The sequence below is a fragment of the Streptomyces scopuliridis RB72 genome, assembly GCF_000718095.1.
GTDB lineage: Bacteria > Actinomycetota > Actinomycetes > Streptomycetales > Streptomycetaceae > Streptomyces > Streptomyces scopuliridis.
On sequence record NZ_JOEI01000022.1, the window covers coordinates 1 to 94,874 of the forward strand.

56 protein-coding genes and 3 pseudogenes are annotated in these 94,874 nt (G+C 70.4%); 40 read left to right on the forward strand and 19 right to left on the reverse strand.

Going from position 1 to position 94,874, the window contains the following annotated elements; translation table 11 throughout:
- Positions 1 to 131 precede the first annotated feature (131 nt).
- On the reverse strand, positions 132 to 986 hold the full coding sequence (locus tag IF11_RS0126255; RefSeq protein WP_030354203.1) for an SMP-30/gluconolactonase/LRE family protein: 855 nt from the start codon (positions 984 to 986) through the stop codon (positions 132 to 134).
- Positions 987 to 1,012: 26 nt separating this feature from the next.
- Positions 1,013 to 1,798, reverse strand: coding sequence for an SDR family NAD(P)-dependent oxidoreductase (locus tag IF11_RS0126260; protein ID WP_030354204.1), 786 nt, complete (start codon positions 1,796 to 1,798; stop codon positions 1,013 to 1,015).
- A gap of 271 nt (positions 1,799 to 2,069) precedes the next feature.
- Here IF11_RS0126260 and IF11_RS0126265 point away from each other — a divergent pair, with 271 nt between their 5' ends.
- Positions 2,070 to 4,103: a beta-galactosidase gene (locus tag IF11_RS0126265; RefSeq protein ID WP_078490931.1), complete on the forward strand. Its 2,034-nt coding sequence runs from the start codon at positions 2,070 to 2,072 to the stop codon at positions 4,101 to 4,103.
- A gap of 68 nt (positions 4,104 to 4,171) precedes the next feature.
- Positions 4,172 to 5,155, forward strand: coding sequence for a LacI family DNA-binding transcriptional regulator (locus tag IF11_RS0126270; RefSeq protein WP_030354206.1), 984 nt, complete (start codon positions 4,172 to 4,174; stop codon positions 5,153 to 5,155).
- Here the strand turns inward: IF11_RS0126270 and IF11_RS0126275 are convergent.
- From IF11_RS0126275 to IF11_RS0126285, 3 genes are read right to left on the reverse strand one after another with little or no spacing between them, the layout of a single operon-like run.
- Positions 5,152 to 6,195, reverse strand: coding sequence for a mannonate dehydratase (locus IF11_RS0126275; RefSeq protein ID WP_030354207.1), 1,044 nt, complete (start codon positions 6,193 to 6,195; stop codon positions 5,152 to 5,154). The genes IF11_RS0126270 and IF11_RS0126275 overlap by 4 nt on opposite strands.
- The gene (locus tag IF11_RS41035; protein WP_407706315.1) at positions 6,192 to 6,314 is read right to left on the reverse strand and encodes a hypothetical protein; all 123 of its coding nucleotides are present in this window, start codon (positions 6,312 to 6,314) and stop codon (positions 6,192 to 6,194) included. The genes IF11_RS0126275 and IF11_RS41035 overlap by 4 nt, the downstream gene beginning before the upstream one ends.
- Before the next feature lie 27 nt (positions 6,315 to 6,341).
- A complete protein-coding gene (locus tag IF11_RS0126285; RefSeq protein ID WP_030354208.1) occupies positions 6,342 to 7,022 on the reverse strand; it encodes a GntR family transcriptional regulator in 681 nt (226 codons plus the stop codon).
- Between the two features lie 179 nt (positions 7,023 to 7,201).
- On the opposite strand from IF11_RS0126285, the gene IF11_RS0126290 reads away from it, so the two are divergent.
- The 5 genes from IF11_RS0126290 to IF11_RS0126310 all read left to right on the forward strand — a co-directional run bounded on the left by IF11_RS0126290 (position 7,202) and on the right by IF11_RS0126310 (position 14,664).
- Positions 7,202 to 8,488 (forward strand): extracellular solute-binding protein, encoded by a 1,287-nt coding sequence (locus IF11_RS0126290; RefSeq protein WP_240627506.1) that lies wholly within the window; start codon positions 7,202 to 7,204, stop codon positions 8,486 to 8,488.
- 85 nt (positions 8,489 to 8,573) lie between these two features.
- Entirely contained in the window at positions 8,574 to 9,467 is an 894-nt protein-coding gene (locus tag IF11_RS0126295; RefSeq protein ID WP_206300563.1) for a carbohydrate ABC transporter permease, read from the forward strand.
- Positions 9,467 to 10,387, forward strand: a complete 921-nt coding sequence (locus IF11_RS0126300; protein ID WP_051746226.1) for a carbohydrate ABC transporter permease — start codon at positions 9,467 to 9,469, stop codon at positions 10,385 to 10,387. Before IF11_RS0126295 ends, IF11_RS0126300 begins: the two co-directional genes overlap by 1 nt.
- Before the next feature lie 27 nt (positions 10,388 to 10,414).
- Positions 10,415 to 13,237 (forward strand): fibronectin type III domain-containing protein, encoded by a 2,823-nt coding sequence (locus tag IF11_RS41645; protein WP_030354212.1) that lies wholly within the window; start codon positions 10,415 to 10,417, stop codon positions 13,235 to 13,237.
- 296 nt (positions 13,238 to 13,533) lie between these two features.
- Positions 13,534 to 14,664 (forward strand): PP2C family protein-serine/threonine phosphatase, encoded by a 1,131-nt coding sequence (locus tag IF11_RS0126310; RefSeq protein ID WP_051746227.1) that lies wholly within the window; start codon positions 13,534 to 13,536, stop codon positions 14,662 to 14,664.
- 331 nt (positions 14,665 to 14,995) lie between these two features.
- Here IF11_RS0126310 and IF11_RS0126315 read toward each other — a convergent pair whose 3' ends face one another.
- The 4 genes from IF11_RS0126315 to IF11_RS0126335 all read right to left on the reverse strand — a co-directional run bounded on the left by IF11_RS0126315 (position 14,996) and on the right by IF11_RS0126335 (position 18,996).
- Complete coding sequence (locus IF11_RS0126315) at positions 14,996 to 16,057, reverse strand: threonine aldolase family protein (RefSeq protein WP_030354214.1); 1,062 nt, start codon at positions 16,055 to 16,057, stop codon at positions 14,996 to 14,998.
- Between the two features lie 19 nt (positions 16,058 to 16,076).
- Positions 16,077 to 16,622, reverse strand: a complete 546-nt coding sequence (locus IF11_RS0126320) for a helix-turn-helix domain-containing protein (protein ID WP_240627507.1) — start codon at positions 16,620 to 16,622, stop codon at positions 16,077 to 16,079.
- Positions 16,623 to 17,192: 570 nt separating this feature from the next.
- Positions 17,193 to 18,290: a sensor histidine kinase gene (locus IF11_RS0126330; protein ID WP_051746228.1), complete on the reverse strand. Its 1,098-nt coding sequence runs from the start codon at positions 18,288 to 18,290 to the stop codon at positions 17,193 to 17,195.
- A gap of 10 nt (positions 18,291 to 18,300) precedes the next feature.
- Positions 18,301 to 18,996, reverse strand: a complete 696-nt coding sequence (locus IF11_RS0126335) for a response regulator transcription factor (RefSeq protein WP_030354217.1) — start codon at positions 18,994 to 18,996, stop codon at positions 18,301 to 18,303.
- 87 nt (positions 18,997 to 19,083) lie between these two features.
- Between IF11_RS0126335 and IF11_RS36990 the strand changes: the two genes are divergently transcribed.
- A complete protein-coding gene (locus IF11_RS36990; RefSeq protein WP_030354218.1) occupies positions 19,084 to 19,578 on the forward strand; it encodes a M15 family metallopeptidase domain-containing protein in 495 nt (164 codons plus the stop codon).
- Positions 19,579 to 19,601: 23 nt separating this feature from the next.
- Complete coding sequence (locus tag IF11_RS0126345; protein WP_030354219.1) at positions 19,602 to 20,681, forward strand: endonuclease/exonuclease/phosphatase family protein; 1,080 nt, start codon at positions 19,602 to 19,604, stop codon at positions 20,679 to 20,681.
- Positions 20,682 to 20,985: 304 nt separating this feature from the next.
- Here the strand turns inward: IF11_RS0126345 and IF11_RS36995 are convergent.
- From IF11_RS36995 to IF11_RS42340, 3 genes and pseudogenes are all read right to left on the reverse strand, one after another.
- Positions 20,986 to 21,198, reverse strand: a pseudogene (locus IF11_RS36995) (GNAT family N-acetyltransferase); the annotation flags it as partial.
- A 144-nt stretch (positions 21,199 to 21,342) separates the two neighbouring features.
- Entirely contained in the window at positions 21,343 to 21,816 is a 474-nt protein-coding gene (locus IF11_RS41040) for a hypothetical protein (RefSeq protein ID WP_030354221.1), read from the reverse strand.
- Between the two features lie 187 nt (positions 21,817 to 22,003).
- Positions 22,004 to 22,194, reverse strand: a pseudogene (locus tag IF11_RS42340) (5-dehydro-4-deoxyglucarate dehydratase); the annotation flags it as partial.
- A 416-nt stretch (positions 22,195 to 22,610) separates the two neighbouring features.
- On the opposite strand from IF11_RS42340, the gene IF11_RS0126365 reads away from it, so the two are divergent.
- Together IF11_RS0126365 and IF11_RS0126370 are read left to right on the forward strand one after the other, a co-directional pair.
- Positions 22,611 to 23,588 carry a helix-turn-helix transcriptional regulator gene (locus tag IF11_RS0126365; protein WP_051746230.1) on the forward strand — a complete coding sequence of 326 codons (978 nt, stop codon included), beginning with the start codon at positions 22,611 to 22,613 and terminating at the stop codon, positions 23,586 to 23,588.
- Between the two features lie 357 nt (positions 23,589 to 23,945).
- The gene (locus IF11_RS0126370) at positions 23,946 to 24,893 is read left to right on the forward strand and encodes a polyprenyl synthetase family protein (RefSeq protein WP_030354223.1); all 948 of its coding nucleotides are present in this window, start codon (positions 23,946 to 23,948) and stop codon (positions 24,891 to 24,893) included.
- 37 nt (positions 24,894 to 24,930) lie between these two features.
- On the opposite strand, the gene IF11_RS0126375 is transcribed toward IF11_RS0126370, so the two are convergent.
- Entirely contained in the window at positions 24,931 to 25,686 is a 756-nt protein-coding gene (locus IF11_RS0126375; protein WP_030354224.1) for a helix-turn-helix transcriptional regulator, read from the reverse strand.
- 397 nt (positions 25,687 to 26,083) lie between these two features.
- Here IF11_RS0126375 and IF11_RS0126380 point away from each other — a divergent pair, with 397 nt between their 5' ends.
- A complete protein-coding gene (locus IF11_RS0126380; protein ID WP_030354225.1) occupies positions 26,084 to 27,004 on the forward strand; it encodes an ACP S-malonyltransferase in 921 nt (306 codons plus the stop codon).
- 100 nt (positions 27,005 to 27,104) lie between these two features.
- Positions 27,105 to 27,299: a ferredoxin gene (locus tag IF11_RS0126385; RefSeq protein WP_030354226.1), complete on the forward strand. Its 195-nt coding sequence runs from the start codon at positions 27,105 to 27,107 to the stop codon at positions 27,297 to 27,299.
- 432 nt (positions 27,300 to 27,731) lie between these two features.
- On the opposite strand, the gene IF11_RS0126395 is transcribed toward IF11_RS0126385, so the two are convergent.
- Both IF11_RS0126395 and IF11_RS0126400 read right to left on the reverse strand, forming a co-directional pair.
- Positions 27,732 to 27,953: an MbtH family protein gene (locus IF11_RS0126395; protein ID WP_030354228.1), complete on the reverse strand. Its 222-nt coding sequence runs from the start codon at positions 27,951 to 27,953 to the stop codon at positions 27,732 to 27,734.
- 192 nt (positions 27,954 to 28,145) lie between these two features.
- Positions 28,146 to 29,363, reverse strand: a complete 1,218-nt coding sequence (locus IF11_RS0126400) for a cytochrome P450 family protein (RefSeq protein ID WP_037728603.1) — start codon at positions 29,361 to 29,363, stop codon at positions 28,146 to 28,148.
- Positions 29,364 to 29,725: 362 nt separating this feature from the next.
- Here IF11_RS0126400 and IF11_RS0126405 point away from each other — a divergent pair, with 362 nt between their 5' ends.
- The 18 genes from IF11_RS0126405 to IF11_RS0126490 all read left to right on the forward strand — a co-directional run bounded on the left by IF11_RS0126405 (position 29,726) and on the right by IF11_RS0126490 (position 83,322).
- Entirely contained in the window at positions 29,726 to 29,977 is a 252-nt protein-coding gene (locus IF11_RS0126405; protein ID WP_030354230.1) for an acyl carrier protein, read from the forward strand.
- 63 nt (positions 29,978 to 30,040) lie between these two features.
- Positions 30,041 to 31,297: a beta-ketoacyl-[acyl-carrier-protein] synthase family protein gene (locus IF11_RS0126410; RefSeq protein ID WP_030354231.1), complete on the forward strand. Its 1,257-nt coding sequence runs from the start codon at positions 30,041 to 30,043 to the stop codon at positions 31,295 to 31,297.
- Complete coding sequence (locus IF11_RS0126415; RefSeq protein WP_030354232.1) at positions 31,294 to 32,430, forward strand: beta-ketoacyl-[acyl-carrier-protein] synthase family protein; 1,137 nt, start codon at positions 31,294 to 31,296, stop codon at positions 32,428 to 32,430. Before IF11_RS0126410 ends, IF11_RS0126415 begins: the two co-directional genes overlap by 4 nt.
- A complete protein-coding gene (locus IF11_RS0126420; RefSeq protein ID WP_030354233.1) occupies positions 32,427 to 33,389 on the forward strand; it encodes a beta-ketoacyl synthase N-terminal-like domain-containing protein in 963 nt (320 codons plus the stop codon). Before IF11_RS0126415 ends, IF11_RS0126420 begins: the two co-directional genes overlap by 4 nt.
- Positions 33,386 to 34,249: an alpha/beta fold hydrolase gene (locus IF11_RS0126425; RefSeq protein WP_051746231.1), complete on the forward strand. Its 864-nt coding sequence runs from the start codon at positions 33,386 to 33,388 to the stop codon at positions 34,247 to 34,249. The genes IF11_RS0126420 and IF11_RS0126425 overlap by 4 nt, the downstream gene beginning before the upstream one ends.
- Before the next feature lie 5 nt (positions 34,250 to 34,254).
- Entirely contained in the window at positions 34,255 to 35,295 is a 1,041-nt protein-coding gene (locus IF11_RS0126430) for a thioesterase family protein (protein WP_030354235.1), read from the forward strand.
- Between the two features lie 27 nt (positions 35,296 to 35,322).
- On the forward strand, positions 35,323 to 36,426 hold the full coding sequence (locus IF11_RS0126435) for a beta-ketoacyl synthase N-terminal-like domain-containing protein (RefSeq protein ID WP_030354236.1): 1,104 nt from the start codon (positions 35,323 to 35,325) through the stop codon (positions 36,424 to 36,426).
- Positions 36,427 to 36,472: 46 nt separating this feature from the next.
- Positions 36,473 to 36,736 (forward strand): acyl carrier protein, encoded by a 264-nt coding sequence (locus IF11_RS0126440; RefSeq protein WP_030354237.1) that lies wholly within the window; start codon positions 36,473 to 36,475, stop codon positions 36,734 to 36,736.
- Positions 36,733 to 37,191, forward strand: a complete 459-nt coding sequence (locus IF11_RS0126445) for a 3-hydroxyacyl-ACP dehydratase FabZ family protein (RefSeq protein ID WP_030354238.1) — start codon at positions 36,733 to 36,735, stop codon at positions 37,189 to 37,191. Before IF11_RS0126440 ends, IF11_RS0126445 begins: the two co-directional genes overlap by 4 nt.
- Positions 37,188 to 37,676, forward strand: a complete 489-nt coding sequence (locus IF11_RS0126450) for a 3-hydroxyacyl-ACP dehydratase FabZ family protein (RefSeq protein WP_030354239.1) — start codon at positions 37,188 to 37,190, stop codon at positions 37,674 to 37,676. The genes IF11_RS0126445 and IF11_RS0126450 overlap by 4 nt, the downstream gene beginning before the upstream one ends.
- A 21-nt stretch (positions 37,677 to 37,697) precedes the next feature.
- A complete protein-coding gene (gene fabG / locus IF11_RS0126455) occupies positions 37,698 to 38,444 on the forward strand; it encodes a 3-oxoacyl-[acyl-carrier-protein] reductase (protein WP_030354240.1) in 747 nt (248 codons plus the stop codon).
- Between the two features lie 33 nt (positions 38,445 to 38,477).
- A complete protein-coding gene (locus tag IF11_RS0126460) occupies positions 38,478 to 39,188 on the forward strand; it encodes a 2-hydroxychromene-2-carboxylate isomerase (RefSeq protein WP_030354241.1) in 711 nt (236 codons plus the stop codon).
- 33 nt (positions 39,189 to 39,221) lie between these two features.
- Entirely contained in the window at positions 39,222 to 40,898 is a 1,677-nt protein-coding gene (locus tag IF11_RS0126465; RefSeq protein WP_030354242.1) for a phytoene desaturase family protein, read from the forward strand.
- 205 nt (positions 40,899 to 41,103) lie between these two features.
- Positions 41,104 to 55,329, forward strand: coding sequence for a non-ribosomal peptide synthetase (locus IF11_RS0126470; RefSeq protein ID WP_037728606.1), 14,226 nt, complete (start codon positions 41,104 to 41,106; stop codon positions 55,327 to 55,329).
- Positions 55,326 to 69,506 carry a non-ribosomal peptide synthetase gene (locus IF11_RS0126475; RefSeq protein ID WP_051746232.1) on the forward strand — a complete coding sequence of 4,727 codons (14,181 nt, stop codon included), beginning with the start codon at positions 55,326 to 55,328 and terminating at the stop codon, positions 69,504 to 69,506. Before IF11_RS0126470 ends, IF11_RS0126475 begins: the two co-directional genes overlap by 4 nt.
- Positions 69,500 to 81,238, forward strand: coding sequence for a non-ribosomal peptide synthetase (locus IF11_RS41045; RefSeq protein ID WP_030354245.1), 11,739 nt, complete (start codon positions 69,500 to 69,502; stop codon positions 81,236 to 81,238). The genes IF11_RS0126475 and IF11_RS41045 overlap by 7 nt, the downstream gene beginning before the upstream one ends.
- 39 nt (positions 81,239 to 81,277) lie before the next feature.
- Positions 81,278 to 82,549, forward strand: a complete 1,272-nt coding sequence (locus tag IF11_RS0126485) for a cytochrome P450 (RefSeq protein WP_051746233.1) — start codon at positions 81,278 to 81,280, stop codon at positions 82,547 to 82,549.
- Entirely contained in the window at positions 82,546 to 83,322 is a 777-nt protein-coding gene (locus IF11_RS0126490; protein WP_030354247.1) for a thioesterase II family protein, read from the forward strand. The genes IF11_RS0126485 and IF11_RS0126490 overlap by 4 nt, the downstream gene beginning before the upstream one ends.
- 44 nt (positions 83,323 to 83,366) lie before the next feature.
- Here IF11_RS0126490 and IF11_RS0126495 read toward each other — a convergent pair whose 3' ends face one another.
- Positions 83,367 to 84,023 (reverse strand): DUF3995 domain-containing protein, encoded by a 657-nt coding sequence (locus IF11_RS0126495; protein ID WP_078490935.1) that lies wholly within the window; start codon positions 84,021 to 84,023, stop codon positions 83,367 to 83,369.
- 264 nt (positions 84,024 to 84,287) lie between these two features.
- Here IF11_RS0126495 and IF11_RS0126500 point away from each other — a divergent pair, with 264 nt between their 5' ends.
- The 6 genes from IF11_RS0126500 to IF11_RS0126525 all read left to right on the forward strand — a co-directional run bounded on the left by IF11_RS0126500 (position 84,288) and on the right by IF11_RS0126525 (position 89,835).
- On the forward strand, positions 84,288 to 85,262 hold the full coding sequence (locus tag IF11_RS0126500; RefSeq protein ID WP_037728609.1) for a daunorubicin resistance protein DrrA family ABC transporter ATP-binding protein: 975 nt from the start codon (positions 84,288 to 84,290) through the stop codon (positions 85,260 to 85,262).
- On the forward strand, positions 85,259 to 86,047 hold the full coding sequence (locus IF11_RS0126505) for an ABC transporter permease (RefSeq protein ID WP_030354250.1): 789 nt from the start codon (positions 85,259 to 85,261) through the stop codon (positions 86,045 to 86,047). The genes IF11_RS0126500 and IF11_RS0126505 overlap by 4 nt, the downstream gene beginning before the upstream one ends.
- Before the next feature lie 46 nt (positions 86,048 to 86,093).
- Positions 86,094 to 87,245, forward strand: a complete 1,152-nt coding sequence (locus IF11_RS0126510; RefSeq protein WP_030354251.1) for a class I SAM-dependent methyltransferase — start codon at positions 86,094 to 86,096, stop codon at positions 87,243 to 87,245.
- Between the two features lie 15 nt (positions 87,246 to 87,260).
- A complete protein-coding gene (locus IF11_RS0126515; protein WP_030354252.1) occupies positions 87,261 to 88,052 on the forward strand; it encodes an ABC transporter permease in 792 nt (263 codons plus the stop codon).
- A gap of 112 nt (positions 88,053 to 88,164) precedes the next feature.
- A complete protein-coding gene (locus IF11_RS0126520; protein WP_030354253.1) occupies positions 88,165 to 89,235 on the forward strand; it encodes a MupA/Atu3671 family FMN-dependent luciferase-like monooxygenase in 1,071 nt (356 codons plus the stop codon).
- Between the two features lie 36 nt (positions 89,236 to 89,271).
- Complete coding sequence (locus IF11_RS0126525; RefSeq protein ID WP_051746234.1) at positions 89,272 to 89,835, forward strand: flavin reductase family protein; 564 nt, start codon at positions 89,272 to 89,274, stop codon at positions 89,833 to 89,835.
- Between the two features lie 46 nt (positions 89,836 to 89,881).
- Here the strand turns inward: IF11_RS0126525 and IF11_RS0126530 are convergent, their stop codons facing one another.
- From IF11_RS0126530 to IF11_RS39340, 3 genes are all read right to left on the reverse strand, one after another.
- The gene (locus IF11_RS0126530) at positions 89,882 to 91,204 is read right to left on the reverse strand and encodes a methylaspartate mutase (RefSeq protein WP_206300691.1); all 1,323 of its coding nucleotides are present in this window, start codon (positions 91,202 to 91,204) and stop codon (positions 89,882 to 89,884) included.
- Positions 91,201 to 91,701, reverse strand: coding sequence for a cobalamin B12-binding domain-containing protein (locus IF11_RS41650; RefSeq protein ID WP_106979270.1), 501 nt, complete (start codon positions 91,699 to 91,701; stop codon positions 91,201 to 91,203). The genes IF11_RS0126530 and IF11_RS41650 overlap by 4 nt, the downstream gene beginning before the upstream one ends.
- Before the next feature lie 70 nt (positions 91,702 to 91,771).
- Positions 91,772 to 92,059 (reverse strand): LysR family transcriptional regulator, encoded by a 288-nt coding sequence (locus IF11_RS39340; protein WP_078490936.1) that lies wholly within the window; start codon positions 92,057 to 92,059, stop codon positions 91,772 to 91,774.
- A gap of 476 nt (positions 92,060 to 92,535) precedes the next feature.
- Here IF11_RS39340 and IF11_RS40430 point away from each other — a divergent pair.
- The 3 genes and pseudogenes from IF11_RS40430 to IF11_RS42750 form a co-directional block, all read left to right on the forward strand.
- Positions 92,536 to 92,682, forward strand: a pseudogene (locus IF11_RS40430) (IS701 family transposase); the annotation flags it as partial.
- 190 nt (positions 92,683 to 92,872) lie between these two features.
- The gene (locus IF11_RS0126540; RefSeq protein ID WP_030354257.1) at positions 92,873 to 94,255 is read left to right on the forward strand and encodes a tannase/feruloyl esterase family alpha/beta hydrolase; all 1,383 of its coding nucleotides are present in this window, start codon (positions 92,873 to 92,875) and stop codon (positions 94,253 to 94,255) included.
- Between the two features lie 208 nt (positions 94,256 to 94,463).
- Positions 94,464 to 94,589, forward strand: coding sequence for a hypothetical protein (locus IF11_RS42750; protein WP_276311306.1), 126 nt, complete (start codon positions 94,464 to 94,466; stop codon positions 94,587 to 94,589).
- Positions 94,590 to 94,874 lie beyond the last annotated feature (285 nt).

Consider the following 94,874-nt stretch of genomic DNA (forward strand, 5'->3'; position numbering starts at 1 on the left):
GCCTTGCGATCGCCGCTCGGCATCCGAAGGAGGAATCAAGGCGCCGAGACGGAGAGAGCGCAGCGAACGCAGTGCACCGGACGCCGCCAGGCCCGCCCTTCGGGCGGACGGCGCTACTTTGAAGACAGGCCCTAGCCGGCGAACGCCGTGGACGGCAGGCCCACGGCGCCCACCCCTTCGACGGCGAAAACAGATCCCGCGGGGTCGTCGTCGGCGAGTTCGAGCCCTTCGCGGGCCGACGTGACGTACAGAACGTCCAGCCCGGGCCCGCCGAACGCACAGGACGACGGCTGGTGCACGGGCAGCGGGAGTTCACCGAGCAGGTCCCCGTCGGGGGAGATCCGTACCACCCGGTCGCCGCCCCAGATGGCGACCCACAGGCACCCCGCCGCGTCGACGGTGAGTCCGTCCGGCAGACCCGTGTGCGCGGGCATCCGGAACAACGTGCGCCGCCGGCTGATCCCGATGCCCTCGGGTTCGGCATCGAAGGCGTAGATCTCGCCGGCGACGGAGTCGGCGAGATAGAAGACGTGCCCGTCGGGACTCCAACCGAGCCCGTTGGGCAGGGCCAGTCCGTCAAGGACCACACGGCTCGTCCAGTCGGGCATGAGAACGTGCAGCGCGCCCTTGCCGCGTTGGAAGTCCATCGTGGTGCTGCCGGCCCAGAACCGCCCGTGCCGGTCGCACTTCGCGTCGTTCATGCGCTCGCCGTCGGGCAGGATCGCGCGCCGGACGGTCATCGTTCCTTCGGTGCCGACGGACGCGAATCCCTCGGCCGTCGCGGCGACGAAGCCTCCGCCGCGTCGTGGTACCGCGGCGCCGATGTGCGTCGGCAGCGCGAGGCTGCTGGTCCGGCCGGTGACCGGGTCGCCGGTATGGATGTGTCCGGCGGGGATGTCCACCCAGTGCAGGCGGCCGGTCTCCGCGTCCCACACTGGTCCTTCACCGACGCGGGCCCTGCCGGGGAACGCGACCTCGGTCGTCATCGAAAGTCCTCCGGAGCCGGCATCACTCATTCGGGAAGCACCACCGCGGCGTTGGCGAGCAGCCCGCCGTCGACCGGCAGTGAGATGCCGGTGATGAAACTGGCGCGGTCGCTCGCCAGGAAGGCGATCGCCTCGGCGACCTCATCGGGGCGCGCCACCCGTCCCAGCGGGTGCATCCGCCCCCAGGACTCGACGAGTGACTGCGCGGCCCGGTCGCTGCCGTCGGAGAAGGTGCGGGCCGAGGTGCGCAACATCGGGGTGTCCACCGACGCGGGGCAGACCGTGTTGGCTCTGATCCCGTTCTTCGCCTCGTCGATCGCGATCGATCGCGCGAGCGCGTTGAGCGCCCCCTTGCTGGTGGTGTACGCGGCGACGGCGGTCTGGGTGACGAAGGCCTGGACGGACGAGACGATCACGATCGAGCCCGCTCCACGGGAACGCAGGTGGGGCAGCACGTATTTGACGGCGTGGAACGTGCCGGTCACATTGACCGCGAGCACTTCGTTCCATTCATCGGCGCTTGTCTCCGCCGCCGTGCCGTACCGCTGGATTCCGGCGGCGGCGACGAGGAGATCGAGTCCGCCGTGCCGGGCGGCGACATCCGCGACGAGCCGGGCGACGGCGGTCTCGTCGGTAACATCGACATCGACGTGTTCGACTCCGGACAGCGGAGCGGCGTCGGTGCCGGGTGTCGGTGGGACCCCGGCGGCCACGACCGTCGCACCGCGCGTCGACAGCAGTTGGGCTGTCGCGCGTCCGATACCGCTGAGTCCACCGGTGACGAGGGCGACCTTGCCATCGAACTCCGCCACGATCCACTCCCCTTGATGTGTTCACGGACCTCGCGCCCCGCAGGCACGGGGGCGGCCGCGACAGGCGATCCCGTCGGACGGCCGCCGGGTTGACGGGCCGGACGGGTTGCGATTCGGTGGCGCCGACCTCACTCTAAACAACGTTGTCTCACGTCGCTAGGGTGAGGGCGTTAGGGCCTGTGCTGAGTTGTCCCGTGGGAGAACTCAGCGCAGACCCTTGGACGCTCGGGCTGTTCCGGGCGGACTTGTCGGCCAGTGAGGAGCAGAACTCGTGACCGCGGAGTGGATTCGATGGCCCGGCAACGTCCTGGCCCGGTACGGCGGGCGACCCGTGGCTTTCGGGGGCGATTACAACCCGGAACAGTGGGACGAGAGCGTGTGGCCCGAGGACATGCGCCTGATGCGCGAGGCCGGGGTCAATCTCGTCACGGTCGGTGTCTTCTCCTGGTCGATGCTGCAACCGACGCCCGATCGATGGAACTTCGGATGGCTCGACCGGGTACTCGACCTGCTGCACGCGAACGACATCGCGGTCGATCTCGCCACGGCCACCGCGTCACCGCCGCCGTGGCTCACCACCCGGTTTCCGGAGGTCCTGCCCGTCGACCGGGACGGGCGGACGATGTCGCAGGGCGGACGCCAGGCCTGGTCACCCTCGTCGGCGGTCTACCGCGAGCATGCGCTCGCGCTGGTGGAGAAGATGGCGGAACGCTATGGCGAACACCCCGCTCTCGCGCTGTGGCACGTCTCCAACGAACTCGGCGGCCACAACGCGCGGTGCTACGGCGACGCCGGCGCCGTGGCCTTCAGGAGCTGGCTCAAGGAGCGGTACCGGGGCTCGCTCGACGAGCTGAACGCCGCATGGACGACGAGCGCGTGGAGCCAGACGTACTCGGCGTGGGAGCAGATCCAGCCCCCGCGGCTGACGTTCACCGACTCGAACCCCACCCAGGTGCTGGACTTCGACCGGTTCAGCTCCGATCAACTGCGGGAGCAGCTGAGGGCGGAGACCGCCGTGCTGCGACGGGTCACGCCGGCTGTGCCGATCACCACCAATCTGGTGCTCTTCGACGCAGGGAAGAACATGAACTACAGCTCGTGGACCGACGACATGGATCTCATCGCGAGCGACCACTATCCGAGGCCGACCTCCGACGCCCAGGTCGAGCTGTCGTTCTCGGCCGACCGGGCACGCGGACTGTCTCAGGGGAAGCCGTGGCTGCTCTTGGAGACCGCCACCGGCGCCACCAGCTGGCGCCCCGTCAACCCCGCGAAGCGGCCGGGGCAGCTTCGGCGGGACGTGCTCTCCCACCTCGCCCATGGAGCCGACGGTATCTGCTTCTTCCAGTGGCGGGCTGCCCGGGCGGGCGCCGAGCGGTTCCATTCCGCGATGCTTCCGCACGCCGGGCCCGACACCCGGAAGTTCCGGGAGGTGGCGGCGCTCGGCAGGGAGCTGGCCTCGTGCGCCGACGCGCTCGGAAGCAGGGTGGTCGCGGACTGCGCACTGCTGTTCTCCGAGGAGTCGTGGTGGGCGGCCGAACGGGAGTCGCATCCGCACAACGGCCTCTCGTACATGGAAACCGCCCTCCACTGGTACCGGAGTCTGCGGGACGCGGGCCTCACCACCGATGTTGTACCGCCGTCGGCAGACCTGTCGGGCTACCGGCTGATCATCGTGCCCATGCTCTATCTGGTGTCCGACCAGGACGCGGCCGCCCTCGCCGCGGCCGCCGAGGCGGGGGCGAGCGTGATCGTCACGTACTTCTCCGGCATTGTCGATCCGTTCGACCGGGTGCGGCTCGGCGGGTATCCCGGCGCGTTCCGCGAGCTGCTGGGCGTACGAGTGGAGGAATTCGCCCCGATGGTGGAGCCGGACCGCGTGGAGATCGACGGGGTGACGGGTCCCGCCCAAGTCTCCACCTGGCACGAGGAGATCGATCTCACGGACGCGGAGGCCGCCGCCCGGTATGTCGGCGGTGACTTCCCTGGCGCGCCGGCGATCACCCGCGCGACCCGGGGCGAGGGGGAAGCCTGGTACGTGGGCGTGGAGTTGGGCGCCGACGCCCGTACCCGTCTGGTGGGAGTGATCGCGGAACGGGCCGGGGTGACGGCCGCGTCGCCGGACGGCGGGATGGAGATCGTGACGCGCCGCTCGGCCGATCACGACTATGTCTTCCTCATCAACCACGGCGACACCGGGACGACCGTGCCCGGGTCCGGAACCGACCTGCTGGACGGCTCCGTTCACACGGGAGAGGTCAGGGTACCCGCGGGCGGGGTACGGGTCGTCAAAAGGGTCCGCTGAGAGGCGGCGGAGTACGATCGGTCGGTAGCAGTCGTCGGCTGGAGACAACGGTGCCGCGCAACCCCACGATGAACGACGTCGCTCGCGAAGCACGGGTCAGTCTGAAGACCGTCTCGCGTCACGTCAACGGGGAGACCAACATCGATCCCGAACTCGCGGCGCGGATCGGTGCGGCGATCGTGAAGCTGGGCTACCGCCGCAACCTCTCGGCGGCGAGTATCCGGCCCGGTCGGACGAGCAAGACCATCGGTCTGGTCTTCAGCGACCTCGCGAACCCCTACTACTCCACGCTCGCCCGAGCCGTCGAGAGCGTGGCGGACGCGGCGGGTTACCTCCTCACCATCGCCAGTTCCAACGAGGAAGGGCCGCGCCACGACCGTTTGGTGGACCGGCTCCTGGAGCAGCGGGTGGACGGCTTGATCGTCGTACCGCCGCGACATGCCGCCCGCGACTGGTCCGAGGTCCCTCCGCCCATCCCCCCGCTGGTCTTCCTGGACCGCCCCGCGCTGTTCTCCGGCGCCGACGCCGTGCTCGCCGACAACGCGGGCGGGGCCCGCGACGCCACCCTCGCGCTCTCCCGCGCCGGTGCGCGGCGCATCGCCTTCGTCGGTGACTCGCCCGACATTCACACGATGCGTGAACGGCACGCCGGATACGCGGCGGCGCTCGCCGAGGCCGGGATGGCCGTCGACGACTCACTCACGATCACGACGGCGCACACCAAGGAGCAGGCGGAACGCGCGGTCGGCGCTCTGCTGCGGGATGACTCGGCCGACGCCGTCTTCGCGGCCAACAACCGTTCCACGATCGGCGCGTTGCTCGCGTTCCAGCAGGCCGGCCGACGGCTGCCACTCGTCGGCTTCGACGACTTCGAGACTTCGTTGCTCGGCAACCCTCCGGTTTCGGTGGTGAGCCAGGACATCGAGCTGATGGGGCGCACCGCCGCGGAGTCGGTGCTCGGCCGCCTCCGGGGCGACACCTCGCCGGTCAGCACCCGGGTGTTGCCCACATGGCTCATCCTCAGAGGATCGGAGAAGCCTGAGCGGAACTAGGTCCTGTCCGGCTCGTTCAGCGCCAGGCCGTTCAGGACGCCTTGCAGATATCCGATCGCATGTGCTCGGCCTCGGCTGCAGTACGCCTCGGACGATACGTCGCCCCAGGTGTCCAGATCCCCGATCATGGCCGGGACATGGTCGTCGATGAGGAATCCGTCGAATCCGGAGTCGTGGAGCCGGCGGATCACGCGGGCCGGATTGAAGTTGCCCTCCCCGAGGAAACATTCGCTGAAGCGCGGCACTGTGCCGCGGACGTCCCGGAAGTGGACGTAGAAGATGGCCGGTCCCAGCCGGTCGATCACCTCGTTGACGCTCTCCTCCCCAGCCATCTCCGACACCGTTCCCAGGCAGAGGTTCAGCCCCCATGACGGACTGCCGCCCGCCTGCTTGTGGGCCCGGCCAATGGCGTCCGGAGACGTGAAGATCCGCGCTATGCCGCCCAAGGGCTCGGATGTGGGCGGATCGTCGGGGTGCAGCGCGAGCCGCACACCGACCTCCTCGGCGACGGGCAGGACGGCGTCGAGGAAGTACTGATGGTTCGCCCACATCCGCTCGGCCGTGATCGGCGCGTCCACGGGATGGTCCGGGGTCAGCCGGTACCCGGCGAGCGCGTTGCCGCGGTGGATGTCGGCCAGGTCGAAGGCGGTGACCTTGGCGCCGCCGCGTCCCGTCGCGGCCATGTCGGTGCGCCAGACATAGGTGGCAAGGAAGTTGTAGCCGAGCAGGTCGATTCCCACGGCGGCGAGGTTGCGGATGGTCTTCCGGTAGTTCTCGATCTGCTCGTCGCGGCCGGGCAGACCGCGTTGGATCTTCCAGAAGTGGGCGAGCGGAACGTTTTCCAGGCCGTCGATCGCCAGTCCGTCCGCGTCGCAGCGGTCCCGGAGGGCCCGCAACTCGGCCAGGCTCCAGAATCCGTCGACTCCCGGCAGCAGGTCCGGAGTGTGGAGTTGCACGCCGGACAGCCCGAGTTGGTGGGCGAAGGTCGCGATCCGGGAGTCGTACGTGTCGATGTGGCCGAGGGAGAGTCGTACGCTCATGCCTGGCCGACCCGCTGCCGCTGCCGGCCGAGCCCGTCGATCTCGAACTCCATGACGTCGCCTTTCTGCAGATGGGGGAAGTGGCCGGACAACGCGACGCCTTCGGGCGGGCCGGTCACGAACGCGTCCTCCCGCTGTCTTCGTGGTCAATCGGTGAAGTAGCCCGGGTACTCGGAGCGCAGCGCCGGGCCGCGTTCCAGGGCGCGCCGGGCGTGCCGGCTGATCAGGGCGCGGCCGGCCAACAGATCCGTCTGCTCCAGCGCGTCCACGATCAGTCGATGCTCGTCGATCAGTTCACGCATCGCGGCGGAGTCGGGCAGGGAGAGCCGGCGGAGCCGGTCCAACTGCAGCTTCATCCGCTGTACGGCCTGCCACGCTTTCGGATAGCCGCTGAGCGTGAAGATCTCGCAGTGCAACGCCTCATCGGCTTTGAAGAAGGCGTCGTAGTCCTCGGTGCGATAGCTGTGCTCCTGCCGTTCCAGCAGTTCGCGGAGCACGGTGACGTCCGGTTTCGGGCCGGAGCACGCCGTTTCGAAGGCCGCGACCTCCAGGCTCTCGCGGACGAAGCGCGCCTCTTCCACGTCCCGCAAGCGGATCAACCCCACGCGCGTGCCCACCTGCGGCACGACATGGACGAGTTCCGCGTCGACGAGCCGCGCGAGGGCCTCGCGCACCGGCGTGCGACTGACGTGCAGTCGCTTGGCGAGGTCCGTCTCGGACAGGGAGGCTCCAGGTGCGAGCCGCAGTTCGCGGATCGCGGAGACCAACTCGTCGTAGACGCGGTCGGACGTCCGCGCCCGCGCACGGTCGCGGGTGATCGGCGACAAGGCCGGGCCGTCCGGGACCGGCGCCGGCTCGGGGCCGCGTGATGGTTGAGGGGGATTCACGAAATGATCGTTGCATGTCAGGAACTTGTATGCAAGTATCCCGCCGTTCACCTCCCACCGGGAGACCCGGCGGCGACAAGGGCATCCGTACAACCAGGAATTGAGAGGCAGTCATGGTCATGCGAAGGGCAAGACTCGCCGCGGCGGCCCTCCTGGCCGCCGCCGGCATCATGCTGGCGGGGTGCAGTGGCGACAGCGGGACGAGCGCCAACGGCCCGGCGGAGATCACCTTCTGGGGGTGGGCATCGGGCTACGAGAAGTCCGTCGAGCTCTGGAACGCGTCACACCCCGACATCCAGGTGAAGTACGAGGCCATCACCGACGGCGGCGCGGGCGGCTACGACAAGATGTTCACGGCCGCCAAGGCGGGCAAGGCCCCGTGCCTGGCGCAGATCGGCTACGAGACGTTCACGAGCTTCCTGGCCGCCGGCATCCTGCAAGACGTCAGCGGCGACGTGGAATCGCGACGGGGCGAGTTCGCCGACTGGGTGTGGGGCAACGTCGGCGTCAACGGCAAGGCCTACGGTGTGCCGGTCGACACCGCGCCGATGGCCATGTTCTACCGCGCCGATCTCTTCGAGGCCGCGCATATCGCCCCTCCAAAGACCTGGGAGGAGTTCGCCGCGGCCGCCGCCAAGGTGAAGACCGCCGATCCGTCGGCCCGCATCATGAACCTCCCCACCGACCCGTATCTCTACGCCGGGTTCGCCTGGCAGGGCGGTGCCCCCTGGTTCGGTGTCAAGGATGACGCCTGGTCCGTGTCGCTCGACAGCCCCGCCAACACCAAGGTCGCCCGCTACTGGCAGGGCCTCTTCGACCAGCAACTCGTCACCTCCTACCCCTCCTTCGACGCGGCGCTGTACTCCGCGTGGAGCAAGGGCAAGGTCTGGGCCGAGGTCGGTCCGGTCTGGTCGGCGTCCCTCATCCGTGACAACGCCGCGGACTCCGCGGGCAAGTGGGCCGTCGCGCCCATGCCCCGGTGGGGCACCACGGACTCGGTCGGCAACTCGGGCGGATCGGCGACGGCCGTCATGAAGGACTGCGCGAGGCCGAAGGAGGCCGCTGAGTTCGCCCTGTGGATGTCGACCGACACCGATTCGGTGTCCAACCTGATCGCGTCCGCGGCCATCCTCCCTGCCTCCAAGTCCGGGCTCGCCAACACCGCGCTGGACGCTCCGCAGAGCTACTTCGGCGACCGGCCCATCTACCAGACGTTCCGTCAGGAGGCGGCCAAGGTGAACTCCAGTTGGCGGTGGGGTCCGGTCATGTCCACCACGGCCACGGCGCTCGGTGACGGCCTCGGCAAGGTGCACACCAAGAAGGCGACATTCGAGGACGCCCTCGGCGACGCCCAGAAGGGAACGGACTCCGCGCTGCGCTCCCAGGGATTCTCCGTGAGCGAGTAGGTCCTCGCGGGGGCCGCGGCCACGCGACCCCCGCGCATCCGCATCCCCGCCCCGCCCCGCCACAGAAGAGGTGACCGTGTCTGCCGTGACGATTCGGCGGCGCCGAATCCGCGAGCTTCGGCGAGCCGCGCCGTTCGTACTGCCCTTCCTCCTGCTCTTCGTCATCGTCTACCTGGTACCCACCGGGTACTCCGTGGGCCAGAGCTTCTTCGCCGTGCAACGCTCCGGCCTCGGCCTCGGCGGGGCCGAGACCGCCTTCGCGGGCTTCGACAACTACGTTCGGGTGTTCCAGGACGGGGACTTCCTCGCGTCCCTGGGCCGGGTGGCCTTCGTCGGCGTCATCCAGGTGCCGGTGATGCTCGGCATCGCGCTCGTGCTGGCCCTGCTCATCGACTCGACGGCTTCGAAGGGACGCGGCTTCTTCCGGATCGCCTACTTCGTGCCGTACGGGCTGCCCGGGGTGATCGCCGGCCTGGTGTGGTCGTTTCTGTACGCGCCCACGCTGAGCCCCCTCACCAGAGGATTCGCGTCGATCGGCATCGACGTCAGCTTTGTCACCGACAGCGCCCTTCCGTTCTCCATCGCCAACATCCTGACGTGGGCATGGACCGGCTACAACACGATCCTGATCTACGCGGCCCTGCAGGCCGTCCCCGAGGAGACGATGGAGGCCGCCGCCCTCGACGGCTGCTCCGGCTGGAAGGCCGCGCTGCTCATCAAGGTCCCGCAGATCCGCCCGGCCCTGCTGCTCACCCTGGTCTTCTCGATCATCGGCACGTTCCAGCTCTACAACGAGCCGGTCACCATGAAATCCGTGGCACCGAATCTGTCGTCCACCTACACGCCGATCATGGCCGCCCTCCGTTCGCTCTCGGCCAACGACTTCAACTACGCGGCCGCGCAGTCCGTGGTGCTCGGCGCGCTGATCTGCGTGCTGTCCGTCTTTGTCTTCCGCGCATCGGCCAGGAGCGTCGACTGATGACCGCCACCACGCAATCGCCCACACGCATCGAACCCACGGCCGAGGAGCCGAGGCCGCGGCGCCCCCGGGCGCATCCGTTCACGACGGTCAACCCCGCCTCGCGCCTGTTCGTGCTGGCCGTCATGTCCCTCTTCGCGCTCTACTTCCTGCTCCCGGTGTGGTGGCTGGTCGTCTCCGCCACCAAGCGAAGCGGAGAGATCTTCTCGGGCAATGGTTTCTGGTTCGGCGAACACTTCGCCCTCGTGCGGAACATCCAGACCCTGTTCGAAGCCCAGGGCGGCATCTACTCCCGCTGGTTGCTCAACTCGCTGCTGTACGCGGTGGGCGGCGGGATCGTGTCCACGCTCCTGGCGTCCATGTGCGGATACGCGCTCGCCAAGTTCCCCTTCCCGGGGCGCGAGGCGGTCTTCGGAACGGTCCTCGCCGCCGTGCTGCTTCCCGCTCCCGTCCTTGCCATCCCGCTCTACCTGGTGTTCAGCTACACCGGGACCATCAACACCTTCTGGGCCGTGTTCATCCCGAGCATCGTCAGCCCCTTCGGCGTGTACCTCAGCCGGATCTACGCCGCGTCGTCGATACCGGACGCGCTGGTCGAGTCCGGCCGTCTCGACGGGGCGGGCGAACTGCGCATCTTCGCGATGTGCGTACGGCTGATGGCGCCCGCGATGGTCACGATCTTCCTGTTCCAGTTCGTCGCGATCTGGACGAACTTCCTCCTGCCCTCGCTCATGCTCGCGGACACCTCGCTCCAACCGGTGACCGTGGGCCTCGTCGGCTGGCGCGAACTCCAGGGCTATCCCATCAGCTACACCACCGTCGTCACGGGCGCGCTCGTCTCGGTCGTGCCGGTCGTCGCCATGTTCGTCTCGCTGCAGTCGTTCTGGAGCAAGGGCCTCGTCACGGGAGCCGTCAAATAGCACACCGCATCAACGAATGGATGATTCATGAACATCCTGACGCGAGCATGGTCGTGTCTGTGCGTCACGGTGCTCCTCGCGGCACCGTCCACTGTCGCCCAGGCAGCCGACCCCCCGCCCACCAACCTCCTCGCCGCCGACATGGACACCGGGTTCGACAGCGGCACCAGCTCGCTGACCCAGTCGAACCCGGCGTCGGGAGGCACCCAGCAGATCGTGAGCGCCGGCGGCGACAACGCGCTCGAACTGCGCGACGCGTCCCAAGGCACCAACCTCTCCAGCTACTTCTACCAGCGCTGGTCCGCCGGCGCGTTGAAGGACCGCATCAACGCGGTCTACCGCCAACCGGTCGGCAGCCCGGCCCAGCAGTTCGCCCTGCGATACGACCTCAAGCGCAGCGCCGCCAGCGACAAGCCGGTCGCCAAGGACATCTACGCGCAACTCCAGTTCGGCAACTCCGACAACAATCTCGTGCCGAGGTTTCCCGTTCCGGCGGTGAGCATCACGACCGTCTCCGCCTATACCGACAGCTCCGGCGGCCTGACGCGAGTCGACGACACCGACCTCCCGCCGTACCGCTTCATGATCGTGCCCAACGGCGGGCAGCGGCTGATCTCGACGGTCGAACTCGGATTCTCGGTCCGGGCCGACACCGGAGGCACCGACGAGGCGATCACCGTCGACAACATCGGCATCTACGAGGTGGGCGACCCCATCACCGACACGCAGCCGCCGACCTCGCCGACCTCGCTCACCCGCACGGCCGCCTCCGCCGGGAGCGTTTCGCTCGGCTGGACGGCGTCGACCGACAACGTCGGCGTGACCGGATACGACGTCTTCCGCGACGGCTACCAGATCGCGTCCGTCACCGGGACCACCACCTCGGCGGTCGTCGGCGGTCTGATGCCCGACACGAAATACACCTTCACGGTGCGGGCGAGGGACGCGAGTGGCAACGTCAGCGCGTCGAGCGCGCCCCTCAACACCTCGACCGGACCCTACGTGCCCGAGTCGCCCGCCCCGTACCCCGGAACCCAGCAGACCCGGGCGCAGTGGCTGTGGGACAAGACCAAGGCCATGAAGGAGGAGAGCGGCGCCCTCAACGTGGCGCAGTACACCGCTCAGTTGGCGGACGGAGAGAACGCGGCGACGAACCTCGCCAAGCTCGACACGCTCTTCCAGAGCTACGACTACGAGCAGTACAAGACCATGGCGAAGATGTACTCGTACCTCATGGTCGGCGAGAAGTTCGACGCGGACATGCTCGCCCATGTGCGCGGCTACTTCGGCTCGTACGCCTACCAGAAACTCGCGCAGACCGAGAACCTGCGGATGAGCAACTACGCCACGGGATACCTCGTCGGTCAGTACTTCCCCGACCTCGCGGACCTGAACGGCAATTCCGGGGCGGAGCTGATGGCCGCCAACAAGGCCAACATCCTTGAGATGGTGGAAGCGGGTGTGCGGCGCGGATGGGCGGAGTACCAGAGCCCCGAGTACACGATCATGACGTACTTCTGCCTCAACGCCCTCTACCAGTGGGCCGACGACGCCCAACTCCGTAGCCAGGTGAAGATGGCCATGGACGTGATGTGGTTCGAGTGGGCGAACGACTGGATCGATGGCTACATGATCTCGTCGGAGAGCCGGGCCAAGGGCGACGTGGCCTCGGTCAACGATCCGACGTGGCGGCCCGCGGACCACTCGACGCTCGCCTGGACGTACTTCGGCGCCCACCGCGCGCAGCAGGGAGTCGGCGAATCGGACAACCCGGCGTCCGCGGCGTACCGCCCATACCTGGAGTACGCCGGCCTCGCCGCCTGGCGGGGCATGAGGTACGCGCCGCCCGAACTCGCTGTGAAGATCGGCCAGAAGACAGACAAGTCGTACTCCTCGCGCAAGGCGAACCTGCAGAACTCCAGCGGGCGCGCGATGGATATCTACCGCACGACCTATGCGCGTCCCACCTGGGGCCTCGGCACCGAGGTGCAGTACCGTCGGGTCGACAACTGGATCGAGGATCTGCCGGTCGTGCTCCGCTGGCGGTCCGAGGCCGCGAATCCGCTGTTCCGGCTGTCGGTCGACCAGGGAAACGCCTCGATCGGTGCCTACAACCAGCCCGCCAACCACCGTGTGATGCAGAACGGTCCCACGGCCGTGGGTGTGTACAAGTCCTCGGGCGACCAGACGTCGAACTACATCAACGCGCTGTTCCCCACGAACGGTTCGATCCGGGAACGGCGTGACGTCGACGGATGGACGATCGCGAACACGGGGCCGATGTACTTCGCCTACAAGCTGGCGAAGCCCGCGACCTGGTACCACCAGACACCGAACGACCCGGCGAACAAGGTGAAGACAACGGCGCAGAACCACCCGACCGCGAGCCTCAGCTACAGCTACGACATTCTGCGCAGCCAGGCCGACAACAACGGCTGGGTGCTGGAGTCGGCGGATGCCTCCGCGTACGCCGACTTCGACGCGTTCGTGAAAGCCGTCACCGGCACCACCCGAGTGGACATGAGCCACCTGGAGGACACGAATCCGCGGCTCGTCTATCACAGCCTGAGCGGGGACGACCTCGACATCACCTTCGACTCGGCGTCGGAGGCGCCCGCCGCCACCCACCTCGTGAACGGCATGCCCGTCGACTACGGCTCGTACAAACTGTTCGACACCCCGTGGCTGCAACAGGACAAATTGGGCTCCAGGTTCGAGGCCTCGGTCGACGGCGAATCCGTCGTCTACGACTTCGACCGGTGGACCGTGACCGCCACGGACCACAAGCCGAGGGCGGGGCACCGCCCGGACCACCGGGAGGATCACCGGTCCGTCCGGCGTGGGCGGTAGGCGAAGTTCCTCATGGGCCGGTGCGGCCCTCGGCGAGCCGCTCGCCGAGGGCCGCACCGGATTCCGTCACGGGGGCGAAGACACCTGAAACCTGTGTCCGGGGTGTACCGACCCGCGCCATGAGGTCGGACGAGGGCGCCCAGGCAGCTCGCCGCGTCCGGTGGCCCACGGTCGGTGATCATGGCGACACGCTCGCCGTGCGAGGGGGCGGATCGCCGGTGACGGCGCGGACGGGCAACGCGGAGAGGGCAGCGCGGTGGGAGGCGGCGCGGGCTGTCGCGACGTAGTTTGGGGTCATGGGCACGACTGGGTCAGCCACGTCGTCGCGCCTCTTGCGCCGGCCGTCCGTGAAGCTGGCGGTGGCGCTCGTGTGCCTGGCCGGGCTGCTCGGCTTCGACCTGCTGACGAGTCCGAATATCCGGATCGGCGGGCTGATGGTGGCGGTGCCCGCACTCTCGGCGACCTTCCTGGCCCCAGGGGAGGTCCTCTTCGTCGTGCTGCTGACGCTGCTCAGTGTGGCCGTCGCGGCGATAAGCAACGACACTCTGGGCACTGAGGCCTTCCCCGTCTCATTCGCCACCGTGGCGCTGATCAGCGTCGCGTCCGTTGTGACGGCCTCGGTGCGGCAACGACGTGAACGCGAACTCGCCCAGTCGCGCTGGGTCGCCACGGTCATGCAGGACCTGCTGCTGCGACCGCTTCCCCGTCGGCTCGGCCCCTTGTCGATCTCCTCCGTGTACATCGCGGCGGAGGAGGAGGCCAATATCGGCGGCGATGTGTACGCGGCCGCCGTCACGCCAGGCTCTGTCCGCGTCATGGTCGGTGACGTCCAGGGAAAAGGGCTTGGCGCGGTCGAAGTGGTCGCATATCTGCTGAGTGCCTTCCGGCAGGCGGCCAGGAACGGCACCGCGCTTGCGGAGCTGCCCGACTTCCTCGACCGCAGCCTGCGCGACGAGCTCGTCGACGTGCAGGCCACCTCCGACGACGCACCGGATTCCGTCTCCCGCCGCCGGGCGCTGGAGGGGTTCGTCACCGCGGTGATCGTGGAGTTCAGGGAGGGGGAGGACGTGGTCCGGATAGCCAACAGAGGCCACCCGCCGCCGCTGCTCATCCGCCAGGACAAGGTCCTCCCGCTCGATCCCATGGAATCCGCCCTGCCGCTGGGGCTTGGCGATCTCGGCGCGGGCGAGCATCACGTGGACACCTATGAGCTGGCCGTCGGCGACCGGCTGCTGCTCTACACCGACGGTGTCATCGAGGCACGCGACGCGACCGGGCGCTTCTACCCGCTGGCCGACCGGGTGGCCCGGTGGACCGACCGTGACTCGGACGAGGTGCTCCAGGCCATACAGTCCGACATGCTGCGGCACGTCGGCGCTCGGCCCACCGACGACGTGGCGATGGTCGCCGTGCAGCGCATGGTCTGACCACCGGGCTTGCGGGTTGGACGGTCGAGCCAGGCCGTGTCTCTCCGATCAGGAGCCAAGCCAGATCCTCATGCCGAAGCCCCCAGCAGTGTTCTTCGCACGCCAGTGGCGACTCGAAGGTCCCAGCTCCTTGATCATGAGCGAAGCCACATGGTGACAGCTGCGAAGGTGACGTTGCCGAGGAAGACGTGGCCGCGCTTGTCGTAACGTGCGGCTACGGCCCGGAAGCCCTTGAGCTCGCTGATCGCCTCCTCTGAGGGCCAGCCCTGTGGCGCCCGGTTCCCCCGTGCCGATAGCGCCGGTGCAACCGAGAACTTCCTCCGGCCGTCAGTCAGCGGGTGTGGCGGCGGACCGCGTCGAGGAACTGGTCGATGTCGTCGGCGCTGTGGGAGAAGGCGGTGACGAACCGGACGATCCCCGGTTCCCAGCGGTCGTGGTAGAAGGCGTAGCCCTCGGCGAGGAGTCCTTCGGCGACCTGCTGGGGAAGGCGGCAGAAGACGATGTTGGCCTGCGGCGTGGCCAGAAGGCCGGTGCCGGGGATGGCCTTGAGGCCGTCGCCGAGCCGGGTGGCCATCGCGTTGGCCTGGCGGGCGTTGTGCAGCCACAGGCAGTCGGTGAGATACGCGTCGATCTGGGCCGCGTGGAAGCGCATCTTGGAGGCGAGCTGGCCGGCGCGCTTGGCGCGGAAGGCGAGCTCGGTGGCGAGTGCGGGATCGAAGGAGACGATGGCGTCGGCGGTCATCGCGCCGTTCTTGGTGGCGCCGAAGGACAGGACGTCGATGCCTGCCTTCCAGGTCATCTCGGCCGGGCTGGCACCGAGATGATCCAGGGCGTTGGCAAAGCGCGCGCCGTCCATGTGGACGCGCAGGCCTGCGTCCTTGGCGATGGCGGACAGACAGCGGATCTCCTCCAGGGTGTAGACGCTGCCGCTCTCGGTGGCCTGGCTGATGCTTACCGCGGACGGCTGCACGCTGTGCACGTCACCGGCCCGGCGGCGCACCACCGCTTGCAACTCTTCGGGGTCGATCTTGCTGTCGGGGCCCGGGACACCGACCAGCTTGGCGCCGTTGGTGAAGAACTCCGGAGCGCCGCATTCGTCGTGGTTGATGTGGCTGTCGGGGTGAGAGAGCACGCTGCCCCACGGCGGAGTGAGGGCGGCCAGGCTCAGGCCGTTGGCGGCCGACCCGGTGGAGACCGGGAAGACATCGACGTCCCGCTCGAAGATCTCGCTGAGCCTGCGGCGGGCGCTGTCGGTGAAGGGGTCGTTGCCGTACGGCAGGACCTGCCCGGCGGCCGCGTCGGCGACGGCCTGAACTATCTGCGGGGATGCCCCGGCCATGTTGTCGCTGATGAAGGCACGGCTGGAGGGGGTGATGGCGATGCTGGTGCTCACGAGGGGTTCTTCCTTGGTCTCAGGTGCTGATGGGGGAGGCGAAGACGACGGTGATGTCCACTTCCTCGGCGCCGGTGCGGTAGAAGTGCGGGGCGTCCCCGGCGAAGGCGAGCATGTCGCCGGGACGCAGATCCTGCGGGGCGTCGACCGGGCCGGCGGTGACGTGCCCGGTGGCGATGAGCAGGTGCTCGATCGTGCCGGTGGCGTGCGGGACGCCGGGCAGCTCCGTCTCGGGCGGAATGCGCAGCCGCCAGATTTCCAGGCTGTTGCCGCTGCTGATGCGGCGCAGCAGTTCCCGGGAGACCTCGCCCGGCTCGATGTCCGTGCCCTGCCGGAAGACCGGCCCGGTGTCGGCGTCACGCGCCAGCAGGTCGGCGATCGGGATGCGCAGGGCGATCGCGATCGCATCCAGGGTGTCGATCGTCGGATTGCCGTTGCCGGCCTCCAGCTGCGACAGCGTGGCCTTGCTCAGCCCGGCGCGCCGGGCCATCTCCGCGGCGCTCATGCCGCGCTGCTGGCGGCGCAGGCGGATCTTCGCGCCGACCGCGGCTGCGGTACTGCTCACTGGCCGACGGCCGGACGGGGGTGTCATCAGCGTCTCCTGTGCGTTGCGGTGCGGGACACGCGGATGCGGCCCTTCTTGACTGCGGCTGCCGCCGCGGAGCGCAGCTCGGCAGTCGCCAACTCCCGCCCTTCCGGGTCGGCCGGGCCATGTCCGGCCAATCTTCGCCGTCGTGGGCCGGCCCCGCCCTGCGGTTGGAACGGGCAGTGCTCGACGGCCGCCCAGGGGTCCCGCCCCTCTCGCCCACCGCGACCCCCAAGCCGGATTGAATGAACCATACGTTCACTATACCGAACTCTTCAAGTTGGCGAACTTGGCGTTCGTTTTAGTGAACGATCTTGATCTGGCGGATGTGCTGATAGCGGCCCGCTGCCCGGGCCTGTTCGACCACCTCGGCCCGGTTCCACTCCACGTATGTGGCGGAGTCTTCGCGATCACCCCGGGCAGCCGGAACCGCTGATTGCCGCCCAACGCGACGCTGGTGGGGATCTCGTAGAACTGGTTGACCAGCGACACCTCGTGATTCCAGGTGCTGCCCTCGACATGAGGCCCGGCCTCAAATTCCCTGATTCATTACCTCTCGGTGTGCGGGGATATCGCGGGTAGTTCCACAGTGATGCGGATCCCGCCGGCAGAGCGCGGGGTGAGGGTGAGTGTTCCGTCGTGTGCGTGGGTGATGGTCTTGACGATTGCCAGGCCGAGGCCGACGCCTGCGTGGTCGGTGTGTATGCGCTCGCTGCCGCGCTGGAATGGTTCGGTGAGTGTCGAGGCCAGCTCCGGGGCGAGCTTCTCGCCGGTGTTCTCGACAGTGAGCACCACAGTCCTGGGGCGGACGCTGGTAGTGACCCACACGGTGCCCTGTTCAGGCAGGTTGTGGACGATCGCGTTGTGCACGAGGTTCGTGGTCAGCTGCAGCAGGAGCGCTTGTGATCCGGTCGTGGGGGTGATGTCGCCGGAGGTCTCGATGGTGACGCCGTGCTTTTCCGCGAGGGGGAGGAGTGTTTCGGTGGCCTCTTCCACGAGCAGGGACAGGTCGACAGGTTCTCGGGTGAAGGACCTCTCGTTGGCGTGGCTGAGCAGGAGCAGTGCTTCAGTGAGGTTGATCGCTCGGGTGTTGACGGCGTGGAGACGGTCGATGAGTTCGCCGGTGTCGTGGTTCGGGTCGGTGCGGGCCACGTCGAGAAGTGTCTTCGAGATCGCCAGCGGGGTGCGCAACTCGTGAGAGGCGTTGGCTGCGAATCTCCGCTGTTCGGCGACGTGTGCTTCGAGCCGTGCGAGCATCGTGTCGAAGGCGTCGGCGAGTTCGCGGAACTCATCTTTGCGGCCCGGTAGCCGGATTCGGTGGGAGAGTGATCCGTTCGTGGCCATGCGGGTGGCGTCGGTGATTCGGGTCAGCGGGGCGAGTATCCGGCCGGCGAGGATCCACCCTCCCACGAGGCCGAGCACCAGCAGGAATGCCAACACTGCGGCTGCCCGCGGAGCGAAGACGCGCAGGAGGTTGGACCGGATGGGAAAAACACCATGAGTGGGGGTGCCAGTGGAGCCGGGGACGATGAGCGCACGCTCGGGGACGTAACGCAGGAGGAACACCCACACCGCCGCGAGCAGCAGGGCGCCGGCAATCATGAGGAATCCGGTGTAGCTGAGGGTGAGTTTGAGGCGAACGCTCACCCCAGGTGCTCTATCCACGCTCGCCTCCCTCGTGTCCGGCCCCTGGTTGCGTGTCGATGCGGTAGCCGACGCCTGGCACGGTGGCGATGATCCAGGGTTCGCCGAGGCGCTTGCGCAGTGCCGAGACGGTGATGCGCACGGCGTTGGTGAACGGGTCGGCGTTCTCATCCCACGCGCGTTCCAGGAGTTCTTCGGCGCTGACGACACCGCCTTCGGCAGCGACGAGGACTTCGAGCACGGCGAACTGCTTCCTGGTCAGCGCCACGTAGCGGCCGTCCCGGTAGACCTCTCTGCGGAACGGATCCAGCCGCAGACCCGCGATCTGCCGCACGGGCGGCCTGTTGTGGGCACGTCTGCGGTCGAGCGCTCTGAGCCTGAGCGCGAGTTCTCGGAGTTCGAAGGGTTTCGTGAGGTAGTCGTCGGCGCCGAGTTCGAACCCGGAGGCCTTGTCGTCGAGACGGTCGGCTGCGGTGAGCATGAGGATCGGCATGCCGCTGCCGGAGGCGACGATGCGTTTGGCGATCTCGTCACCGGACGGTCCGGGAATGTCTCGGTCGAGGACGGCGATGTCGTAGGTGTTGATGCTCAGCAGTTCCAGAGCGGTGTCGCCGTCACCTGCGATGTCGGCCGCGATCGCTTCCAGGCGTAGGCCGTCGCGGATGGCTTCTGCCAGATAGGGTTCGTCCTCGACGATCAACACGCGCATGCTGTTGATGCTACGAGTCGGCGCATATCGGCGACGTATCGAAAACCGCATACGTGCCGGCAACACCGCGCTGCCTTGACTGGCAGCATGGCTCAAACCCCGCCGGCCTTTGGCTACCAGTCGCAGAATTCCTCGGACTGCTCGGCCGCGCCACCCTCGAAGTCCCCCTCGGCCCCATCACCGAATGTTCAGCGCAGTGAGCAGCGTGATGCGCCTGGCGAGGCTGTCGGTGCCGTTCCCGACGGCGTGACTGTCTTCGACGACGAGATTCCGGCTGCTGTGGCCAATCCCGATCCAGATCTGCTCAGGGCCCTCCGCGAGGCGGTCTCCAAGTACGGGTCTGAAGACCAGGCCGCCCGACGGGTGGCCACCGTGGCGACGTCGCCTCACGTATCGGGGGACGCGGTCGACATCGGGCACTCCGATGCGACGGCGTGGCTGTCCAAGCATGGTGCCGAGTACGGGCTGTGCCCGATCTACAGGAACGAACCCTGGCACTACGAACTGCGCACCAATGCGATCGATCACGGTTGCCCGCGTATGTATGACGACCCCACCCAGGACCCGAGGATGCAGCAGTGACCGGCAGTGAGCGAGGACAGACGATGACGCAGGTGGACACGGCGGAGACCGGGCAGGGCGGCGCCGGCCCCCGGGACAGCGGCCCAGGTACCCGGCGCGCGGGCATCCGCCGGGCGATCCGCATCGGCTGCCGGCTGGGGCCCTGGAAGCGCGGCCCAGTGCTCGCGGCGCTGGCGCTGCTGCTGGGCCTGTTCATGCTGCTGCACGCGAAGATCCCGAACCGGATCGGGAACTTCGGCAGCCTGGCGGAGACTGTCTTGCCGTGGTTCGGCCTGTTGATCCCGGTGCTGCTGGCCGGGGCGCTGTGGCGCCGCTCCGCCTCCGCGGTGGCCGCGCTGCTGCTGCCGGTCTTGGTGTGGCTGAACCTCTTCGGCGGGCTGCTCAGTGACAAGTCGCACCCGGACAGCGACCTCACCGTGGTCAGCCACAACGTCGGCGCCGACAACCCCGACCCGGCCGGCACCGCCCACGACCTGGCCGCCTCCGGCGCGGACATGCTGGCACTGGAGGAGCTGACCCAGCAGGCCAGGGGCACGTACGAGAAGGAGCTGGCGAACGCGTACCCGTACCACACGGTGCAGGGCACGGTCGGACTGTGGAGCAAGCTGCCGCTGTCGGACACTCAGCCGGTCGACATCAAGATGGACTACGGGCCGCTGGCGGCCACCAAGCCGGTCGACATCAAGATGGCCTATACCCGGGCGCTGCGCACCACGGTGGCCACGGACCAGGGTCCGCTGGCGGTGTATGTGGCCCACCTGGGGTCCGCACGGGTGACTCCCAGGGCGGGCTTTTGGACAGACTCGCGGGACAGAGGCGCGCAGGCGCTCGGCAAGGCCATCGCCGCCGAGCAGAACGAGCGGGTGGTGCTGCTCGGCGACCTGAACGGCACCATGGACGACCGCGCGTTCGCCGACATCACCTCGCAGCTGCGCTCGGCCCAGGACGCGGCCGGGAATGGCTTCGGCTTCAGCTGGCCGGCAAAGTTCCCCGTGGTGCGGATCGACCAGATCCTGGTCCGCGGCGTGAAGCCGGAGAGCTCGTGGTCGCTGCCGGCCACGGGCAGTGACCACCTGCCGGTGGCGGCCGGAATCAGCTGGTGAACACCGCATACACGCTGGCGCTCCACCTGCTGCAGATGGCACTTGTCTTCGTCAACACGCTCGTGATCCAGGACATACCTGCCGAGCCCAACTGGGCTGGATTTCCTGGGCGACCTGCAGCAGCGTGGACCACTCGCTCATCTACCGGCGTGGCTCCCAAACGGGGGAGCAGGGACAGCTACGCCGAGCGAGGCGGCTATGACGAGGAGACCACCGCCGCCATGGCGGTGCTCGACCCATCCGCCACCGTGCGCACCGATGTCGAATTGCTGCGCAGCACCGAGGCCGCGACGGCCTTCTGGGTACCGCCGGACTCGCACACGGCGTTGTGGACGTACTGCCGGGTGAAGATCGTGGTGAAGTAACTGACCAGTGATGCCTCGCGCGAGGAGTCGTCGGGGAAGAACCAGCGCAACATCGGGTCGTCGTCGAAGGCACGGGCCAAAGTGCGGGAAATCAACGAAGCGTCGTCGGTCGTTGCCGTTCTCGGGGTGTTCGCCATCGACATACCGGTCATTCTCCACCCCGGTGATCTCCGGCAACGAGGTGGGCTCCAGTCCGCCCGGTGAGCCGACCAGCACCTTCGCAACAGGCCCTGGCTGCCGCGCGGCTGTGGCCTGGATCGCCGCGCGTTCGGCTTCCCGGTCTCCGGGCCTGCGCGTCATACGGCTTCCGCCTCCGTGACACGGACGAGCCGGGTGGCCTCATGCTGGTCGATCACGGCGTAGGCGGCCCGGGCGGCTGCGCAGTCGCGCCGGGGTTGTGGCGCCATGGGGTTGTTCGCCATCTGCTGACAGTCGAGAGGACTGACGGCTGCCGTATCCCGGGCAGTACCCGTCGCAGCACGTTTGGCCCGGAACTTCTGGGACAACTCGGCGCGGTCCTTGAGTGTTTGAGGAGATTCCTTCGGGATGCGGCTCTTGCGCTGGTCCTGCGAGGACAACGTCTCGGGCGGCTCGTCCGGTGCCGACGCGCGCGGGGTGCCAGAGCCGGATTCCGGGATCACCTTTTCGAGCGTGGCCGTGGTGACAGATTGCTCCGGAGATTCTGCCGCCCGGGCGGAGGCGGCAAACGCGGCGCTCATGAGACATGCGAGGAACGGTGCGGCGATGGCTAACCGTATGGATCTCTGCATGGTTATCTTCCGTCGAGGTTGACGTCACGCTGAGCGGTGCCCGCCGAGGCTAGACATGTCATGCGCGTGACCGCAACCTTGTTGATCTTTGGTAGTGAAACGGGGCGAACCGGATTCGGGGTTGCGTACGTACGGTGTCTTGCGGGACATGCGCGCCTGCCCGTACGGCGGGAGTGACGCAGGATCTGGCGAGTTCGTCCGGGTCGGGGTCGGTGAGCGGGCGCGTACCGGACCGACCGGGAGGCCGCGCGGCCCGGCGGCGGGCTTGACCAGCGAGATGGCGTAGCCCGGCGCCCTGTCGCGCGGTTCGACGGCTGAGGGGTGGGCGGGAATACCCGCCGTGCCATAGGCGCGGGCCTGGATCTCCGCGATCGGCGCAGACCCTCTCAGGGGGCCGAGATCATGCGGGGGCTCGGGGCGGACAACCACTTTCCAGTCAGGAGTGCGGGCGCGCCGACCGGCCTGCTCCCGCCCGACGCGCGGATCCCGCGGAGCAGAGTGAGCGCGCCCTATGGAGAGGTTGGAACGGATGCCCCATTGCCTCCCGTGGTGTACCTGGTGCCTGCTTTTCTTCGCCTGGCTGGGGCATTGACCTGCGAACAAGTGATCGCTTAGCGTTCCAGCGTTCATGTTCAAGCCACGCCCACCAGGCCCCGAATACACGAGGCAAGAAACGTCGCTCCCCCACCGGCGTTCGAGCCCACGGCGCCAGGCGGTCCAGCACGCACGTGCATGCACAACAGGCCAGAACCGAGACGGGATGAAACATCTTGATGGAGGAATTGGCCCGGGGGATGCGGCGCAATCACGTGGGAACGGACGGGGAAGCGTCGGTGCGGGGGCGGGAGGACGACATCGAGAGAGCTCTGCTGGAGGTCCAGTCCCTGGTCCGCGCGACCGTGGCGAAGCATCGGCGCAGAACATCCCGCAAGCAGCTCACCACCGTGCTGAAGCCGGTCGCCGACGAGATCCAGGCCGCGAGTGAACAGCTTGCCCACGGGGCCGTACGCGCCGTCGACGCTGTGGTCGCCGAGCCGGCCTACGCCGCGCGCACCTACGCGGTGCTGCGTGAATTAGTGCGGGAACGCCGCGGCTCCGTGCGGGCGCGGATCCTCTGCGTGCAAGCCACTCTCGACCGGGACCTGGTGGAGGAACTGGCCCGGTCCGGGCAGCCGAACGCCGTGCGCATCGCCCGTATCCCGCGGATGGAGGCCATGATCGCCGATGGCCGGTCGGCGCTGGTCTGCGCCGAGATGGCGGGCGAGCGCCAGGCGTGCGTGCTGCGGGTGTCGCCCGAGACACAGGTCATCCACAACCTCTTCGGCACCGTCTGGAAGCAAGCGGTCGACGCCAACGCCTGGATCGGCTTGGGCGAGCACACCCGCGTCGAACTCGTCCAGCAGATCCTCCACTACCTCCGAACCGGTGCCACCGACGAGGTGGCGTCCCGCAAACTCTCCATCTCGGTGCGCACCTACCGGCGGCACATTGCGACCATCATGGAACTCCTCGATGCCAAGTCCCGTTTTCAGGCAGGCGTGCGCGCGGCGGAGCTGGGCTTGCTCACCGGCCTCCCTCCGGTGCCCGACGCGTCTCGCGGATGGGCCCCGGCAGGCCGGGCGAGATGCGGTTGCACACCGCCGCCGGACTACGAGTACTTTCCGGACAGCGTCCGGGCCGTGCAGCGGCTGTGCCCGGCCCAGCGGTGCACCGGAAGGCCGCAACCGGCCATGGGTCCCGGCATCGCCCTACCGGACGGTCGCACAGCATGACAGTGTCCGTCTGACAACTTCCTGTCAGCAAGGGGCACTTGGTCCTCCCGGCCGCATGGAACGAGACGGGGAAGTCGGCGCGTCCCTCATCCCCGAGAGGCGGGGCCGCAGCGTCGTCTTCCCCCGGCAGCGTTCTCATCGGTCCGGCTGCCGGACCCCCGCCCGGTGGGCGCCGGCGCCCCCGACGCCCTGCCTTCACCGGGGGCAGCAAGCTGACAGCGGTGTGGGCCGGGCCTCGCCGCGCTGTCAGCTTGCTGACGGGATGACCGGTCCGCGCACGGACCGTGGACCACCCGTCCGTAGGCTCGGCCGCCGAGGCCCTGGACCGGGGCCCGTGGACTGCGGCGGGAGGGCACGATGACCGAGGCGAAGGCCCCGGTACCCGGATTCTCGATGGTCATCCCGCCGGCGGTGTTCGACCCGGAACTGGAGCGCCGACTGGGGCGCGGCCTGGGCCGGGTGGAAGCGAGGCTGGAGGCATGTACGGCCCGGGTGGCCGACCCGAGGATGGCCGAGATCGTCGGCCATCTGCTGGCCGCCGAGGGGGAGCGCCTCCGCCCGCTCCTGGCCTTGCTGGGCGGCGAGTTCGGCTCCGGCCGGGCCGAGGGCGCCGTCGACGCGGGGGCCGTCGCCGAACTCGTCCACGCGGCCTCCCTCCACCACGACGACGTCATGGACGGCGCTCCGGTCCGGCACGGAGTACCCAGCGTCAACGCGCTGTGGGGCAACCGCCTGGCGGTTCTGGCCGGCGACTGGCTGCTCGGCCAGGCCGCCCGGATCGCCGTCGGGCTGGGGCCCGAGGCGGTGCGGCTGCACGCCAGGACCGCAGAACGGCTCGTGCTGGGGCGGTGCCGGAAGGTGACGGGGTCACGCCCCGGCGCCGACCCGTTCGAGCATCACGTCGAGGCCGCCGGGAAGACCGCGGCGCTGTTCTCCATGGCGCTGAGCGTCGGGGCCCTTCAATCGGGGGCACCGAGGTATGTCGTATGCGATCTCGGCGAGTTCGGAGAGCGGCTCGGAACCGCGTTCCAGATGTCCGACGATTTGTCGGACGTCACGTCCCCGTCGTCGCTGCTGGACAGGGCCCAGCCGCGGGCGCGGTGGGCCGACGGAGACGGGCCGGACTGGGCGGGGGTGGAGAGGGCCCTGGAACCGCTTCCCGCGTCCCTCGCGGTGGCGCGGACACGGCGCGCCGTGGACGGCTGCCTGGCCCGGGCGCGGGACGTACTGGAACGCCTGCCGGACATCCCGGCCCGGGAGGCATTGGGCTCGATCTGCGACTCCGTCACCACCAGGGCGGCCTGACGTGCCAAGGAGGCGTGCGCCGGTCCGCGGGCAGCCGTCATTCGAGCGGTGGCAGCAGCCCCAGTTCGATGGCTCGCGCGCCCGCCTGGAATCGGGAACTCGCACCGAGTCCGCGCATGATCTCGGCGACGTGCCGCCGGTAGGTCCGCAGTGACACGTTGAGCTCGCGCGCCGCGACGTCGTCGGTGCTGCCGGACCGCAGGTGCTCCAGGACGCGGCGGCTGGTCTCGGCATGAGCGCGAGGGCCCAGCCGCAGGTGGGCGTCGAGCGGTACGGCGGCGGTCCATGCCGCGGCGAAAAGCGACTCCGTGGCCCGCACTACCAACGGGGTCCGGATGACGGCGGCTTGGGGAGTCCCGTCACCCGAGTCCGGGTGGGCCAGGACGAGCCGGCCACCGAGGATGACGGCCTCCTGGAGCGGTGCCGCGGTCACCCGGACCTCGCAGTCCGGCCGATGCGGCGTTCCGGCCGGCAGTCGCGCCGGGCAGAGCAGGCGCAGGGTGGTACCGGTCCGGACACGGGGGGCCGCCCGGCCGATCGCGGCGTAAAGAGCGTGGGCCTCCCCGCCGTTGCCGCTGATCATCACGGCCACGTCGCCCTTGGCGGCCGGGATCAGTCGCTCGGCGGCGGTTGCCATCGACTCCCCGGAGCGGCCTGAGAGCGGGACGACGGACGTTCTGCGGCGATGCGCCGACATGGTCATCTCGATGAGCTGCTGGATGCGCGCCAGGTTGTGTTCCATCTCATCGGCGGAGCCGGAGACGCTCCAAGCCGTCGCGTAATCGATCAACATTACCCCCGGAGTCACGTCGAAGTTCCGGGAGTTGAACGTTCCAAAGTACGTTCGCACGGGACTCCCGGAGGCCACCCGAGTAGCGTGCCGGAGCGCATCATGACCTGTCGCTCCGGATGGCAGGAAGTTGCGCTGCCCTCACCCGGTGGAGTGATCATATGACAGCCTGTCATGCGGAATCATGTTCCGTGGCCGCCTGGTGACAGGAACGCATGGGCGCGGGCAGAGGCGTCGGGCACGTCGGATACCGCCGACCGCCTTGGCGGGGGCGGTGCGCACTCCGACTGGCAGCTTCCTGAAAGCGGCTTGCCCCACCCGCGTACAGCCGACTAGGCATAAGGACCGCACGGTCAGTCGTGTCCTCCGCTGTGGGCGGATACCGTGGAAGGTGGCAGCTATGAATCCGTCGCGGATGGGCCTGGTGTTCCCCGGGCAGGGCACGCAGCGCGAAGGCATGGGCGAACCCTGGCGTGACACCGCCTCCTGGCGGCTCGTCGAGGAGATCTCCGAGCACTCCGGCACGGACGTCGAGGAGTTGCTGCTGCGTACGCCCGGCGAGCAACTGCGTCGCACCGACCTGGCGCAGATCGCCGTCTACTCTGTGGCGATGATGGCCCATGCCGAGGCCGAGCGGGCGGGCCTCCTCACGGACGCCGTGGCCTGCGCCGGTCACAGCCTGGGCGAGTACGCCGCACTGACCGCCGCCGGGATCCTCGACCTGGCCGACGGCGTCGCCCTGGTGACCGCACGAGGCCAGGCGATGCGCGAGGCCGCGGCCGCGCGGAAGGGAACCATGGGCGTGCTGGTACGGGCCGGCCTCGCCGAGGCCGAGGAGCTGGTCGCCAAGGCGGAGGCCGAGGGCCACGCCGTCTGGGTGGCCAACGTCAACGGCCCCGGTCAGATAGTCCTGTCGGGCATGGAGGCGGCCATCGAGTACGTCGCCGACCAGGCTCCCGAGGCCGGTGCCAAGCTCATCCGCGTGCCCGTGGGCGGCGCTTTCCACAGCCCGCTGATGGAACCGGCGGCCGACCGACTGCCCGCTGCGCTGCGGAAGGTGACGTTCGCGCCCGGCCGGCTGCCGGTCGTGGCGAACGTCGACGGCGAACCGTACGCCGGGGACGCCGACTGGCCCGCGCTGGCCGTACGTCAGCTCGTCTCGCCCGTCCAGTGGGAGCGTAGCGTCCACACGCTGACCGGGACGCTGGGCTGCCGACGCCTGCTGGAACTCGGGCCCGGCCGCACACTGGCCGGTCTGATCAAGCGGATCACCCCGCACGTCGACATCGTCTCCCTCGACCGGCCCGACGCCGTGCGCTGACGCCGTCCCGGACGGGGCGCACCCCGCACGCGTTCGTCTACGGCACCGGGCGAGGGCGCTCCCTCGCCCGGTGCCCCGTCACATCGCTGAGGAGTAAGCCATGAAGGTCTTCGCCGACCAGGACAAGTGCGTCGCCTCCGGCCAGTGTGTGCTGGCCGCCGCCGACGTGTTCGACCAGCGGGAGGAGGACGGCATCGTCGTCCTGCTCAACGACAACCCACCCGTCGGCCTGGCGGACGACGTCCGGCAGGCCGCCGCCCTCTGCCCGGCCGTGGCCATACGAGTGGAGGAGTGAAGCCGATCGCGGTCGTCGGGGCCTCCGTCACATACGTCCGGAGGACACGGAGAACGTCGCCTTCGGCGGCCTGATCATCGCCACCGGCGTGGCGCCCGTCCGCCTGCCCGGCTCCGATCCGGCCGGTGGCGAGCCTACGCCGGGGGAATGGCCTCCTCCGCCCCGTACACGCGGCGCGCCGCCGAGCCGCCCGGCCTCGGAGTCCGACGACATGCTCGCACTCCGCCACCGCGGGTGCGGTCGTCCGGGGCGGTCGAGGCGTCGCGTCAATGGCGTGCGGGCGATCGGTGGCGCTGCCGACGCGGAGATGTTGATCCACGAAGACCGACCGGACGGGCCCCGGCGCCGGCATCCGGGAGACGACACGGCGAAGCGCCGATCCGTGCGGTCGTCGCGTTCCCGCTCCCGCACAGATCAGCGCTTCGCCATAGCCTACTTCCCGGCCGCCTCCATTTCACGCACGAGGCTGAGAGGACGCATATCGGTCCAGTTCTTGTTCACGAACTCCAGGCACGCTTCTTTGCTGTCCTGGTCGTGCGCGACCGTCCAGCCGGCCGGAACCTCGGCGAAAGCCGGCCACAGCGAATGCTGGCCTTCTTCGTTGATCAGCACGTAGTAGTCGGCGTCGTTGTCCTCGAAAGGATTGGTGCTCATATCTCCCTCTCCATCCTACGATGCGAACCGGCGCCGGATCCGCGGCGGACAGTCGATCACGGTGCGCCGCAGGGACCAGCAGATCAGGCGGAACAGCGGGGTGTCCAGAAGAATTGACCAGTGAATCTTCTATATCGGCGATTCCTGAACTCCGGACAAGCGTATTTCGGCGAGTGAAGCGGCCGAGGCTTTTCAGAGCTTGACGGGCAGCGCGGCCAGCGCCCTCACGAGCAGGGCGGGCTGGTAGCGCAGTTCCGAAGGGCGCACGGCGAGACGGATGTCCGGGAAGCGCTCGAAGACGCGCCGCATCGAGATCTCCGCCTGCGCCCGGGCCAGATGTGTACCGATGCAGTAGTGGATGCCGTGGCCGAAGGTGAGGTGTGCCGGCTTCGGCCGGTCGATGTCCAGGTCGTCCGGCCGGTCCGGGAAGGCGTCGGGATCGTGGTTGGCGCTCGCCGGCGAGAGCATCACGATCTCGCCGGCCGGAATCGTGGTGCCGGCGATCTCCACGTCCTCCAGGGTCAGTCGTTGCAGGGCATAGAGCATGGGGCTGGAGAAGCGGATCAACTCGTCGACCACGTGCGGGATCCGGCCGAGGTCGGCCTTGAGCCGCTCGCCCTGCTCGGGGTGGGAGAGCAGCCCGGCGAAGCAGCCGGTCATCAGCGACGTGGTCGTCTCATTGCCACCGGTCATCAGCGCGAACGCCGTGGAGAGTATCTCCTTGGGGGCCAGTAGCTTGTCGCCCTCGGCGTGCACCATCGCGGAGATGAGGTCGTCGGTCGGGCGCCGTGTCTTCTCCGCGATCAGATCGGCCATGTACGCGGAGAGTTCGCTGGTGTGCTGGGCAAGGATGCCGGTCGGATCGGCCGCGTCGGTGCTCCGCATCGTCTTCGACCAGACGTTGAACTGCCGCCAGTCCGAGGCCGGAACGCCCAGAAGCTGGGCGATCCCGATGATCGGCAGCGGTTCGGTGAGGCCCTCCACCAGATCCGGCTGCTCCCGCGCGGCCAACTCGTCGAGCAGTTGGTCGACGACCTTCTCCAGGCCGGGGCGCAAGTTCGCGACTCGCTTGGGCGTGAAGGCGAACACCAGCGCCTTGCGCAGCGGGGTGTGGCGAGGAGGGTCAGAGTTGGCCAGGTGGTTGGTGATCTCGTCGGCGGGCTTCAACTCCTTGCCGATCTGCCGGCCGAGGGCCTCGTACAGCTTTCCGATGTCCCGGCTCAGCCGGGGGTCGGCCAGCGCCTCGCGGACGTCGTCGTACCGGGTGATCACCCAGGCCCGGGCCCCGTCGGGCGTCTGCACCATGGTCACGGGCTGTTCGGCGCGCAACAGGGAGAAGGTCGGATACGGGTTCTGGGTGTACTCGTCACTGAACATCCAGTACTTCGAAAGTGCTCCGCAGGCTGTCACTCGATGCTCTCCTCGCGGTTGTCCGGTGCGGCGTCCGCACCGCTCGCAGGGCACGTCCGGCCCATCAGCCTGACACCGCGGGCGTCGGCCGTCAGCACTGATGTGGAAATTTCGATACGCCCGTGCGGAGGCCGTGTGGCCCGCCTTCTGGTTCGAATTCTTCGTACTGGCCTGGTGAACGCCGGTTCACCTCGGCTACCTTCGCCGAGGCGCGTGATCAGGACGCCCCGAATTCAAAAGGAAAATCATCGGTGCGGCGGGAGGAATGCCTGCCGCGGGCATTGATGATTGTCCTCGTAAACCGGTGCACGGCCCGTCCGGGTCGACGGCACCACCACAGGGGAAGAGGAGCGAGGAGCGACATGACGACTTCTGCCGAGAACAGGACCGAGAGAATCAGGGAAATCGTCTGCGACATCCTCGAACTTGAGGAAGACGAAGTCACCGAGACGAGCCTGTTCAAAGAGGAACACGGTGCCGACTCGCTGCGTGCGATCGAGATACTCGCCGCCTTGGAGAAGCAGTTCCACGTTGTCATCGACCAGACCGAACTGGGCCGCATGGTCAACCTCCAAGGCGTCGAAGAGGTCGTCGCCGAGGCCGCCGCCAAGTAGCCGCGGCCGCGCGGTACCGCCGCACCGTCAGGACACAGACGATCGAAACCGGACGGAGAGACCATGCGTGCAACTGCAACCAGCAAGGGGTCGGCGCCACCAGCGCATCGTGTGGTCCTGACCGGCTTCGGAGTCTTCTCCAGCATCGGTGTGGGCGCGGTCGAGTTCGCCGAGGGGCTACGGGCCGGGCGCAGCGGCGCCAAGCCGATCACCAGGTTCGAAACCGAGGGCTTCGCACACGCCAATGGATGTGAGCTGGTCGGATTCGAGCCCCGTCAGTGGATCCGTAACCTCGATGTCGACGAACTCGGCCCCGCCACCCGCTTCTCGGTGGCCGCGGCCAGGATGGCCATCGACCACGCCGGCCTCGACGAGGAGGAGCTGCGAGAGCGGCGTGGCCTGATCTCCATCGGCACCACCGATGGTGAATCGCACGACCTCGACCGCCTGGTCGAGACCGAGATCACGCATGGACCCGAGAAGATGGATCCGGTGGTGGTGCGGCGGGTGGCGCCCAGCCGGCTGGCCACGGCCGTCGCGCACGAACTGCGACTGCACGACGTCGAGGCGGTCACCATCGCCACCGCATGCGCCGCGGGCAACTACGCCATCGGTTACGGCTTCGACGCGGTGCGCACCGGCGAGGTCGAGTTCGCCCTGTGCGGCGGTGCGGACGCGATGTGCCGCAAGACCTTCGCCGGGTTCTACCGGCTTGGCACGATCGCGCCGGACTGCTGTCGGCCGTTCGACAAGGACCGCAAGGGCATCCTGACCGGCGAGGGCGCCGGCGTACTCGTCCTGGAGAGCCTGGAGTCGGCACTGCGCCGCGGTGCCACCATCTACGCCGAGGTCCTCGGATACGGGCTCAACTGCGATGCCGAGCACCCGGTCGCACCCGACCAGAGCAGCATCGCCCGGTGTATGGAACTGGCCCTGAACAACGCCGGTGTGAAGCCGGCCGAGGTCGACCTGATCTCCGCGCACGGAACCGGGACCAAGGCCAACGACGTCACCGAGACCCGTGCTGTCCGCGACGTCTACGGTGCGGCGGCGCCGCGTACCGTCTCGCTCAAGTCCATGCTCGGCCACACCATGGGCGCCGCCAGCGCGCTCGCGGCGATCGCCTGTGCGCTCGCGATCGTGGGCGAGTTCATCCCACCGACCATCAACCACCGGGAGACCGATCCCGAGTGCGAGATCGACTGCGTGCCCAACCACGCGGTCGACGCGCCGCTGAGGATCGTGCAGAACAACGGAATGGCCTTCGGCGGCAACAACGCCGTGGTGATCCTCTCCAAGTACGAGGAGCAGGCGTCATGAGCTGGCCCATCACCGGTATCGGCGCGCTCGCGAGCATCGGCCGCGACCCGGACGAGCTGTTCGAGAGCCTGTGCGGCGGTCGCAGCGGACTCGCTCCGCTCCGCGGCTTCGACTCGGCGAAGTTCAAGGCCGGCCACCTCTTCGAGATCGACGACCGGCCGGCGCCTGGGGCGGACGTGCCGGGCCGGGCGACCCGGTTCCTGCTCGACGCGGTCGGCCAGGCGGCCCGCGACGCCGGACTCGGCGAGGACCTCAGCGACGTGCCGGTGCTGATCGGCACCGGTCTGCGGGAGCTGCGCTCGCTGGAACTGTGGTGGCGCGACGGTGCCGAGTTCGCGGCGGAGCGGATGCACTTCGGCACCGCGCTGCGCGAGCGGTTCGGCGCGGTGAACACGCACACGTTCTCCAACGCCTGCTCCGCCTCGCTGTACGCACTCGCGCTCGCCGTCGACCAGTTGGAGTCCGGTGCGGCGGAGCACGTGATCGTGGCGGGCGCCGACTCGATCACCGAGAGCATGTTCGGCCTGACCGATGCCTTCCAACTGCAGCCGCCCGGCCGGCTGAGACCCTTCGACGTCAACCGCAAGGGCACCATCCTCGGAGAGGGCGCGGGCGCGATCGTGCTGAGCCGCGGGGCGGACGGCCACCGCAGGATCTACGGCCGGGTGCGCTCGGTCGGCGTCAACTGCGACGCGTACCACACCACCGCGCCCGACCGGGCCGGGGTGGCCGCCGCCATCAGGCAGGCGCACGAGCGTGCCGGGGTGAAGCCGGGGAACGTGGACCTGGTCATGCTGCACGGCACCGGTACCCCGCTCAATGACGAGGTCGAGGTCCGGGCCATGTGCGACGTCTTCGGCGAGCACGCGAAAGTACCGCTGGTGACCGCCATCAAGTCGATGACCGGGCACACCGCCGGGTCGGCCGGGGTGCTGAGCGTCATCACAGCCCTGCAGGCCATGTCGACCGGACGGATCCCGCCGGTGACCGAGCTCGACGAGCCCACCGAGGAGGTGCGGGCGCTGAGGCTGGTGCACACCACCGCGGCCACCGGACATATCGATGTGGCCCAGATCAACGGTTTCGGCTTCGGTGGGCTGAACGCGGTTGCCATCGTGGAGGCGGTCCGATGAGTGAGTTCGCGCAGATCGTGGTGAGCGGTGTCGGGCCGGCCCTGCCCGGCGTGGCAGGTGCGGGGGACCTGGTGACCGGGCCGGCCCCCTCGGCGGAGCCCGTCGACCCGGCCGTCCTTCTCGGCAAGAAGGGCCTGAAGTACAAGGACCGCGCCACCCGGCTCGGACTGAGCGCGGCCCTCGCCGGGCTGCGCGACGCCGGGCTGCGGGACGAGGACGGTCCCCCGGCCGTCGGTGACCGCGTCGGTGTGGTGGTGGCCTGCAACTACGGCAATGTCGAGACCATCTGCCGGGTGGTCACCACCATCGCGGCGGAGACGACGCGCGGCACCAGCCCGATGGACAGCCCCAACGCCTCCAGCAACATCATCGCCTCCGAGATCGCCATCCGGTTCGGATTGCGCGGCCCGAACCTGACCGTGTGCAACGGCGACGCCTCCGGGCTGGACGCGCTGCACTGGGCGGCGAGCATGCTGCGAGCGGGGCGGGCCGAGCAGATTCTGGTCGTCGGGGTCGAGCCGGACCATGAGACGGTGCGCAAGCTCGTCGGCGCCGACCGGATCGTGGACGGGGCCGTCGCGGTCGTCCTGGAGCGGGCGGAGACCGCCCGGGCGCGTGGCGCCAGGGTCGGCGCCCGGCTGGGTGGCTACGCGCGCGCCGGCGGGGTCGAGGAGTGCGCCCGTCGGCTCGGCTGTCTCAGCCCGGACACCCCGGGCGGCTGGTACGTTCCGGAAGTCGTCGGCGACACCGAACTGCCCGCCGGACTGCTCGCCGGCGTTCCCCGGCACGCGATGCCCGACGTCTGGGGCTCGCTCTCCGGTGCGCTGGGAGTCGTGCAGTGCGCCGCCGCGGTCGCCCGGTTCGACGCGGGAGAGGCGGGCCCGTTCTACGCCCTGGCCGGCCGTGAGGACGACGGAGTCGCCGGACTCCTCCTGCTCGCCCCTGGAGACCCTCGGTGAGTCCCGACCGGCCGGATTCGGTGGACGCGCCTCGCGGCGCGGCGTGCACGGTGCGCCACAGGCGGCCCACGGAAGGCCCGCGGGCGCTTCTGCTGCACGGCCTGGCCAACAGCCCCTCGGTCTGGGAGCCGTTGGCCGGGAGCGATGCCGGCGGCTCGGACTTGTGGACCGCCGAACTGCCCTGGAGCGGCGGGCAGCCGCCGGACTGGGCCTACGGGCCGGACGCCGGCTGGGCGATCGCGGACGCGCTCGACCAGGTCCCCGGCGGCGTCGGCCTCGTGGTCGCGCACTCCTTCTCCGCAGTGCTGCTGCTGAATCTGCTCAGCGACGAACTCGCCCGGGGCCGCGACCCGTTCGCGCGCTACGGCATCGACGCCCTGGTGCTCGTCTCCCCGTTCTACCGGCGCGATCCGGAGTGCTTCGAGTACGACGTCGTCGGCGAGTTGCTGGACAGCTTCCGCAGCACGATGGACGAGGGGATCCGGGTGATGGCCGGTCCCCGGCTCGATCCCTCGCTGCGCCACGACATGGCGCGGCGGGTCTGCGAACGGGTCGGCCCCTACGGCTACCTGAGCTTCTTCCGCAGCTACCTGCGCACGCCCTGGCTGCGCACCGATCTGATCACCGTTCCCACCCTGGTGATCAGCGGGGAAGGCGACGCCATCGCCCGCTCCGCCGAGAGCATGGCGCTCACCGCCGACCTTCCCGACGCACGCTGCCGGCTCATCGCCGGCGCCGGGCACTTCCCGATGGTGGAGCAGGTGGATGCCTTCTCCGCCGCCCTGGGCGAGTTCGCCCGTTCGATCAGCGGGCCGAACCAGCAGTCGCCGACCAAGCCGCTCGACCTACGAGGAGCCTGAGCACGATGACGTCACCCATCAGCCACACCCCGGAGCTCACCGAACAGGCGCTGAACGACTTCTTCGACGTCACCAGCAACTTCACGCTGCGCCCGTCCTACGAGGGCGGCAATATCAGCACCACCATCGGGTTCAAGCAGGTGCACTACCTCATCGAGGCCGCCGTCCTGGAGCACTTCCGCGCCGCCGGCCTGGGGGCCACCACCCTTTACGTCGAGTACGGCGTCGGGCTCGACGTGGTCTCCGTGGACACCCGGCTGCACACCGTCCTCATGCTGGACGACGCCGTCGCCGTCGAGGTCAAGCCGGCCACCAGGGACGCCGACACCCGGCTGCGGTTCAGGATAACCGCGACCGTGCAGCGCGACGGCGCTCCCCGCAAGGCGGTCACCACCACGTTCGAGGTCGCGCTGCGGGCGATCGAGCACGTGGAGAACTCGAAGCCGGTTCCGGGGCGCCTGACCCGTTTCGTGGTCCCGCGACTGGGCCGGGCGACGCCGAGGAAGATCGCCGCGGTGCCGGTGGACAACATCGACCTGTCCGCGCAGCGCGGCGTCACCACGCGCTCCGGCGACCCGGTGCTGGCCGAGATCATCGGCGACGACAACGCCTTCGGCTGGAAGTGGCGGGTGCCCTACTTCTACTGCCACTTCACCAGCCATATGCAGATGTCCGGCTTCCTGAGGCAGATGGAGGAGGTGCTGCATCTGTTCGTCGCGGACCGGGGCATCGCCATCCGCCGCATGCTCGACGAGCGCAGCTGGATCCCGGTGGTGACCAAGTGTGACATCCGGCTCACCGACGAAGTGCGCATCGAGGACGAGCTGTACACCGTCTTCACGATCGAGGACGTCTTCAAGGCCATCCTGTTCACCGCCCGGATGGACTGCTACGTGGTCCGCGACGGCGCGCTGTTGCAGGTCGCCACCGGGCACATCACGCACGGTTACGTCACCAAGGAGTCACCGGAGCGCGACTGGTCCCTGGTCACCTTCGACGAGGAGGTACTGGCCGCGCTGAGCGGCAAGAACCTCACCGCCAACTGACCGGCCCGGCCGGAAGGAGCTGTTGTCATGAGCAGCCGCACCACAGGCGCCGTCGGGGCGCCGGTCATCACGGCATGGTCGGCCGTGTCCCCGTTCGGAATGGGCCGTTCCGCGTTCGCCGACGGACTGCACGAAGGCAGCGAGACGGCCGTCCTCATCGATCGCGACCAGTGGCGCGTACCCGACGAGCGGGCCAGGCTGGTGCCCGACTTCAGCCCGCGCGCGGCGCTGGGCCGCAAGGGCACCCGGTCGATGGACCGGGTGACGGGCCTCGCGGTCAGCGCCGTCGGTGCTCTGCTCGCCGACGCCGAGCGCAACCGCGAGGTGGCGACCGGCGAGCGCGGGGCCATCGTCCTCGGCACCACCACCGGCAGTGTGCAGAGCATGATGGACTTCACCCGCGACTCGCTCACCGGCGAGCAGCCCTATTTCGTCGACCCGGCGCAGATGCCCAACACGGTGATGAACTGTGCCGCCGGCCAGTGCGCGATCTGGCACCGGATCAAGGGGCCGAACGCCACCATCGCCGGGGGGCGGCTGGCCGGCCTGCTCGCGCTGAACTACGCCCGCAGGCTGCTGGGCGCCGGCCGCGCCAAGGCGGTGCTGTGCGGTTCCGCGGAGGAGTACTCCGACGAGCGTGCCTGGCTTGAGTGGCATGCCAGAGGAGCGGAGGAGGCCCCGGCGCTGCTCGGAGAGGGCGCCGGCATGCTGCTGCTGGAGCCTGCGTATGGTGTCGACGCCCACCACGTGCTGGCGGAGGTGCTCGCCGTGGAGAGCGGTGTGTTCGGCGAGGGCGGGCCGGCGACGGTGCTCGGCTCCTGCCTGCGCCGCGCCATGGACCGTGCCGGGGTCGACCCGTCGCAGGTGTGGGCCGCTGCCCCGTGCGGCGCGGCAGGCTCGCTCGGCGAGCAGGAACGCGCGGTGCTCACCGAGATGTTCGGCCCGTCGGTTCTCGAAGAGCCGCGGAACACCGCGTTGTTCGGGGACGCGTCGGCCGCATCGGCGAGCCTGCAGATCGCCTCCGTGCTCGCGGTCGCCGAGCGCAGGCCCGATGTCGTCGGCCGGGTGGCGGTCGTCACCGCGGTCGAGCGCGACGGCGGGGCCGGTTGCGCGCTGCTGCGGCTGCGCTGAGCACCGATCCCCCCGCCTGGCACCCGAATCGAGAACGGAGAGAGCGATGACGGCACAGCCCATCGAGACCCTGGACAAGGAAGATCTGCGGCGGACTCTGGCCGAGGTGATCGACGTCGACGCCACCGAGATCGGGGAGGCGACCGACTTCGTGGACGAGTTGAACGTCGACTCGCTGCTCCTGCTGGAACTGGTCGTGGTGCTGGAGAAGAAGTACGGGGTCAAGTTCAGCGAGCGGGAGATGCGAACGGCCCGCACCTTCCGTGACGCGCACGCGCTGCTGGAGCGCAAGCTGGCGGTGTCGGCATGACCACGTCGCCGTCCGGGGCGCAGGTCGCGGCGGGCCGCTTCGCCGCGAAGCCCACCCCGGTGGACGCGGCGATCGACGTGATCTCGGTGGCGAGTTCCGAGGCGGCCGCGGGAGGCGGCGCCGTCCTCACCGCGGTCACCGGCGTCGCGATCGAGAAGTCGGAGCCGGTCTTCGCCGGCCACTACCCGGACTTCCCGATCTTCCCCGGTGTGTGTGTCGTCGACTGCGTCGAGCGCAGCGCGCTCGCCGTGGCCGAGCGCACCGGGATGGCCGAACCCCGCCTGGTCGCCGTGGAGTCCACCCGCTTCCTCGGTGCCGTCTATCCCGGCGATCTGCTCACCGTGCGCCTGGAAATGCGTAACCACGAGGGCGCTGTGCGGTGCAAGGCCCTTGCGAGCACCGAGCGGGGCGACGCCGCGTCGGTGCGGCTGCGGATGTCGGGGAGAGTCGCATGAACGCGGCGTACGAGGTCGAACGGCTGCTGCCGCACCGCTTTCCCCTGCTGCTCGTCGACCGGGTCCTCGACCTGGTGCCGGGTGAGAGCATCACTGCGGCCAAGGCCGTCACCCGCAACGAGCAGTGCTACCGGAGGGTCGGCGCGCACACCGCCGACGCCTGCCTGGAGTACCCGCGGGCGCTGCTGATCGAGTCGTGGGGCCAGACCGCCGGCATCCTGGCGACCTGGCGCACCCCCGGCCAGGAGCCCGACGCGCGTGAGGCGGATCGGGTGATGCTGCTCGGCGGGCTCACCGGAGTCACGTTCCACCTGCCGGTGCTGCCGGGTGACGTGCTCCACCATCGGGCCCGGCTCTCCCGCGCCCTGTCCGACACCGTGATTTTCGAGGGCGAGACCGTGTGCGACGGCGAGGTGGTGATGTCGGTCGAGCGGATGGTGATGGCTTTCCGTCCCGCCGACAGCCTTCTGCCGTCCGCCGGGTGAGACGAGGAGGAGGAACACCCGATGGAGCAGGACAGAAAGCCGGTCGCGCTGGTCAGCGGCGGCTCTCGCGGCATAGGCCGGGCCGTGGTGAAGCGGCTCGCCGCGGACGGCCACGAGGTGAGCTTCTGCTACCGGTCCGACGACCAGGCCGCGAGCTCCCTTGAGAAGGAACTCGCCGAACTCGACGTCCGGGTGATGGCCAGGAAGGTGGAGGTGGCCTCGCCGGACTCGGTGCGCGAGTGGGTGGCCGAGACGCAGGAGACCCTGGGCACGGTGGACGTCGCGGTCACCGCGGCCGGCATCACCCGGGACAACCCGCTGCTGATGATGACGGACGAGCAGTGGAAGGACGTCCTCGCGGTCAACCTCGACGGCGTCTACAACGTGTGCCGGTCGGTGGTGTTCGAGATGATGAAACGCCGGTCCGGCTCGCTGGTCCTGATCTCCTCGGTGGCCGGTGTGTACGGCCACGCCACGCAGTCCAACTACGCGGCGACCAAGGCCGGGATCATCGGCTTCGGCAAGTCGCTGGCCAAGGAGGTCGGCCGCTACGGCATCCGCTCCAACGTGGTCGCCCCCGGATTCATCGAGACCGACATGACCTCGGTACTGAACGACAAGATCCGCGACCAGATGCTGAAGTCAATCGCGCTCAACCGCTTCGGCGACGCGGGCGAGGTCGCCGACCTGGTCTCCTTCCTGGCCTCCGAGCGTGCCGGCTACATCACCGGCTCGGTCTTCCAGATCGACGGCGGCATCACCATCTGAGCCCGTTCCCAACGACCACACGAGGACACCGCCATGGCCAAGAAGCCGCCGCGTTGGTACTTCTCCCTGCGCAGTCCCTACTCCTGGTTCGCCTACCGCGACCTCACGAAGCACCACCCGGACGTCCTGGCCGCCGTGCAATGGATCCCGTTCTGGGAGCCGGACGCACACAGCCGGGAACTGCTCGCACGCATGGGGGTCGAACTGCCACTGGTTCCCATGGCACGTGAGAAGAACTTCTACATCCTCCAGGACACCCGGCGGCTGGCCGAGGACCGCGGACTTGAGGTCACCTGGCCCCTCGACCGGGAGCCGGTCTGGGAGGTGTCCCACCTGGCGTACCTGGTGGCCGAGGACGCCGGGAAGGGCAAGGAGTTCGTCGACGCGGTCTACCGGGCCCGCTGGCAGGAGTCGAAGAACATCTCCAGCCCGGCTGTGATCGGTGAGATCGCCGCCGAACTCGGCCTGGACGCGGACCGGGCCGCCGGCGCTGCCGACGATCCGGACCTTCGCGCCCGGGGCGTGGGGATCCTCGCCGCCTCGGCGAAGGACGGCCTCTTCGGCGTGCCGTTCTTCATCCACGGGCACGACAAGTTCTGGGGCGTCGACCGGGTGGACGCGTTCGTCGCCGCGCTGCGCGGTGTCCCGCGCGACGCGGTCGCCCTGTCGGACGCGGAGCTTGCCGCACTGCCCGCCACGGCCGAGGCGGGCGGGGACGCCGGCCATGCCGGCGGCTGTGGCTGAGCCTCACACCCGAGACGATCCCGAGAGGTTGCGATGAGCAGAGGGCACCGGCTTCCGGCCGACTGGGACGCGATCGTGGTCGGCAGCGGCATGGGCGGCCTGACCTGTGCCGCGTATCTCGCGGTGACGGGTCACCGGGTGCTGGTGCTCGAACAGGCCGGGGTGCTGGGCGGCAACAGCCATGTCTTCCGCCGCCGCTCGGCCTATGAGTTCGACGCCGGTGTGCACTACATCGGCGACTGCGGGCCCGACGGCGTGCTGCCGTCGATCCTGCGCGGGCTGGGGCTGGACGGCCGTGTCGAGTTCCGTGCGATGGACCCGGACGGATTCGACGAGGTCGTCCTGCCCGGACTGCGGATGTTCGTGCCTGTTGGCTGGGACCGGTATCTCGACCGGCTGATCGAGGTGCTGCCGACGGACAAGGAGGGGTTGCGGGAGTTCACGCGGGTGTGCTCGGCGGTCGGCGCGGAGATGCGCTGGACCCTGCTGTCCGCGGCCGGTGTCGACCCGGCCGAGATCCTGCGGTGCACCCCCACCGCGATGGCCTGGGGCCGCCGCACGCTGCACGACCTGTTCGAGCACTGTCGTCTCTCCGCCGCCGCGCGTACCGTGCTGGCCGCCCAGGCGCTCAATTACGGGATCGGCCCCGAGGCGGCGACGGTCGGCACGCACGCCAGTGTGACCGACCACTACCTGCGTGGCGCCGCCTACCCGGTCGGCGGCGGCCAGATGCTGTCGGCATCACTGAGTGAGACGATCACCGGCCACGGCGGCGCGGTCAGGGTGGGGCACCGCGTGGAGCGGGTGCTGGTCGAGGAGGGCCGGGCGCGCGGTGTCGTCTTGGCCACCGGTCAGGAGCTGCGCGCCCCGATCGTGGTGTCGAACGCGGACTACCCGCGCACCGTTCTGGAGCTGGTCGGTGAACAGCACTTCCCGAAGTCGATAGTCAAGCGGGCCCGGACCGCCGTGATGGGCTTCCCCCTGGTGGTGCTCTACGTGGGGCTCGACCGGGAACTGCCCGGGAGGCGCAACGCGAACCTGTGGTGGCACGGGAACGCCGACATCGAGGAGGCGTTCCGCGGGCTGGCGGACGGCCGGTTCGACGCGCCGCCGTCGGTGTTCATCTCCTTCGCCTCCGGCAAGGACCCGCACACCCCGGCCATCCGGCCGCCCGGCCACGCCAACTTCCAGGTGATGGCTCTGTGTCCGCGCTCCCTGGAACCCTGGGGCGCGGCGGCCGAGCCCGCCGGCGGCGAGCGGTACCGCCGCGACCCGGCCTACCTGGCGCAGAAGGAGAGGGTCACCGAGACGATGCTGGCCACCGCGGAACGCGCGCTCGGCCCGTTCCGCCGTCATGTCACCCACCTCGAACTGGCGACCCCGGCCACCCAGCGCCGCTACACCCGTTCCACCGGCGGATCGCCCTTCGGACTGGCGCGCTGGGGTGGCACGGGCGCCAGGCCGGACACCCGGACCAGCGTGGCCGGCCTGTACGTGGTGGGGCAGAGCACGCGCTACGGCAGCGGCATCACCGGTGCGGCGGTGAGCGGCATCGCCTGCGCCGGGCAGATACTCGGCCGTCCGCTCCTGCCGGAGGTGTACGCCGGGGCGGTGCTGGGAGACCACCGGCTGCTTCCGGAACGCGCCGCGGACTGGGACCCGCTGCGGGTGTGCGGCGGTCGCGCCCCCCGCGGCACCCGCTCGTCCTGAGCGGCGGCCCCGCCCGCTGCTCCGGCGGCCTGACGATGGCTTATCGAGGCTTCTTATAAGAACGTTCCTGCCGAGCCGGGTGCTTGGTAACGTCCGGGCCCGGGTCGGGTTCCGCTCGTCCGACCGGCTCGAATGCGCAGAATTCGGTGTGTTGGCTCGCAGGGGCTGTCTCCACTGTTTCTTGACTCAAAGGGAGTGAGTAGTCGTGCCACAATCCGGTGATACCCGACTCCCTCTGACGCCGGCCCAATCAGGTATTTGGTTCGCGCAGCGGATTGACGTCACCAACACCGTCTACAACATCGCCGAATACGTGGACATTCACGGGCCGATCGATCCGGAATTCCTGGAAACCGCGCTTCGCCGGGTGGTCGGCGAGACGGACGCGCTGCGGGTGCGGTTCGCCGAGCAGGGCGACATCCCCGAGCAGCGGATCCTTGCCACCGTCGACTTCCCCTTCCACGTCCTGGACGTCTCCGCGGATGCCGACCCGGTCGGGAGAGCGCGGACGTGGATGGACGAGGACCGCGAGCGTCCGGTCGACCTGTTCGGCGACCGGCTGTTCACCTTCGCCCTCTTCAGGATCGCCGCGGATCGCTGGTTCTGGTACCTGAGGGTCCACCACATCCTGCTGGACGGCGCCAGCATCGCCATGTTCGTGCCGCGGGTGGCCCAGGTCTACTCCGCCCTGATGGCGGCCGTCCCCGTGCCGGCCAACCCGTTTCCTCCGCTGCGGGGCCTGGTGGACGCCGCCCGCGACTACGACGGTTCCACGGACCGCGAGGCCGACCGGGCCTTCTGGACGGAGCGGCTGACCGGCGCGCAGACCCCGGTGAGCCTCTCCGGCGGCGGGCAGCACCTGCCCCGCAAGGTGATCCGCCGCAGCCATCTGCTGGGCGCCGACGAGACCGAGGCGATCCGGGGCATCGCGCGCGAGGCCGGCACCGGCTGGCCGACCGTGGTCGTGGCCGCGCTCGCCGTTTACCTGCGGCGCCTCACCGGCACCGACGAGGTGGTCATCGGGCTGCCGGTCGCCGCACGGCAGGACCAGGCCATGCGGGCCGTCCCCGGCAGCGTGTCCAACCTGGTCCCCCTGCGGCTGCGTGTCCGGCCGGACACGAGCGTGAGCGACCTGTTCACCACCGTCGCCGCCGAGATGCGGCAGGCCGTCCGCCACCAGCGGTACCGCCACGAGGACATGCGGCGTGATCTGAAACTCGGCCCTGAGCAGCACCTGATCGGACCGCACGTCAACCTGATCCTGTTCGACTACGGCCTGGACTTCGCCGGCCTCGGTGCGACCGTGCGCAACCTGCCCAGCGGCCCGGTCACCGACCTCGCGATCGTGCTGGACACCCGCGCCGCCGACGGCGCCCTGCGCTTCGACTTCGACGCCAACTCCGCGCTGTACGACGATGAATCCCTCGCCACGCACCAGGACCGTTTCCTGGACCTGCTCTCCAGGCTGTGTGCCTGTGACCCCGGCACGCCGCTCGGGCGCCTGGACGTCGTCACCGCCGGGGAAGTCGCGCACCTGCTCACCCGGCCCGTGCCCGTGGAGACCCCCGCCGCGACACTGCCGGAGCTGTTCGAGCGGGTCGCCGCCGACCACCCCGAGCGCACAGCCGTCGCGCTGGACGGCGTCGGCCACAGCTACCGGGTGATCAACGCCCGGGCCAACCGGCTGGCCAGGGCGCTCATCTCCCGGGGCATAGGTCCCGAGCGGTTCGTCGCGCTCGCGCTGCCCCGCTCGGTGGAGATGCTCGTCGCGCTGCTCGCCACCCTCAAGGCCGGCGCGGCCTACCTGCCGTTGGACCCGGCTTACCCCGCCGAGCGGATCGCGTTCATGCTCGCGGACGCCGCGCCCGACGTGGTGCTGACCGACACGGCGAGCGCGGAACGCCTGCGGGAGGCCGGCGCCGCCGAGCTTCTGGCGCTCGACGACCCACTGACCGCCGCCGAGGTGGCCGGCCGGGCGAGCGGCGACGTCACCGACGCGGAGCGGCGCGCCCCGCTCGACCCGCGGCACCCGGCGTACATGATCTACACCTCCGGGTCCACCGGCCGGCCCAAGGGCGTGGTCGTCCCGCACCGCAACGTGCTCCGGCTGTTCACCGCGACCGGGCACTGGTTCCGCTTCGGGGCCGAGGACGTGTGGACGCTGTTCCACTCCTACGCCTTCGACTTCTCGGTGTGGGAGATCTGGGGCCCGCTGCTGCACGGCGGCAAGCTGGTGGTCGTCCCGCACGAGGTGAGCCGCTCGCCGGTGGAGTTCCTGCGGCTGCTGGCCCGCGAACGCGTCACGGTGCTCAACCAGACCCCGTCCGCCTTCCACCAGCTCATGCGGGCCGACAGGGAGAACCCCGAGGCCGGAGCCGAACTGGCCTTGCGGTACGTCGTCTTCGGCGGCGAGGCGCTCGATCCACGGCGGCTGGAGAGCTGGTACGAACGGCATCCGGACCACGCGCCGGTCCTGGTGAACATGTACGGCATCACGGAGACCACCGTGCACGTCAGCCACGTCGCGCTCGACCGGCGGACCGTGCTCGCCGAACGGGGCAGCGTGATCGGTGTGCCGATCCCCGACCTCGGGATCTATCTGCTGGACGACGCACTGCGACCGGTGCCGCCCGGAGTGGCCGCGGAGATGTATGTCTCAGGCGACGGGCTCGCACGCGGCTACCACCAACGTGCCGACCTGACCTCGCATCGGTTCGTCGCCGATCCCTTCGGCGCGCCCGGCAGCCGCATGTACCGCACCGGCGACGTGGCGTGCTGGACACCGGACGGGGAGCTGGAGTTCGTCGGCCGGGCCGACCAGCAGGTGAAGATCCGTGGTTTCCGGATCGAGCTGGGCGAGGTCGAAGCCGTGGTGGAGGGCGTGGCCGAGGTCGCGCAGGCCGCGGTGATCGTGCGCGAGGACCAGCCCGGCGACAAGCGCCTGGTCGCCTACCTCACACCGGTCGGCGACCGCGCCGGTCTCGACCTCCGCGCGCTGCGCGAGGCCGTGGCGGCCGCCCTGCCGGACTACATGGTGCCCGCGGCGTTCGTGGTCCTGCCTGAACTGCCGATCACCGTCAACGGCAAACTGGACCGCAAGGCGCTGCCGGAGCCGGAGTTCGTCGCCGGCTCGGCCGGCCGGGCCCCCCGCACACCGGCCGAGGAGGTCCTGTGCGGTCTGTTCGCCGAGGTCCTCGGCGTGTCGAGCGTCACGATCGACGACAACTTCTTCGACGTGGGCGGCCACTCCCTGCTGGCCACCCGGCTGGTCAGCCGGATCCGCTCGGTGTTCGGCGTGGAGCTGCAGATCCGGACGCTGTTCGAGACGCCCACCGTCGCCGCCGTGGCGGAGCGCGTCGGCTCCGCCGAGAACGCCCGTTCCGGCGTCTCCCCGATGCCCCGGCCGGCGGAGATACCGCTGTCGTACGCCCAGAACCGTCTGTGGTTCCTGGACCGGCTGGAAGGACCGGGCTCGGCTTACAACATCCCGCTGGTGTTGCGCCTGTCCGGACCGCTGGACCAGGACGCGCTGCTCGCGGCGTTCGGCGACCTGCTCGCCCGGCACGAGAGCCTGCGCACCGTCTTCCCCGACGTGAAGGGCATTCCGAGCCAGGTCGTCCTGGACCCGGAGGCAGCCACGATCGAGCTGCCTGTCTCGGCGATCGCCGCCGAGGACCTGCCCGCGGCACTGGCGGGCTGCGCGGCCGGGCCGTTCGACCTGGCGACCGAACTGCCGCTGCACGTCGACCTGTTCTCGCTCGGCGAGGAAGAGCACGTGCTGTCCGTCGTGGTGCACCACGTCGCCGCGGACGGATGGTCGCTGGGCGTACTGGCCGGGGACCTGTCCACGGCGTACGCCGCCCGGGTCCGGAGATCGGAGCCGGACTGGCAGCCGCTCGCGGCCCAGTACGCCGACTACACACTGTGGCAGCGGAATGTGCTCGGCGACGACCGGGACCCCTACAGCACCATGGCGCGGCAACTCGCCTTCTGGCGCTCGGAGCTGGCCGGGCTGCCGGAGGAGACCGCGCTCCCCACCGACCGGCCGCGACCGGCTGAGGCGGACTACCAGTCCGATGTGGTGGAGCTCGGGCTGCCGGCCGAGCTGCACCACGGCCTCGCCGAACTGGCCCGGCAGACCGGTACCACACTGTTCATGGTGCTCCAGGCGGGCCTCGCCTCGCTGCTGTCGGTGCTGGGCACCGGCCCCGACGTGGTGCTCGGCAGCCCGATAGCCGGCCGTACCGATGACGCCCTGGACCGGATGGTCGGCTTCTTCGTCAACACCCTGGTGTTGCGGACCGACGTCTCCGGCGATCCCACCTTCCGCGAGCTGCTGGACAGGGTGCGGGAGTCGGACCTGGCGGCCTACGCCCACCAGGACGTGCCGTTCGAGCGACTGGTCGAGGTGCTGAACCCCGAGCGCTCACTGGCCCGCCACCCGCTGTGCCAGGTGCTGTTCTCGCTACAGAAGAAGTTGGACACCACCCTGGACTTCCCCGGTCTGAAAGCGGTCGCGGAGCCGGGCGTGCGCACGATGGCCAAGTTCGACCTTTCCTTCGAATTCAGCGAGTACGTCGACGGTACGGGGGTGCCGGGCGGTATCGACGCGACGGTCGAATTCCGGATGGACCTCTTCGACCGCTCCAGCGTGGAATTGCTCACCGACCGTCTGCTGCGTTTCCTCCAGGTAGTCGTCGCGAATCCGGAAACGCCGGTGCGGGCGGTCGACGTGTTGTCCCCGGCCGAGCGGCGGCGGATTCTGCGGGAATGGAACGACACGCACGCCGACGTACCGGCGGGGACATTGGTCGACCTGCTGGAGCGGACGGCGGCGGAGAATCCGGACGCGGTGGCGGTGTGCGACGGCTCCCGGTCACTCACCTACGGCGAACTGCACGCGTGCGCCAACCGGCTGGCGCACGAACTGATCACCCGGGGAGCCGGTACCGAGCGTGTGGTCGCACTGGGCCTGCCACGTTCCGTGGATCTGGTCGTCGCCCTGCTGGCGGTGCTCAAGTCGGGTGCGGCGTACCTGCCCGTGGACCCGTCGTATCCCATCGAGCGCGTCGCGCTGCTGCTGTCCGACGCCGCCCCGGTGCTGCTGGTGAGCACCGAGGGGGTGCTGGCCGGCTGGCCGGAGGAGGCGGTCGCGAAGGTGCCCGCGCTGGCACTGGACGACCCCGGGACGGTGGAGTCGGTCGCGGCCCGGCCCGGGACCAATCCGGTCGACGCGGAACGGATGGCGCCGCTGCGGCCGGACAACGCCGCCTATGTCATCTACACCTCCGGCTCGACCGGAACGCCCAAGGGCGTCGTGGTGCAGCACCGCAACGTGGTCAACCTCGTCACCTGGGCGGCACGGGAGATCGGCACGCCCGCCCTGTCCCACGCGCTGGCGTCGACCTCGCTCAACTTCGACGTATCGGTCTTCGAGATCTTCGGGCCGCTGGCGGCCGGCGGACGCATCGACGTCGTGCGCGACCTGCTAGCACTTGCCGAGCGACGGGACGGCTGGTCGGGCGGCATGATCAGTGCGGTGCCGTCCGCGCTGGCCCAGTTGATCAGCCAGGACACCGTCCCCGCCTCGGCCGGTCTGCTGGTGCTCGCCGGAGAGGCACTCACCGGCCGGGCGATGACGGACATCCGCGCGGTCATGCCGAAGGCGCGCATCGCCAACATCTACGGCCCGACCGAGGCCACGGTCTACGCGACGGCGTGGTATTCCGACGACGGCCCGGCCGAGCCGCTGATCGGCCGTCCGGTCTCCAACACCCAGGTCTACGTGCTGGACTCCTGGCTGCGTCCGGTTCCCGCCGCCGTCGCGGGCGAGCTGTATTTGGCGGGCGCGTGCCTGGCCCGCGGCTACCTGGACCGCCCTGCCCTGACCGCGGAGCGTTTCGTGGCCAGCCCGTTCGGTCCTCCGGGCTCCCGCCTGTACCGGACCGGTGACCTGGTGCGGTGGACGCCCGACGGCCAGTTGGTGTACCAGGGGCGCACCGACGAGCAGGTGAAGGTGCGCGGATTCCGTATCGAGACCGGCGAGATCGAGTCGCTGATCGCCAAGGACCCCGCCGTGGCACAGGTGGTGGTGGTCGCCCGGGAGGACCGGCACCACCACAAGCAGCTCGTCGCGTACGTCGTGCCGGTCTCCGGCTCCGAGGCCGACACCGAGCGCCTGCGCGAGCTGGTGACAACGACCCTGCCCAGCTACATGATGCCGGCGGCCTTCGTCACCCTGCGCAGACTGCCGCTCAACCCCAACGGCAAGCTCGACCGCAACGCCCTGCCCTCACCGCAGTTCGCCGGCGACAAGGCGGGCCGGCAGCCCCGCACCCCCCACGAGCAGGTGCTGTGCGGTCTCTTCGCGGAGATCCTGGAACTGTCCTCGGTCGGCATCGACGACGGCTTCTTCGACCTCGGTGGGCACTCGCTGATCGCCAACCGGTTGATCATCAGGATCCAGTCGGTGCTCGGCGTCGACCTCGCGGTGCGCGACCTGTTCGAGGCGCCGACCGTGTCCGAGCTGGCGAAACTGGTCGAGCAGGCCGGTACGGCCAGGCCCCGCGTCGTCCCGATGGAACGCCCGGCGGAGGTGCCGGTGTCGTTCACCCAGCAGCGGCTGTGGTTCCTCAACCGCCTGGAGGGCCCGAGCCCGACCTACAATCTCGGCGTCTCCCTCCGCTTCACCGGCCAGGCCGACCGTGCTGCGCTCTACGAGGCCCTGCACGACGTGATGGTCCGGCACGAGAGCCTGCGCACGGTCTTCCGCGAGCGCGACGGCGTGCCGATCCAGTACGTCGTGCCCCCGCGGGAGGCCCGTCCGCGGATCTCGGTGACCGAGCTGACCGAGCCGGAACTGGACGCCGCGTTGACGGCGGCCGCCCGCCGCGGATTCGACCTGGAGAACGAACTGCCCATCCGGGCGGAGCTGTTCGTGCTCAGCCCCACCGAGCAGGTCTTCTTGATCCTGGTACACCACATCGCGGCCGACGGCTGGTCGTTCGCCGGGCTGGTGAGCGACTTCGCCGGCGCCTACACCGCGCGCCGGGCGGCCCACGCCCCGGACTGGACGCCCCTGCCGGTGCAGTACGCCGACTACGCGCTCTGGCAGCGGCAGATCCTCGGCGGCCTCGACGACTCCGGCAGCGTGCTGAGGCGGCAGATCGACTACTGGAAGTCCGCGCTGGCCGGCCTGCCGGACCAGCTGGACCTGCAGACCGACCGGCCCCGCCCGGCTCTGCCCAGCCACGGCGGCGGATTCGTGCCGATCGCCATCGGCGCCGAGCTGCACGCCCGGCTGCAGGAGATCGCCCGCGCCAGCGGCGCCAGCCTGTTCATGCTCATGCAGGCCGCTCTGGCCGCGCTGCTGAACCGAATGGGCGGCGGCGAGGACATCCCGATCGGCACCTCGGTCGCCGGGCGCAACGACGAGTCGCTGGTCGACCTCATCGGCTTCTTCGTCAACACCCTCGTGCTGCGCAACGACCTGTCCGGTGACCCGACCTTCCGGCAGCTCCTCGGCCGGGTGCGTGAGGCGGACCTGTCCGCCTACGCCAACCAGGACGTGCCCTTCGAGCTGCTGGTCGAGACGCTCAAGCCGGAACGCTCGCTCTCCCGGCATCCGCTCTTCCAGGTGCTGCTCAACTTCGAGAACACGCCCGAGATGGAGCTGGAGTTCCCCGGCGTGCGCACCCGCCTGCACCCGGTCAACACCGAGGTCGCCAAGTTCGACCTGTCGTTCTCCATGGGCGACCGGTACGCCGACGACGGCACGCCGGCCGGCATCACCGGTCTGCTCAGCTACAGCACCGACCTGTACGACCGCGTCACGGCGGAGGACATCTCCGCCCGGTTCCGCTGCCTGCTGGAGTCGGTCGCCGCCGACCCCGCGCAGCGGGTGAGTGAGCTGGAGCTGCTCGACGAGGCCGGCCGCCGGCGCATCCTCGCCCTCGGTGTCGGTGAGATCCGCGAGGAGGCCCCACCGACGTTCGTCGAGCGGTTCACGCACCAGGTGGCGAAGACCCCGGACGCCGTCGCGCTGGTCTGCCGGGACGACGAGGTGACGTACCACGACCTCAACGAGCGCGCCAACCGGTTGGCGCACCACCTGATCGCGCGCGGCGTGGGGGCCGAGGACTGGGTCGCGGTCGCTCTGCCCCGCACCCCGCAGCTTGTGGTCGCGCTGATCGCCGTTCTCAAGGCGGGCGCCGCCTACCTGCCGCTCGACCCGGACTACCCGCCGGAAAGGATCGAGTTCATGGTCGAGGACGCCTCGGCCATGCTGCTCATCACCGACTCGGCGGTCGGCGCGGGCATCCCGGACTCCGCGGACCTGCCGCGGCTGTTCCTGGACGATCCGGCCACCGTCGGGGCGGTCGCGAGCCGCCCGGTCACGGATCCCACCGACGCGGACCGGCTGTACCCCGTCAGCCCGCACCACTCCGCGTACGTCATCTACACCTCCGGTTCCACAGGGCGTCCCAAGGGAGTGCTGACCGAGCAGCACTGCCTGAGCGACTACCTGCGCTGGAGCACCTCGGCCTATCCGAGCACCACGGGCGCCGCGGTGCTGCACAGCCCGATCTCCTTCGACCTGACCGTGACCGCGCTCTACACAACGCTGTCCGTCGGAGGAAAAGTGGTCCTCGCCACCCTGGACGACAGCGATCCGCGGACGCTGGCGGCGCTGGAGAAGACCCCGTGCACGTTCCTCAAGGCCACTCCGAGCCATCTGCCGCTGCTGGAGGCGCTTCCCGACGCGTTCTCACCCACCCGCGAGCTGATGCTGGGCGGCGAGTTGTTGCTCGGCGGGACGCTGACCGAGTGGCGCACGCGCCACCCCGCGGCGCACATCTACAACGGCTACGGGCCCACCGAGACCACGGTCAACTGCACCCAGTACGTGATCAGGGCCGGCGAACCGGTCGACAGCGGCCCGCTGCCGATCGGCCGCCCCATGCCCAACACCTGGCTGTACGTGCTCGACGAGGCCCTACGGCCGGTGCCCATGGGTGTGGCCGGTGAGCTGTACGTGGCCGGCGAGGGGATCGCCCGCGGCTACCTGCACCGGCCGACGATGACCGCCGAGCGGTTCGTGCCCAACCCGTTCGGCCCGTCCGGCTCACGCATGTACCGCACCGGCGACATCGTGAAGTGGACCTCGGACGGCGAGCTGTACTTCCTGCGGCGGATCGACGACCAGGTCAAGGTCCGCGGCTTCCGGGTCGAGATCGGCGAGATCGAGAACGCGCTGCTGCGCCGCCCCCATGTCGCCCAGGCCGCCGTCGTGCTTCGGGAGGACACACCCGGTGATCGGCGCCTCGTCGCCTACCTCGTGCCCGACGGGCCGCTGGACGAGGCGACGGTCGCCCGCGAGACGGCCGGGGACCTGCCGGACTACATGATGCCCGCGGCCTTTGTGGTGCTGGACGAACTGCCGCTCAGCCCCAACGGCAAGGTCGACCGGCGGGCCCTGCCGGTGCCGGACTACTCCGCCACCGTGTCCGGCCGCGCACCGCGGACGCCGCAGGAGGAGATCCTGTGCGGACTCTTCGCGGAGATCCTCGGCGTGCCCGAGGTCGGGGTGGACGACAACTTCTTCGACCTCGGCGGGCACTCCCTGCTGGCCACCCGGCTGGTGAGCCGGATCCGCTCGGTCTTCGGCACGGAGCTGCCGATCCGCGCGCTGTTCGAGACCCCGAGCGTGGCCTCCGTCGCCGGATCGCTGCGGGAGGCGCCGCAGGGCAGGCCCGCGCTGCGCGGCGGACAGCGGCCGGCGAACCTGCCGCTGTCGTACGGCCAGACCCGGCTGTGGTTCCTCAACCGCCTGGAGGGCCGTAGCGCCACCTACAACCTGCCGGTCGCGCTGGAGCTGGACGGCCCGGTGGACGCCTCCGCGCTGCGCGCCGCGCTCGCCGACGTCGTCGCCCGCCACGAGTCGCTGCGCACGATCTTCCCCGAGCGCGACGGCGTTCCGTACCAGGTGGTGCTCGACCCGTCGGTCGCCGCGCCCGAGTTCACCGTGCTCGACCTCGCGGCGGACGAGCTGGACGGCGCGCTGCGGGGCATCGCCGACCAAGGCTTCGACCTCACCGTCGAACCACCGCTGCGGGCCGCCCTGCTGCGAGCCGGCGAGCGGGAGTCGGTGCTCGTGGTCGTGATGCACCACATCGTCGTCGACGGCTGGTCGACCGGGCCGTTCGCCAGGGACCTCGCGGCCGCCTATGGCGCGCGGTGCACCGGTGCCGCGCCGCAGTGGACACCGCTGCCGGTGCAGTACCCGGACTACACCCTCTGGCAGCGTTCCGTGCTGGGCAGCGAGGCCGACCCGGACAGCGTGGCCTCGCGGCAGCTGGCGTACTGGCGCGAAGCGCTGGCCGGACTCCCGGACGAGCTCGGCCTGCCGACGGACCGGGCGCGCCCGGCGACTCCCTCCTACCGCGGCGGCTGGGTCACCTTCCGGCTCGACCCACGGCTGCACCGGAGCCTGAGCGCTGTTGCCAGGCGTTACCGGACGAGCATGTTCATGGTCCTCCAGGCCGGAGTGGCGGTGCTGTTGCACCGTCACGGCGCGGGCACCGACATCCCGCTGGGCACGCCGATCGCCGGCCGCACGGACGAGGCCCTCGACGAACTGGTGGGATTCTTCGTCAACACACTGGTGCTGCGCACCGACCTGTCCGGCGACCCCACGTTCGCCGAGCTCCTCGACCGCGTCCGGGACGCCGACCTGGCCGCCTACGCCCACCAGGACGTTCCCTTCGAACGGCTGGTCGACGTGCTGGGCCCCGAGCGCGCCATGGCCCGTCACCCGCTCTTCCAGGTGATGGTCAGCCTGCACAACAACCCCGAGGCGGACTACGACCTTCCGGGGGTGCCCGCGCGGCGCCGCATGCTCGACCTGAACGTGGCGAAGTTCGATCTCAACATCAATCTGCGCGAGCTGTTCGACGCCGGCCACGAGCCCGCGGGGATCGAGGCGGTCGCCGAGTACAGCTCGGACCTGTTCGACCACGACACCGTGGCGCGGATGACCGAGCGGTTCACCCACCTGATGGAACGGCTCTGCGCCGAACCCGACCGGGCCATCGGCGACATCGACATCCTGACCTCCGCCGAGCGCACCCGGCTGCTGAGCGGCTGGAACGCCACGACCGCCGACCTCGGCCCGCACTCGCTGATCGAGGCGATCGAGGCGGCGGCCGCCCGGAACCCCGAGCGTGTCGCGGTCGTCGCCGACGACGGCGAGGTCACCTACGCCGAACTGAACGCCCGCGCCAACCGGTTGGCCCGCTACCTGGCCGACCGGGGCGCCGGGCCTGAGGTCAGGGTCGCGGTGAGCCTGCCGCGCGGGCTGGACCTGGTGGTGGCGCTGCTCGCGGTGGGCAAGTCCGGCGCGGCCTACGTCCCGCTCGATCCGGCCTACCCGGCCGAGCGGGTGCGTCACATCCTCACCGACGGCTCGCCCGCGCTGGTGCTGACCACCCGCGAACTGGCCCACGACCTGCCCGTCGCGGCCGGGGCCGAGCTGATCGCGCTGGACGACCCCGCTACGCGGCAGCGGATCGCCGCTTTGCCGGAGACCGACCCGCCCGGCACGGCGCGCGGCGACCACCCGGCGTACGTGATCTACACCTCCGGTTCCACCGGCCGGCCCAAGGGCGTCGTGGTAACCCGTGCGAACGTCACCAACTTCGTGCTGGACATGCGCGACCGGCTGCCGGTCAGCGAGGCGGACGGTCTGGTCGCGGTCACCACCGTCGCCTTCGACATCGCCGGGCTGGAGCTGTATGTACCGCTGGTGGCCGGGGCCCGGCTGGTGGTCGCCACCGCCGAGCAGGTGCGGGACGTGGACCAGCTCGCCGAGCTGATCACCGGAGCCGGCGCGACCCTCGTCCAGGCGACGCCGACGCTGTGGCAGGCGCTGGCGTCCGAGCGCCCGGAGGCGCTGGCCGGGCTGCGGGTGCTGGTCGGCGGCGAGGCGCTGCCGGCAGGACTCGCCACCCGGCTGGGCGAGTTGTCCGCCGGGGTGCGCAACATGTACGGCCCCACCGAGACCACGGTATGGTCCACCACCGCCGAGGTCGACGACCGGCCCGGCGCGCCCGCGATCGGCCGGCCGATCGCCAACACCCAGGTGTACGTGCTGGACTCCCGCCTCGCGCCGGTGCCGGCCGGTGTGGCGGGCGATCTGTACCTCGCCGGTGACGGCGTGGTCCGCGGCTATCTGGACCGACCCGGGCTGACCGCCGAGCGGTTCGTGGCGGACCCGTTCGGCCCGCCGGGCACCCGCATGTACCGCACCGGCGACCTGGCCCGGTGGAACACCGCGGGCGAGCTTGAGTTCGCCGGCCGCGTCGACGACCAGGTCAAGGTGCGCGGCTTCCGCATCGAACCCGGCGAGATCGAGGCCGTCCTCGCCGCCCACCCGGCGCTCGCCCAGGCCACCGTGGTGGCCCGCGCGGACCGTGAGGGAGACAAGCGCCTGGTGGCCTACCTCGTCGCCACGAGCGGGGGAGAGGTACCGGCCGCGGCCGAGCTACGGGAGTACGCGGCCCGCGTCCTTCCGGACTACATGATCCCTGCCGCGTTCGTCGCCCTTGACGCCCTGCCGCTCACTCCGAACGGCAAGGTCGACCGCAAGCTGCTGCCGGCTCCCGACTTCATCGCGCTCACCGGCGGCGAGGAACCGCGCACCCCCCGCGAGGAAGCGCTGTGCGAGGTGTTCGCAGAGGTCCTCGGCCTGCCCTCGGTGGGCGTCCGGGACAGCTTCTTCGACCTCGGCGGCGACAGCATCGTCTCGATCCGGCTGGTCAGCCGCGCCCGGAAGAAGGGCCTGAGGATCAAGCCCGAGGACGTTTTCGTCCACCGCACCGTCGAAGGGCTGGCGTCCGTGGCGGCCGACGTCGCCGACATCGTCGTCGAATCACCCGGCAGCGGAACCGGCGGGGTCCCGCTCCCGCCGCCCGTGCACGCGCTGCGGGAGCGGGGTGGCACGGTCGCGGCGTGGCACCGGTCGCTGCTGCTGGACGCCCCGTCCGGCCTGGACCTCGACCGGCTGCACGACATGGTGGGCATGCTCACCGACCGGCACGACGTGCTCCGGCTGGCACTCGGCAGGCACGATGACGGCCCCCGGTGGAGCCTGGAGGTCAGGCCCACCGGCACGGTGGACGTCGGCAGCCGCATCACCCGCGTCGCGGTCGACGGGCCGGACGCCGACGGGCCGGCCGCCGTCCGCGACAACACCCGGCGGGCGGCCGGCCGACTCGACCCCGAGGCGGGGGATGTCGCCCACTTCGTCTGGTTCGACGCCGGACCCGCCCGGCAGGGCCGGTTGCTCGTGGTTCTGCACCGGCTGGTGGCGGACGCGGCATCCTGGCGCATCCTGCGGACCGAACTGGCCGGCTGCTGGCGGGCCCTCACCGGTGACGTACCGGAAGCCCCCCGGCCGGTGGGGACCTCCTACCGACGCTGGGCCCAGCAACTGGTGGTCGCCGCGCAGGACCCGGAACGCGAGCGCGAACTGGACCTGTGGACGGGGATGCTCACCTCCGCGGAACCCCGGCTCACCGACCGGCCGACGGACCCCGGCGCGCCCGGCGCTTCGGGCACGCTTCGCCGTACGCTGCCGCAGCGGTCGACCGAACCGCTGCTCGGCCGGGTACCCGCCGCCTTCAACTGCGACGTGGACGACGTGCTGCTCACCGCGTTCGCGCTGGCCGTCGCGCACTGGCGGCGCCGGCACCTGCGCGACCACCGCGGCGGTACGAGCATCCTGCTGGACCTGGAGCGAGACGGACGCGAACCCTTCGCCGACGGCCAGGACCTGACCCGCACCCTGGGCTGGCTCGCCACGGAGCACCCCGTGCGCCTGGACCCCGGCACCGTCGACTGGGCCGAGCTGACCGCGGGCGGCCCGGCCGTCGGCACCGCCATCAAGGCGGTCAAGGAGCAACTGCGTTCGGTGCCGGACCACGGCATCGGCTACGGCATGCTGCGCCACCTCAACCCGCGTACCGCCCCGGTGCTGGCCGGACTGCCCCGGCCGGCCATCGGCTTCGGCTACCTCGGCCGGCTCGACACCACGGAGCTCGCCGAGTGGCCGCTCTCCGCCGGATCGGCCGAATCGCTCCAGGCACCGGACCCGGGGCCGCGGACCGGGCACGCACTGGAGGTGACCGCCCTGGTCACCGACGGTCCTGACGGGCCGTGCCTCGTCCTCGCCTGCACCTGGGCAACCGATCTGTTCGACGAGACGGCCGTGCGGGACCTGGCCGACGACTGGCTTCGCGCGCTGGAAGCCCTCGCCGCCCATGCCGGGGCCGCGGGTGTCGGCGGCCACACCCCGTCCGACCTCTCCCTGGTCGGCCTCGACCAGGACGACATCGACGTACTGGAAGCTGACGGAAGGTTCTTCTCCTCATGACGAAGCCGGGATTCCAGGACGTTCTGCCGCTCTCGCCACTGCAGGAAGGCCTGCTGTTCCACACCGTCTACCACGAGCGCTCGCTGGACATCTACACAGCCAGACTCCGCATCGACCTCGACGGTGAGCTGGACACGGCCGCGATGCGGGAGTCGGTGGCGAGCCTGCTGCGCCGGCACCCCAACCTGCGGGCCGCCTTCCGCCACGAGCGGCTCAGCAGACCGGTGCAGCTCATACCCCGCGACGTGCCTCTGCCGTGGGAGGAGTTCGACCTGCGCGGCCTGCCCGAGGAGCGGCAGGCGGCGGAGCTGCGGGAGCGCACCGAGGCCGCGTCGGACCGTACCTTCGACCTGACCAGGCCCCCGCTGCTGCACTTCACGCTGATTCACCACGGTGAGCGCAGCCACCGGTTGATCATGGCGCACCACCACATCCTGCTGGACGGCTGGTCGGTGGGCAGGCTGATGACTGACCTGTTCACCCTCTACGCGACGGACGGCGACGAGTCGGCGCTGCCGCCCGTGACGCCCTACCGCGACTACCTCGCCTGGCTGGCCGGGCAGGACCGCGCGGCGGCGGAGGAGGCGTGGCGGACCGTGCTCCACGGGGTCGAGGAGCCGACCCGGCTCGTGCCAGAGGACCGGCTGCGCGCCCCCGTCGCGCCGGAACGCCTTGTGGTGGAGGTCCCGGGGGAGCTGAGCCGCGAGCTGACCGCGATGGCACGCAAGCACGACCTGACCCTCAACACGGTCTTCCAGGGAGCCTGGGCGGTCGTCCTCGGCCGTCTGACCGGCCGTAGCGACGTGGTCTTCGGCGGCACCGTCTCCGGACGTCCGGCGGACATCCCCGGAGTGGAGAGCATCGTCGGCCTGTTCATCAACACGCTGCCCGTACGGGTGCGGCTGGACCCGGCCGAGCCGGTGGGCGAGATGCTGGCCCGGTTCCAGCGGCAGCAGGCCGGGCTCATGTCCCACCAGCACCTGAACCTGCCCGATGTGCACGCCCTGGCCGGCGCGTCCGGTGAGCTGTTCGACACGATCACCGTCACCGAGAACTACCCCTTCGACGAGAAGGGCTTCCGGGAGCTGGCCGGCCTGACCATCGTCGGCGCGCAGGGTGCGGACGCCAACCACTACCCGCTCAGCGTGGCCGCCCTCCCCGGTGAGACGCTGCGGATCCGCTTCGGCTACCGGCCCGACGTCTTCAGCCCGGCAGACATAGAGGCGATCGGCGACCGGCTGGTGCGGGCGCTGGAAGCCGTGGTGCGTGACCCGGGCCGCCCCGTCGGCCGCCTGGATCTGCTCGCCGCGAACGAGCGCGACGAGGTCCTGCACGCCCGCGACGACACCGGGACCGAGCGCCCGCGGACCCTGCCGGAGCTGTTCGCCGCGCGGGTCCACCAGGCGCCGGCGGACCCGGCCGTGATCTTCGAGGACACCACGCTGTCCTACGCCGAGCTGGACCGCCGGGCGAACCAGTTGGCCCACCGCCTCGTCGCGGCCGGAGCCCGGCCGGAGCAGTTCGTCGCCCTGGCACTGCCGCGGTCGGCGGAACTGGCCGTCGCCGTGCTCGCCGTGCACAAGGCCGGCGCCGCGTATCTTCCGGTGGACCCGGACTACCCGGCCGACCGCATCGCGTACATGCTGGACGACGCGCGGCCCCGGATCGTGCTGACCACCGCCGCCATCGCCGAGACCCTGCCGGCCGGCGGCCCGCCACGGATCGTGCTGGACGACCCGGACACCATGGCGCGCGTCGCCGCCGCTCCGGGCGACCGGGCGCCGGCCCCGGCGACGACGGTGGACCATCCCGCCTACCTCATCTACACCTCCGGATCCACCGGCAGGCCCAAGGGCGTCGTGGTCTCGCACCGCGGCATCGCGAGCCTGGTCGCCGCGCAGATCGAACGGTTCGAGGTCGGTCCCGGCAGCCGCGTACTGCAGTTCGCCTCGATCAGCTTCGACGCGGCGTTCTGGGAGCTGGTCATGGGCCTGCTGACCGGCGCGGCCCTCGTACTCGCGCCGGCCGAACGGGTCCGCCCGGGCAGGCCGTTGGCCGAGCTTGTCGCCGAACGGGGCGTGACCCATGCCACGATCCCGCCGGCCGCGCTCGCCGTGCTCGACCGGGACGCGCTGCCCGAGGGCATCACGCTGGTGGTGGCCGGCGAGGCGACCGCGCCGGAGCTGGTCGGCCGCTGGTCGGCCGGCCGCCGCATGATCAACGCGTACGGCCCCTCCGAAACCACCGTCTGCGCCACCATGAGCGCGCCGCTGGCGGGAGAGACGGCCCCGCCGATCGGCGGCCCGATCACCGGCACCCGGGTCTACCTGCTGGACTCCGCGCTGCGCCCGGTGCTGCCCGGCGTGCCCGGCGAACTGTACGTGGCCGGGGCCGGCCTGGCCCGCGGCTACCTGGACCGGCCGGGGCTGACCGCCGAGCGCTTCGTGGCCAACCCCTTTGAGGGCCCTGGTGCCAGGATGTACCGCACCGGCGACGTGGCGACCCGCAACGCCCACGGCCAACTGGTCTTCCACGGGCGCGCCGACAGCCAGGTGAAACTGCACGGCTTCCGCATCGAACCCGGCGAGATCGAGTCGGTACTGCTCGCCCGGGACGACATCGCCCAGGCCACCGTGATCATCCGCGAGGACCGGCCCGGCGACCACAGGCTGGTGGCCTACCTGGTCCCCGGGGCCGGCGCCGAGACGCCGGGCGTGGCCGCCCTGCGCGCGGGGGTCTCGGGCACCCTGCCGTCGTACATGGTGCCGGCGGCCTTCGTCGTCCTCGACGAACTCCCGCTGACCCCCAACGGGAAGCTGGACAAGCGCGCGCTGCCCGCCCCGGACTTCTCCGGCGTGGCCTCGGGCCGCACGCCGCGGACCCCCCAGGAGGAGATTCTCTGCGGGCTGTTCGCGGAGATCCTCGGCGCGTCCGTGGTGAGCATCGACGACAGCTTCTTCGAACTCGGCGGTCACTCGCTGCTGGCGACCCGGCTGGTCACCCGGATCCGCTCGGTGTTCGGCGTGCAGTTCTCAATGCGCAGCCTCTTCGAAGCGCCGACCGTGGCCGGGCTCGCCCAACTGCTCACCTCGCAGGGCCCGGTCACCCGGCGGATCGAACCTGCCCCGCGTCCGGCCGATGTCCCCCTGTCGATGCAGCAGACCAGGCTGTGGTTCCTCAACCGGTTCGAGGGCCCGAGCCCGGCGTACAACGTGCCCATGGCCGCCCGGCTGACCGGACCGCTGGACGTCGGGGCGCTGCGCATGGCGCTGGCCGATGTGGCCCGGCGGCACGATTGTCTGCGCACGGTGTTCCCGGAGCGCGACGGCATGCCCTGTCAGGTCGTGGTGGACACCACACCGGATCTGACCGTGACCGACGTCGAACCGGCCGGTCTGGACGCGGCGCTGGTCGAGGCCGCGAGCCAGTGCTTCGACCTGACCGCCGAGCCACCGGTGCGGGCGCGGCTGCTGCGGCTCGGCGACGAGGAGCACGTCCTGCTGGTGCTGATGCACCACATCGTGATGGACGAGTGGTCGGCCGTGCCGTTCGGCCGTGACCTCTCCGCTGCCTACGGCGCTCGCCGCGAGGGCGGTGAGCCGCCATTCGAACCGCTCCCGGTGCAGTACGCGGACTTCGCCCTGTGGCAGCGCGACGTACTCGGCAGCGAGGACGACCCGGGCAGCACGGTGTCACGGCACCTGGCCTTCTGGCGCGAGGCGCTGGCCGGGCTGCCGCTCGAACTGGACCTGCCGGTCGACCGGCCGCGTCCGGCGACCGCCTCCTACCGGGGCGGCACGGTGCCCTTCCGGATCAACCAGGAGGTCCACCGGCGCCTCGTCGCGCTCTCCCGTAACTGCCAGGCCAGCGTGTTCATGACGTTGCAGGCGGGCCTCGCGGTGCTGCTGCACCGGCTGGGCGCCGGAGACGACATCCCGCTCGGCACCCCGATCGCCGGGCGCAGTGACGAGTCGCTGGACGACCTGGTCGGCTTCTTCATCAACACCCTGGTGCTGCGCACCGACCTGTCCGGTGATCCCGACTTCCGTGAACTGCTGGGCCGGGTGCGGGAGGCCGACCTGGCCGCCTACGGCCACCAGGAGGTGCCGTTCGAGCGGTTGGTGGAGGTGCTGAACCCCGACCGCTCGATGGCCCGGCACCCGCTCTTCCAGGTGATGCTCACTCTCCACAACAACCCGACAGCGCCGTTCCGGCTGCCGGGGGTGCGGGTCGGCAGGCAGCGCGTCGACGCCGCGGTGGCCAAGTTCGACCTGCTGTTCAGTCTGCGCGAGAGCTACACGCCCGACGGACGTCCCGGCGGCGTCGAGGGCTTCGTCGAGTACAGCGAGGACCTGTTCGACGAGCAGACCGCCGAGCGCATCGCGGCCTCGTTCGTGAGAGTGCTGGAGGGCGCCGTCGCCGACCCCGGCCGCGCGGTGAGCAAGGTCGAGGTGCTGGACCCGGTCGCCCGCCACGACCTGCTGGTCACCCGCAACGACACCGAGCACCCGGTACCCGGCGCCTCGCTGCCCGCGCTGTTCGAGGCCCGGGTCGCGGCACACCCCGACGCCCCCGCACTGGTGTACGGCGACGAGGAGCTGACGTACGCCGGACTGAACGCGCGGGCCAACCGGCTCGCCCGCCTTCTGATCGGCCGCGGCATCGGTCCCGAGAGCATCGTGGGGCTGGCCCTGCCCCGCTCGGCGGAGCTGATCGTCGGCCTGCTCGCCGTGCTCAAGGCGGGCGCGGGCTATCTGCCGGTCGACCCGGAGTACCCGGCCGAGCGGATCGCCTTCATGCTTGAGGACGCCAATCCCGGGGCGCTGCTGACGACCACCGAGGTCGCCGGCCGACTGCCCGCCGGGCAGCCGGCGCTGTCGCTGGACGATCCACGGGTGCTCGCCGAACTGGCCGAGCCGGCGGACACCGACCCCCGCGACGACGAGCGGACCGTCCCGCTGCTGCCGCGGCACCCCGCCTACCTGATCTACACCTCCGGCTCGACGGGCCGCCCCAAGGGCGTGGTGATGCCGGGCGGCGCGCTGGTCAACCTGATGTCCTGGCACGCCGCGACCATCCCCGCCGAACCACAAGCCCGGGTCGCCCAGTTCACCGCGATCAGCTTCGACGTCTCGGCCCAGGAGATCCTCTCCGCCCTGCTGGACGGCAAGACGCTCGTGATGCCGGACGAGGAGACCCGGCGCGACCCGGCGCGGTTCGCGGCCTGGCTGCGGGAGCGGCACGTCACCGAGCTGTACGCGCCCACCATGATGCTGGACGCCCTCGGAGAGGCGGTCGTGGAGCACGGCATCGACCTGCCCGCCCTGCGGCATGTCTCCCAGGCCGGCGAGGCCCTGGTGCTGGGCGATCGCGTCCGTGAACTGTGCGGCGCGGCCCCGCGGACGCTGCACAACCACTACGGCCCGTCCGAGACGCACGTGGTCACCGCCCACACCCCGCCGGCGGACGGTCGGGGCCTGCGCGGGAGACCGGTGCCGATCGGGCGTCCCGTGTGGAACACCCAGGTGTACGTGCTGGACGCGGCCCTGCGTCCGGTACCGGACGGCGTCATCGGCGAACTGTACGTGGCCGGCGCGCAGTTGGCGCGCGGCTACCACGACCGGCCGGGCCTCACCGCGGAGCGGTTCACGGCCGACCCGTTCGGACCGCCCGGCACCCGCGTGTACCGCACCGGCGACCTGGTGCGCTGGAACGGCGACGGCCTCCTGGAGTACACCGGCCGTTCGGACCACCAGGTGAAGATCCGCGGCTTCCGGATCGAACCGGGCGAGATCGAGGCCGTACTGCGCGCACACCCCGAGGTCGCCCGGGCCGCCGTCGTGGCCCAGGACGACCGGAGCGGCGGCCGGCGGCTGGTCGGCTACGTGGTGCCGGTCGCCGGCCCCGTCCGCCCGGCCGCGCTGCGCGCGCACGTCGCGGCGGCGCTGCCGGACCACATGGTGCCCGGGGCGTTCGTGGCCCTGGACGAGTTCCCGCTGACGCCCAGCGGCAAGCTGGACCGGGCCGCGCTGCCGCTGCCCGAGGCCGAATCGCCGGCGGTCCGCGCCCCGCGTGGTCCCCGCGAGGAGATCCTGTGCGGACTGTTCGCCGAGGTGCTCGGCGTTCCTTCGGCCGGCGCCGACGACGACTTCTTCGCCCTTGGCGGCCACTCGCTGCTGGCGACCAAGCTGGTCAGCCGGATCCGTTCCACGCTGGGCGTGGAACTGGCCGTGCGCGACATCTTCCAGACCCCCACCGTGGCGGGCCTCGCCGCCAAGGCGGCCGGTGCGGCCGGCGCCCGCGCCGCCGTCCGCGCCATGCCCCGCACCGACCTCATCCCGCTCTCCTCCGCGCAGCGTCGGCTGTGGTTCCTCAACCGGCTGGAGGAGAAGAGCTCCACGTACAACCTGCCACTGGCCGCGCGGCTCACCGGGGCGCTGGACGTGCCGGCGCTGCGGGCCGCGCTCGGTGACGTGGTGGCCCGGCACGAGAGCCTGCGCACCACGTTCCCCGAAGCCGACGGCACCCCCCGCCAGTCGATCGTCCCGGCGGAGCGGGCCGCTCCCGACCTCGTGGTCGCCCGGGTCGACGAGACGGGGCTGGACGCCGCGATGCAGGAGGCCGCCTTCCGCGGTTTCGACCTGGCCGGTGAACTGCCGTTGCGGGCACACCTGTACGAGCTGGGTCCGGATCGCCACGTGCTGCTCATCGTGATGCACCACATCGCCGGCGACGGCCTGTCCATGGCGCCGATGGCCCGCGACCTCGCCGAGGCGTACGCCGCCCGGTTGCAGGGCCGCGCGCCCGGCTGGGATCCGCTCCCGATCCAGTACGCGGACTACACGCTGTGGCAGCGCGAGGTGCTGGGCAGCGAGACCGAGCCGGACAGCGAGATCGCCCGGCAACTGGAGTTCTGGCGCACGGCCCTGGCCGGGCTGCCGGACGAGCTGCGACTGCCGGCCGACCGGCCGCGGCCCGCGGTGGCCGACCATAAGGGTTCCACGGTCCCCTTCGCGGTCCCGGCCGAACTGCACGAGCGGATGGCGCTGCTGGCCCGGCGGACCAGGACCAGCCTGTTCATGGTCGGCCAGACCGCGCTCGCCGCACTGCTCACCCGGCTCGGCGCGGGCACCGACATCCCACTGGGCACCCCGGTCGCCGGGCGCACGGACGAGGCGCTGGACGAACTGGTCGGGTTCTTCGTCAACACCCTGGTGCTGCGCATCGACACCGGCGGCGATCCGACCTTCACCGACCTGCTGGGCAGGGTGCGCGAGGACAACCTCGCCGCCTACGCCAACCAGGAGGTGCCGTTCGAGCGGCTGGTCGAGGTACTCAACCCCGAGCGCTCGCTCGGCCGACACCCGCTCTTCCAGGTCTGGCTGAACCTGCAGAACACCCCCGACGCCGAGATCACCCTGCCCGGCGTGGAGATCGGCCCGCAGGACTGCGGCATCGGCGCGGCCAAGTTCGACCTCGCCTTCAGCCTGCGCGAGCGCTACGACGAACAGGGCCGGCCGGCCGGCATGACCGGCCTCGTCGAGTACAGCGACGACCTGTTCGATCCGGGGACCGTCGCGCGCATCGCCGACCGGCTGCTGCGCCTGCTGGACGCGGTGTGCGCGGACCCGGACCTGCCCGTCACCCGGCTCGATGTGCTCTCCCCGGCGGAGCGGCACCAGGTGCTGGACGACTTCAACGCGACCGCGCGCGACATGCCGCGGGGCACCATCGCCGAAATGTTCGGCCGCCAGGCCGCCGCCACCCCGTCCTCCGTGGCGATCCGTTACGACGGTACGGAGCTGACCTACGCACAACTGGACGCCGAGGCAAACCGCCTGGCACACCTGCTGGTGGGCAAGGGCATCGGCCCCGAGGACATCGTGGCCGTCGCCCTGCCGCGTACGCCGCGACTGGTGGCCGCCCTGCTCGCGGTGGGCAAGGCCGGCGCGGCCTACCTGCCCGTCGACCCGGCCTATCCGGCGGACCGTATCTCCTTCATGCTCGCCGACGCCCGGCCGGCCACGCTGCTGACCGAGAGACCGGCCGCCGACGGGCTGCCCGGCTCCGAGGTCTCCCACGTGCTGCTGGACGACCCCGGTGTCCGGGGCGAACTGGCCGCGCTGCCGGACACCGCGCCGGACACCGGACGGAAGGCATCCCCGGCCAACGCCGCGTACCTGATCTACACCTCCGGCTCCACCGGCGTTCCCAAGGGCGTGGTGGTCTCGCACGAGGGCATCGGCTGCTTCGGCGCCATCCGTGAGCAGTTCGGCCTCGACGCGAGCAGCCGCATGCTCCAGTTCGCCTCCGCCGGCTTCGACGCCGCCGTCTGGGAGGTGCTCGCACCGCTGCTCGTCGGGGGAGTCCTGGTGATGGCCCCCGCCGACGACCTGGCGGTCGGCGAGCCGCTCGCGGCGCTGCTGGCCCGCGAACGCGTCACACACGCCAACATCCCGCCGGCCGCCCTTGCCGTGCTGCCCCCGGGCGCGCTCCCCGAAGGCATGAACGTGATCGTCGCGGGGGAGGCGTCCGCACCGGACCTGATCGCCCGCTGGGCGGACGGCCGACGGCTGCTCAACGCCTACGGCCCGACCGAGGCCACCGTGTGCGCCACGGTCAGCGACCCTCTCACCGGCGGCGTCACCCCGCCGATCGGCCGCCCGCTGTGGAACGTCCGGGTGCTGGTGCTGGACGAGACGCTGCAGCCGGTCCCGGTCGGGACGCCGGGCGAGGCATACCTGGCCGGAGCGAGCCTGGCCCGAGGCTACGCGGGCCAGCCCGGACTGACCGCGGAGCGGTTCGTGGCCGACCCGTACGGCCCCGCCGGCTCCCGTATGTACCGGACCGGCGACCTGGTCCGCTGGCTGCCGGACGGCAACCTGGAGTTCGCCGGCCGCGCCGACGACCAGGTCAAGATCCGCGGTTTCCGGATCGAGCCGGGCGAGATCGAGTGGGTGCTCGCCGCCCACCCCGATGTCGCGCAGGCGGCCGTACTGGCCAGGGAGGACGAGCCGGGCGACCGGCGCCTGGTCGCCTACGTGGTCGCCCTGGAAGGCCGCGAGGCGCCCTCGGCGGCGGCGCTGCGCGAGCACACCGCCGCGCGGTTGCCCGATTACATGGTGCCGGCGGCGTTCGTCGTACTCCCGGCACTGCCACTGACCCCCAACGGAAAGATCGACCGCAAGGCGCTGCCGGCGCCGGAGTCCACCGGCCGGACCGCCGGTCGTGCTCCGTCCAACGAGACCGAGGCCAGGCTGCGGCGGATCTTCTGCGCGGTGCTCCTCGACGACGAGGTCGACGTCGAGGCGAACTTCTTCGAACTCGGCGGGCACTCCCTCCAGGCGACCAAGCTGGTCAGCCGGATCCGCAGCGAGTTCGCCGCCGAACTGCCGCTGCGCGACTTCTTCGAGAACCCGACCGTGGCCGGCCTGGCCGTGCTGATCGACAGGGCCGACGACGCCCGGCGGACCGTGGTGCCGCAAGCGCGGCCGGAGCGCGTCCCGCTGTCGTGCGCACAGCGCCGGCTGTGGTTCCTGGGAAGACTGGAGGGCCCCAGCCCCACCTACAACATCCCCTTGGCCATGCGGCTCGCCGGAGCGCTCGACGTCGTCGCGCTGCAGGCCGCGATCGGCGACGTGGTGGCCCGGCACGAGAGCCTTCGCACCACGTTCCCCGAGACCGACGGGGTGCCGCGCCAGGAAATCCTGGGCCCCGAGGCGGCCACCCCCCGGCTGCGGATCACCGAGACCGGACCGGACGAGGTGGACGCGGCGGTCGCCGAGGCCGCCGCGTACGGCTTCGACCCGGCCGCCGAACCGCCGGTGCGCGTCCATCTGTTCACCGTGGCGCCGCAGGACCACGCGCTGCTCTTCCTCGTCCACCACATCGCCTGCGACGGCTGGTCGCTCGGCCCGCTGCTGCGCGACCTGTCGGACGCCTACCGGGCCCGGGTGTCCGGCCGGGCGCCGCAGTGGACGCCGCCGGCCGTGCAGTACGCCGACTACGCCATCTGGCAGCACGACATTCTGGGCGACGAGGACGACAAGGACTCGCGGCTGGCGACGGAGCTGGACTACTGGCGCGAGCAGCTCGCCGGCATGCCGGAGGAACTGGCGCTGCCGACCGACCTGCCACGCCCCGCCAGACCCAGCCACCGGGGCGACGTGGTACGGCTGCGCCTGGAACCCCCGCTGCACCGCGCGCTGGCCGGCCTGGCCAAGAGCGCGGGAGCGAGCCCCTTCATGGTGCTGCAGGCCGGGCTCGCCGCACTACTGACCCGGCTCGGCGTCGGCACCGACATCCCCCTGGGCACCACGGTCGCCGGACGCACCGACGACGCCCTCGATGACGTGGTCGGCTTCTTCGTCAACACCCTGGTGCTGCGCACCGACACCAGCGGCGCCCCGAGCTTCCGGGAACTGGTCGAACGGGTGCGGCGCACCGACGCCGCCGCCCACGAGAACCAGAACGTGCCGTTCGAACGGCTTGTCGAGGTGCTGAGCCCCAGCCGCTCGATGTCCCGGCATCCGCTGCTGCAGATCATGCTCAACCTGCTCAACACCCCGCCCGCCGAACTGAGCCTCGGTGACGACCTGACCATCGCCCAGCAGCCCAGCGGTCTGCGCGTGGCCAAGTTCGACCTGGCGTTCAACCTGGCCGAGACGGCCGGTGCGGACGGCGAACCCGACGGCATCGTGGGTGTGATCGAGTACAGCACCGACCTGTTCACCCACGGCACCGTCCAGATGCTGGCCGACCGGCTGGTCGCCCTGCTGGACCGCCTGCTGGCCGAGCCGGACCGCCCCATCGGCGACCACGACCTGCTGACCGCCGACGAGCGGGAGCGTCTGCTCGGCACGTGGAGCCGCACCCCGGCCGAGGTGCCGGCCGGCACCATGGCGGACCTGTTCGAGGCACAGGCGGCGCGCACGCCCGGGGCCACCGCCCTGTGGTGCGAGGGCGAAGCGACCGGTTACGCCGAGCTGGACCGCCGGGCCAACCGGCTGGCCCGTGAACTGATGTCACGCGGCGTCGGCCCGGGTCGGATCGTCGCGGTCGCCGTACCGCGCTCCGCGCAGCAGGTCACCGCGTTCCTGGCGGTGGTCAAGGCGGGCGCCGCCTACCTTCCGGTGGATCCGGAGTACCCCGCCGAGCGCCTGGAGTTCATGCTCGCGGACGCCGCACCGGCCGTGCTGCTGGCCACCGACGCGTCGCGTGGCCTGCTGCCCTCCGCACCGCAGGTGCCGACATGGGTGCTGGACGAGCCGGAGTTCGCCGCCTCGGTGGCCGCCCGTCCCGCCACCGCCCTCGCGGGACCGGGAAGGGCCACCCCCGGCAGCCCGGCCTACGTCATCTACACCTCCGGGTCGACCGGCAGGCCCAAGGGTGTGCTGGTCAGCCATACCGGGCTGGCGTCGTTCGCGCACAGCCACGCCGAGAGGCTGGGCCTGGACGGCAAGAGCCGGGTGTTGCAGGTGGTGTCGACCAACTTCGACGTGTCGATCGGCGACCTGGCGATGAGCCTGCTGTCGGGTGCCGCCCTCGCCCTGCCCGACCCGGCCCGGGAGTTGGCCGGCGACGGTCTGGCCGATGCCATCGAGTCTGCCGGAGCCACCCATGTGATGCTGCCGGCCCCGCTTCTGGGCACACTGCCCGAGTGCGAGCTGCCCAGCCTGCGCTGCATCGTCTCCGGCGGCGAGGCACTCTCGCCGGGCCTGCTCGCGCGCTGGTCGGCCGGACGCACCGTCATCAACGCGTACGGGCCGACCGAGACCACCATCGCCGCCACGCTCAGCGATCCGCTGTCGGGCGACACCATGCCGCCGATCGGGCGCCCGGTCGCCAACACCCGGGTCCTGGTGCTCGACGAACGGCTGCGGCCGGTGCCGGTGGGTGTCGCCGGCGAGCTCTACATCGCCGGCTCCGGCGTGGCGCTCGGCTATCTGGGCCGCACGGCCCTGACCGCGGAACGGTTCGTCGCCGACCCGTACGGGCCCGCGGGCGGACGGATGTACCGAACCGGCGACGTGGTGCGCTGGAACGCCTCCGGGCAGCTGGAGTTCGTCGGCCGCACCGACGAGCAGGTCAAGATACGCGGCTTCCGAGTGGAGCCCGGCGAGATCGAGACCGTGCTGCTCGCCCGGTCCGGGCTCGCCCAGGCCGCGGTGGTCGTACGCGAGGACCAGCCGGGGCTGCGCCGACTCGTGGCCTACGTGGTGCCCGAAGCGGGTGTCGGCGTACCCGAGCAGGCCGTGCTGCGCAAGGACGTCGCGGCCGTCCTGCCCGACTACATGGTGCCCGCCGCCTTCGTCGTCCAGGAGGCGCTGCCGCTCACCGCGAACGGCAAGCTCGACCGTGCCGCGCTGCCGGCACCCGAGTTCGACGCCGGCGTGCCGAGCCGCGACCCGGCCACCGAACGCGAGAAGACCCTCTGCCGGATCTTCGCCGACCTGCTCGGCCGGGAGACGGTCGGGGCCGACGACAGCTTCTTCGATCTCGGCGGCGACAGCATCGTCTCCATCCAGCTCGTCAGCCGGGCCCGGGCGGCCGGGATCGAACTGACCGTCCCTGACGTGTTCGAGTGCCGTACCCCCGCGGCGCTCTCGCAGATCGCCGAGGCAGCGTCCGAGACCCTCACCGAGGACTCTGACGCCGGCATCGGAGAGCTGCCGCTGACCCCGATCATGCACTGGTGGCGTGAGCACGGCGGACCGGTCGACGGCTTCCACCAGGCGATGGTGGTCCAGACGCCCGGCGCGCTCGACCTCGCCGCACTGACCGCCGCCGTCCAGGCGGTGGTCGACCGGCACGACGCGCTGAGGCTGCGGCTGACCAGAGCGGGCGACGAGGACTGGCGGATCGAGGTACGGCCCCGCGATGAGGTCAGCGCCGACGGACTTGTGCACCGGGTGGACTTCGCCGAGGCCGCGGCATCCGGCGAAGAGGAGGCCCGGCGCGCGCTGCTCGTCGAGCACGGCCGGGCCGCCTCGGAGCGCCTGACCCCCGAATCCGGCTCGCTGGTGCAGGTGGTCTGGTTCGACGCGGGCGCCGACCGGCCCGGCCTGCTGCTGCTGGCCGTGCACCACCTCGCGGTCGACGGCGTGTCCTGGCGGATCCTGCTGCCGGACCTGGCCGCGGCCTGGTCCCAGGTGGCGGCGGGCCGGGAACCTGAACGGGACGCCGTGGGCACATCACTGCGCACCTGGGCCGTCCGGCTCGCCGAGGAGGCCCATGAGGCACGCAGGCTGGAGGAGCTGCCGCTGTGGCGTGCCGCTCTCGGCGGTCCCGACCCGCAACTAACGGCGCGGCCGCTGGACAAGCGGCGGGACGTGTTCGGCACCGCGCGGACACTGACCCTCACCCTGCCCGCCGAGGTGACCGAACCGCTGCTGACGAGCGTGCCGGCTGCCTTCGACACGGGAATCAGAGACGTCCTGCTGACCGGGTTCGCGGTGGCCGTCGCCTCCTGGCGGGCCCGGCGTCAGCCGTCACTGGGCAACGCCGTGCTGGTGGAGATGGAGGGCCACGGCCGCGAACCGGTGGTCAAGGGGGCCGATCTGGCCCGTACCGTCGGCTGGTTCACCAGCTCCTTCCCGGTGCGCCTCAACCCCGGGCAGGTGGACTGGAACGACTTCTGGGCCGGCGGCGAGGCGGTGGAGACCACGCTCGCCAAGGTGCGCGCGGGCCTCGCCGAACTGCCGGACGGCGGCGTCGGCTACGGAATGCTGCGCTACCTCAACGAGCGCGCGGGCGCCCAACTGGCCGGGCTGCCTGCGCCGCAACTCGGCTTCAACTACCTCGGCCGGTTCCCCGCGGGCGGTGATGACGCCGAGGCACAGGACTGGAGTCCGCCGCCCGGCATGGCCGGCCTCACCGGTGGTGGCGACGCCGCCATGCCCATGGCGCACTGCCTGGATCTCAACGCGCAGACCCAGGACCACCCGGACGGCCCGCGACTGGTCGCCGCGTGGGCATGGCCGGACGGGATGTTCGACGAGGCGGAGGTGCGGGACCTGGCCGAGACCTGGTTCCGCGCCCTGACCGCCATCACGGACCGGCCGGGGAACCGGCAGGCGGCCCCCGACCGGCCGCAAGCGGCCACCTTGGTCCCGGTGGACCGGCGGGAATGGGACGAGTTCGAGAACGAGCTGGACGACGAGGGGTTGTCATGCTGAACCGGTCGCGCATCGAGGATCTCCTGCCCTTGTCGCCTCTGCAGGAAGGGCTGTTGTTCCACTCCCAGTACGGGGAGGACGACGAGGAGGCCCTCGACGTCTACACCGTTCAGATCGCGGTCGACCTGGACGGTGCGCTGGACGCCGACCGGCTCCGTGCCGCAGCCGCCGCACTGCTGCGCCGGCACGCCAACCTCCGTGTCGGCTTCCGCCGCCGCAAGAACGGCGATCCGGTGCAGCTGGTCCACCGTGAGGTCGAGCTGCCCTGGTTCGAGGCCGATTTCACCGGCGAGCCCGCCGAGCGACAGGAGGCCCTGCTCGCGGAGTTCATGGCCGCCGACCGCGTACGCCGCTTCGACCTGAAGCGCGCGCCGCTGGTGCGCTTCACCCTGATCCGGCTAGGGGAGAACCGTTGCCGGTTCCTGATGACCAACCACCACATCCTGCTCGACGGCTGGTCCGGGCCGCTGCTGATGCGCGAGCTGTTCGCCCTGTACGCAGGCGGCGAACTGCCGCCGGTGACGCCCTACCGGGACTACCTGTCCTGGCTGGGCCGGCAAGACCGGCGGGCCGCGCTCGCCGCCTGGCGCGACGCACTGGGCGACGTGAGCGAACCCACCATGGTCGCGTCGGACGCCGGCCGTGCCGCGGTGGTGCCTGAGGACCTGCTGGTCACCCTGGCGGAGGAGGTGAGCGACGGCCTGACGGAAACGGCCCGGCGCTGCGGCGTCACGCTCAACACCGTGGTGCAGGCGGCCTGGGGCGTCCTGCTGGGACGGCTGACCGGACGCGACGACGTCGTCTTCGGAGGAACCGTCTCGGGTCGGCCGTCGGCGGTCCCCGGCGTGGAGAACATGGTCGGCTCCTTCATCAACACCCTGCCGGTACGGGTCTCCGCGCGGCCGGCCGACTCCTGGGCGCGGCTGCTGGAACGCCAGCAGCGCAGGCAGGTGGCCCTGCTCAATCACCACCACCTCACGCTCGCCGATGTTCAGGCGCAGTCCGGGGTGGTGGGCGAACTGTTCGACACGCTGGTCGTGTTCGAGAACTACCCCGTGGAGGCCGACGGCCTCGGCGAGCTGGCCGAGGGCATCCGGATCACCGGCGCGGTCGGCCAGGACGCGACCCACTATCCACTGAGCCTGTTCCCCGCGCCGGGCCGGCGCATGCGGATCAGGCTCGGCTACCGGCCGGACCTGTTCGACCACGACCGCGCGCAGGGCATTCTGGACGCTCTTGTCGGCATCCTCATGCAGATCGGCGCCGACCCCGAGGCACCCGTCGGCCGCGTCCGGACCCTGCCCGAGGCCGAGCGCCACCGGCTGCTGACGGAGTGGAACGACACGGCGGCGCCCGTCGGCGGCGACTTTCTCGTCGGCCGCTTCGAACAGAACGCGGTCCGGACACCGGATGCGACCGCGGTCGTCGACGCCGATGGCGAGGTCTCCTACCGGGAGCTCGACGAGCGCGCCAACCGGCTGGCCCGCCACCTGACCGGCCTCGGCGTCGGACCGGAGTCATGGGTCGCCGTCGCCCTGCCCCGGGGCGCGGCACTCGTGACCGCCCTGCTCGCTGTCCTCAAGACCGGCGGCGCCTACGTCCCGCTGGACCCGGAGTACCCGGCCGACCGGATCGGCTACATCCTGGACGACGCACAGCCCTGCGCGCTGGTGACCGACTCCTCCGTGACCGGTCTGCCCGAGGCCGACGGGCTCCGGCGCGTCGTGCTCGACGATCCGGCGGTCGCCGCCGCGATCGCGCACCTGCCCGGCACCGGGCCGATCGACGCCGACCGGACCGCGCCGCCCCACCCGGCCAACCCGGCCTACGCCATCTACACCTCCGGCTCCACCGGCCGTCCCAAGGGCGTCGTCGTCTCCCGTGCCAACATCACGAATCTGGTCGCCGACATGCGGACCCGGTTCGACGTCGGCGCCGCCGACAGGCTGGTCGCGGTGACCACCATCGCGTTCGACATCGCCGCGCTGGAGCTGTTCGTACCGCTGATCGGGGGTGCCACCGTCGTCGTGGCCTCCCGCGACGAGGTGCTGGACCCGTCGGCACTCGCCCGGCTGATCAGCGGCACCGGCGCCACGATCATGCAGGCGACCCCCACGCTGTGGCAGGCCCTGGTCGCGGAGCGGCCGAAGGCCCTGGACGGCCTGCGGGTCCTCGTCGGTGGCGAGCCGCTGCCGGCGGATCTCGCCACCCGGCTGTGCGAGCTGGCCGCCGACGTCACCAACGTCTACGGACCGACCGAGACCACGGTGTGGTCCACCTCGGCCCGGCTGTGCGGCAGACCCGGGCTGCCCCCGATCGGCCGGCCGATCGCCAACACCCGGGTGTACGTGCTCGACTCCGCCCTCGCGCCCGCCCCGGCCGGCGTCGCGGGCGACCTGTACCTCGCCGGTGACGGCGTCGCCCGCGGCTACGCCAATCGGCCCGGCCTGACCGCGGAACGGTTCGTGGCCAACCCGTTCGGCGCGCCGGGCTCCCGCATGTACCGCACCGGCGACGTGGCGCGCTGGGCGGGTGACGGCCAGTTGGAGTTCGTCGGCCGGGCGGACGACCAGGTCAAGATCCGCGGCTTCCGGGTCGAACCGGGCGAGATCGAGGCGGTGCTGACAGCGCACGAGGCCGTCGCCCAGGCCGCCGTCGTCGCGCGCGCCGACGAATCGGGCGAGACCCGTCTCGTCGCCTACCTGGTCCCGGTCTCCGGCCGGACCGTGCCGGCCGTCGACGCGCTGCGCACCCACGCGGCGGCCCGGCTGCCCGAGTACATGCTGCCGGCCGTCTTCATGCCGCTGGACGCGCTGCCCGTGACGCCGAACGGCAAAGTGGACCGGAAGGCGCTGCCCGCCCCCGATTTCGCCGCACTCGTCACCCGTCAGGGCCCGCGCACCCCGCAGGAGGAGATCCTGTGCGGCCTGTTCGCGGAGATGCTCAACCTGCCGTCGGTCGGCATCCACGACAACTTCTTCGAACTGGGCGGCCACTCCCTGCACGCGACCCGTGTCGTCAGCAGGATCAGGTCGGCCTTCACGGTCGAACTCCCGCTGCGCGAGCTGTGGGAGGCGCCCACCGTCGCGGAACTGGTCGGCCGGATCGGCGGCGCGGCCGGTGCCCGGGCCCCTCTCCGGCCGATGGAGCGGCCGCGGGAGATCCCGCTCTCCCACGCCCAGCGCCGCCTGTGGTTCATGAACCGGTTCGAGCGGACCAGCACGGCCCACAACATCGTCCTGGCCGTGCAGATGACCGGGCCGCTCGACGTCGACGCGCTGCGCACGGCCGTACGCGACGTGGTCGCCCGGCACGAGAGCTTGCGTACCGTCTTCCCTGACACCGACGGCGAACCGCGCCAGGAGATCCTCCCCGCGGACCGGGGTGGCGAACTCGCGCTGGTGCGCACCACCGCGGAGGACCTGGACACCGCCATCGCGGCCGCGTCCGCGCAGAGCTTCGACCTTGCCACCGAGACCCCGCTGCGGACCACCCTCTTCGAGACCGGCCCGCAGTCGCACGTCCTGCTCACCGTGCTGCACCACATCGCCGGTGACGGCTGGTCGCTCGACCCGTTCTCCGGCGACCTGGCGCGCGCCTACACCGACCGGGCCGCGGGCAAGGCGCCCGACTGGCAGCCACTGCCGGTCCAGTACGCCGACTACACCATGTGGAACTACGGCATCCTCGGCTCGGAGGACGACCCGGAGAGCCGCATCCACCAGCAGCTCGCGTTCTGGAAGGAAGCGCTGGCGGACCTGCCGGACGAGCTGCGCCTGCCCACCGACCGGCCACGGCCGGCCAAGGCGGACTACCAGGCCGACTCGGTGCTGGTGCACCTTCCCGCCGAGCTGCACCGCGGCCTGACCGGGCTGGCCCGGCAGACCGGTACCACGCTGTTCATGGTCCTCCAGTCGGGCCTGGCCTCGCTGCTGTCGGTGCTGGGCTCGACGTCCGACGTCGTGATCGGCAGCCCGATCGCGGGCCGTACGGACGACGCGCTGGAACGGGTCGTCGGCTTCTTCATCAACACACTGGTGCTGCGTACCGACCTGTCAGGCGACCCCACGTTCACGGAGCTGCTGGGCCGGGTGCGCGAGGCCGACCTCGCGGCCTACGCCAACCAGGACGTGCCGTTCGAGCGGCTGGTCGAGGTGCTGAACCCGGAGCGCTCGCTCGCCCGCCACCCGCTCTTCCAGGTCTCGCTGGCCCTGCAGAACACGCCGGAGAGCGGCATGGGCCTCTCCGGCCTGGACTGCACCGTGCGCCAGGTGCCCGTCAAATCCACCCAGTTCGACCTCTCCCTGAGCTTCAACGAGAGCGTCGACCGCGAGGGCGAACCGCGCGGCATAGACGGCATCGTGGAGTTCCGCCTCGACCTCTTCGACCGCTCGACGGTCGAGAAGATGGGGGAAAGGCTGGTGCGCTTCCTGGAGGCCGTCGTCGCCGATCCGGACCTGCCGGTCGGTGCCATCGACGTGCTCTCGGCGCCCGAACGCCGTCGGGTGCTGGTGGAGTGGAACGACACGGCACGGGGCGATGTGGTGCCGGTGACGTTCCCGCGGCTGTTCGAGGCGGGTGCGGGGCGCGACCGGGACGCGGTGTCGGTGGTGTGCGGTGCCGAGTCGTTGTCGTACGGGGAGGTGGACGAGCGGTCGAATCGGCTCGCGCGGGTACTGATCGACGCGGGTGTGGGACCCGAGCGCGTGGTCGCGCTGCTGCTGCCGCGGTCGGTGGAGATGGTCGTGGCGCAGCTCGCGGTGCTGAAGGCCGGCGGCGCCTACCTGCCGGTGGATCCGGACTACCCGGCCGAACGGGTGGAGTACATCCTGAGCGACGCCGAACCGGCGCTGATGCTGTCCACCCGGCAGACCGCGGAGCGGCTGGCCGGTGTGGGCGGCGGGGTGCGCCGGCTGGCGGTCGACACGGACCCGGGTCTCCAGGAGGCGGACGGTTCGCCGGTGAGCGACGGGGATCGTACGGCTCCGCTGCGGCTGGACCACCCGGCGTATGTGATCTACACCTCCGGGTCGACCGGACGGCCCAAGGGCGTGGTGATCACTCACCGGGGACTGGCCGCCTTCGCCGCCTCGTGCGTGGAGCGGTTCGCCGTCGACGCGCGGTCGCGTGTGCTGCAGTTCTCCTCGCCGAGCTTCGATGCTTCGGTGCTGGAGCTGTGCATGGCGGTCGCGGCGGGCGCCGCCCTGGTCGTGCCGCCGGCCGGCCCGCTGGTGGGCGAAGCGCTCGTGGAGGTCCTGCGCGCGCACCGGGTCTCCCACGCCCTCATCCCCCCGGCCGCACTGGCGAGCGTCCCGGCGGCGGAAGCCGGCGAACTCACCCACTTCCGGGGCCTGGTCGTGGGCGGCGACGCCTGCTCGCCGGAGCTCGTGGCCCGCTGGGCGCCCGGCCGCCGCATGGTGAACGCCTACGGCCCCACCGAGGCAACCGTGGCCGTCACGATGAGCACGCCCCTGCCTCCCCACGGCGCCGTACCCATCGGCTCCCCGGTGATCAACACCCGGGCCTTCGTCCTCGACGGCCGCCTGCGCCCCGTCCCGGTCGGCGTCTCCGGTGAGCTGTACGTGACCGGTGACGGGCTGGCACGCGGCTACCTGGACCGACCCGCACTGAGCGCCGAGCGGTTCGTCGCCAACCCCTTCGGCCCGGCCGGATCGCGGATGTACCGGACAGGCGACATCGTCCGGTGGACCGCGGACGGCGTTCTGGAGTTCGTCGGCCGCGCGGACGAACAGGTCAAGATCCGCGGCTTCCGCATCGAACTCGGCGAGATCGAAACCGTGCTCGCCGAGGACCCCGCGGTCGCCCAAGTGGTCGTCCACGCACGGGAGGACAAGGAGCACCGCAAGCAGCTCGTCGCCTATCTCGTTCCCGTCGCCGACGCCGAGATCGACACCGGACGGCTGCGGGAGCTGGTGGCCGCCATCCTGCCGGACCACATGATGCCCGCCGCGTTCGTCCCCCTCGACGAGCTGCCGCTCACCCCTCACGGGAAGCTCGACCGCAAAGCCCTGCCCGCCCCCGAGTTCACCTCCTCGCAGGGCGACCGGGCGCCGGGCAACGAGACCGAGAGGATCCTGTGCGGGCTGTTCGCCGAGGTTCTCGGCCTGAACGAAGTCGGGGTCGACGACAGCTTCTTCGACCTCGGCGGCGACAGCATCGTGTCCATCAAGCTGGTCAGCCGGGCCCGCGCGGTGGGCATCGAGTTCACCGCCCGAGATGTGTTCGAACACAAAACCGTCGCCTGCCTCGCGGCGGCCGCCAGGAGTATGGAGAAGTCCTTGCGAGACCGCGGTGACACCGACGGCGTCGGCTCGGTGCCGCTGCTCCCGATCATCCACTGGATGCGGGAGCGCGGCGGTCCGATCAAACGCTTCAACCAGACCATGATGGTGGTCGTCCCCGCCGATCTCGGCATGAAGCGTCTGGAAGCCGCCTTGCAGGCCGTGCTCGACCACCACGACGCGCTGCGGATGCGGCTCCGCCGCACCGGCCGCCTGATCTGGAACCTGGATGTCCCGCCCCGCGGAGAAGTGCGCGCCGCGGACTGCGTCCACCGGGTGGACATCGCAGGGCTGGGCAAGGAGGCGACCGGCGCCCGCATCGGGGAGCACGTCCAGGCCGCCTGGGACCGGCTCGACCCGGAGGCCGGCGCGATGGTACAGGCGGTCTGGTTCGACGCCGGTCCGGCCGCCCCCGGTCGGCTGCTGCTGGTCGTGCACCACCTCGTCGTGGACGGCGTCTCGTGGCGGATCCTGCTGCCCGACCTCGCCGATGCCTGGGCCGAGGTGGCGGCCGGCAGGACACCGGAACTGGCGCCGGTGGGCACATCGCTGCGTACCTGGGCCCAGCGGCTGACCGAGGCCGCGCAGGACGCCGAGCGTGTCGGGGAGCTGGAGACCTGGCTGGACATGCTCGGCGAGTCCGATCCGCTGCTGACCCCCGAACCACTCGACCCGAGGCGGGATGTCACCGCGACCGCGCGCACGCTGTCCCTGGTGCTGCCCACCGACCTGACCGCGGCGCTGCTGACGACCGTGCCGGCCGCGTTCCACGCCCGGGTCAACGACGTCCTGCTCACCGCGTTCGGCGCGGCGGTGGCGCGATGGCGGCAGACCCGCGGTCGGGGCGACCACACCGGCGTACTGATCGACCTTGAGGGCCACGGCCGCGAGGAGATCGTCGACGGTGCCGATCTCCACCGCACCGTCGGCTGGCTCACCAGCCTCTTCCCGGTCCGGGTCGACGCGGGCCGGCTCGACTGGGACGAGTTCCGCGATGGGGGTCCGTCGGCGGGCAGGGCGCTGAAGGAGGTCAAGGAGCAGCTTCGCAGACTGCCCGAGAACGGTATCGGCTACGGCCTGCTGCGCTACCTCAACCCGCAGACCAGCTCGATACTCGCGGGCCCGCCCAAGCCGCAGATCGGCTTCAACTACCTGGGCAGGTTCGCCGTCGCCGAGGAGCAGGCGCAGGCGGCGCCCCAGGAGTGGAGCCCGGCACCGGAGTCCGGCGGCCTCGGCGGAGGCGGCGACGCCGATGTGCCGCTGAGCCACAGCATCGACCTGAACGCGCAGACGCAGGACCGGGCCGACGGCCCACGCCTGATCGCCGTCTGGTCGTGGGCGGACGCGCTGTTCACCGAGGACGAGGTTCGCGAGCTCGCCGAGACCTGGTTCGAGGCCCTCGGCGCCCTCGTCACGCACGTGGCCCGGCCCTCGGCCGGTGGCCACAGCCCCTCCGACCTCTCCCTGGTCCCGCTGACCCAGGCTCAGATCGACATGGTCGAAACGGCCGACCCCGGCCGGCTCGAAGACGTGCTGCCGCTCACCCCGTTGCAGGAGGGCCTGCTCTTCCACGCCCAGTTCGACGAGAACTCCCCGGATGTCTACAACGTCCAGATCGCCGTGGACGTCGAGGGAGGCATGGACGCGCCGAGGCTCCGGGAGGCCGCGGCCGGGCTGCTGCGCCGGCACGCCAACCTGCGGGCCGCGTTCCGGCAGCAGGGACTGGACCGTCCCGTGCAGGTGGTACGGCACGACGTGGAACTGCCTTGGCGGGAGCTGGACCTCGGCGGCCTGGCCACCGGGGAACGGGAAGCCGAACTGGCCGGGTTCATGGCCGCCGACCGGGTGGACCGGTTCGATGTGGAGCGGCCCCCCTTGTTCCGGTTCACCCTCGTGCATCTGGGCGACGAGCGCTACAGATTCGTTCTCACCACCCATCACATCCTGCTGGACGGCTGGTCGGCGCCCCTGGTGGTGCGCGAGCTGTTCGTGCTGTACGCGGGCGGGGAGCTGCCCGCGCCCACCCCCTACCGGGAGTACCTGTCCTGGCTGGGCCGACAGGACAGGCAGACCGCGCTCGCCGCCTGGCAGAACGTGCTCGAAGGCGTCAGCGATCCGACGCTGATCGCCCCCGAGGACTCCGGCCGCCGGGCGACCGTACCGGACGAACTGCTGCACCGCGTCCCGGAGAAGCTGACCACCGCACTCGGTGCCGCGGCCCGGCGCTGCGGCGTCACCCTGAACACCGTCGTTCAGGCGGCCTGGGGTGTCCTGCTGGGACGGCTGACCGGTCGTGACGACGTCGTGTTCGGGGGCACGGTCTCCGGCCGGCCGCCCGAGATCCCCGGCGTGGAGAGCATGGTCGGCCTGTTCATCAACACCCTGCCGGTACGCGTCCGCGTACGGCCCGGCGAGTCCTGGGCCGCGCTTCTGGGCCGCCTGCAGGAGCAGCAGACCGAGCTGATGGGCCACCAGTACCTCGGCCTGCCGGACATCCTGCGTGCCCAGGGCGTCGACACGCTCTTCGACACCCTCACCGTCACCGAGAACTACCCGATGGACACCGGCGCCCTCGGAAAGCCCACCGAGGGGCGGCGGATCACCGGTCTGGAGGCGCGGGACGCCAACCACTACCCGTTCTCGCTGATCGCCGTTCCGACCAGAGAACTGCTGTTGAAGTTCGAGTACCGGGGCGAGCTGTTCGAGCGCGCCGAGATGGTGCGTTGGATGGACTGGCTGGTCGGACTGATCGGCCACTTCGCCGCCGACCCGGACCAGGCCGTCAGCGAGGCGGAGTTGCTGACCCCCGAGGAGCGCCGTCGGGTGCTGGTGGAGTGGAACCAGTCGGCGCGGGCTGATGTGGTGCCGATGACGTTTTCAGGGTTGTTCACGGAGTGTGTGGCGCGCGACCCGGGAGCGGTCGCGGTGGTATGCGGTGGGGAGTCGTTGTCGTACGGGGAGGTGGACGAGCGGTCGAATCGGCTCGCGCGGGTGCTGATCGACGCGGGTGTGGGGCCGGAGCGCGTGGTGGCGTTGGTGTTGCCGCGGTCGGTGGAGATGGTGGTGGCGCAGCTCGGGGTGCTGAAGGCGGGTGGTGCGTATCTGCCGGTGGATCCGGAGTATCCGGCGGAGCGGATCAGGTTCGTTCTGGGTGATGCGTCGCCGGCGCTGGTGCTGTCGTCGGAGGAGACCGCCGGGCGGTTGGCCGGGCTGGTCGATGGGTTGCGGTGGCTGACGATCGACTCCGATCCGGATATGGGCGCGGTCGACGGCTCGCCGGTGGCTGATGGAGATCGGTTGGCCCGGTTGGGAGTTGATCACCCGGCGTATGTGATTTATACGTCGGGATCGACGGGGCGGCCGAAGGGCGTGTTGGTCTCGCACCGGGGGCTGGCGGGTTTCGCGGTGTCGTGTGTGGAGCGGTTCGCCGTGGACGCGCGGTCGCGGGTGTTGTTGTTCTCTTCACCGAGTTTCGATGCGTCGGTGCTTGAGTTGTGCATGGCGTGGGGTGCCGGTGCGGCTCTGGTGGTGCCGCCCGCCGGACCGCTGGTGGGCGAGGCGCTCGCGGACGTCCTCAGGACGCGGAACGTCTCCCACGCCCTCATCCCACCTGCCGCACTGGCGAGCGTGCCGGTTGAGGCGGCGGGCGAGTTGAGCGGGTTGCGGGGTTTGGTAGTGGGAGGTGACGCGTGTTCGGCGGAGTTGGTGGCGCGCTGGGCGCAGGGGCGTCGGATGGTGAATGCGTACGGGCCGACCGAGTCGACGGTGGCGGTGACGACGAGTGGTCCGCTGGTGGCCGGCGGCGGGGTGCCGATCGGTTCGCCGGTGGTGAATACCCAGGTGTTCGTGCTGGACGGGTGGTTGCGTCCGGTTCCGGTGGGCGTGGCGGGTGAGCTGTATGTGGCCGGCGACGGGTTGGCGCGTGGGTATGTGGGCCGGCCGGGGTTGAGCGCGGAGCGGTTCGTGGCGAATCCGTTCGGTCCCGCGGGGTCGCGGATGTACCGGACCGGAGACGTCGTGCGCTGGAGCCAGGACGGCGTGCTGGAGTTCGTGGGCAGGGCGGACGAGCAGGTGAAGATCCGCGGCTTCCGGATCGAACTCGGCGAGATCGAAACCGCGCTCAACGAGCACGCGACCGTCGGCCAGGCCGTCGTCACCACCCGCCGGAACGACGAGGACACCAAGAGCCTCGTCGCGTACGTGGTGCCGGCCGACGGCGCGACGGTCGAGGTGCACGCCCTGCGAGCCGCCCTCGCGGAACGGCTGCCCGACTACATGGTGCCCGCGGCCGTCGTCGTACTGGACGCACTGCCGCTGACCCGGCACGGCAAGCTCGACCGTGCCGCGCTTCCGGCACCCGACTTCAACCCCACGGACTGGACGGGTCCGCGCACGCTGCAGGAGGAGATCCTGAGCGGCCTGTTCTCCGAGGTGCTCGGCCTCGACGCGGTCGGTGTCAAAGACAGCTTCTTCGACCTCGGTGGGGACAGCATCATGTCGATGCGGCTGGTCACCAAGGTCCGCGCCACGTTCGGCGCACGGCTGAGTATCCGGACCATCTTCGAGGCGCCCACCGTCGCGGAACTGGCCGGCCGGCTGGCCGGTGACACCGAGGGGGACACGCTGGACGTGCTGCTGCCGCTGCGTACCACGGGCACCAAGGCACCGCTGTTCTGTGTGCATCCGGCAGGTGGGCTGAGCTGGGTCTACTCGGGCCTGATGAAGCACATCGGTTCAGACCGCCCGCTCTACGGACTGCAGGCCAGGGGGCTCGCCGATCCGTCGGCGACGCTGCCGGCCAGCATCGAGGAGATGGCGGCGGACTACATCGCGCAGATCCGTGGCGTCCAGCCGAACGGCCCCTACCACCTGCTCGGCTGGTCGCTGGGCAGTCTGGTGATCCACGCCATGGCCACCCAGCTTCGGGCCGAGGGGGAGGAGGTCGGGCTGCTGGCCAACCTCGACCAGTATCCCGGCGACCGCGGCGAGCCGGAGCCGGAGCGCCTGCCGGACCAGCAGGACGCGCTGCGGATCATGCTGGACTTCGTCGGCTACGACATGGACAGTCTGGGCGCGGAGCCGCTGGAATACGCCATGGTGGCCGACGTGCTGAGGGAGCGTCAGAGTGTGTTCGCCAACCTCGACGAGTCCGCGATCGCCGCACTGGCCGATGTGTTCGCCAACAGCCGCACCCTGATCGGCGGGTTCGAGCCGCAGACGCTTGACTGCGATGTAGTGGTCTTCGTGGCCGAGCCGGACGAGACGGTGCCCGCGGCGGAACTGGCCGCGCGGGCCGAGCGGTGGCGGCCGTTCGTGACCGGAGGAATTGAATACCGGGTGGTGCGTTGCACCCATCCACACATGATGCAGCCCGAACCGGCTGCGGAAATCGGCCGCATACTCGCCGAAAAGCTCCAGGAAAGCAAGTAGTCGGATCCTCTTTCGCAGCCCACGATGAACGGCGGAAAAATGACCGCGCACACGATGCCGATGCCGGACGACATCTCCACCATCGATCTGACCTGTCCCAGGACGTTCGAGGAGAACGACCTCAGCGAATACTGGCGGCAGTTGCGTACCACGCGGCCGCTCCACTGGCATCCGCCGGTCGGCGACGCACCGGGCTTCTGGGTGGTCAGCCGGTACGCGGACGTCATGGCGCTGTACAAGGAAAACAAGCGGCTCACCTCGGAGAAGGGCAACGTGCTGGTCACGCTGCTCTCCGGGGGCGACTCCGCCGCCGGCAAGATGCTCGCCGTCACCGACGGGGCCATGCACCGGAACCTGCGTAACGTGCTGCTCAAGAGCTTCTCCCCGCACTCGCTCAAGCCCATCATCGACCGGGTCCGGACCAACACCACGCGGCTGGTGGTGGAGGCCGTACGCCGTGGTGAGTGCGACTTCGCCACCGACGTGGCCGAGCACATCCCGCTGAACACCATCTCCGACCTGCTCGGGGTGCCCACCGCGGACCGCGAGTTCCTGCTGAGCCTCACCAAGTCCGCGCTCAGTTCGGACGAGGAGGGCCAGTCCGCCACCGAGGCCTGGCTCGCCCGCAACGAGATCCTGCTGTACTTCAGCGAGTTGGTCGCCGAGCGCCGCGCGAGGCCGACCGAGGACGTGATCAGCGTCCTCGCCAACAGCACCGTGGAGGGCGAGCTGCTGACCGAGGAGGTCATCGTCCTCAACTGCTACAGCCTGATCCTCGGCGGCGACGAGACCAGTCGGCTCTCGATGATCGACTCGGTGCAGACCCTCAGCCGGCACCCGGACCAGTGGCAACTGCTGCGCGACCGGAAGGTGACGCTGGAGTCGGCCACCGAGGAGGTGCTGCGCTGGGCGACCCCGGCGATGCACTTCGGCCGCCGCGCGGTGGCCGACGTGGAACTGCACGGCCAGGTGATCGCCGCCGGCGACGTTGTGACGCTGTGGAACAGCTCGGCCAACCGGGACGAGGAGGTCTTCGCGGACCCGTACGTCTTCGACCTGAACCGGTCACCCAACAAACACATCACCTTCGGCTACGGCCCGCACTTCTGCATCGGCGCGTATCTGGGCCGGGCCGAGGTGAACGCGATGATCGACGCCCTGCGCACCTACACCACCGGGTTCGAGATCACCGGGGAGCCGCAGCGGATCCACTCCAACTTCCTCACCGGGCTGTGCAGTCTGCCGACGCGCTTCCAGCCGGACGAGGCCGCGCTGGCCGCGTACGAGACCGAGAGCGGAGCACGCCTGTGAACCGGCCCGCCGACGTCAGCCCGCTGAAGTGGCTGCGTTGGTACCGCAAGGCGGCCGAGCCCCGGCTGCGGCTGGTGTGCTTCCCACACGCGGGCGGCGCGGCCAGCGTGTTCCGTGACTGGCCTCGGTGGCTGCCCGAGGACATCGAGGTGATCGGAGTGTGCTACCCGGGCCGGCAGGATCGGGTGATGGAGCCGTGCGTCGACGAGATGGGCGCGCTGACGACCCGGATCGCCGACGCGCTGCAGGGCTACGCCGGAGGACGGCTCGCCTTCTTCGGGCACAGCATGGGTGCTTCCGTCGCCTACGAGGTGGCGCTGCGCCTGCAACAGCGCACCGGTTCGCCCTTGGCGTGGCTGTTCGTCTCCGGCCAGCTGCCCTCGCACCGGGTGGTGCCGAAGAATGTGTACCGGCGCGGCGACGACGCGATCGTCGACGAGGTGCGCAGGCTCGGCGACCCGGACGCCGGCACCGTGCTGGACGACCCGGATCTGCGGGAGCTCGTACTGCCCGCGATCCGGGCGGACTTCCACCTGATCGGCACCTATCTCCCGCGCCCGGTCTCGCCGTTGGCCACTCCGGTCACCGCGTACGTCGGGGACGGGGACGAGGAGGTGCCGGTCGAGGGCCTGAGGGAGTGGGCGGCGGCGACCGCCACCGGCCGCTTCGACCACCGGGTCTACCCCGGTGGTCACTTCTACCTGCTGGAGGACCCCGAAGCTCTCGTGCGCGACCTCGCGGGCCATCTCACCACCGCCTCCGCCGCCGGCTGACCGGTGCGGGGGCGGTGGTCGGCCGGCCGGTACCGACGCGATGGTCAGGAAATCGCGAACTGCTTGCCGGCGAGGTCCAGGAGCAAGCCGAACACGTCGATCAGCGCGATGCCCGCGATGAGCGACATCCGCCACCTGCGCCGCCCGGCGGGCGTGCGAATGAACTGCCAGGCAGCCAGCGCGAGCAGGAGGCCCTGGATCAGGAAGCAGGGCTCGAACACGAGGATGTCCAGTACCGCGGAGTGACGGTTCTCCGCGGCCGCGGTGGCCGGGCTGACACCGGCCACGACCGGGAAGTTGACGGCGCCGTGCCACCCGCTCAAGTAGAGGGCCTTGGTGATCAGACCGTAGATCGCGTGGGAGACGCACACGACCGCCCCGATCCACAGGGGTACCAGCAGCGTCCAGGAGGGAACCCGCCGGCCGATCGGGTGGTTCAGCGCGAGGACGAAGAGCGCGCCGATCACCATGATGACGCTGACGACCCAGTTGACCGCCTGCACCGCGGCCTTCTCCTGCAGTGCCAGAAGCGGCAGTCCCCAGGTGCCGCCGACCGCCCAGTAGAGATGGATCGCCGTGAAAAGGAGCGTGAAAGCGAAAGCCAGCTGAACCCATACCGGTTGCGGTGGAAGTGTTATTTCCGGTTCTCGGTCGCCCGAATTCGCACTTTCTTCGATCGGCATTGATTTTTCGTAGGTCATTCACAATCCTTACATCCGCGGTCCGACCGGATCGTCAGCACGGTATCACCAGGCTCTGAGATACATGACTTGCACGTATCAGATTCTTCGATGAGAAGCCCGGCTCCGGCCTTGTCAATGCTAGCTTCGGCGCAGTCGATGCGACAACCGCCGCGATCGGTGGAGCAGTTGGCGTTATCTGTTTCCCTGCGGAAAGTCCGGCGTTGTCCGACCTGAATCGTTGAGCCGTGACCAGCGCGGACTTTGAGTCTATGGGGTGAACGTGTGGACATTGCAATCCAGGCTGAGGGGCTGCGTAAACGATACGGCGGTAAACAGGCCAAGGACGCGCTGAACGGTGTCGACCTGTCGGTGCCCGCCGGCACGATCTTCGGGCTGCTCGGCCCCAACGGTGCCGGAAAGACCACCATCGTCCGAATCCTTGCCACCTTGCTCTCCGCGGACAGCGGCGAGGCCGGCGTGGCGGGTTTCGACGTGCGTCGTCAGCCGAAGGAGGTACGGCGGCGCATCGGGCTGACCGGGCAGTACGCGGCGGTGGACGAAAGGTTGACCGGCCGGGAGAACCTGCGCCTGATCGGAACCCTCTATCACCTCGGCCGGAGCGCCACGCGCGTCAGAGCGGACGAGTTGCTCGAACAGCTCGACCTGACCGACGCGGCCGACCGGCCGGTGAAAACCTACTCCGGCGGCATGCGACGTCGACTGGACCTCGCGGCCAGCCTGATCGCGGAGCCGCCGGTGCTGTTCCTGGACGAGCCGACCACCGGGCTCGACCTGACGAGCCGGCTGACGCTGTGGGAGGTGATCCGCGGCCAAGTGCGTGGCGGCGCCACCGTCCTCCTCACCACCCAGTACCTCGAAGAGGCCGACCAGCTCGCGGATCGCATCGCTGTGCTGAACAACGGCGGCGTCATCGCCGAGGGCACGCCGGACGAGCTGAAGGACCGGGTGGGCGACGACCGCCTCCGGGTCACCGCGGCCTCCGCGAAGGACGTCATCGAGTTGACCAAGGTGCTGAGCCGGTTCAGCGGCGACGAGCCCCTCGTGGACGAGGAGAGGAGAACGGTCTCGGTGTCGATGACCGAAGGCGTCCGTGGCATAGCGACGGTGGCGACCGAGCTGGCCGAGGCCGGCATCCCGGTGGCCGACTTCCAGCTCAGTCGCCCGTCGATGGACGAGGTCTTCCTGTCCCTGACCGGCGACGCGCCGCAGCCGGTGGCCGAAGGAGCCGTGGCGTGACCGAGTCCCTCAGTGATTCCCTCGCCCTGATAGGCCGCCACCTGCGGCATCTGGCCCGGGTGCCGGAGCGGCTGTTGAGCGTGACGCTGATGCCGGTGATGTACGTGATCGTCTTCGGCTTCCTGTTCGGCAGCGCCATGCAGGTCGAGGGCGGCGACTATCGCGAGTACATCATGGCCGGCATCTTCGCCCAGGTCATGCTGGCCAACCTGCAGACCACCGCGGTCGGCGTCGTCGACGACCTGCGCAACGGGCTGGTCGACCGGTTCCGTTCGCTTCCGATGTCCCGTTACGCCGTGCTGATCGGGCGCACCGTCTCCGACCTGCTGCTCTCGTCGATCGCCGTGGTCGTGATGGCTGTGGTCGGCTATCTGATCGGCTGGCGGGTGCACACCGGCGTCGGCAACATCGTGGCCGCCTTCGGCCTCCTCCTGCTGCTGGGCCTGGGCGCCGCCTGGCTCGGCGCTCTGCTCGGCCTGTCGCTGCGCAACGTCGAAGCGGTCAGCGCGGTGATGTCCATGGTCATGATGCCGCTCACCTTCCTCTCCAGCGCCTTCATCCCACCCAGTGGGCTGCCCGGATGGCTCCAAGCCATCACCGTCTGGAACCCGCTGTCGTCGGTCGTCGAGGCCGTGCGCCAACTGTTCGGCAACCCCTCCTCCGTCGGCGACAGCTCCTTCCCCGCACTCCACCCCGTGCCCGTCGCCATGGTTCTGGTCGCCGCGATGATCGCGCTGGCCATGCCGCTCGCCGCCCGCAGGTACCGGACTGCCTCGGCCCGGTGAACGGCTCGGCCGAGAAGGCGCCGCCTACCCCCAAAGGAGCACTGCGATGACGCCTGGCGTCAACACGTCCGCCGATCTCGAAGCGGATGACGCGCCCTCACCGGAACACAACATCCGTCCGCTCGTGGACACCGCGTTGCTGTCCGACTGGCGGGGTAGCGGCAAGGTCGTGCACTCCGCCCACCGGATCTACGAGCACCTGATCTCGCTGTGGGCACCGGGCGCCATCGAGGCCGCGCACGACCTCGGCGTGTTCGCGAAGCTGAGCACGGGCCCCATGACCGGTGACCAGCTCGCCGAGGCGTGCCAGGCCAACCGGCGGGCCATGCGGGTGCTGATGGACGGCCTGTACGCGTACGACATCGTCGACCGCAGCTCGACCGACGACGGCCCCGCGGTCTACCGGATGCCGGAGGAGATGCGCGAATGCCTCCTGCCCGACGGGCTGTTCAGCCTCGTCGGCAAGATCGAATACGACCGTCAACTGGCCTGGCCCGCCTGGCGGAACCTCGCGGACGCGGTGCGCCACGACAACCGCGACGAGGTCGGCGAGCTCCAGCTCAACCAGATCAACGAGCACAACTACGCATCGCTCGTGCGCGGCATCAACTTCTGGGCGCCGCCCGTCGTCGAAGCGCTGCGCGGCGGGTTCGAGACGCTGGACTGGCCCACCGACCGGCCCGCCTCCGTGCTGGACGTCGGCTGCGGTACCGGGCTCTACAGCCAGCTTCTGCTGCGCCACTTCGGGCAGTGGCGCGCCACGGGCCTGGAAGCCCCGCACATCGCCTCGATCGCCGAGGAGCAGGCCGAGCGGCTCGGCGTCGCCGAGCGGTTCGAGGTCCAGGTGCGCGACTTCTGGACCGAGAGCTGGGGTTCCGGCCACGACCTGCTGCTCTTCGTCAACATATTCCATCTCCAGACCCCGGAGTCGGCGCGGGAACTGCTGCACAAGTCCAAGCAGGCCCTCTCGGAAAACGGCATGATCTGCATCGCCGACCACCTGGTCACCGGCGAGCAGGACGCCAAGTCGATCCAGGACCGGTTCGCGATGCTGTTCGCCGTGTCGATGCTGGCCACCGGGGGCGGCGATGCCTTCCTGGTGGACGAGTACGACGGGTGGCTGGCCGAGACGGGGCTCCGCCGACTCGCGCTTCTGGACACGCCGATGCATCGGATCTTGCTCGCCGGCCACGCCTGATCGGCATCCGTCGACATGACCGAGTTCGTCAGCGACACATGTGCGATCGCCGGCCGCGACCTGCGGCATCTGCTGCGACTGCCGGAGAAGTTGATCGGCTTCACCGTGATGCCGCTCGCGATGGTCCTGGGCCTGGGGATCCTGTTCGGGGGCAGTATGCGCGTACCGGGCGGCGGGGAGTACGGCGCGTATGTGTCGGCGGGAGTGGTCACCTCGATGGCCGTCTCGATGACCGCGCTCTCCGCGCTGGGTGTGGTCGGCGACCTGCAGGACGGCATGTTCGACCGGCTCCGCTCGCTGCCGGTCAGCCGCCTGGCCGTGCTGTGCGGACGGGTCGCGGTGGACTCGATACTCGTGGTGGTGGCGATGGTCAGCGTGGCGTCGGCGGCCGGGATCGTCGGCTGGCCGGTGGGCGCCCGGCCGCACGCGGTGCTGGCGGGGATGGGTCTGGAGATGCTGCTGGGCATGGGCTGTTCGTGTCTGGGAATCTTCCTCGGCCTTACCTTCCGCAACGCCGAGGCGGTCATCTCCGTGGTACCGGTGTGCCTCCTGCCGGTGACCTTCCTGTCCAATGCCTTCGTGCCTCCGGACGGCCTGCCCGGCTGGCTGCGCGACGTGGTCGGCTGGAACCCGGTGACCGCGGTGACCAGCACGGTGCGCGGCCTGCTGAGCACATCGGACGCGGCCTCGACCGCGGGCTTCTTCGGCCACCCCGCCCCGTTCGCGCTTGCGTTCTGCCTGGTGTTGATCGCTCTGGCCGCTCCGGCGGCGACGCGGGCCTACGATCGCGCGGGAGCCGCACGCTGAACCAGCCGCCGTACCAACCCGCAAACGGTCAGATGTCGCCCGGGATCAGAGTTTTCGCACAGGCCCGGGCCAGATGTTCCTACTTACTCGGCTCTGTGTGTCAGGAGGCGCCATGGACTTCGGTCTCTTCTACTTCGCGAACGACAAGGAGGATGTCAGCGACAGATATCGGCTGCTGATAGAGGGAGCCAAATTCGCTGACACCCGCGGTTTCGCCTCGGTGTGGACTCCTGAACGCCATTTCCACGCGTTCGGCGGCCTTTACCCGAACCCGGCGGTGACCGGGGCCGCGGTGGCCGCGGTCACCGAGAGGGTCGCCGTGAGGGCCGGCAGTGTGGTGGCCCCGCTGCACCACCCGGTGCGCATCGCGGAGGAGTGGTCCATCGTGGACAACCTCTCCAAGGGCAGGGTGGGCATCGCGTTCGCGTCCGGCTGGCACGCCGCCGACTTCGTGCTGCGCCCGGAGGGCTACCCCACCCGCAGGTCCGGGCTGATCGACACGGTGACGTCGATCCGCAGCCTGTGGCGGCAGGAACCCGCGTCGTTCGTCGACGGCGCGGGCGAGACCGTCGACGTGACGGTCTTCCCGCCCCCCGTGCAGTCGGAGCTGCCGGTCTGGCTGACCAGCGCGGGCAACCCGCAGACCTTCCGGGACGCGGGCGAGATGGGCGCGGGCGTGCTGACTCATCTGCTGGGCCAGGGCGTCGACGTACTGGAGAAGCGGATCGGCGAGTACCGGCAGTCCTTCCGTGACCACCACGACGAGACCGAGGGCGACGGACACGTCGCACTCATGCTGCACACCTTCATCGGCCCGGACAGGGAGAAGGTCAAGGAGACGGTCCGCGAGCCGTTCAGCAAGTACCTGGCCAGCTCCTTCGACCTGGTCATCCATGCCGCCAAGGCTGCGGGCGCGAACGCGGTCGCACTGGATCTCAAAGAGATGAGCCCGGCGGACATCGACTTCATGGTCGGCCAGGCGTTCGACCGCTACTTCGAGACCAGCGGCCTGTTCGGCACGGTCCAGGACGGCCTGCGGATGTGTGAGGCCCTGTACGACATCGGCGTGGACGAGATCGCCTGCCTGATCGACTTCGGTGTGGAAACCGACGAGGTACTGGCCGGCCTGGTCCATCTCGACCAGCTCAGGCAGGCGTGGCGGGAACGCGAACCGGCTCGATGACCGGGACGCGGACATCAAGGCGCGGCGAGGAAGGGAATGGATGTGGAGCCGGATCCGGTCGGCAACGAGGCGTATCGCGCGTTCATGGGTTCCTTCCCGACCGGCGTGTCTGTCGTCACCACGGTCGATGAGGCCGGACGGCCTCGCGGAATGACATGCTCCTCCCTGTCGAGCGTCAGCCTTGACCCGCCCATCCTGTCCGTCTGCCTCTCGGTGACCAGCGGCACGCTCAGCGCGTTGCGCGCCCACGGCTTCTTCGGGGTCAACCTGCTGGGCGCCCAGGGAAGTTCGGTCGCCCGCCACTTCGCCGACTCCACGCTGAGCCACTTCGAGCGGCTGCCGTGGCGGCCGGCCGCCGGCACCGGAATACCGCGGCTCGACGGAGACACCATCGGCTTCGCCGCGTGCCGGGTGACGGACACCAAGCTCGTCGGCGACCATGTCGTGGTCTTCGGTGTGGTCCTCGGCGCCGACTGCGGCGTCGGCGTGCCGCTGCTTTACGGTCGCCGGCAGTTCGCCGCCTGGCCCGGAGCCGCCAAGGGTGACGTGGCCGGTCAGCGTGCCGGTCTCGACGGTGCGACCGCGGAACGGCCGGCGTGACGGGCACGTTCACGTCATCATGGCCGTCACCTGGGCACAGGGGCCGTCACCGCGGGTCGGAGCCCGCGACCGCGGCGGCGGCGCGGTCCGCGCGTGCATCCCGGTCGAACTTCCGCCGTACATAGGAGAGATCAGCCAGCAGACCCGCGGCGGTCACCTCGTGGCGCCGCCCCGTCCGGACCAGGTGCGCCAGTGGCAGCGCTCCGGTCTCCGCCCAGCACAGCCGGCCTTCCTCGTCCAGCCGGCTGCGGGTACGGCCCCGGTTGTCAGGATGCACGCAGTACGGGATGTCGAGGTAGCCGCGTTCGAACGCCAGCAGCAGAGCGCGAGCCGGATCGGAGTGCAGGTTCAGCACGCCGTCGATCAGCGCCAGCGCTTCGGCGTACGTCTGCGAATCCGTACCTGGATCGCGCGCGGTCGTCGGGCACGCCTCGGCCGTCCGTGCCGCGTACTCCAGGGCCGCCACGTTCTCCGCGACGGTGGGGATCCGCCGGGACTCCGCGACGGTCTTGACGATGAGGCGTTCCGCGCCCGTCCGCAGGGCGAGTTGGGTGGCGTGGCCGAGCAGCTGGTACGCGCCGGCCTCGGTGACCGGGTACGCCCCCATGTACGTGTAGACGACCGTGTGCCAGTCCACATCGGGCAGCAGCGCCTCGCACAGCCGGCGCAGTGCGAACACCGCCTCGGTGTCCTGTCCGGCATGGGTCTGCTGGGCGTAGCTCACCGAGATACTGCGGCATCCGTACGCGCGGAAGAACAGCGCCTCCAGCACGCTCAGCGCCACCAACTGGCTCGGCGGGCAGAGCTGGCCCATCATGCAGCCGCCGAAGGTCTCCAGGTGTGGTTCGGCGCCCAGGTCACGCAGGTGCGAGAACAGTTCGGTGCACTGCCGCCAGGCCGCGATCGACTCGGCCAGCGGGGTGCGCCCGTAGGGAAGGCAGTAGGACACCGGACCGCCCTCGGTCGCGTCCAGGCCCAGCGTGATCAGTTTGCTGAAGATGTGCCGGGGGAGCGAGGACCCGTGCCGTACCTGCACGGGGAAGCCGGTGTCCCGGACGCCGGCCAGTACCGCCCGCGTCGTCGAGTCGGGGTGACTGGCGATCGGATATCCGTTGAGCGGCAGGTTCTCGCGCAGGGCGTGCTCGGCCGATGCCAGGTCGCCCACCCTGGTGTAGCTGTCCAGGGTCAGTGTGCCGCTGGTGTGCGCTCTCGCCGCCTTGGTGGCGGCCAGACCCGCTCGCATCTGCGTCGGATCGCTGAAACCCATCCGCGGCTGCACCACGAGGGCGCCGGCGTCCGCCCGGGCACGGACGAACGCGCCGAACCCCGGCTGTGTGTGACACGGGCGGCTCGGCACAAGGGCGGTCACTCGGTTCTCCCCACGCACAAGGCCCCCCGCGGGGCGGTCGGGAGCGAGGCGACGAACGCCGCGAACTCGGCCGTGCCCGACACCTGGTCGGGGAAGACGGCGTCGAAGCCGGCGCCCAGCAGTTCCTGCGCGTGCCGGCCCGGATCCTCGTCGGACACCGTGAGCTTGCCGCCGATCACCATCGGAGTGGCGGCCAGTTCCGCGCAGTCGCGCAGCCGGGCGACCACCCGCAGGCCGTCGGTGCAGCCGTGCCCGTTGACACTGCCGAGGGCCACCAGCACGGGGTCGATCCTGCGGCATTCGTCGACCAGCATGTCATCCGGTACGCAGGGCCCGAGGTTGACCACGTGGTAGCCGAGTTCCTCGATGACGAGCTGGAGGTAGACCAGGTTCCAGGTGTGTGCGTCACTCGCCAGCCCCGACACCACGACTGTGCCACGGGACCGCATCGCGGACCGCGCGCTCCCCGCGACGACTTCGATCTCCTGCTGTGCCACGGTTCTCCTTTTCCGTAGATTTGGTGAAGTCGCCCCGGGACCGAGGTGGTCATGCGCAGCCGAGCGGCGCTTATGGCGACATGACCGCCAAGGGCGTTCTGCCGAGTTCCATACATTCTCTTTTGATGTTGTCGATCAGCATCAATGTCGCGCGTGCCGACGGCAGGATCGTGTGACCTTCGCGCGTGAGAGTGGTGCCGCCTGAACTTCGGGTGAACAGTTTGATGCCAAGAGACCGCTCAAGGCAGACGATCTGATAGCTGATTGCCGGCTGCGAGTAGCCCAGTTTCTTGGCTGCGAGATCCATACGACCTATCTCGGCAATCGCCACAAAGGCGCGCAGTTCACGCTCATGCATAATCGCCCCTCACAATTGACGGACTATTGCGTCGCGCAACCCTAGCGAGCGGCTCTCTCGGCAGTCACGGCTTCTGCAGGAAGCTGTCAGAAAGCGCAAAACGGGACCTGTCCCCGAGTGGGGGACACTTTTGACCCCGGGCCCGCCAGGGCCGAACCGCACCTCGCCGGGTATTCCGGCCGCGTCGTGGCGCTCGGCGTCGGAGCACCAGGAGTGTTTGAGCCTCGCACTCAGCGTCCATGACGAAATCCCGGCCCGCACATACTCCGTGCTGCTGCGCGACGGGCTTGCTCCGCACGGCATGAAGGGTGACGCCCGGCGAGCGCACTATGCGGTAGCGGGACTGATCCCGGCTCGGCCCCGCACGGAACGGTGCCCGACCAGGAGCAACAGAAGCCGGAGCAGGAGACGCCCGAGGCAGCGGCGGAGCCGGGGGCACGGAAGCGAGCAGCGGCTCGGCAGACCTGGCGAACGCGAACGAGATCCAGCGACTGTTCATCACCTTGGCCGTCCGGCCCGTGCGCGAGGTAGCCCACCGGCTCGCCTGGTCCGCCTGGCGGCGCCGTCACCAGGCCCGAGCCCAAGCCGGCCATTACCGACGACAAGCCGCGAATCAGACATGAAGATCACAATTTACGGCTGGAGTACTAGCCCTGTCAGGTCGTGGGTGGTGCGGCCGGGGTGGGGGTTCGCTCCACTTCCCGGCTCCCGGAACTATGGGCCGTCCACATGGCCCGGCCCACCGGGGGCGCTGACGATGTGCGCCATGGCAAAAGACGCACCCGACCGGGGCGAACCCATCGGAGGAGTTCCATGCGTGTGAGAACTGGTGTCACCGTGCTGGCCGTCATGCTGCTGGCCGTCACAGCGACCGGCGCCGCGCCTGCCCCCGTACCGGCCTCGGAGGCCAATACGGCGCCGTCCCACTGCGGCTCCCGTGAGCGTGTCTCCGTGCCCGGCGCGGAATTCCAGACCACGGCCTGTCTGCGGGACATGACCACTGCCGCGCTCGCCGGCACTCAGTACACCGACTCCACCGACTGGTCCCCGCTCTTCGCCAAGGGCACCAAGAACCCCTCGGGTGTGCCCGGTGTCCAGATCGACGGCTACTTCCCCGACTCCTCGCGGCTGAACGCCACCCACGGCTGGAAGCACGACGCCCAGTTCGTGATCCGGCTCCCCGACCGCTGGAACGGCGGCCTTGTGGTGACCGGCGCGCCCGGCAATCGCAAGCAGTACTCGCTGGACCCGCTGATCTCCGACTGGGTGCTGGCCCAGGGCTATGCCTTCGCCTCCACCGACAAGGGGAACAGCGGCCCCGACTTCTATACGGACGGCACCCGGCCCGGCGACGCGGTCGCCGAATGGAACAGCCGCACAACCGAATTGACCCGCGCCGCGCGCAAGACCCTCCAGCACGCGTACGGACACGCCCCACGCCGCACGTACATGACCGGCACCTCCAACGGCGGCTATCTGACCCGCTGGCAGCTTGAGAACCATCCCGAGCTGTACGACGGCGGAGTGGACTGGGAGGGCGTGCTCTGGACGGAGGGCGGCCCCAATCTCCTCACGTATCTGCCGACCACTGTCGCGTACCGGGCGGGCGCCGCGGGAGCCGACGACATGTACGCGGCCGGGTTCGCCCCGGGCAGTGAGTTCCTCTGGCCTTACCACCAGAGTGCCTACTGGGGGCTGACACAGAAGGTCTACCGGGCCGAGTTCGACCCCATGTACGACCCCGACTGCCCCGGTGCTTCGGCCGGTTCGACGACCGCGGAGATCCTCGCGCCCTGCGCCTCGGACGCTTCGTACGACTACGCGGCCCGGCCGCGCTCCGTCCACCGGGCCGTCGAGCGCGTGTCGCTGACCGGCAAGATCGGCAAACCCATGATCACGCTCCAGGGCTCGCTGGACACCCTGCTGCCGATCGCCACCGACTCGGACGTCTACACACGCATGATCGACGACCAGCACCGGGCCCGGCTGCACCGCTACTACACGATCGAGGGTGGTACCCATGTCGACGGGCTCTACGACACATATCCGGACCGGCTGCGCCCGATCCTCCCCTGCTACCGGAGCGCGTTCGAGGCACTGACACAGTGGGTCGAGCGCGGCGCTGCCCCGCCGGCGAGCCGTACCGTCCCGAAGCCCGCCTCGGGCGACGTCGTGAACTCCTGCGCGCTGGGCTGAACCCGCCGGACCGCTCCCCACCCGTGACCGATCGGTGAAGGGGCCCGGCTGCGGCGCGCCCAGGTACTGCGACGAGGACATCCAGCTCTCCTCCCGGCTGCGTCGCGCAGCGCAAACGTACAAGATCCCCCGAAGAGAGTGGCGGCGTAGGCTCCGCGTCGGAGCAGTGCCCCAAGTACCGGCGGACGACCGGCCCCAGGTAGTCCACGTGGGGACCGTCCAGGTCCGCGAGGTCATCCGGGGCTCGCACCAGCGCGATCCGGCCCAGCTCGGGTGCACGCCCGAGGGCCCGAGCGCCAGGCACGAGAGCCGCGTAGCGGTCGCGCAGCACTGACGCCGGTCGGCGCTGGCGTAGGTACGGGTGCGGAACAGTACCGCTCGAACTTGACTGGCGTTGCTGTCCGGCCGCGTACCCCTCAGTCCGGGCCGGGCAGCTCCCCCACCGTGATGCGGCAGCAGCCCGCACGAGGAGGACTGTCCGTGCGGGTGACGGTTCGGTGGGCACGGTGGACGCCCTTCGCGGGTCATGGGTTTGGGCGGCGTAGTGCCCTCGGGAGGATGAACCACAGGCCGGTGAACATGGTGAGTGTGGCAGCCGTGATCGTGACGGCGGCGGTCA

Excerpts from the sequence above, each read along its gene's own strand:
- IF11_RS0126255 (WP_030354203.1), bottom strand. The coding sequence starts at position 986 with ATGACGACCGAGGTCGCGTTCCCCGGCAGGGCCCGCGTCGGTGAAGGA.
- IF11_RS0126270 (WP_030354206.1), top strand. The coding sequence starts at position 4,172 with ATGAACGACGTCGCTCGCGAAGCACGGGTCAGTCTGAAGACCGTCTCG.
- IF11_RS0126275 (WP_030354207.1), bottom strand. The coding sequence starts at position 6,195 with ATGAGCGTACGACTCTCCCTCGGCCACATCGACACGTACGACTCCCGG.
- IF11_RS0126290 (WP_240627506.1), top strand. The coding sequence starts at position 7,202 with ATGCGAAGGGCAAGACTCGCCGCGGCGGCCCTCCTGGCCGCCGCCGGC.
- IF11_RS0126300 (WP_051746226.1), top strand. The coding sequence starts at position 9,467 with ATGACCGCCACCACGCAATCGCCCACACGCATCGAACCCACGGCCGAG.
- IF11_RS41645 (WP_030354212.1), top strand. The coding sequence starts at position 10,415 with ATGAACATCCTGACGCGAGCATGGTCGTGTCTGTGCGTCACGGTGCTC.
- IF11_RS0126310 (WP_051746227.1), top strand. The coding sequence starts at position 13,534 with ATGGGCACGACTGGGTCAGCCACGTCGTCGCGCCTCTTGCGCCGGCCG.
- IF11_RS0126335 (WP_030354217.1), bottom strand. The coding sequence starts at position 18,996 with ATGCGCGTGTTGATCGTCGAGGACGAACCCTATCTGGCAGAAGCCATC.
- IF11_RS36990 (WP_030354218.1), top strand. The coding sequence starts at position 19,084 with ATGGCTCAAACCCCGCCGGCCTTTGGCTACCAGTCGCAGAATTCCTCG.
- IF11_RS0126345 (WP_030354219.1), top strand. The coding sequence starts at position 19,602 with ATGACGCAGGTGGACACGGCGGAGACCGGGCAGGGCGGCGCCGGCCCC.
- IF11_RS41040 (WP_030354221.1), bottom strand. The coding sequence starts at position 21,816 with ATGCAGAGATCCATACGGTTAGCCATCGCCGCACCGTTCCTCGCATGT.
- IF11_RS0126365 (WP_051746230.1), top strand. The coding sequence starts at position 22,611 with ATGCGGCGCAATCACGTGGGAACGGACGGGGAAGCGTCGGTGCGGGGG.
- IF11_RS0126370 (WP_030354223.1), top strand. The coding sequence starts at position 23,946 with ATGACCGAGGCGAAGGCCCCGGTACCCGGATTCTCGATGGTCATCCCG.
- IF11_RS0126375 (WP_030354224.1), bottom strand. The coding sequence starts at position 25,686 with ATGTTGATCGATTACGCGACGGCTTGGAGCGTCTCCGGCTCCGCCGAT.
- IF11_RS0126380 (WP_030354225.1), top strand. The coding sequence starts at position 26,084 with ATGAATCCGTCGCGGATGGGCCTGGTGTTCCCCGGGCAGGGCACGCAG.
- IF11_RS0126385 (WP_030354226.1), top strand. The coding sequence starts at position 27,105 with ATGAAGGTCTTCGCCGACCAGGACAAGTGCGTCGCCTCCGGCCAGTGT.
- IF11_RS0126395 (WP_030354228.1), bottom strand. The coding sequence starts at position 27,953 with ATGAGCACCAATCCTTTCGAGGACAACGACGCCGACTACTACGTGCTG.
- IF11_RS0126405 (WP_030354230.1), top strand. The coding sequence starts at position 29,726 with ATGACGACTTCTGCCGAGAACAGGACCGAGAGAATCAGGGAAATCGTC.
- IF11_RS0126410 (WP_030354231.1), top strand. The coding sequence starts at position 30,041 with ATGCGTGCAACTGCAACCAGCAAGGGGTCGGCGCCACCAGCGCATCGT.
- IF11_RS0126415 (WP_030354232.1), top strand. The coding sequence starts at position 31,294 with ATGAGCTGGCCCATCACCGGTATCGGCGCGCTCGCGAGCATCGGCCGC.
- IF11_RS0126420 (WP_030354233.1), top strand. The coding sequence starts at position 32,427 with ATGAGTGAGTTCGCGCAGATCGTGGTGAGCGGTGTCGGGCCGGCCCTG.
- IF11_RS0126430 (WP_030354235.1), top strand. The coding sequence starts at position 34,255 with ATGACGTCACCCATCAGCCACACCCCGGAGCTCACCGAACAGGCGCTG.
- IF11_RS0126435 (WP_030354236.1), top strand. The coding sequence starts at position 35,323 with ATGAGCAGCCGCACCACAGGCGCCGTCGGGGCGCCGGTCATCACGGCA.
- IF11_RS0126440 (WP_030354237.1), top strand. The coding sequence starts at position 36,473 with ATGACGGCACAGCCCATCGAGACCCTGGACAAGGAAGATCTGCGGCGG.
- IF11_RS0126445 (WP_030354238.1), top strand. The coding sequence starts at position 36,733 with ATGACCACGTCGCCGTCCGGGGCGCAGGTCGCGGCGGGCCGCTTCGCC.
- IF11_RS0126450 (WP_030354239.1), top strand. The coding sequence starts at position 37,188 with ATGAACGCGGCGTACGAGGTCGAACGGCTGCTGCCGCACCGCTTTCCC.
- fabG (WP_030354240.1), top strand. The coding sequence starts at position 37,698 with ATGGAGCAGGACAGAAAGCCGGTCGCGCTGGTCAGCGGCGGCTCTCGC.
- IF11_RS0126460 (WP_030354241.1), top strand. The coding sequence starts at position 38,478 with ATGGCCAAGAAGCCGCCGCGTTGGTACTTCTCCCTGCGCAGTCCCTAC.
- IF11_RS0126465 (WP_030354242.1), top strand. The coding sequence starts at position 39,222 with ATGAGCAGAGGGCACCGGCTTCCGGCCGACTGGGACGCGATCGTGGTC.
- IF11_RS0126475 (WP_051746232.1), top strand. The coding sequence starts at position 55,326 with ATGACGAAGCCGGGATTCCAGGACGTTCTGCCGCTCTCGCCACTGCAG.
- IF11_RS41045 (WP_030354245.1), top strand. The coding sequence starts at position 69,500 with ATGCTGAACCGGTCGCGCATCGAGGATCTCCTGCCCTTGTCGCCTCTG.
- IF11_RS0126485 (WP_051746233.1), top strand. The coding sequence starts at position 81,278 with ATGACCGCGCACACGATGCCGATGCCGGACGACATCTCCACCATCGAT.
- IF11_RS0126495 (WP_078490935.1), bottom strand. The coding sequence starts at position 84,023 with ATGACCTACGAAAAATCAATGCCGATCGAAGAAAGTGCGAATTCGGGC.
- IF11_RS0126510 (WP_030354251.1), top strand. The coding sequence starts at position 86,094 with ATGACGCCTGGCGTCAACACGTCCGCCGATCTCGAAGCGGATGACGCG.
- IF11_RS0126515 (WP_030354252.1), top strand. The coding sequence starts at position 87,261 with ATGACCGAGTTCGTCAGCGACACATGTGCGATCGCCGGCCGCGACCTG.
- IF11_RS0126520 (WP_030354253.1), top strand. The coding sequence starts at position 88,165 with ATGGACTTCGGTCTCTTCTACTTCGCGAACGACAAGGAGGATGTCAGC.
- IF11_RS0126525 (WP_051746234.1), top strand. The coding sequence starts at position 89,272 with ATGGATGTGGAGCCGGATCCGGTCGGCAACGAGGCGTATCGCGCGTTC.
- IF11_RS39340 (WP_078490936.1), bottom strand. The coding sequence starts at position 92,059 with ATGCATGAGCGTGAACTGCGCGCCTTTGTGGCGATTGCCGAGATAGGT.
- IF11_RS0126540 (WP_030354257.1), top strand. The coding sequence starts at position 92,873 with ATGCGTGTGAGAACTGGTGTCACCGTGCTGGCCGTCATGCTGCTGGCC.